The sequence below is a fragment of the Acinetobacter sp. V89_7 genome (genome assembly GCF_029967895.1).
GTDB lineage: Bacteria > Pseudomonadota > Gammaproteobacteria > Pseudomonadales > Moraxellaceae > Acinetobacter > Acinetobacter soli.
The window spans coordinates 1-115343 of record NZ_JASCAJ010000030.1 but is presented as its reverse complement, the minus strand read 5'-3'; the positions used below and the strand labels follow the sequence as shown (position 1 = coordinate 115343).

Here is a 115343-nt window from a genome sequence, read left to right as displayed (position 1 = left end):
TGTTAAGAGTTTATGGTCTTTTGCGGTCTATCCAAAACTTATTATATTTCTGTGGTCTATCTTTAAGGTCTTTTAGAGAACTGAGGTCTTTTCGCGGTCTATTGTACTTTGCATTGAAAAATATTGTCTTTATTAACTGACACATAGAAAATTTAATAAATTTATTCTTACGGTGTATTTTTAGGTGATTTTTTAATTTTACTTTAAAATATATAGACTTAGTATTTTATGCATGGTCTCGTTGATTTTATTAATAAAAAAATCATCAATCTATATTAAGATTTTGTTTTTATTATATTTTTTTTGAAATTTGTCTTTACTCATAATCCGTTGGTCCCGTGTTCGAGTCACGGTGGGCCTACCATATAAAACAACCACTTAGGTGCATTAATCCTAAGTGGTTTTTTAATGCTTGAAATTCATGCAAGCACTATGTAACCAGTTCATCTTTTCTGGCTGATCAAAGATTATGATGCTCTCTTCTTTTACCTGGCTACAGAGCAATAGGCAATGAGCAATGCCCTCTACTAAAATTAATCATAGACGCTTATTTTCGTAGCCACTTATTTATTAATGAGTACTAACTTTTTGAGTCAAGAATTAGTAGCTATTGAAGCTAGGTTCATGAAAGAAAACGTCGTACATGTAGTTGTATGTTGAGAGTATGACAAGTCAGCCAGATGACTAAAATATTATTTTTAGACTTTTGTTAAATCAAAATAAAATTAGCGAGATAGTTTTACTCAGTCATTGCATGAAATTTCTATACTCGCTAATTTTAAATTCTAATTAATTTAAATCCATTGGCTGGAAATAATATCAAATTTTATTAATAAAGTTGATTCACTGAGTCCTCTTGAACTCCGAATACACCATCTGTCTTTTCTATTTCATTAACAATTTCTTTTACCTTAGATTGAGGAACAGAGACTACAATGATACTTAAATTATCTAATACATATACTGTTTCTAATTTTTGATTCTGTATTTTACTCAAAACTTTTTGCTTCTTGGTAGCATCATAATGAACTATGAAGTTAGTATGATCTTGTTGATGAGCAGATCTAAATAACTCCCATGCATCTACTTCTGACCCATCTGAAAGCTTACAAAATGCAAACTCATCACCAGCTAAATTTTTTTTGGTGAAAGATTTTCCACCTATTTTTTCACAATGAACACTGGCAGGATTGGGCATACCAATTGATTTAATATTATTAGTATTACTAATAATACTAGATGTGCATGCAGTGAACAAAAGTGATGAGGCTAGTGTTCCAATTAGGGTTTTTTTCATAAGATCATAAACCAGTTTAGGAAAAAAGATATTATCAGACAAAATTATTCGATGAAGTATGATAAATGTATTTATTTCGATATAAAATTTTTAGAAAACCTTTATTAATCCATACTTCAGATAATAATTTACTTAAAAAATTAGAATGAGAAGATGAAAAAATGGATATTTCGTTTTATGATTTCTTTAAGAGTCGAAAAGCCATAAGCTTTTCTTATGCTTACAAGTTTTGGGTAGGAGAAGTATACGCGAATTCTGATAGTTACTTATGTCATGATGTATTTTGAATTGAAATCATGTGATCATCGCACCATATTTTATTCTTTAAGGTCTGACTTCATGCATGTTAAGAGTTTTGGCAATATCGCATAGGAAATTCTTACTATCCTTTTCTTGAATGAGCTAAAAATAAAAGAGTACTGGGAAGACGAATAATAAGTTGCTTATGCAACATCTGTATGAAAATAAGGTTGATCAGTTTACATTTTTTAAAAATTACTTCTCGTATTAATTTTTCATTTTAGATCAATTAGTATTCATAATAAGCATTAATTCTGCTGTTAGTTCTCTTGGTTATTCCTGCTTCTAGCATTCATATTTTGATATTCACTCTTGATCTTATTTGTATACCCTGCCTAAGCAGGGCGAATAATCAAAATTAATTTAGATCAATAAACTATATGAATTGATAAAATGTAGTAGCAAAAAAATAATTTTATTTCATATGCAATATTCATTTAAGGATGAACAATAATTTTTACAGCAGACTCATTATTATGAATCAATGTTTCAAAGCCTTTAGAAACAAGATCATCTAAAGCAATCCGTTGGGTAATAAAAGGTTCTAGATTAATCTTGCCTTGCTCAACTAAACGAATAGTTTCCTGATGGTCATTGACGTAAGCTATCGTGCCACGAATATCTAGTTCTTTCATTACTACGCTATGTACATTAATCGTGGCAGGATGGCTCCAAATAGAAACAATTACAATAACACCCATTGGTTTCATCGCTGCGACGAGTGTATCCATAACTTTATTCACACTACTACACTCAAAAGCAACATCTACACCGCGGTCTTGAGTAATTTTCATTACTTCATTTACCACATCAACCTGAGATGGATCCAGTACATAATCGGCAACACCAGCCTCTATCGCTTTTTCTTTACGCTTTGCACTTAGCTCAGTGATGATAACCGTAAGACCTTTGGCCTTTAAAATTGCGGATAAAAGTAAGCCTATTGGGCCAGCTCCACCAACCAATGCTACATCACCTGCTTTTGCACCACTTCTGACATAGGCGTGATGACCAACAGATAAAGGTTCTATCAACGCTGCTTGGTCTAAAGGAATATCATTTGAAATAGGATGTACCCAACGGCGCTGAACTGCAATTTTTTCAGAAAGACCGCCACCCCGCCCGCCTAAACCAATAAAATTCATATTTTTTGATAAATGATACTTATCATGTGGGCCAGTTGGTACATCGTCAGCAATAATATAGGGTTCAACTACGACATGTTGTCCAATTTCGATATCATTTACGCCTTCACCAACAGCATAAACCACACCTGAAAATTCATGTCCCATTGTTACAGGTGCCGACTCTCCTGAAATTGGATGCGGATGACCACATGGTGGAATAAAAATAGGGCCTTCCATGAATTCATGTAAATCTGTACCGCAAATACCACACCATGCAACCTGAATTCCAACGGTGCCTGGAAGTACTTTCGGCTCAGGGATATTTTCAATTCGAATATCCCCTCGGTCATAAAAACGAGCTGCTTTCATCATGTATTCCTTATGTTGATACTAACGCTAAACCATTCCGCCATTTGTCAAAATAAACTAACCTGTAACTTAATTAATGCAACTTTATTATTTAAACCTTTAAGCACATTCCAGACCCCTTAAATATGAATAGCACGTTGCATTGCAGATAAAACCGACTCATGCATCGCTTCAGACAAAGTAGGATGAGGGAAAATGACCTGCGCTAAGCTTTCATCCGTCGCTTCTAGATATTTTGCGATGGCAAAACCCTGAATATGTTCGGTAACTTCATGCCCAACCATGTGAGCACCTAACAATTCACCTGTTTCCTGACTAAAAATAGTTTTAATGAATCCTGCGCTATCACCCAAAGCCAGTGCCTTACCATTGGCTTGCAAAGGAAACTTACCCACATTGATATTCAAGCCGGCAGCTTTCGCTTTCTGTTCTGTCAAACCAATACTGGCCACTTGCGGGTGGGTAAAGATACAGCCCGGAATTTGTGTACGATCTAAAGCATGTACATGATCTAAACCTGCAATTTTCTCTACACAAAGAATAGCCTCGTGACTGGCCTTGTGTGCCAAACACGGTGCGCCTGCAACATCACCAATTGCATATACGCCCACAATATTAGTTTTGCACCATGAGTCGACTTTAATAAAACCATTCTCTAATTCGACACCTAAAGCTTCTAGGCCCAGATTTTCAGTATTTGGTTTCACACCAATTGCTGAAAGTACCTTTTCAACGCTAATGACTTGCCCACCTGTGGCAGTTTGAATATGACAATGTACTTGAGCCTGATCAGTTTCTATCTTTTTTACAGTCGCTTCGGTTAAAACCTGCATACCCTGCTGTTCAAATTGCTTTTGTACATACTTCGCAACTTCAATGTCTTCGCTAGGGAGAATCTGCTTGGCAATATCAACCAAGGTGACTTGGCAGCCTAAGTCTTGGTATAGGCTTGCAAACTCACTGCCTATAGCACCCGAACCAATGACCAGTAAAGACTTTGGTAATTGTTCTGGAACCAAAGCCTCTTTATAACTCCAGACCTGATGGCCATCTACAGCAATATGAGGCAAATTGGCTGCACGTGCACCTGTTGCGACAATAATATGCGGTGCAGAAATCTGCTGTTTTTGACCATTCGCATCTGTAAGCTCTAATCGTTCTTTGGCAACAAATTGAGCTGTTGCATTTAAAACAGTGATTTGATTTTTTTTCAATAATTGACCGATACCTTGCACCAGTTGCTCAGAAACCTGTCTGCTATGATGGACCAGTTTTTGAATGTCAAAATCAATCGCGTTAAGCGTAAAACCAAACTGTCCTGCATGTTTGAACTGCTGCGCAAGCGCAGCCCCGCTCAATAATGCCTTGGTTGGAATACATCCCCAATTCAGACAGACTCCGCCTAAGTGTTGTTTTTCAACGATTGCCGTTTTTAATCCCAGTTGTGCTGCACGAATCGCAGCGACATAGCCTCCAGGACCAGCACCAATAACTACAAGATCAAATTGTGTATCTGACATGGCTATTCCTCCTACACCAAAATTAATGCAGGATTTTCGACAAACTGCTTCAATGCCGATAAGAATTGAGCACCCAACGCACCATCAATGACACGATGATCACAAGATAAAGTCGCTGTCACCATTTCACGAACAACAATCTCATCGTTTTCGACGACAGCACGTTTTTCTGCTGTACCTAAGGCCAGAATCGCACCTTGAGGTGGGTTAATAATGGCATCAAACTGTTGAATACCCAGCATCCCCAAATTGGAAATACTGAAACTACCGCCTTGAAACTCGTCAGGTGCTAATTTTCCAGTTTTGGCACGTGTCGCCAGATCACGCATATCATTGGAAATTTGCGCCAAAGATTTACGATTCGCTGCTTTAATAATTGGTGTGATCAGTCCGTTTTCGATGGCCACAGCAACCGAAATATCAGCTTGTTCAAACTGTAAAATCTGCTGATTTTCTTCATCGAACTGAACGTTAACCTGCGGAACTTTGATCAGTGCGGCAGCAGCAGCTTTAATCAGCATATCGTTGATAGACAGCTTAACTTGCGGCACCGTATTGTTAATTTGCTGACGCAAAGCCTGAACTGATTCAACATTTAGGTCTATTGTTAAGCGAAAATGTGGTGCATTGCGTTTTGCCGCTTGTAACCTTGAAGCGATTGCTTTACGCATACCATTCATCGCTACAGTGGTAAATTGTGCGGACTCTGTCGGTTGCGCATGATCATGTTGAGTATTTATAGGGTTTTCACGTTGATAGACAGCTTCAACATCTTCCTTGCAGACTCGTCCACGTGAACCCGATGCACGGCAATCATGCAAATTGATGTCCCATTGTTTGGCCAAGCGGCGGGCAACAGGTGTTGCCAAAACATGACTATCATCTGCTTTAGATTTCGCGGCCTTAGTACTGGCTTGATGACGTACATCTGGCCATGAACCACCAGCAGCTTGAACTGCGGTCTGAATATCTTGAACACTAATACGACCTTCACGCCCAGAACCCGTAATCTGAGACAAGTCTACATTGTGCTTTTGAGCCAATTTCAAGGCATGCGGCGTTGCAAAAATATCATTGTTTTGCTGGTAGCCTTGTAACGCAGCAGGAATAGAATATCCGCCCTGAGTCACCGCTTTTGATCCATTACCAACACTGTTCTGTTTAGGAGCAGCTTGTACTTTGGTTTCAACTTGAGTTACAGCTACTTTTTCAGGAACTGCTGTTACCGCTTTATTTTCAGTTACCGCAGGTGTGCCGCCTAATGACTGTGCAAATGCTTCAACTTCTGCGTCGGAAACTTGAGCGTCTGCACAAATTGCAATGACTCCACCTACAATTAGTGTGTCACCATCTTTAGCAATAATTTTTCGTAGCAAGCCATCGAAAGGTGCTTCCAGAACATTGACGATTTTTGTGGTTTCAATTTCACAAATTTCCTGTCCTTTACTAAATTGCGTACCTTCCTGAATCAGCCATTGGGCAATTGTGCCCTCTTCCATGGACAAACCCCATTTTGGGATTTCTAAGGTTTTAATTTCGCTCATCCTAAGCCTCCAATGTCTTGCGTACAGCCTGCTCGATGCGTTCTACACTTGGTAGCCATTCTTTTTCTAATACAGGTGAAAATGGTACGGGTGAATGTGGTGGAGTGACTAACTCGATTGGTGCTTTAAGATAATGAAAGCCTTTCTGGGCAATAAGTGCAGCCACATCGTGTCCGAAACCGCAACGCGCGGCAGATTCATCTACAATCACCACCCGACCTGTTGAAGCTACGGACTCTAAAATGCCATCTTCGTCTAGTGGAGAAATGGTACGAGGATCAACCACTTCAACCGAAATGCCTTCTTTTGCTAGCTTGTCGGCAACGTCATTGGCACGATGTACCATCAGGCCTAAGGCAATAATTGTAATATCTGTGCCTTCACGGGTGTAATTTGCGACACCAAAAGGAATGGTGTAGGCTTCATCGGGTACCTCGCCTTTAATGTCGTATAACATTTTGTGTTCACAAAAGACCACTGGGTCATCATCTCGAATGGCTTGAATCAATAATCCTTTGACATCGTAAGCACTAGAAGGCACCACCACTTTTAAACCAGGTACCGACGCAAACACGTTATATGGTGATTGAGAATGCTGTGCTGCAGCGGAAAAACCCGCACCAATCATGCCGCGTACAACGAGTGGTGCTTTGGCTTTCCCTCCAAACATATAGCGGAATTTCGCCGCTTGGTTATAAAGCATGTCATAACACACGCCATAAAAATCCATAAACATTAAATCTGCTACCGGTCTTAAACCTGTAGCAGCAGCACCTGCCGCCATACCGATAATCGCAGATTCTGTAATTGGCGTATCAATGACTCGTTCAGAGCCAAATTCAGTCCATAGGCCTTTGGTTACGCCAAGTACTCCGCCAAAACCTTCCAGCTTATTGTCATCGGTATTTTTACCGCCATGTCCACCACGAACATCCTCACCAACCACAATAACACTTGGATCTCGGCGCATTTCTAATTCGATTGCTTCTTTAATTGCGTTTCGATAACTTTTATTTGGCATTTTTCTACTATTCCTTTAGTAAGAGACGTATACATCGGTAAGTAACTGAGAAACTTCTGGGTACTTAGCTGCACGTGCCTTTGCAACGGCATCGTCTACATTGGCTTTAGACTGAGCATCTATCGCATCGAGTTTGGCTTCGTCAATTTTGTCTTTGACTTTTTCACGGAATATTTTCAATGGATCTTTATGTTCTTTCACATAATCCAGCTCTTCTTTAGAACGGATAAGCCCCGGATCACCTTCAAAATGTCCATAAAACCGGTTGGTTACCGTTTCAATCACACTCGGGCCTTCACCACGGCGGGCACGTTCAATGGCTTTTTGTGCAACTTCATACACAGCAAAAAAGTCTGTTCCATCTACTTTTTCAGCAGGTAAGCCAAAGCCTCCTGCTCGGCCTGCAATATCTTTACTGCCTACAGCATAGTCATGTGCCGTGCCTTCACCAAAGCCGTTATTTTCAAAAACAAAAATGACAGGAAGCTTTAACACCACCGCCATATTAATAGCTTCGAAAGTTAAACCCTGATTTGAGCCACCATCGCCTGTAAACGACAAACCAATACCACCCGTTTTAAGTGTTTTGGCACTTAAAGCAGCCCCAATTGCTAAAGGTGGGCCACCGCCCACAATACCATTTGCACCAAGCATACCTTTATCTAAGTCTGCAATATGCATTGAGCCACCTTTACCACGGCACAGGCCTTCATCTTTGCCAAAGATCTCTAACATCATGGCGTGGATATCACACCCCTTCGCAATACAGTGTCCATGACCACGATGTGTTGATGTGATAAAGTCCTTGTCTGTTAGGTTTTCACAAATACCTACAGCAACTGCTTCCTCACCGCTATATAAATGAATGAATCCTGGGATATCACCTGTATTGTTTTCATCGTGAAGCCGATCCTCAAATTCACGAATATCACGCATTCTTTTGTATGCTGCTAGCAATTGCTCTTCCGTTAACTGCATATATTTATTCCTTATTGATTACGCTAAAAAAGAAATCCAAAATTGAATAATCAGATTTTTAAACCGTATATTTATATAAGAATATTTTTCTCTAATTTTATATTAGACTAAAAAAAATTAATTTTTAAATCAGTAAGATCAACATAAAAAACAAAAGGTTAAACAATCAAAAAATTTGTAATTTTTTTATATTATTCATATACATGCTAAAACAAACCTTTAACCAACCTTTATTTTATATGATATGTTTTTTGCCCAGTTTTATATTATTGGTGCAATAAAAATAGCGAATGAAGATCGGGATTTATATTAATTATTTTTAAATAATGGAGTATTTAAAATGGATTTAAATAACACAATATTAACTGGAAATAAGTTAAGAGGCGCTGAAAAAATAGCACGTATTCCAATTAAAATTGTTGCAACAGAAATTACGCCAAAGAAACCTGAGTGGATTCGAACTAAAATGAGTCAGCCTGAAGAAGTTCGAATGATCAAGAATTTACTAAGACAACAAAAGCTTCACACGGTGTGTGAAGAAGCAGCTTGTCCTAATTTGCCGCAATGTTTTGGCAGTGGCACAGCAACATTTATGATTATGGGAGATATATGTACTCGACGTTGTCCATTTTGCGATGTAGCTCATGGTCGTCCTCAAGTTTTAGATATTCATGAGCCAAAGAATTTGGCTGAAACGGTTAAGAATTTAGGATTAAAGTATGTGGTGATCACCTCGGTTGATCGAGATGATTTAAAAGATGGCGGTGCACAACACTTCTCTGATTGCATTCGAGAAATTCGTGAAACCAGCCCAGATACTTTGATTGAAATTTTAGTTCCTGATTTTCGTGGCCGTGCTGATATTGCGCTTAAAATCTTGAGTCAAAATCCACCTGACGTTTTTAACCACAATATTGAAACCGTTCCGCGTCTGTATAAAGCCATGCGACCAGGCGCTGACTATCAGCATTCATTGGATCTACTCAATAAATTCAAACACTATTGTCCAGACATTCCCACCAAATGCGGATTGATGGTGGGTTTAGGAGAAGTGGAGGCAGAGGTAATTGTATTGTTAAATGACTTAAAAGATTACCAAGTAGACTATGTCACTATTGGTCAATACTTACAGCCTTCGAAATCTCATGCCCCCATTCACCGCTTTGTTACCTTAGAAGAATTTAAACATTATCAGATCCATGGAGAGCGCCTAAAATTTAAAAATATTTGGAGCGGCCCATTGGTTAGATCGAGTTACTTTGCTGAAAAGCAGTACTACGGACAGCAACTATCTGACTAACTTAATCGAAATGACTGATGAAATTGGATTCAACCTGAGTAAAAACTATATGGTCAAAACTTACTAAAATTCGATAGAAAAAAGAATTCTTTCCTATTACAGTTTTTCATATGGAATTAAATGTCTGCAAATCAATTAACCCAATAGAGTGTTGATATAGGCGGTGTCGGAATACTAAATAGCTTTACTCAAGCGAATACGTTGCTCAACCATAAAGGAATATGGAATGAATCATTTGGAAAAAATAAATTCAGCTTTACAAACAACACATTTAGTTAATCAGATTGATGTAAATGCAGCCCCGATTCTTCTTTTGCGTGATGAAGAACATAATTCTATATTTGATCGATCTATACACCAAACCTGTGATGAACTGTCAAAAATCGCCTATGACTCCGAAATGGCAATAGGATTAACTGACCATCAAGGTACATTACTATGGACCTGGAGTAGTCGAACGATGTTATCGTCTGCAGAACAAGTCAATTTTATTGAAGGTGGTCACTGGTCTACTCAAGCTGTGGGTAAAAATGCCATCGGTATGGCGCTCAATAGCCATCGTTCGAGTTGTGTACATTCTCATGAAAATCAGATGAATAGTGTACGAGACTGGGTGTGCTATGCAGCCCCTATTATTGATCCAGTATCTAATCATTTTCATGGTGTTATTAATTTATCGACCAAGTATAAAAAACACACGCCTTTGGGGGTTTTAGCTGTTGAGCGTTGTGCCGACTTAGTACGTCAATCGCTGTTAACTCAACAAAAAAATATTTTATATATTCATGCATTAGGAACACCAAGAATTGTATTTAATCGAACACCCCTAGTGTTAACTCATCGCCAAATTGAAATTTTATGCATTCTGGTTCTACGTCCAAAAGGTATCAGTTTGGATGAGCTACATTATGCTTTGTATGGCGATCGAGACGTTAGTGTCAAAACGCTTAAATCAGAATTATCTCAATTACGTAATCTGTTGCCTAACTGCATTGATTCCCGAGTATATAAATTAACTTGTGAAGTTGAATGTGATTTTTTAAAAGCTGAACATTCTTTAAGTGCCGGATTTTTAGCGAGCACTTTTTCTTTATATAAAGGAAGTTTTCTGTCTAAAACTGAAAGTCCTTATCTTTGTGCATGGAGAGAAAGTTTTGATGCTCGTTTAAGCTATTTAATTTATCAACTACAGGATGTAGATCAACTACTAAAAATTATCGGTTATTTACCAGAGCGAGTCGATGCCGTGCAACGTTTGCTTGAATTGATCCCCAAAGATAGTATCTATCACGATCGTTTTTCAAAATTTGTTTAAGCAGATTGAGTTAATTGAGATCATTACGACCTACAATGTGATGAGAACCAAAAAGTCTAGAACTCAATATTGATTCTAGACTTTTTCCTAAATTTATACTGGAACGCTTGCTATTACATCTTCTCGAGACCAAAGTCTGTGATTCTGTATGGCTAATTTAAATTTATCCTGTTGATCTTTAAAAGACTCACTAATGAAAATAGCATCATCTTGATGGATACCAAAATAATCGAGAAGTGACTTTTTATCGTCAAGCAAATAGATGGGTTTCAGATGCTTATAAGTTTCTAAAACATAATATTTTGCTACGCCATCGGCTTTAAAAGTATCTAAATTATCTCCATCAATCACGACAATAGCATCATAAGTGACAGATGGTTCTCCATTTTGGCGACCATCAACTGCAATTTCTTTGCCATCTTTAGATTTAACGGGAGCTGCACTTGGAGCAAGAACTTCCGCAACAGCATTTTCACCTTCAGCCCATGCTTTGACTGCATCTACCGAACTAGCATTTGCGCCATTATGTACCAAGATTGCGATTTTTCGTTGTTTAATATCCGGTGCTTTAAAAGCATCGATACTCAGTTTTTCAGAAATTTTCACCTGGCTTTGCTGATCTGTTTCAGGTTGCATTAATGGCTTTAAGCCGAGTTCATTTGCAACATATGTGGCAAGACCTTTATCAATATTCACTAGAACTCGATCGATAACTCGCTGACGAATCGCTTCATCTTGTACTTTTGATAATTCAAATGCATAAGCATCTTTTATATGCTGTTGTTCATGTTTTTTTAAACTGCTGTAATGAAGCGTAGCTTGAGAGAAATGATCAGCAAAACTTTCAGGACGCACACGCAATTTACTTGCTTCTACAGGTTCAGGATAAGAGCTAAACGCACCTTTGTCTTGATCAGCTTCACGTGGCCAATTTTCATCTACTGAATTTGGCTCATAATTTGCCTTTCCTTTGTAAACTTCATGGTTGGCAAAACCTCCACGTCGGTTAGTATGAAAAGGACATACAGGTTTATTGATTGGAATCTGATTGAAATTGGCTGTGCCTAATCGGTGGAGATGCGTGTCTGTATAGCTAAATAAACGCCCTTGAAGTAAAGGATCATTACTGAAATCGATTCCTGAAACAATGTTTGCAGGACTAAATGCAACCTGCTCTGTTTCAGCAAAGAAATCATCTGTATTACGGTTAAGTACGAATTTACCTAATGGCGTTACCGGTACTAGCTCTTCAGGCACAAGTTTTGTCGGATCTAGTACATCAAAATCCCACTGAGCAGCCTCTTCCTCAGTGAAAATTTGGGCTCCTAGTTCCCATTCTGGATAATTTCCATTTTCAATTGCATCCCACAAATCACGGCGATGAAAATCCGGATCTTTACCATTTAGCTTCAATGCTTCATCCCAAACAACCTGAGCGACGCCTTGTTTTGGTGTCCAATGAAATTTAACCAAATGCGCTTTGCCTTGCGCATTAATTAATCTGAATGTATGTACACCAAAGCCTTGGATAGAACGTAAGTTACGAGGAATAGCTCGGTCAGACATGACCCAAGTCGTCATATGCGCGGTTTCAGTATTTAAAGAAACAAAATCCCAAAACGTATCGTGTGCAGATTGCCCTGTAGGAACTTCGTTTGGATCTTCAGGTTTAACAGCATGAACAAAATCAGGAAATTTAATCGCATCTTGAATGAAAAATACCGGAATATTATTCCCAACTAAATCATAATTGCCTTCTTGCGTGTAAAATTTAATTGAGAATCCACGTACATCTCGGACGACATCTGCTGATCCTCGCCCACCTTGTACCGTTGAAATACGGGTAAAAATAGGTGTTGGGTGAGTTGTATCTGTAAGAAACTGAGCCTTCGTCCATTTCTCATTTCCCTCATACGCTTCAAAATAACCATGTGCACCAAAGCCACGAGCATGAACAACTCGCTCTGGTATACGTTCACGATCAAAATGAATTAATTTATCTCGTAGTAGAAAATCTTCCAGTAACGTTGGTCCACGATCACCAATTTTTAAACTATTTTGATTATCAGATACAGGAACACCCAGTGAACTCGTGAGTGTCTTCCCTTTAGGATCGACATAACTTTCATTTTCGAATTGTGTGATCTTGGCATTGTATTTATTGGATTTTCTGCTCATTGTTTTTTTCCTAGTTCGTATTTTTAAAAAATACAAAAACTGTGAATGATATTTATAGACTTCAAGATAGTATCTGAGAATTAAGTACTTTTTTGCATATGATACGGTTTGATAACGTTAAAGCAACAATCTAAATGCTACATATACTCACCATCTTACTTATTGATTGCCGTATCAGTCTGCTCAAGAATAAATATGGAGCTTATAATTTTACTTGTTTAAACTATTAGCGGATCTTCCCTGAAATTAACGAAGTTTGAAGTCAAAATATATTTGCAATCAGTTCAGTCTTTTTTAAATTAGCTTTATTTAAGTTTTATTCACATTGATCATTCATATTCAAATTTATTCAATTTTTACTCCATAGAATGCTAAAAAATATTGCATTCATATATGAATATGCGTATATTCGAAATATCAAATATATAAGCGACAATGTATGAATCAATCTGATTTCTTCAAGTGTCTTTCCGATCCGACTCGACTCGATATTCTTAAGTTGATTTTGGCTCGGCACAATGTCTGCGTGTGTGAACTGACAGAACATTTACAACTCAGTCAACCCAAAATTTCCAGACATTTAGCCCTGCTTCGCAACCTTTCCATTTTACTGGATCAAAGACAAGGACAATGGGTGTATTACCGCTTAAATCCGAACCTTCCAGAATGGGCCAAAGATATTTTGAATATCCTGTCAAATCTGTCTGATCACTCTATCAATTTAGCCAATGCACAATCATCCATCCCAACTCATTGCGAGTAAGCACCAATGAAATTCTTGTTTTTATGCACCGGAAACAGTTGCCGCAGTATCCTTTCTGAAGTGCTGTTTAATCATCGGGCTCCGGCAGGCTGGACAGCCTATAGTGCAGGCAGCCAACCATCAGGACAGGTCCACCCTCTCACTATCGAAACCCTAGAAAATATGGGTCTTTCAACTGATGGATTATGGAGTAAAACCATTGATGACTGCGAGCAATACCAGCCAGATGTTGTGATCACAGTCTGTGATTCAGCAGCGCAAGAACCTTGTCCACTGTATTTAGGTACAGCGATTAAAGCACATTGGGGCTTGGCTGATCCTTCACATTTAGATTTGCCAAAAGAAGAAAAACTACAAGCATTCCAAGTGACGGTTAAACATATTCATCGTCGTTTGGATGCTTTGTTTGCACTAGATAGCGCAAATATGACGCGTACTGAATTGATCGCAGCGATTAATCAGATCTCAAATATTAAATGAGAACATCATGGCTCGACAAAGACTGTCTTTTCTAGATCGTAATCTTACGCTATGGATTTTTATTGCCATGGCATTAGGAATCGGTATTGGCGTTTTCTTTCCGCAGGTCTCTGTTTCTTTGAATAAAATGAGTATTGACTCAGTCAATATTCCAATTGCGTTGGGACTGATTTTGATGATGTATCCACCGCTTGCCAAAGTGGACTATGCTGCTTTACCGCAAGTATTTAAAGATAAAAAAACCTTAACTCTGTCGTTGGTGCAAAATTGGATTATTGCGCCTGTTTTGATGTTTGCTTTGGCGATTATTTTTTTGCAGAGCTACCCTGAATACATGACGGGTTTGATCCTGATTGGTTTAGCAAGATGTATTGCGATGGTTCTGGTTTGGAATGGTCTGGCCTGTGGCGATAATCAATATGTTGCCGCATTGGTGGCTTTCAACAGTATCTTTCAGATTCTATTTTTTAGTACGTATGCTTGGCTGTTTCTCACTTTTTTACCTCCGTATTTTGGTGTTGCAGGTCAAGTTATTGATGTTAATTTCTGGACGATTACTCATGCGGTATTGGTTTATTTAGGAATTCCGTTCTTACTCGGTTTTATCACTCGATTCTTATTTGTTCGAGCCAAAGGTTTAGTTTGGTATCAACAAGTCTTCTTGCCCAAGATCAGCCCGCTCAGTTTACTTGCTTTATTGTTTACGATTGTGGCGATGTTTAGCCTCAAAGGAAACGATGTGGTGAGCTTACCTCTGGATGTATTACGCATCGCAATTCCATTGACGATTTATTTTATTGTGATGTTCTTCATTAGCTTCTTTATGAGTAAATGGATGGGAAATGACTATCCTAAAACCACTGCAATTTCATTTACCGCTGCGGGAAATAATTTTGAATTAGCGCTAGCTGTGGCAATCGCAACTTTTGGTTTAGCTTCTCCTGTGGCATTCACGACAGTGATCGGACCTTTGGTTGAAGTTCCCGTATTGATCGCATTGGTCAGCGTATCTTTATGGCTTAAAAAGAAGTTTTTCAAAGCTGAGGTGTAATTTCGATGTCTCTCCCAAATATAGATATAAATCTTCTCGACCAACCAACTTTAGAAAAAGTACAAGCCAAAGCATTGGATCATCCACCACGTATACTTTTGCTTTATGGCTCAAATCGAGAACGTTCATACAGTCGATTGGCAGTGTTGGAAGCAGGACGTATTCTTGAGCACTTCGGTGCTGAGGTAAAAATTTTTCATCCCAAAGAACTTCCTTTACCCGAAGACAGCGATGCTGCACATCCCAAAGTTAAAGAATTGCATGAGCTTTTAGCTTGGTCTGAGGGAATGGTATGGTGCTCACCAGAGCGACATGGCGCTATGAGTTCGATTTTAAAAGCGCAGATCGATTGGATTCCGTTAGCAGCTGGCGCTATCCGTGCAACTCAAGGCAAAACTCTTGCAGTGATGCAAGTTTGTGGTGGCTCACAGTCATTTAATGCAGTCAATCAATTGCGAATTCTGGGTCGGTGGATGCGTATGATCACGATCCCAAATCAATCTTCTATTCCAAAAGCATTTTTAGAATTTGATGAGTCAGGACGTATGAAACCTTCATCTTATTACTCTCGAATTGTAGATGTTATGGAAGAGTTGTATAAATTTACCCTTTTAACTCGAGGACAGTCCGCATATTTAACAGATCGTTATTCTGAACGTGTTGAAACTGCGGAAGAGCTGTCGAAACGAGTCAATCAGAAAAATATTTAATTTTAGAAACAGAGCATTAAAAATTTGGAAGCTATACACCATTTTTAATGATGTTGATAGCTTCCCATTTAAGCATTCAAATAATTTCTATAATCTCTATTTAATTTTAGATATTCAAATAAAATCGATCCTCATTCACTTCTCTTGGTTTTCCATAATGAATACATGATACCGATAAATAAAATGGCAAAGGTAATGGAAAGTGATAGTGCTGGAGGAATTTTAGCAATACCCAGGCCATCTGCGATAAAGATCTTTGAACCAATAAAAACCAGTAATACAGCTAAAGCGTATTTCAAATAGTGGAAGCGATCTACAAAGTACAGCGCTCTTAAGCCTAATATGGCGAAGATATTAGACGTATACACAATAAAAGGATCAGTGGTGATCGCAAAAATTGCAGGTACACTATCAATTGCAAAAATCAAATCTACAAACTCGATCATGATTAAGGCCAAAAATAGTGGAGTCATGAACCATGCTAATTTATTTGTTTTTGGATCGGTTTGTTTAACCCAAAACTTTTCTGCATGAAGTTGATCTGTCACTCTAAAGCGCTTTTTGATAAAGTTTAAGATCGGTGAATTTCCAACCTCATACTGTTTATCGACACTCAGCCACATTTTTATTCCGGTCAAAATGAGAAAGCCAGCAAAGATATAAAGTACCCAAGAAAACTGGCTCACTAAGGTTGCGCCTAAGCCAATCATTATGGCTCTAAGAATGATAACGCCGATGATTCCCCAAAATAAAACCCGGTGTTGATAAATTCTAGGGATAGAGAAATAGGTAAAGATCATGGCAATGACAAAAATGTTATCCATCGCCAGCGATTTTTCAATAACAAAGCCAGTAACGTAGTTAAGTCCTGCCGTAGGGCCAATATACCACCAGACCCATGCACCAAATAACAAACCTAGAGTGATATAAAATGCTGAAAGACCTAGACTTTCTTTCACACCAATCTCTCTAACATTACGGTGTAACACCCCTAAGTCTAGAACAAGTAAGACAAGAACGATGACGATGAAAAATAACCACATCCACACCGGTTTATCTAAAAATTCTGAAAACAGAATATCCATTTATTTTCTCTACTTATGTTTGTATTTATTCAGAAAAATATGCTGAAATTGCTCATTATTCGTCAAGCCAAATATTGTATTTAGCCTCTTCGGGTAAACTCAATCCTAGCGATATGAGTAAATACTTGCAGATCTACTTTTTATTTGTAATGATTATTGGTGGGTGTCTAGCAATGCTAAGGCAGGTAATTGTTGCAGTCGGGCCGCTGCAATGCCTACATAGAGCACGCCCACATGTTTAATCTAAATTTATTCAATAAAATTTCTACGAATGTCCTGATCTTAAAAAGTGACCTTCAACTTGATACTGAATTAGAGCTAATAAGTAAATATAAGACGTCTATTTCTGATGACTATAGGCAAGCTATTGTTCTGATCCTTAAGGAACGTGGCTATTCCAGATTAGAAATTGGACTACTCCTAAAAGATAAAATTTAGGACATCACATTTATCTGAACTCCTCAAAGCATAAAGCTTTTTCTTTATGTCTGGTCTAGCTCAAACTTTGGATCTGATCTAAACTAATTATCTCATTGATTTTACTGTATTACATTTATTGTATTTTTGCATTTACCTAATCTTTAGACTATATAACCGAATATCATAATAATGAAATTAATAGAATCCAAATAATATGGACGGTAGAAATGGAAATAACATTTAATGCATTTTATACCCTTATATCGGCTGTAATCGTTCTCTTATTAGGGCGATTTCTAGTCAACAAAATCGAGTTCTTAAATCGTTATAACATTCCTGAACCTGTAGCAGGTGGTCTGGTTGCCGCTATTATATCTATGTTTTTGCATAATATTTGGGGCTAAGCATCACGATAAGTAATGAATTACAAACAAGTTTTATGCTCATTTTCTTCGCATCAATTGGTTTGAGCGCAAACTTTTCGAAATTGCGTGAAGGTGGAATGGGTTTAGTGGTTTTCTTAGTGTGTGTTGCTTCTTTTATCATTCTACAAGATTTTGTGGGAATAGGTTTGGCTACACTATTAGGAATTGATCCCCTTATAGGTTTGATTGCTGGTTCAATTACATTAACTGGTGGCCATGGTACTGCAGGTGCATGGGAAGAAATCTTAGAAGTTGAACATGGTATTCAAGGTGCATTAGCTTTAGGTATGGCCAGTGCAACCTTTGGTTTGATTATTGGTATCACTGCAATTATGGCAATTAACTGATTTAGCTGGCTCACTGGTTGTGATCTTGGGTGCGCAAACATTAACGATTGCACTGTATGCAGCCTTTGTAACATTCCGAGTTATAGGAAAAAATTACGATGCTGCGGTGCTGTCAGCAGGTCATTGTGGTTTTGCGATGGGTGCAACACCAACTGCTGTTGCTAATATGCAAGCAATTACCAATATGTATGGTCCGTCGCATAAAGCCTTTTTGATTGTTCCACTCTGCGGCGCATTTTTTGTGGATCTTATCAATGCAACAGTTATTCAGTTAATCTTGAAGTTTATTGGTTAAAGCGAGCTTGATCAGAGCATATCTGATCAAGTTTTTGATATAATTTATCTAATTCTATCTTATACATTAAACGTTTTTCATAGATCATTCTTTACTTATATCCAAGTTATAGGTCTTTGCGATTCAAGTAAATCTCAAATTCAGTGCTTTTATTTCTATTTCATTAACGTTCATCAAGAACGCTTAAAAGTTGTTAGATGGCCATTAAAACTAATAAAAATATCCGCTATCCGATTAGACATTTTTATAAAATCACTATACTTTAAAAACATTCATGACCTTAATTTTAGTACGCTTCGGTATTCTCTTGAACACATCCTATCATTCCTGTGATTTATCCAATAAAACCATTCTTGTAGTCGAAGATGACTTTGACATTGGTGATATTCTTGAAAGATATTTAAAAAAAGAAAATATGCATGTAATCCGTGCTATACAAGGTCAACAGGCACTAGAATTATTAAAAGTCCATGCTATTGATCTCGTGATCTTAGATATTAAACTGCCAAAAAAAAATGGTTGGGAAGTATTAACCGTTTTAAGACAGTACAGCAATATTCCTGTGATTATGCTCACCGCTATGGACGATTTTGACAATAAAATTATGGCATTAAAAATGGGTGCCGATGACTTTGTGGTGAAACCCTTTAATCCGAATGAAGTGATTGCTCGAGTAGAAGCCGTATTACGGCGCAGTACCTTACAGCAGCAACAAAAGAAATATCTGAACTATAAATCCATTGAAATTGATCTTGAACAACATTTGGCGTATGTGCTTCAACATGATCAAAAGCAAATGCTGAATCTCACGCTGACAGAATTTAATATTCTAAAGTTGATGTTGCAAAGTCCGAATAAGGTATTTACCCGGACTGAATTAATTGAGAAGTGCATGCCCGAAAAAACGACACTTGATCGTACCGTAGACAGCCATATCAGTAACTTACGGAAAAAGCTTGAACAAAAACGCGCTTTGGGATATTTCATCAATTTACGTGGTGTAGGCTACCGATTAGATCAAAATCATGAGAACTAAACTGAATAAAAATTCGATTGGTATTAGCGCTCAACTACTGATTATGATGAGCGTACTGAATCTGGGAATAACTATTTTCTCTTTTGGTTTAGGTTATTTGGTTTATGGCTGGGCAACAGAAAAAGGTTTACTCGATCTCAAGAACGCTTGCCCTGATAATTTTTCTTTTACTTCAGTAGACTATCTGTGGACTTTTTTGGTCGTGTTGACCGGCTTTTTGCTGTCCACTTTTTTAGCTTTCAGATACGCTAAACGTTACACTCAGCCTATCAATGCACTGGCCAATGTCGTAAAACAAATCCAGCAAGGAAATCTTTCATTAAGAATTGAACAGCAACAAGCACACATTCCACATGAACTTATGTCATTAATCCAGAATTTTAATGCCATGGCCAATCAGCTCGAGATCTCAGTCAAAAACTCTACTCTTTGGAATGCGGCAATTGCACATGAACTTCGTACCCCGATCACTATTTTACAGGGTCGATTACAAGGAATAGTCGATGGTGTTTTTGAAGCAGATCCGCAGTTACATCAAAGCTTGCTCAGTCAAGTAGAAGGATTATCTTACTTGGTTGAAGATTTACGTACGCTGACTTTGGTTGAAAACCAACAATTTCGTTTAGATATCCAAGAAACAAACCTTCAGAACAGTATTTTTAAGTGCTTTCAAATGTTTCAAGATCGCTTTGAACACAAAGGATTGCATGTAGTTTTTAATTTGACCCATGAAACAGCGCGATGTGATGTAACACGTATGGAACAGGTATTGATTGCCTTATTTTCTAATGCTTCACGTTATGCGGACGCTGGCAAACTTTCCATTACAACTAAAACAACCCAAGACCATTGGATTTTGATGCTTGAAGATCAAGGCCCAGGTATCGATGAGCAGCACCTCGAACACTTATTCAAACCCTTCTATCGTTTAGAAGAATCTCGATCACGCTCGGAAGGTGGCACTGGTCTGGGGCTTGCAGTGATCTATGCCATTATTGAGGCACATCAAGGACAAATCACCTATACGACATCAACAGATTTAGGTGGTAGCTGTTTTACCATTCTCTTAAAAAAGTCATAGCACCAAATAAAGTTCTCAAACCCTAGTTTTATCTAACCACTCTTTTTTCAATATGGCGTATTGGAGAGTATTTTCGTATTTTGGCGTTCCATCTTCATGCTGAACAAAAGAAATATATTCGACAAAACATCCTTCTTTACGCATACCTAACCGTTCACACAGTTTTTGTGAAGCATGATTATCTTCCTCGACATAAGCGTAGATTCTTCGTGCATTAAGCTGCTTGAAAAGATGATCTAAGAATGCATCAGCACTCTCATAGGCAAAGCCTTGGCCATGAAAAGCTGTATTGAAGTTCCATCCTACAGAGTAGGTATCTGGTTCTTCATGAATAAAAAATAGCTCCCCAATGACCTGATTGGTTTGTTTTAACTGAACTGCAAGATAATTTTTACTCTGCTGTCTTGTTTTTATTTTTTCAATCGCTTGTTCAATCTTTAAAATTTGTTCGTCAATAAAACAATTTACTTTCGGCTGAGAAAGATAAGCCAGCAAATCACTTGCGTCTTCAATTTCAAATGCTCGCAAAATCAATCGTGATGTTTCAATTCTTACTTGCATTAGATCAACCTCGTTTGAATACTCAACAACATTATCCTATGAGATAAAGCGGACACGCCTTATCTCATAACTATATTGGACATGAACTACTTGTGAGAATGTTTTCGTTGAGAGAATTTTTCTACAATGTTCATCACGAAAATAAAGAACACAGGAACAAAAAAGACTGCCAGAATGGTGGCGCTGATCATACCGCCAAACACGCCTGTACCAATGGCTTTTTGCGTTTCCGAACTAGCACCTGTTGCGATTACCAAGGGAATTACACCACAGGTAAATGCAAGAGATGTCATTAAAATAGGACGTAATCTTAGTTTTGCTGCGGCGACGGTTGCCTCAACCAAGCCCATACCCTCTTGTCTTAATGTTTTGGCAAACTCAACAATCAAAATCGCATTTTTTGCAGATAGACCAATAATGGTTATCAAACCCACTTTGAAGAAAATGTCATTGGGCATGCCTCGTACCATCACCGCGATAAACGCCCCGACCATGCCAAGAGGAACCACCAACATGACCGACAGAGGAATTGACCAGCTTTCGTACAGTGCAGCCAAGACCAAAAACACCACCAGCATCGATAAGATCAGTAAGAATGTGGTCTGTGCTTCAGACTGTCTTTCTTCGAGAGAAATTCCCGTCCACTCATAACCGACACCTTGAGGCAGTTGCGTAATGAGACGTTCCATTTCAAGCATCGCTTGCCCAGAAGAAAATCCTGTTGCGGGACTCCCCGTAATACTTAAAGACGGTCGACCATTGTAACGGTTGAACTGCTGAGGGGTATGCTGCCAGATTGGTGTGATCACTTCAGCCATCGATACCAGTTTACCACTCTGGCTATTCACTTTAATTTTACCAATATCTTCAATACTCATTCTAGATTTGGCATCTAGCTGTACAATCACTTGCTGCATACGATCCTGATTGGGGAAGTCATTGATATACATAGACCCCATAGAAGTCGAAATAATATCCGTGACATCGCTAAAGTTGACACCTAATGCCTGTAATTTTTCACGATCAATTTTTAGCTGTACCGTACTCCCCTCCGGTAGACCTTCAGCATATACGCCAGTAAGTTTTTTATTTTGCGTAGCAAGTGTAATGAGCTGATTTTGTGCTTTGATCAAAGCATCCATACCAATGTTGCCTTTATCTAGTAAACGCAAAGTAAAACCAGACGATGTTCCTAACTCATCGATCGCAGGGGGTAAAACAGACATTGTTTGCCCTTCTGAGCTATCGGTCATGGCCATATTGGCATTATTCACAACTTTCTGTGCAGTGATCGTTCGCTCTTTAAAATCGGTCAGATTGGTAAAAAACATGGCAGTATTTTGACCTGAACCGCTAAATCCAAATCCTAAAATCGCCATATTATCTTTAATGCCTTTTTCATGATTAAGAAATTGCTGAAATTCATTAACCACTTTAAGAGTGCGCTGCTGAGTGGCATCTGCCGGCAACTGAATGGATGTCATAAACCAGCCTTGATCTTCCTCTGGCATAAATGCCGTTGGCACCATTTTAAAACTGAAGATCAGTACAGCCACAATGCCAACAAAAATGAGCATCGCAGGCAAAACATGCCGGGTGACTCGAAACAGTACTTTTTCGTATTGATTATTCAGTTTTTCGAAATTTCGATCAAACCAGCCAAAAAATCCTTTTTTCTCTTGATGTGCATGAATAGGTTTTAATAGCGTTGCACATAAGGCAGGCGTTAATGTCAGCGCCAAGAATGCTGAAAACAGAATAGAAACCGACATAGTCATGGTAAATTGACGATAAATAATTCCCACAGAGCCTGCTGCAAATGCCATCGGTAAGAATACCGCAGCCAAGACTAAGGTAATCCCGATTATGGGATTGGTAATTTCAGTCATGGCTTTTGAGGTCGCTTCTACAGGAGACAAGTGTTCTGTTGCCATAATCCGTTCAACATTCTCAATCACCACTATCGCGTCATCCACAATAATTCCGATGGCGAGCACCATGCCAAACATGGTCAACACGTTAATTGAAAACCCTGCGATCAGCATGACTGAAAAGGTTCCCAGTAAGGCAATTGGTGCAACAATCGCAGGAATGAGGGTATAGCGAATATTGTGAAGGAATAAAAACATCACAATAAAGACAAGAACCATTGCTTCTATCAAAGTGGTAATTACTTTTTCAATCGATACTTTTACAAACGGAGCTGTATCGTATGGAATAGAAAATTTCATACCTTGTGGCAAAGAAGCACTGAGCTGATCGAGTTTTTCTTGAACCCCTTGAGCGGTTTTCACTGCATTGGCACCAGGGCTCATTTGAATAGCAATAGCTGTAGAAGGTTTACCATTTTCCAGAATGGCAAAATTATAAGATTGCGCACCAATTTCAATTCGAGCAACATCCGATAATTTTACATTCGCCCCATTTTTATTTGATTTGAGGCTAATATTTTCGAATTGTTCGATATTTTCCAGCTGACCTAAAGCGGTTAATGGAATGGTAATTTGCTGATCTTTTGATGCAGGCAAATCTCCGATTCGACCGGGAGAAATCGGAACGTTCTGATTTTGAATGGCTGTATTGACATCTTTAATACTAAGTCCATATGCAACCAAGCGATCAGGGTCGACCCAGATACGCATCGCCTTTTCTGCACCAAAATTTTGAACCTTACCTACGCCATTGACCCGTTTAAGCTCCTCAATCACAAAGCGAGCCATGTAATCACTCAGATCAACTTCAGAGTAACGATTATCTGAAGAATTAAGTCCCACAATCATCAAAAAACCAGATGATGCAGCATCAACCATCAAACCTTGCTGCCTTACCGACTGTGGCAGCCTTGATTCAATTGCTTTGATTTTGTTTTGTACATCGACTTGAGCAAGTTCAACATCTGTACCAGGCTTAAAGGTGGCTGTAATGGTTGCACTTCCTGAATTATCCGATGTTGAACTGTAATACAGTAAGTTTTTAACTCCTGACATCTCGCGCTCAATCAATGTGACTACACTGTCATTGAGTGTTTTAGGCGTCGCCCCAGGATAGGTTGCGGTGATACTGATTTGCGGCGGTGCTACACTTGGAAAACGGGCAATGGGTAATTTAGGAATACTCAATACCCCAAATAAAATAATAAATAGTGCAATCACCCAAGCAAAAATTGGTCTACGAATGAAAAACTGAGACATCTTAGTGTGCTCCTTTTTCAGAGGTAGCTACAGAGGGTTGCCAGATTTTAATTTTTAATTTCTGATCTGGCTGTATACGTTCCGCACCTTCAACCACGACCTTTTCACCAGCACTCAAGCCACTGGTTACTACATAATTACTTTGATAACGCTGCCCTAACCGAACAGGTTTAACAATAGTCTGTCCCTGTGAATTAATAACCGTAACATTGGTCTTTCCACTGATATCATGTTGAATTGCTCGTTCTGGTATCAAAATCGCGTTGTCAATTACAGCACGATTGATATTGACCCGCACATACATACCCGGTAGAAGTTCTTGCTGGCTGTTATTGACGAGAATACGGATTGTGACATCACCGGTATCAGGATCAACATTAGTATCTGAAAACAGTAATTTTCCCTTTGCCTGATAAGGCTTGCCCTGACTGTTTAAAATAACGACTTGAGGTTGCACATCGGATACTGTTCCTTGCTGTAACGCTTCTTGTAATTTCTCATATTCACTAATAGATTGTTTCACATCGACATAAACTTGATTGATCTGTTGAATGACAGCCATCGCTTTAGTATCTGCTTGACCAACCAATGCACCTTCCGTCACTAAAATCTGACCGATACGACCAGAAATAGGTGCTGTAACCGTAGAATATTTTAAGTTCAATTTCTGTCTGGTTAATGCTGCTTTTAGTTGAGCAACATCGGCTTTCGCTTGATGATAAGCTGTCTCAGTATTGTTATATTCTTGCTGACTAATTGCATGGCTTGACAATAATTGTTCATAACGGCCAAGAAGCGATTTTAAACGTATCACTTCAGCCTGAGCACGTTGTAATGTAGCTTGATTACTCTCTACATCTGCTTGCAAGATATCGGAATTAATTTTGAATAAAGACTGACCTATTTTGACATCAGAACCTTGTGTAAATAATACCTTTTCCACAATTCCTCCGACTTGTGGACGAATTTCGGCAATCCGATACGCTGCTACGCGTGCAGGTAGATTTTCAATAAGGTGAATTGGTTGCTGCTGTGCAGTAAAAACGCTGACAACCGCTGGTGGCTGTTCAGTTTGAATTTCTTCAGCATTTTTTTTGCAACCCATAAGCATGGCTGCACTCATCCCCAATACACAAAGCTTAAGATGAAAGTGTTTGTTCATTTTAACTACAACGAAATTAGTGACAGTTGGTATTGTTAAAACTTAGTTTCAAATTTCTGCCAATATTGTGTTGAGATTGTGTGGAGAGATACGTAAAGTTACAACTCGGGTATGTGGTCTACTTAAGTCTGTAAATTTATTTAATACTGCTGCTCGTGCATGAATCTTATTGACTTGGCTTTGAAAATTTCTCGCACTGAGTTTATCCCCTAGCAATTTCATGCAATATATGTTGGTTTCAACTAAATTCCACCAGTGATAGCCTGACCATTTCTTCCAAATAGTTCTTTCTAAACGCTTAACTGTTTGAAGCAACTTATTGCGTTTTAGCGAGCTCATCTTTTTATCTTTCGATAACTTCGCATTTTATCTTGGTGGAATCACTGCTTGTGCTTGCCGGTCCACAATGTATCAAATAGATGCTGAGATACTCCTAAATTAAGCTCATCACTACAGGGCGTTTTTAATTTTAGAAACTAAGCATTAAAAATTTAGACGCGATAACGCTATTTTTGATGCTGTCTAACGCTTCTCATTTAAGCATTTAAATAATTTTTTATAATCTCTATTTAATTTTGAATTTTCATATAATCTTGACTATTTTAGGCTCAAATGGCAGAGATATTTAAGATATAAACAATAAATGCATCAGCATTGTTGGTAAAAGCCAAACAAATACTGCCAGTCAAAAAACTCACAAAATTAATGCGCTACATTCCTGATAAATTTAACCGTATTTAATCCTGAATTGATGTAGGTGTAATGAGTAGAGCTTGGAAATACCAAACTTTCATTTGCTTTTAAAATATGCGCTGTATCGTTAATTTGAAGAGTAAGCTCGCCTTCCAACACCCATATCATTTCATGCCATCCATCGGCATCGGGTTCTGCTTCATACTTTTCCCCTGTACCCAAACACCATACCCACATTTCTGTCTGATGTTTTGATGGCATTGCACCCACTAAAGTTGCATAGCTCTCTGGTTGACTGCCTTTCCAAGCCAAGACATTCGTTAATTTTGGAAGATCATGAGCGTGATCACTTACAAGCGTTACAAAGTCTATTTTAAGAGCAGATGCAATTGCATCGAGTTTAGCCAAGCTAATATTCATCTGATTACTTTCCAGAGCTATCACTGTGCGCCTACTTAATCCGGCTAAATTTGCCAATTCAACCTGACTCAAGCTGGCTTTTTCTCTGAAATGCCTAATATTCTGCCCTACAAACTCTAATACCTTGTTGGTCATACGCTATCTATTGAATGTTTTGAGCAGTATATTGCACAAAAAAATAATTTAATGCAATAATGGGTAATATATTGCACATTTTGTTGGTCTTTCACTATGTCAATCACTTCGTCTTCAAAATTTCCTGAAATTGTATTGATCCTCATTACAATTCTCTGGGGCGGTACTTTTTTAGCCGTACATTATGCTCTGAACTTTACTTCACCAATTTTTTTTGTAGGTACACGCTTCGGTATCGCGGCAGCTGTTCTATTTCTAGTGTCTTATCAACAACTCAGAAATTTCAGCCTTCACGAAGTGATTGCGGGTTTTTTCATTGGTATCGTTATCGCCTTTTCTTATGTATTTCAAACGGTAGGCCTGCAAACGATCACAAGCAGTGAGTCGGCATTCCTCACGGCGCTTTATGTCCCTTTTGTGCCGATATTGCTTTTTCTTTTCTTTAAAAAAGTACCTGCGTTTAATATCTGGATCGGAGTTGTACTGGCATTTTTGGGTCTGCTTTTGCTTACCGGGAATAGTATGTCTCAAATAGATTTAAGTTACGGACAGATCATGACCATATGCAGTGCGATCGGAATTGCCATGGAGATTATTTTAATTGGATTCTTTGCGGGTAAAGTGAATTTAGGCAAGGTAACGTTTATTCAGCTTGTTGTGGCCTCAATTGCCTGTTTCGTAGCAATTCCTTTTAGCCAATCGGAATACATTCCTAATCTTTCGTGGCAGTTTATCCTGATTGTCGGTGCATTAGGAGGTGCGAGCGCATTAATTCAATTCGCAATGAATTGGGCACAACGTACGGTAGATCCATCAAAAGCTGCAATTATCTATTCTGGAGAACCTGTATGGGCTGCAATTTTTGGCCGTTTGGCTGGAGAACGACTATCAATATTATCGATTTTTGGAGGGATCTTAGTTTTATTGGGCGTGTTAGTCAGTGAGTTAAAGTTTAAAAAATTGTGGATTTATTTTTTTAAAAGATAGTGAAGTGACGATTTCTCTTTCAATAGGCATTTAAATGATTTGAGCTCGTCAAAACAAATCTGAATGCGCCACAAAAGACTTTTGAATTTCATATAAATATTTTTATATAAAACTATAATGGAAGTGTTTCACTTCCATTTTTCAATTCTAATAAATCAACTACTGTGAGAAAAAACCAAATACGATGAATCATTTGGTCGTTAGAGAAATTCTTTTTGAAATGTCAGAGTCTGTCTCATACGTAATCAAAATTCATAGATTCATATCAATTATGTTCTCTATTGTTAAAAAATAGACCAGTCGTCTTGATTTTAATCATAACTCACCTACAATCAATTTTAAAGTCATCAATCAATATTTCTAATTTCTATATAGAAGTGTTTCTTATACAGAATATGGAGTTAAATCAATGAATAATATTACCAATCAGCGTATTGTTTTAGCTGCCAGACCAGTCGGTGAACCAAAACATAGTGATTTCAAAATTGAGGAAGTTCCGGTTCCTGAGCTTAAACAAGGCGAAATCTTGTTAAAAACCGTTTATCTATCACTAGATCCGTATATGCGTGGTCGTATGAGTGATGCTCCCTCTTACGCGGCACCTGTCGAAATTGGTGGCGTAATGGTTGGTGGAACAGTGAGTCAAGTTGTTGCCACTAAAAACTCAAAGTTTAAAGAAGGTGAATGGATTCTTTCTGGAAATGGTTGGCAGGCTTACGCGATCTCAGATGGCACGGCGTGTCAAAGTTTGGGCATGCAGCCCGAACATCCCGCTTGGGCATTAGGTATTTTAGGAATGCCTGGCTTTACCGCATATATGGGGCTTTTGGACATTGGTCAGCCTAAAGCAGGTGAAACCTTAGTGGTTGCCGCTGCAACTGGCCCCGTAGGTGCAACAGTCGGACAGATTGGTAAACTTAAAGGTTGTCGTGTGGTCGGTGTCGCTGGCGGAGCGGAAAAAAGCCGTTATGCTGTCGAAGAACTCGGTTTTGATGCATGTATTGATCATCGTGATGAAAATTTCACAGAGAAATTAAAACAGGCTGTTCCTGATGGTATAGATATTTATTACGAAAATGTAGGCGGAAAAGTCTTTGAGGCTGTATGGCCATTACTTAACTCGGCTGCACGTGTACCTTTGTGTGGCGTAGTTGCTCAATATAACGCGACCAAACAAGCACAGGGGCCAGATCGCCTGCCTGGTTTTATCTCTACCCTATTAAAGAAACGAATTCGCATGCAAGGTTTCATTATTTTTGATGATTATGGTAGCCAGTACCCTGAATTTAATCAGCAAATGTCTGAGTGGCTAAAAGAAGGTAAAATCAAATACAAAGAACATATGGTGCAAGGTTTAGATAACGTGATTGACGCTTTCAATGGCATGCTAAAGGGTGAAAATTTTGGCAAAGTCGTGGTCAAACTCTAACAAGGAAGCCTTATGATTACACTGCATCATTTAGATCAATCACGTTCTTTTCGTATTTTATGGTTACTTGAAGAGATTCAACAGCCTTATCAGTTACAACGCTACTATCGTGATCTGAATACGCATTTGGCTCCAGATTCGTTGAAATCAATCCATGCTTTAGGTAAATCGCCTGTCATAGAATGGGACGGTAAAGTGATTACAGAATCTGGTGCGATTGTTGAGCTTTTAATTGCTAAACTTGCACCACATTTAGCACCCGATTCAAGTGAAGATCTCTATACAGATTACCTGCAATGGATTCATTTTTCTGAAAGCTCTGCCATGTTGCCATTTTTGTTAAAAACATTTAATGCAATGGAAACAAAGCAAGGTACAGAATTGGTATTTTTAGAACGCTATACGCAAGTTGAGTTTGAAAAAGTATTTGGTTTCTTAGATGACTATTTGGCAGATAAAAAGTACTTTGTTGATCAGCGTTTAACTGGTGCTGACTTTATGATGGGCTTTGGATTACATGCTTTAGTTCATCAAATGCAACAGGGTAAAAAGTATCCAAATATTCAACGCTATGTTGAGGGCTTGAGTTTACTGCCAAGCTGGCAAGCCGCGGTCAAAATCGAACAGGAAAAGTCATAATGAAAGAAAATCAGCGTGCTATTGTCGTGGGTGCTTCACGAGGAATTGGTTTAGGACTGGTTCGGGAATTACTTCTTCAGCAGTGGAGCGTTATTGCCACACTTCGAGATATAACTCGTGTACCCGATGACCTCAAACAATTGCTTGCAGAATATCCAGACCAACTGGAATTGGCTGAGCTAGATCTGAGTCATTTAGATACTGCCAATATGATCACCAGCAAATATTCAGAAGGTTCAATAGATCTGCTTTTAGTGTCTGCTGGTATAGCGGGGCCAGAACATCAGCGCGTCGAACAATCACAGCCAAATGAAATTGTAGACCTGTTTTGGGTTAACAGCATTGCACCTGTGACCATTGCCAGAAAATTCCTTCCACTCATGAAAGCAAACAGCCTTATTGCATTTATGAGTTCAAGAATGGGCAGTGTTGCGCTCAATGACGATGGCAGTATGGAGTTGTATCGTGCCAGTAAGGCCGCTTTAAACAGTATCAGCCGTGGTTTTGCACAAAATGAGGCGATTCCGCTGAATATCGGTGTGTTGAATTTACATCCGGGCTGGGTTCAAACAGAGATGGGCGGAAGCCAAGCGCCTGTTACGGTCAAACAAAGTACTGCAGGACTGGTAAAGGTAATACAGGCTTCTATTGGCAGCAACCAACACAAATTTATTGATTTTCAAGGTCATGAAATGGCATGGTGATTTGATCTTTTCAATCGTATGATTTGAATAGGCTTGGTTACCTATCATTCAAAAGAGTGGAAAATAGGTGCAGCCCTACTCTCAACAGGTCATGCAATAAACAAAAAAGCTAAACACCGTTTTGTGTTGTGATGTTCATCAACTCGTTGATATTCACTTTCACCAGATAGGGTTTAGCTTTTTTATTCTGAATGAGTGGCTCAATATCGAGCGTTTTTAAAAATGATTGAACATCGTCGGAGGGAATTAAATCGGCAGTATATTGAACCAATATAACGCGAGACTGTGAAGGTAAAATCAGGAAAACGAGTTCATCGATATGTTGAGCAAAGCTTTGAAGTATTTGTTTCTCTGTTTTACTCAAAATTTGCTGTTTCAACTGATTCTCTTGAAAAATCTGTTCTTGAGTATAGGGCTGATTCATTAATGCTTGAGTAAGTTGCTCAATTTCTATTTGATCGCTTATAAAGGGATATATTTCGATGATCTGGACAAGCTCACTATTTTGAGGCGCTTGAACATTCTTAACATGTGATGTATCGGGATGCTTGGGCTCTAAATTTAATTGTGATAGCAAAGCGGGATCGATTTTTTCAGGATTCAACTGATATTGATCTGAAGTGACTTTAGCACGACGAATGGCTTGTTTGGCTCTAAGCTGGGCTGCCAGTAAAGGATCAATTGCTTGATTTCCCTTTGTTGCCTCATGGCTAAACTCCAGCAGATTTAACTGGGCTGTTTGCTCCAAACTCTGCGCATCATACTGACCAAAAGGCGTTTCAATCAATGTTTCTGGCATGGGTGACATTTTCACGGCGGGTTTAAAACTCAACGAATCATTTTGTTCAACAGCGCTTGTTGGCATGAAGACAACACTCATACCTTTTTTGATTTCTGGCGTTTGCTCAACTGGACGAGAAATAACAAACACGACCAATCCAATATGCAATATTGCAGTGAAAAATAAAGCAACAGGTGAAATCTTGGATTGGTCATGAAGTCTCATAGCTGACTCCCCAGCGATTTAAAATAAATACCTTAAGGTGAATCTTAGGTTACGCCCTTCACTCGGATGGATATGTTTATCTGAAATTCCTTCTCTTTCAGCAGAACCAGGCGCACATGCCGCAGTATTGAAATCTTGTGCAGCACACGATGCATAGTAGTATTCGATATCATTCACCTTTTTATCCAATACATTGAGTAGTTCTATTTGTGTGAAGATATTTTTATTCAGTTGATAGCTGGCTAGTAAGTTAACGATTGTCGATGAGTCCGAGCGAACACTGTTGTCTTCAATCAATGCTCGAGGGCCGAAATACCGTAAACGACCGCCAAAACTCCATTGGTCATTCAATTTATAACTTATACCCGCACTAAGCGTTTTTTCGATGGCTCCGGGAATAAAATCGCCCTCTTCACTGCTATCTTTAAAGCGCGCTTTTGACCATGCCGCATCAATATCAATCATCACCCAATCATTGAGTTGATAAAAATTACTCAGCTCAATCCCTTGGCGTTTACTGGGCCGGCTGGGCTCAGTGGTGCCCGCATCACCAATAAACAGTAGTTCAGAGTCAGAATCCAGGCGCCATAATGCCAGTGTGGTGGTGAGGTTATCAATCAAATGTGCTCTTAAACCCAGCTCTTTATTCACTGTACGTACTAGTGGTGAAACCGAATCAAGTGGTTGTAAGTAATTTGCGTCACGCGGATCTACATTGAGCTTTGTCGTAACGCCCCTTGCATCGTTACTATGAAATCCGTAGGCATAATTGATGTAATATTCGACATTTTTCCATGGCCCTAAAATCAAACTGAATTTCGGACTCAGAATGTGATCTGTTTTTCGGCCACTATTTTCATTTCGATCCGAATTCACATTAAAATGATAAAGGTCACCACGTAAACCTATAATTGAGCGCAACCAAGGTTGCCATGCAATCTGATTTTGTCCCCAAACGCCGAGCGTGGTTTGTTTGACATCATCTTCACGTATTGTATTGAATCGTTGACGATTTTGAGTTTGATGTAAGCCTAGACCATCAATGTCATCATAACGAAGAGATGACCCGACAATATTGAGCATTTCTTTATCGTACCATCGATCACTCCATCCCTTTTGAAACTTCAAACCCAGTAAGGTGCGCTTTTCAGCTTGTTCAAACTGATCGCCACGCAGCGGATCATCTAAAAAGTAAGTAAAATTTGAAAAAAGATTCAGTTCACTACGGACCGCATAGGCAGAAAACTGTGAAAACTCACGATCTGCACGCTGATTGCGATTGAACCACAATGCTGTGCGTTTAGATTTTCCACCATCGGAAGGGTCTAGACTATCGAAACGATCAAGCTGCCCATTTTGAACCAGATGTTCAGGAATCTGATCTGTGGCGTCCCATTTTGCTTGATAATGCTGAAGACCAAACGATGTGTTTTGATCTTCATCGCCTTTAAAATATTTTAAAAAGAGATTTTGTTTAGACAGATTTTCAGGATTTGTCCAAGGCCCGTCACTGCTTTGATTTTCAAAGGCACCAATTAGCTCACCGTCATTTATTTTTACATGCCCAACACCTAAAAACCGTAGTAGATCATGATTACCCAATGTTACCTGTGCAAATGGACGCTCCAGCGTATGAAGGGTGTAAATTTTTGCTGTTCCAGCAGAGGCAAAATCACCATCATCGACAGAAGTTGCACCTTTGTGATAATCAATATTGTGAATCAGTTCTGGGATTAAAAAATTTAGATCGGTATAACCTTGCCCATGCGCATGTGTCACCATATTAAGCGGTTGACCGTCTATTGATGTGGCAAAGTCTGTACCATGATCCAGATTAAAACCGCGTAGAAAATACTGGTTCGCTTTTCCGGAACCACTGTGCTGCGTCACAATGACGCCAGGGATGGTTTCTAATACTTCAGCCGGACGAGACAAAGGACGCGTTTCGATCTGCTCTTGTGTAATTGTTCCTTGAGATGCAGTAAACGCACCGTTTAAAGGATCTATGTTATCGCCTGATGCCTGCATGGTAATGGTAGGTAAATTGGCAATGTACTCTCCCCCTGCCCAGACCGTTTGACTGGTATAAAACCCCGAACTACTCAGCAGTAATACGCTTAACATTGTTTTGTTCATGATGTTTATCTCATTTATAAAGTCAGTTATTTTTAAGTTTTTATAGGCTGGTTCAGTTTAAATTTTCACATCATGACTGATTCACGATCTGTTGTAATTGAGGAATATATTCTGGATGTTGATAACCAGTTTTTTCACTCCAAGTTAGTAATTTTTTAGAAATATCAGTATCTTTAGCTGCGATAGCAAGTGCTGCATACACTTCAAAATCATCATTTTCTCGTTGCATATCCCAGTTTTTAGCCGCGATTTTGAGTCCTTCATTGTATTTTTTAGAAATCCAGAGAAACTGTGCCTGCTCACGTAAATGAATATGGTCATGATGGTCAAGTAAATCTTGTACGCGCTGGGTTAGCTCATTGAGATCAGTCTGGGCACTTGGATCATTCAGTTTTTGTTTGCACAAAATAATGCGGTACATCGCACCGTCATGATAGCGGTAAGGTGTTAAAAGCTTCAGTGCGGTTTGATACTGATGTTGTGCGATGTACCAATTCGCTTTTGCTAATGTATTGGGTAAGTTATTGGTTTGCAGCAATAACATAGATTTATCTGCAAGTGCCGGATCGTTAAACCGTGTGGCAAGTTCAATAAAGATATTTCCCAACCATTGTTGATCTGCGCGGCTCATACGTGGTGTTTGCGAAAGAAGCTGATCAATTTGAGGTTTAAGCTGTGAATAAGACTTTGTCATTGCATCAACCTGCAACTCGCATCCTGCACGATAAAGCATGACTTCAGGCTGCGTCAGCTGTTGGCATAATTGGGTAGACGCACTGTATTTTCCTTGCAAACGGTAAATATTGGCCAGCTGTAAAATAGCATCGCTGTTGTTGGGTTGAGTTTTTAAAAGCTGTTTTAAACGCTGTTCTGCAGCCGAAAAATTATGATTCGCTTGTTCAATACGGGTATTTAACAACTGATTTTCAAGATCTGATGGATCATTGCTTTTTTGCATCAATTGTTCAGCTTTTTCGAGTGAATCACCGTCACCTTTGGCGTAGGCATTTTCAAGTAATACATTCACAATTTGATTACGCGTTGCGTCACTATAAGTGGCTTTGGAATTTTGGTTTTTTTCAGTATTACCGCTATAGCTATGATGGTGCTTTGGATGAGCATAAATCGAACTTACAGGAATCATTAAAATTATGGCGAACGACAGTTTACGCATCAACATTGGGTATCCCTCTTAAATACGCCCGAGGCTCAACACCTAGGGCGCAAATCCTTAAAATTTAACTGCAAGCGGCTCTGCTTTGTTGTCAATCGAAGCTTCTGAAATATCTTTCAGAGATTTGGGTTCAGACTGACTAAAGCTACTTTGTGATTGGTTGGTTAACGTCAAAGTTTCTCGTAACACAGGATCGCTTTGCGTTTGGGTGTTATTGGAAGCATGATCATCTCCACTGCCACCACAACCGCTCAATCCCCAAACAACCATGAACATCAAGGTTATTTTTTTCATGGTAATGACTCCTCATTACTTACTGGCAGTATTGAACGGTGAACCCGCAACTGGAGTGTTAAGATACGGGAAAGTGGTACCAAACTGCTGAGGTGACTGCAATGCACCGTCGGTAAATCCAATCGTACCTGCTTTCGCATCCGACGCTTTACAGCCCACTGCGGTGTTCACACCATCAATGGTACACAGTAAACCCATCGCAACACGTAGCTCGATATCGACTACATCATCTCCCGGACGGCGACCATTTGGGAATCCGCTGGTGTCTCCACCGATCACACCTAAACGATTTTGCTTGTCTTTGGCTTGCGCTGCAATTGCAGTATTTAAGCGCAACATTTCAGAGGCTTTCACGTTTTTAGGCTGATTCAGACCCGGTACTCCAAGTAAAAATGCATTGACCAGATCAGTACGTGGGAAATTGGTTGGCGCAACCACGGCACCGCCTGTAGCGTCTTTAAATAACACTTCAATCAATGTTGGTAATGTTGGATTGGTAACATAATCGGCAAACTGACCATCATTGACTGGTTTGCTGGCATTGAATTTGTCTTTGTCTTTTAAACCAATCACCACCTCATTGACCAAAGGCATACCCAAACGGGAAACTTGCGTCCATGCCCCACCCACTTTAGATACACTGGTCAAATTACTCTCTGGAGTCGGGTTAAGTAAAGTCGCTTGAGGTAAACTGGCTGTGGTCCAACCACCAATTACTGTTTCACCCGAAGACACCAAACATGATTGTGGCACTTCAAGTGCAATGGTCGTCACGTTTTTGTTGCCAATGGTATTAAGTCCTTGGTCTTCAGCATTCACACCCGATGGTGCAAGCTGCGTAGCAGGAATCTTGATATTCACAAGGTCAAAAACTTCGCCAAGATTGACCGCAAATGGATCTTGGCGCTGACCAACAAATACTTTGCCTGATCCGCAGCTGCCAAAGTTGATATTTTGCACAAAACTATTGGCATAAGACTGATAATTGGGAATTGATTTTGCGCCCACATTATCAAAAGGTTTTTTAAAGGAGCCCAACACGTTACGATCGCCTTTACGTCGATCACCTTTGACCATAGTTACGGTATATGTTTCAGCCGTGTTTTGAGCAGAACTGCCATCATTGGTAATTTTTCCAATATTTGACAATGGTACAGAGATATTTTTGCCACCTACAGGTACTTGTAGATCTTTTAACTCCTGATCAAATTTAAATTGAAAAGTAATATCTTCTTGCGCATCACCATTGTTATCGATATGAATCTCATAAAGCGCTTTGGGGTCTAAAGCAAAGTAGTTCGGGCCACCATAAGCATCTTGAAGTGGCTGGTAATTGGCTAAAATGGTGACATAGTCGCCCCGATTACTTTCATAGCTTTTAAACATATAAAAATCGGTGGCATCTACTTTAGGTGTTTTGGTGATGGATGGAGCTTCACGGTGACTGGATGCAAGTGCACAAGCACTTAACCCCATTAATGCCATCGCTAGTGCGATACGATTGTTCATTGGCTATCTCCTTGACCAATATTTAATTTCATCGTTATTACTTTATTTTTTATCCCTACATTGTTTTAAATCATTATGAGGGACCATATTAACATATAGGAGAGAATGTGAATATTATGTGATCATTTTGAAAAATAACGGATGAACTCAATATTTTTATGAAGTCAAGTATTTGCTTTGCAGTCTGATTTCACATGATTTTTATTTTAAAATCTGGATTATTCATATACAAAATACTTTATTAAATGAAAATCATTTGCATATTTTAGATACAAATAAAGATAAATTCTAAAAATTTAAATCATTAAATTTAATTATATTAAAAACAACAGCTTAAAAAAATAAGAATAAAACTATTACTTTTTATTTATATTTATCATTGTATTAATTTAATTCAATTTTTATATATTTCAAGCTTTAAACCAAAGCCACAAAACAAGAGCACCATAAAACATGAATGATCTTCACGATTTTTAAGCTTAATCATTATTTAATTCATCATCTTTTAATTGTTTAAATTTACTTGATAATATTGAAATTACTTTAATTTGTTTTGCATAGCGGCGACAGGATATACACATCAATAAATGTAATTGAAGATGTGTAAGTTCATTTAATGCAAGTGAACGATCTTGTTTTTCCGAGAGTAGTTGAGTCGCTTTTCGACAGGTCAGCATGAACATTCCTCCTTTAAAAGCCATTTATTTTCGAGACATTCTCTTAGGCGTGTTCGACTGCGGTACATCAATACATTAAAATTTGAAATAGTTAACCCTAGCTTATTGCAAATTTCCTGTGAGCTTAGCTCAATCATTTCACGCAACATAAACACTTGTGCCTGCTGTGCAGACAAATGATTGAGGCAGGCATCAAAAATTACCCAGAAGTCTTCTTGTTCAAGCATCTGGTCTGGACTTGGCCATGCCTGTGGTGCTTCATGTGCATGCCAGTGATTCTTGTCATTAAACAATGTATCGATGCTTTTTTCAGAATCATCATCGAATAAATCTGTCATGCTGATCAAGCGTGATTGCTTACGGATAAAGTCGATGATTTTATTTTTTAAAATTGCAAATACCCACGTTTTAAACGCACACCGACCTGAAAACGAAGCGGCATGTTCTAGTGCGCTGATGAGCGCTTCCTGCACGACATCTTCGGCGCTTTGGATAGAAGACATCTGTAACACGGCAAACTTAATCATTTGATGTCTAAGATCGGCAATAAAAATAGGATCATTCAACTGATCAGTAATGTGATCCGCTTGAGTCGACGCAGCTATGGTCATGAAGAATTCTCACTTAGACACAGAAATGGAGACCAAATCAAACTTAAGCAGTAACGATTTCAGTTCATTTAATTGGTTTTCAACCACGTCATTAGGCTGATCTTCCAATATCGATACGATTAAATCATGAAGCGTATCTTGCATAGCGCCACCATGTTCGACCAGATGTTCGATGAGCAACCCAAACAACGGCGATAATCGCTCTAAACGGATTTGATCAATTTCATCACGCCATACCATAATCACACCAGGTGCAAGCTGAATGTCATTCGGTTGTGTATTGAGTGTCCATTCATACACAGGATATTGATAAACCAAAACCCAAACAGCCTGCTTTAACTGCCATTGATAAGGTTCTACACATACCGGTTGATCGATAACCAAAGTGTCTAAATACAATTCAAGCCACTCAAATTGTAGAAGCTCAGCTAACCAAGGATATTGACTAAACATGGGATGAGCTTGATGAGAATAATACTCACGAAACTCTAGCGCTATCTCGTTTGAGTACGGAGATTGACATTTCGAATTTGCGACAAAATCCTGTAATAGTGCTTGCCACTGACATTCGAGCAATAATCTGCGCGTAATCGGATAAACCAGATTGATAAACGAGCTAATATTATTAAATACCAAATCACGATACACTTGCATGCGCTCATGATCGTAAACGCTAGCCAAATCAGAATGTGGATGGCGAATCCAATTACAGAATTGCTGCTGCGTGTGCTGAAATGATTTCTGAATTTGGTTCATATCCACTCTCCATGGCTTGAATGGTCTTAATTTTTTTTAATTCTTTATTGAGTTCTTCCCAACTCGGAATATTGAAATCCCGTTCTAATAATGTTGGCTTGATTCCACATTGTTGATAAGTAAACGCTAGAAGTTGCCATACAGAATCCGTAATCGCATCACCATGTGTATCAATGATCAGGTGATCTTCTACTTGCGCATGACCTGCAATATGCAAATAGCGTATTTTGTCTTGAGGCATCGCACAAATAAACGCTTGAGCATCAGTGCCGTGATTTATGCTGTTCACGTATACGTTGTTTACATCTAAAAGTAATTCGCAATCCGCCTGCTTGATTACTTCTACAATAAATTCTGCTTCGGTCATCTCAGCACCGGGCATTAAATAAGTCGATACATTTTCAATGACTAGCTTTTGCCCCAAAATATCCTGCACACGTAAAATACGCTCCGCAACATAACGAACAGCGTCTTGAGTCATTGGAATGGGTAACAAGTCATATAAGTATCCGCCATCATGAGAATAACTTAAATGCTCAGAGTAAATACTGACATTATAAGTATTTAAAAATGCTTTGATTTTATGAATAAACTCAAGGTTGAGCGGATGTGGCCCGCCAATTGAGAGAGAAAGACCATGACAAACAAGAGGAGACTTTTCAACACAGGTCGCAAGAAGTTTTGCGTGTCGACCGCCAAAGTTCATCCAGTTTTCAGGTGCAATTTCGATAAAATCAGGCGGATAAGCTGCACTTAAAAAATCATCGATAAACTCTCGTCTTAAACCAAGCCCAACGTGTGCAGTTTCAATCATGAGCAAGCTCCTTATCCAGATCAAGATCGGCCCATCCATTGAATGAGCCGATCTTGTACATATCTGATCGGTTTATTTAGAACCACATTTTGCATCTGCCATTTTTTTATCTGCACCACATTTTGCATCTGCCGACTTATGCCCTTTCTTGGCATGATCCGCACCACATTTAGCACTGCCGCACTTACCATCTGCTGCCTTACTGGCATGGGTTTCCGTAGAAGATGAGGTTGCAGCTGTTGCAATCTGAGTTGGGCCAAGGACAGACAAAGCCAATAGCGCAGTCACGGTGGTCATAGAGTTTAATTTGTTCATGATCGATTCCTTTTTACATTTTTTGATTGTGTGTACGGGGTGTACTTGGTGTTAGACGCAGTTCATCTGAATTTATTACACATTAAAAAAAATTTTTTGTGTAAGAAAATCGAGATCCTTTCGACTAATGTGAATTAAATCGCATCGGATGTGAAAAAATGATGAATATTTATACAAAAAAAATCAATCAGCTCTATTTAATTGTAAAAAAAGCGAGCACACCGTTTGATGGCTTACCCGCATTAGCACTGCGATTGTATTTAGTTCCGATCTTTTGGATGGCAGGGACAAATAAATTAATGCACTTTAGCAATATTGTAGAGTGGTTTGGCAATACTGACTGGGGATTGGGCTTGCCCTTCCCCTATGTCATGGCTGCACTTGCAACCTCAACTGAATTGGCTGGCGCAGTTTGTCTGAGCTTAGGTATATTTACTCGCTGGATCAGCATTCCCTTGATCATCACCATGCTGGTTGCAATCTTGACTGTTCATTTGCCAAACGGTTGGCAAGCAATTGCCGATCCTTCGGCGCCTTTTGCAAATGCTCAGGTACTTGCTTCTGCTGAAAAGTTAGAGCGAGCACGACAAATTCTGACCGAACATGGCAATTATGACTGGTTGACCTCAAGTGGAAATTTTGTGATTTTAAATAATGGAATCGAGTTTGCAGTCACTTATCTGATCATGCTACTTGCACTAATCAAATTGGGCGGTGGGCGTTATGTCAGTCTGGATTACTGGTTTCGTTTGAAATAAAACAAATCATCATGCATATTCATGATGCTTTCATACGCTTTCTGATACTTTAGATTCAAAATAATCAGTATCACAGATGCCTATGATGACCTCCACCCAGTCACTTTGGACAATTTTTCTTGTATTTTTGCGCTTAGGACTCACCTCCTTTGGTGGTCCGACTGCGCATCTTGGCTATTTTCGTGATGAGTTCGTCATCCGCCGTAAATGGTTAACCGATGCTCAGTATGCCGATACCGTTGCACTGTGCCAGTTTTTACCTGGGCCAGCCAGTAGTCAGGTGGGTATGGCAATTGGCTACTATTGCGGTGGCTATAAAGGTGCTTTAGTTGCCTGGCTAGGGTTTACCTTTCCTTCAGCCATGATATTAATTTCATTTGCACTGGGTTTTGATCATCTGCAAAGCATGCAACTTACTGGTATTTTGCATGGCTTGAAAATTATCGCTGTAGCGGTGGTGATACAAGCACTTTGGGGAATGACAAAAACTTTATGCCCAGATGCAACCCGAATTACCCTCATGAGTTTAAGCACATTCATGATGTTAATGCTTCCCTCGCTCTGGACTCAGCTCGTGGTGATTATTGTGGCGGGAATATTAGGTACATTGATTTTCAGATCATCGCAAAGCACAGAAAAACAACAAGTATTGACAGCAAATTCTCGTCATATTGGTTTCACTGGATTGATCCTATTTTTTGGATTACTGATTGCGCTACCTGTGCTGAGTTTTACGTTTTCAAACCCAGCCCTTGCGATTTTTGATGCCTTTTATCGTACTGGAGCATTGGTTTTTGGTGGTGGGCACGTTGTTTTACCTTTATTAAACACCCAAGTCGTCGCAACTGGATGGATTGAGCAAAATACCTTTTTAGCCGGTTATTCACTGGCTCAAGCGGTGCCCGGCCCATTATTTACTTTTGCTGGCTTCTTAGGCGCCTCGATGCCTCACATGATCACGCCTTGGCTAGGAGGTATTTTGTGTATTGTAGCAATTTTTAGTCCATCTTTTTTTCTTCTTATCGGCATTTTACCTTTTTGGCAAAGTATTCGTGATCTTGCATGGATGATTGCTGCGCTCAAAGGAATTAATGCAGCCGTGGTGGGCCTGCTGTTGGCAGCTTTGTATCAACCGATCTGGACCAATAGTATTTATACCTCAAAAGACTTTAGTCTGGCACTTCTTGCGCTCCTTGCACTGATGGTTTGGCGACTTCCGGTATGGTTGGTGGTTTTTTTAGGGGGTCTTTTAGGATGGTGGTTGATGTAAAGCAATCTATCTCATTCTAAGATTTTAATTTCAAATTAAAAATATAAGATCACTCTTAAATTCTGCTTGCTAATCAAATCGAAATAAAGATAATAAGAATCATTTTTAACAGCGACTGCCTGAGCATCATCATGCACAAATTGAATTGTTTATCGCATGCAATCTATATCGTTCTTTTTACGGGTTTATCTACAAGTGCTTGGGCAGAAGAAATAACGCAATCAGATGTTGCTACATCTTCAAATATTTTACCCACTATTTCATTACAGGCAGATTCGAACCAGAAAAAATATGCTGCAACCCAAGCAAGTTCAGCACTGAAATCTGATGCACCGTTATTTAAAACCCCGCAATCTGTTAGTGTCATTACGCGAGAACAACTCGATCAAAAGCAAGCAACTACACTTTCACAAGCCATCAATGGTGTTGCTGGGGTCAGTGCTGGCTATTTAGGGCGTAGAGGATGGGACGATTTTATTATTCGTGGTCAAAATTCGTCTGATCAAGTGTATATCGATGGACTTCGACAAAGCCAGTCACCCTTAGATGGTGTTGCAGTCGATTTATCTGGTATGGATCAAGTTCAGGTCATTAAAGGGCCAGCGTCTGTGAACTTTGGATTGGTGCAACCGGGTGGCATGGTCAATTTAGTGACTAAACGTCCCCAAGCCGGAAATTTTGCAACTGCCGATCTGAGCTACGGAAGCTACAACTTCAAACAAGCCACATTTGATTTGAACTATGCGCCAAAGCAAACTGAAAAAGGTGCATTCAGACTGACAGGTCGTGTTTCCGATCAAGACGATCCAACCGACTATGTGTACTTTAAAAACTTTTATATCTCGCCTTCTTATAATTTCGATTTGGGCGATAAAGCCGAACTATCGGTGATTGCCAGCTATCAACATCGAGAATATTTACGTCAACAAGGTTTACCAGTGATTGGCACCTTAAAATCCAATCCGAATGGCGCGATTGACCGAAGCTTATATTTAGGTGAGCCAACTTTTGGTGGGTATGAAGCAGATGTTTACCGCACTGGCTGGAATTATAAATACAAGTTTGATAACGGCTGGACATTTAATCAAAATGCAGCGGTTCAGCAACTGAAATCGACTGGTCGGGTTGTGTTTACACAAACCGGTACAAACTTCTGGGTCAATACCACACCTGCTTATACCACACTCAATCGAACCAATAACGGGCGTTATCAAAGTCATGATACGCTGACTTACTCATTAGATAACAGCTTCCAGCGCGCGTTTAATTTACTGGGTATGCAGCATGATCTCAGCATTGGTGTTGATGCAATGCAGTCAAAAGACGATTATATCAATGATCGATATACCACAGGAAATTTAAACGTTTACAACCCTGTGTATGGGCAAGCAGTTAAATATGTAGCAACAAATAGTACCGAAGATATTAACCGTTTACGCTATAGCGGTTTATATGTGCGTGATCGTATTAACCTAACAGATCAACTGGTACTCAGCCTTGCAGGACGTCAAGACTGGGCCGAGGTATCAACGCAAAATGTTTCAAAGTCGGGAATTGCAGCCAAAGGACTGACCGACCGAAACTCATATAACAAGTTTACCGGAAATGTGGGGCTGCTCTACAGCATTAATGATATCGTGGCTCCTTACGCCAGTTATGCCACGTCGTTTCTTCCGAATACGCGTACCGATGTCAATGGCAGCATTCTGGCACCCGAAACAGGTCAGCAGGCTGAGATCGGTGTAAAACTACAAAGCCCGAACCAGTTGATTCAAGGGAGTCTGGTCTTATACGATTTACGTCGTCAAAACGTTGCAGTCAGCGACCCGAATAATACCTCTGCTTACGTGCTTAATGGCGAGCAATTAACCCGTGGTATTGAAGCAGAGCTCAGTGCCACCGTCATTGAGCGCATGCGATTAACAGCCAGTTTTAGCCATATGTTTGACTCAAAAATTACCAAAGATTCGGTTGCGAGCAATGTAGGTGCAGCACTCGATAATGTCCCTCAAAATAGCTATAGTCTCTCATCACGTTATTATCTGACTGATTTAACATCGGGATGGTTCGTCGGTGCTGGCATTCGAGGTGAAAGCTCAAAATCGTATAAAGGACTCGATGTACACACACCATCTTACTTACTCTACGATGCCGAAGCAGGTTACGAAGCAACACGCTGGGGCGCGCAATTGTCGATTAAAAATTTGTTTGATAAAGACTATTATGCAGGATTACTCAATGCCAATATGGTGACCTTGGGTGATCCACGTCAAATTAACTTTACGGTCAAATTTAAATATTAATTATTCAGTCAGTAGATCACTCCAAAGTGATTTTGGATAAACAAACATTAAATACCGAGTCTATTCATGTCTTATTCATAATTGAGGTGTGTTTACACTCGGTGTTCAAACTTTAAGATAAAATCTCTTGTCTTTCACCTTAACGACATTAAACTATGCGCACTGATTTGGGCGTGAGTTTTATGAAAAAGCAAATTGCAAAAATGATTTTTAAATTGTCTGGCTGGAGCTATCACATTGAGCCAGAGATTCTTGAAAATAAGCAGGTCATTATTGGATTTGAACATACATCTAATCTTGATGCTGTACTCTCAGTTGCTTTGTTTGAAATTTTAGAAATTAAAATTCACACGCTGATTAAAAAAGAGCTCTTTCAGGGACCACTCAAACCACTTTTAGAAAAACTCGGCGGTATTGCGGTTGATCGCCATTCAAAATCAGATATCGTCTCGCAAATGGTCAAGCTATTTGAGCAAAATGATCGATTTAATCTGGTGATTGCACCTCAAGCAACGCGAGCAAAAGACGGCTCTACACGCAAACCGATTCGTACTGGTTTCTGGCACATCGCGCGTGCGGCAAATGTTCCAATTGTGTTGATGTATGCCAACCCTGTTACTAAAGAAGGCGGCATTTTAGGCAAAATTTATCCAGAAAATCTTGAAGCAGACCTTAAGCTTATTCAGGCACTTTATAAAGAAAAAGTTGGCTTAGATATCTGTATTCCAGAACAATCAAATTAACGATCAAAGCTGTATTTATTACGTTTTTATCTGACCAATCGATTATTTTCTCTATCATCAGGCACTTTCTTCAAAAAATATGCTTATGATAGAATTGCAAACATTTGATCTGGTAATGGTACCAATCTGTAAGGAGCATATTTCAACATGGCAGGTCATTCCAAGTGGGCAAACACCAAGCATCGTAAAGCAAAACAAGATGCAAGCCGTGCTAAAGTTTTCACAAAATATATTCGTGAAATTGTAACTGCGGCAAAACTAGGCGGTGGTGATGCAGCCAGCAACCCTCGTTTACGTGCGGTCGTTGAAAAAGCTTTATCTGTAAATATGACACGTGACGCGATCAACCGTGCGATTCAGCGTGGTGCTGGCGGTGAAGACAATGATGATCTGAACGAAGTAACCTACGAGGGGTACGGTGTCGGTGGTGTTGCTGTTCTGGTCGAAACCATGACAGACAATCTTAACCGTACAGTACCAGATGTTCGTCACTGCTTCAGTAAAACCAACGGTAATTTGGGGACTAACGGTTCGGTTTCGTATCTGTTTACCAAGCGTGGTGAAATCAGCTTTGAGGATGTCAGTTTAGAAGACAAAATCATGGAAATCGCACTCGAAGCGGGCGCTGAAGATATCGAAGTGGAAGAAGATGGCATTTTGGTCATCACAACACCAGAGAGCTTTGGTGATGTTCAGGATGCACTTGCAGCAGCAGGCCTGAAATCTGACAATGCAGAAGTAGTGATGAGTCCATCGACCAAAGCTGAAATTACCGATATCGACCAAGCGAAACAAATCTTAAAAATGATCGATATGCTTGAAGATCTGGACGATGTTCAAAACGTTTATACAAACGTTGAATTTTCAGACGAAGTTTTGGCTCAACTTGATGCCTAAATAATATGAAACGCACCGCACAGGTGCGTTTTTTTTAAACTTTATTGAGTAGCTTATAACAATTAAAGACGTTGTATTCTTTAATTACAAAACTTGAATGTAAGGCTACGACATTATCAATTTTACCAATCCGGCGTAGCAAAATATCACTGTAATTATCCATATCACGCGCAACAAGTTCTAAAATAAAATCTGCGCTCTGCCCTGTAACCAAAAACGCATTGGTGACTTCTGGGATATCCTCAAGTTCAGTTAAAAACTTATCAAAAGTTTCGGTATCGTGTTTGCTTAAAGAAACTTGAAGCAAAATATGTAAAGAAAATCCAAGCTTAACAAAATTAATATCACGCTTGAGATTACTCATGATTTTGGATTCAATTAAATGCTTGATCCGTCGATGCACTGAACTGACCGAGAGGTTAATCCGTTCTGACAACTCATTCAGATTGAGGTCTTCATGGGTCAATATCTCAAGAATCTGTTTGTCGTAACGATCAAGCTCCATAACTGCTCCCCACTTATCTTTCATGATTTTAATGACTTCTGGCCATTGTATTGTAGTTTTGAGCATTCTCAAAAAATACATTCACTTTACAGTGAAAAGTACATATAAAAAAATTGAACGAGCTTGTAAAAATTTCATCTAAGACGATGCTTGACCTGAAAGTGTAAAGTTAAGTATCTTTTTTGTGCTTTAAGTAAAATATTTCAAAATATTGCTTCTTTTTAGACCTTAGTAATATTGACTTGTAACAATAAAATACAGGATTATTAAGCGAAGCTACATTGAAGTAGTTTTTTTAGACAAAAGGGAACGTTTATTAACAATTTTTAAGAGATTGGCATTCTTTTTGTTATGTAAATCCCAAAAGTAAGTTTTACTTTTTTTTAATAATTAACGGAGTTATCGTGAATAAACTTAAAACTTTAGCCCTTAGCATGGGTACTATCGGGCTATCCTCTCTCGCCATTCCTGCTTACGCAGCGAGCAACACTGAAGTGGATGCTTTACGTAAAGAAGTCAATGAACTTAAACAGTTGGTTCAACAATTATCTACACAGCAAAAAGCTGCACCTGTCGTGATGGCTCCACCACCAGCTCCAGCGCCAATGGTTGCCGCAGCACCAGCACCGAAAGCACCAAGTAATGCAAAACCAGGCTGGTTCACGTTACCTGATGGTCAAACACAAGTTAAATTCTACGGCAGTATCCGTGCTGACTCAACTTATGACTTTGAAGGTACAAGTAGCGATACTACTAATATTAATAACCCTACAAACAAAGTACCATTAAACTCTGCTAATGCAACTCAGGATGCGCTTAACGTATCTGCTGCACCAACGCGAGTGGGTGTTGAGTTTTCGCGCCCAACAAGCTTAGGTGAATTAAACGGTAAAATTGAAGCCGACTTTGCCGGCGGTATTTCTGGTAATAGTTCACAAACAACCAACGGTAATGGTTCGCTGCGTGTTCGTCATGCTTACGTTTCTTTAGGTAAATGGTTGGCAGGTCAAACTACATCGCCATTTGTAAACGTTGATACAGCACCTGAGTCAGTTGACTTTAATGGTCCTATGGGTTACGGCTCTACACGTACGGTACAGGTACGTTACACTCAACCGATCGATGCCAATCAAAAAGTATTACTAGCATTAGAAGGTGGAGATGTAGATAACATTACTACAGGTAATACAACTGTTAACGCAGCCGGTGTAACATCTTCTGGCGGTAACCGCTTCCCAGCTCTAACTGCACGTTATGACTATAAAACTGCAGACAATAAATTCTTAGGTCAAGCTCACGCACTTTTACACGAAAACCGTATTTCAACTGATGACAGCAATGATGAAGAAAAGCTAGGTTGGGGTGTTGGTTTAGGTGCAAAATATAAAGTGACTGACGTAGACACTTTATTCGCTAACTACTACCACGTAAAAGGCGATAGCCGCTACTTAATCTATACAAATCCAGCATACGTTGCATCAAAGAATACTGACGGCAGCTTAAATATTGGTGAAAGTGAGTTTGATTCTGCACTTGTAGGCTATTCACGCACTTGGAATCCTAAGTGGAGATCAACAATTGCGGCCGGTGGGATCTGGTATAAAGATGACGGTGCATATGCTAACTTTGCTGCGACTACCGGCAGTAAAACTCTAAATAAAGATCTATACAACATTTTGATTAACTCATTCTACACACCTGTGAAGAATGTTGATTTAGGTGTTGAATATACTTATGGCCAACGTAAAACTTTCCTTGACCAAAAAGGCGACTACTCACGTCTTAACTTAATGGCGAAGTATAGCTTCTAATTTAAGTTAAACGAGTATCTAAAAAACCCTGCATATGCAGGGTTTTTTAATACGCTTTAAAACGAAACTATGAAGATAATTAAGTTACTTATAAAATAAGACGTATCATTGCAACTAAACTGTCTTTTGATCCATCTATCTCATGTTTACGTTATGAGCGCTTTAATACTCAAATCAAATCTCTTAACTACGCTTATATTTTTATTTATGTTTTGGCTAAGCGATCAAAAGCTGCAATCAAATTAAAGTTGCGAACAAAATTCTGTTTTAAGGTTGGCACAATTACTTTATAGATAAAAAACCCAGTCACTTGACTGGGCTTTTTTAATGCTTGTGCTTTAAGCAGATTAATGCATGGCTTGAATCTTGTCTAAGAATAATTTGGCACGTTCATGACGTGCATCAAGATTACCAAAGAACTCAGATGTTGGGCAATCTTCAAGAATCATGCCTTGATCCATGAAAATTAATCGGTTTGAAACTCTTTTCGCGAAGCCCATTTCGTGTGTCACACACATCATGGTCATCCCTTCGTTAGCGAGTTGAACCATTACATCTAACACCTCACCCACCATCTCTGGATCGAGTGCAGAAGTTGGCTCATCAAACAACATACAAATTGGGTCCATTGAAAGACCGCGTGCAATTGCAACACGTTGCTGCTGACCACCAGAAAGCTGACCTGGGAATTTATCCTTGTGTGCCAAAAGCCCCACTCGGTCTAAATATCCCAATCCCTTTTTGCGAGCTTCTTCTTTCGAGCGCTTTAAAACTTTGACTTGTGCGACAGTCAAATTTTCAAGCACAGTCATATGCGGAAATAACTCGAAATGCTGAAACACCATTCCCACACGCGAACGGAATTTTGCAAGATTGGTTTTCGGATCACGTAAAGAAGTACCATCAACAAAAATGTCGCCTTTTTGAATTGGCTCTAATGCATTCACGGTTTTGATTAATGTTGACTTACCCGAACCAGATGGTCCGCATACTACTACCACATCGCCTTTTTCAATACTGGTTGTACAGTCAGTGAGTACTTGGAAATCACCATACCATTTAGAGATATGTTGGATGTCTATCATTGGCATTTAAAATCTCCAATTAGCGAATAATGGCAATTTTTTGCTGTAATCGTTTTACAAGTCTTGAAAGCAAGAACGAACTACAGAAATAAACCACTGCTACAATTAAATAAAAGGTTGCTTTTGTTTCAGGACCATAAGTATTGGCAAGCGTGTCGGCACGACCTAAGAAGTCTGGTGCACTAATTACATAGACCAATGACACATCCTGAAAAAGAATAATGGTTTGGGTCAACAGTACAGGTAACATATTACGAAATGCTTGTGGTAACACCACATATTTCATCGATTGGCCGTACGTAAAACCGAGTGCATAACCTGCATTGACCTGTCCGCGCGAAACAGATTGAATACCTGAACGCACAATTTCCGAGAAAAACGCAGCTTCAAAAATTGCAAACGTAATGACACTCGAAAACAGTGGCCCCCAATACGTATCAGACTGGAATTCAAATACTTTTGGAAGTAAAAAGTAAAAGATAAAAATAACCTGAATCAGTGGAATACCACGAAATAGATCCACGTAGAATTTAGCAAAGTTACTTGCCACAACGTTATTCGACAGACGCATCATGGCCAAAGGTGTACCGATGATGATACCGCCTAGCATTGCAAGCACTGTAACGGTTAAGGTAAAAACAAAACCTTCTTTAAGTGCATTGATAACATCAGGAGATTGTAAAAGACTGAAATCCATGGTTATTTCCCTCCCGAACCTAGGCCAGGAACTGCCATACGTTTTTCAATCCACGCCATAATAAATTTGATGGTGTAAGTGATGATCAGGTATACAGGCGTTGAAAGAATCAAAATAATAATATCTTGAGACGTTTCTTCGCGCATGGTTTTGGTATAAGCGAAAAAATTGAGTACACTTAGCGCATATAGAACGGCTGAGTTTTTAAACACGTTCATTGCTTCAGACGTAATCGTCGGCCATACCGTACGATAAGCAACGGGTAAAATCACATAGCGATAACTTTGGCCTGTGGTAAAACCCATTGCAGATGCTGCAAATTTTTGGCCACGTGATACCGTGTTGATTCCGGCACGAATATGCTCTGATACACGCGCAGCAGTATATAAACCGAGTGCAAAAACACCAATAACCGCAGGATGATCATTCAGCAAGTTTTTCCACCATCCGCCGGCAACAACTTCTCCGCTCCCAGAGCTAAGTGTGGCTGGTAAAAGTTCAGGAAAAACGAAAGCCCAAAAGAAAAGTTGAACAATCAGTGGGATATTACGGAAAATCTCAACGTACGTATCACCAATCAAAGCCAATGGCTTATTAGGTAAGGTACGTATAATTCCAAGTAAAGAACCCAAAAAGAATGCGATAAAGAATGCAGCAATTGCAGTCCATATCATGGTTAAAACACCTGAACCTAACATTTGAAGCCATGTTGGTGCATCGGCGTATTGAGAATAACTTGAGCTGCCTATCGCTTTACAGACCGATTCCGCCCAAGCTGCTTTTTCGACACTAAATTCGTTCGATTCAGCACAGAATACAGTCCAGTTTAGTGAGCCGACTGACATAAATGCCCCTTTTTAAAATATTAAAAATACAGCATGCATACAGTACGCAAGTTACTGTATGCAAAATGGTTAGCTGCAAATCAAAAGAGTTTTAGGGCTTAAATGCCTTCATCAGTCGGATGTGCTTTCAATTTCTTGAAAGAAGCACTCTGTGCCATGTTCAGATTGGTATTTTTAGGTGGAATTGGAGACTGGAACCATTTTTTATAAAGTTTATCCATTTGACCTGATTTCCACATACCAGTTACGGTGCGATCCGCAACCGCTTTGAATTTCGGATCATCTTTTGCAATCATGATGCCATATGGCTCAGAAGATAATACAGGGCCAACAATTGCAAATTCTTTCGGGTTAGATGATTTTGCAATCAAACCAGCCAAAATATTGTCGTCCATCACAAATGCTGCTGCACGACCAGATGCCATCATTGAAAATGAGTCTGCGTGGTCTTTACCATAAATGTTTTGCACATTAATAGACTGACCTTTTTCATTCATTTTGATGTATTTGTCTGATGTTGTGCCTTGAGTGGTCACGACAGCTTTACCGTTCAGGTCAGCCAAGCTCTTAATACCTGAATTTGCTTTCACTGCCATACGCACTTCTGTTGCGTAGTAGTTTGTAGAGAATCCTACTTGCTGTTGGCGTTGTTTGGAGTTAGTGGTTGTACCACATTCCATGTCGATATTGCCTGCAAGAAGTTCTGGAATACGTGTAGACGATGTAACTGCTTTGTATTCGACTTTCAAATTCGGCATTTTAAGCTCTTTCTTGATGTCGTTTGCGAAAGCATTACAAATATCTACCGCATAACCCACTGGTTTACCTGCGACAACATAGGAAATAGGATCCGATGACTCACGGTGTCCAATAATAATTTTTCCACTGCTTTTAATTTTAGCCAAAGTATCCGCAGCTTGAACCTGAGTTGCCCCTCCAACTGTACAAATCATCAATGCCGATACAATTAGTGAGGTTGCAGAATGTTTCATAAAAACTCCTTGATTATATTTCGCTAAATTTTAAGAAAGCTGTATATTATTCAACCTACCTAAAAAATAGCTCTCCTTTCATTTAAAGCAATTATCAAGCCAACTTTTAATTGTTGCTTATCATCGACCGATTCCACTATTTTTACATGCTTTCTTATCCTAATTGAAAGCACTTCATACAGTTTTTCGCTAGACTTTAGTCTTAGCTTTGATTGCTTTAGATTATTTTAACGCCAAAATCTTTTTTTTAAAGTTTTATTTTCAAAAAAACGTGATTTAAATCACATTAAATTAAATTATTTGCATCTTTTTAGTGCCAGCAACATTCTGCATGCATCATTTTGAATCTATGCATTTTTTGCATATAAAGTGAACGAAATATCTAAAAAACAATCATCACCAAATAAAATAATGAAAATAAATTTCATTCATTGTTAATTAAAACTTATTAATTGCTAAAAAATTAGATTATGACTACGCAGGTATTTGAATACAAAAACATTATTGATTTTGTATTCAAACATTTAAATCTTTAATTTATTTGAAATTCGTTATTTTTGATGTGCCCTTTTGGATTGGCATTACATACCACGCCAATCCACTCTGGCATTTCGTTCGGTTTCGTAAATTCGCTGTACATATTGCCCCAAAGGCAAACTTAGCAGGTAGGTTTTGTAGGTATCGAGTTCGGGCGAATGAAATTCAGTATTTTCCACTTCCCAAGGTGTGCCATTTGGATGCAGTAAAGGGGCCAAAATGGCACATACCGCTATATCAGCTAATCCAAGACGATCACCTACCATATAGCGTCCGTAGTTTTCGACTAAACGATCATTAAGTAGTAGTACAAGCTCATCTAGACGCGCCTTAGACTGGGCAACTTTATCTTGTTCGAGTTCGTAACTTTTTTTGACCAGCGTCTTAAGAATTGGTTTTGAAAATTTTTCAAATTGTCGCAAGTAGCCCTGCTCGCCCATCATGATTTCAATCGGTTCATCACTGTAAGACAACGCATGTGCCAATGACCAACGGCGAACATGAATCCCAAGCTCGTCAGCAAGTTGATCAATTTCTAAGGCTGCGCGTCGTTGTGCAGGATCTTTTCTCAGCAAGGAATGTTCAGGGTAAGTATCGTCAAGATAAAGTGCAATCGGAGTCGATTGAGCAATCCATCTTGCATCATCTTTTAGAATGGGTAACTTATTTTGACCTGTTTTTAACTGTGCGAACGCACGATGAAAACCAGGAATCAAATTATGAGCAACATAATCAAGCTCTTTGTGATCCAGTAACCAGCGAGCTTTCTCACAGTAATGAGACAAAGGGAACTGGTATAAAACCCGCATAAAAACTCCAAATTATTTTTTTAGTCAACCAAATGTAAAAAACATTGTTTTGCCTTGTTACTTTAGAATTAAGCGCGCTTTAAAACAATGTACTTTTTGTGCCAAATCTCTGTCTAAATCACCTATTGCCGCGATATGAAAACTATGAATTTTTATTCAAAGCATATGAAGTAGATCGATAAAAATAGATATTTAAGATGTAATTTAATAGATGAATTAATATAAGCAATTGAATTTAAAAAATTTGTTAAATATGAAAAAGTGATTTTCTTAGCTGAAATAAAATTTAGCATTTTTATCGATTAGTTTTGACAAATACATCGTTTAGAAAAGCACAGAATTTTACCTAAAGTATTGATATCAAATAAGGGTATCAATATGTCTGAGTTAAGTTCGTCATCTAAACGCTCGGTTCACATTCTTAAAAACGACCAACAAGCATTAAACGCGGCCTATCAAGTTGCTGATGAAGCACTTGTAAACCGAAACATACGAGATCAACAACGTATTTTGCCGTATGAGGCAATTGAACACTTGAGTCAAAAAGGCCTTGGCGGTATTCGAATTCCTAAACGTTATGGTGGTGCTTTTGTATCAAATAAAACTTTAGCTCAGGTGTTTCGTATTTTAAGTAAAGCCGATTCTAATGTTGGCCAAATCCCACAAAATCAAATCAGCCTGTTAAATTTAATTGATTTAATGGGAAATGAAGAACAAAAAAAACGTGTATTTGGCGAAATACTGGCAGGTAAACGCCTCGCCAACGGCGGGCCTGAGCGCCAGAGTAAAGACAGTAAAACCGTTCATACGACGCTCATACAAAATGGAGAAGTTTGGGTCTTAAACGGCGAAAAATTTTATTCTACGGGTAGCATTTTTGCAGATTGGCTGGCAATTAAAGCCCTTCACCCAGAAGGTCATGTGGTTTTGGTATTGGTTGATCGCTTTACAAATGGGATCGAAATTGAAGATGACTGGAATGGATTTGGTCAGCGTACTACCGCAAGTGGCACGATAAAACTCAATCAAGTACACATCGATCCTGCACTTATTTTTGATGAGCGTTTATTGACACAAGCTCCAAATTATAGAGGTGCCTATTCGCAACTGATGCAAGTCGCAATCGATGTCGGAATTGCTGAAGCTGCATTTACTGATCTTATATCAGCGGTAAAAAAAGCGCGCCCAGTTATCGATGCCAATGTTGAAAAAGCCAGTTTAGAACATTTCACCATTCAGGAAACAGGCAAGCTTCAAGTCTTACTTGATGCCGCGATAGCATTACTTGATGATGCTGCCGAGTATCTGGATGAACTGGATTCACAATTCGAAGTGACGGATGCACAGGCTGCCCGCGCCTCTATTTTGGTGGCAGAAGCCAAAGTCTATGCCAATGATGCAGCACTAACTATCTCTGAAAAATTACTCGAACTTGGTGGTAGTCGTGCCAGTTTAAGTCAGCACAATTTAGATCAGCACTGGCGCAATGCCCGTGTACATACGCTGCATGATCCTGTGCGCTGGAAAATCCATGCGATTGGCAACTATTACCTCAATGGCGTCTTCCCTGCACGTCATGCATGGATTTAAGGAGAGCTTCATGACATCTTATCAAGCAATCGCATCTTTTAATTCATCAAACTCCACACAGGCACATATTATCCGAGACGATGCCGAGGCACTTTCAATTGCCACCACATTGAGTGAGCGTTTTAAAGAAAAAAGTGTGCAACGTGATGCCGAGCGGATTTTGCCTTTTGAGGAAATTGAGCAATTTAGTCAGTCTGGCCTTTGGGCAATTACCGTACCAAAACGCTTTGGCGGTGCAGATGTTTCTAGCCTGACAGTGGCAAAAATCATTGCACTGTTTAGTAGCGTTGACGGCTCGATTGGACAGATTCCTCAAAATCACTTCTATGCCCTTGAGGTACTTCGTAATACTGGTACCGAGCAACAAAAGCAGAAGCTCTATAAAGAAGTATTGCAAGGCGCACGTTTTGGCAATGCACTTGCAGAATTTAAACCCAGAACAGCGGCTCAGAAACATACAACGATTACAGCCACCGAGAATGGTTATTTGATTCAGGGTGAAAAGTTCTATTGCACAGGCAGTTTATTTGCACATCGCATTCCAACTTTGGTCATAGATGCGCATGGTCGCGAATATTTGGCTTTTGTAAAACGTGAAAGTCAGGGATTGAGCCTTGTTGATAACTGGAGTGGCTTTGGACAACGTGTGACAGGCAGTGGTGCGGTAAAATTTGATCGTGTTTTTGTTGCTCATGACGATGTTATTCCCTTTGATGTAGCCTTTGATCACCCGACACTGGTTGGCCCTTTTGCACAAATCATGCATGCCGCGATTGAAGTCGGAATTGCCCGTGCCGCGTTCGAAGAAACGCTAAAGCGCGTTCATCAAGCCCGTCCTTGGATTGATTCAAATGTTGATAACGCGGCTCAGGACCCACTCACCATTTACGATGTTGGACGTATTGCAATTGATGTAAGAGCAAGTGAAGTCTTACTCAAACGTGCAGCTCAATCAATCGATACGGCACGTTTAGACACCACAGCAGAGCATGTTGCATTAGCTTCATTGGCGGTTGCGAAGGTCAGAGCGCATAGTACTGAAACCGCACTTAAAGCCAGTTCGAAACTGATCGAACTTGCAGGGAGTCGTGGTAGTCAGCGTCAAGATGGACTCGACCGTTTTTGGCGTAATGCACGGGTACACACGCTACATGATGCTGCGCGCTGGAAATACTTTTTTATTGGCAATTATGCATTGAATCAAATTTTTCCTCCACGACGAGGGACATTGTAATGACAAATAAAACACACAAACACATTTTACTGAATGCTTTTGACATGAACAGTGTCGGCCATATCAATCATGGTTTATGGACTCATCCGCGTGATCAGTCGCATCGATTTAATGAGCTGAGTTACTGGACAGAACTGGCACAAACACTCGAACGCGGATTATTTGATGGCTTATTTATAGCCGACATCACAGGGGTGTATGATGTTTATCAAAACAATATCGATCTCACGTTAAGAGAATCAATTCAGCTCCCCAGCCACGACCCAACGACGTTGGTCTCGGCAATGGCAGCCGTCACACAACATTTAGGCTTTGGGGTTACGGTGAATTTGAGCTACGAAACGCCCTATCAGTTTGCACGGCGCTTTGCTTCACTCGACCATCTCACGCAAGGGCGTATTGGCTGGAATATTGTTACAGGCTATCTTGATAGTGCGCAACGCTTAATTGGGCAGTCTGCGCTTAAAGATCACGATCTGCGCTACGATCAGGCAGAAGAGTTTTTAGCACTCTGTTACAAATACTGGGAAGGCTCTTGGGAGTCCGATGCACTGCTCAAGGACAAACAACATCGGGTTTTTACAGATCCACACAAGGTACATTCGATTCATCACTCTGGGCGGTTTTATCAAAGTGAAGGTGTATTTCAAGTTGCACCTTCGGTGCAGCGCACGCCAGTGTTGTTTCAAGCAGGCGCCTCTTCAAGAGGAATGGCCTTTGCAACTGCTCATGCCGAATGCATTTTTATTGGTGGCGACCAACCCGACAAGATCAAACAAAATGTCGATAAAATTCGTGAGCGCGCCAAACAGCATGGGCGCCATCCAGACGATATCAAGATTTTTGTCGGCATTACCGTGGTCACTGCCGAAACAACGGCTGAAGCACAAGATAAACTGGCGGAGTATCGTCGCTATGCTTCTCCCGAAGCTGGGCTTGCCCATTATGCAAGTTCGGTCGGTATCGACCTATCGAAATATGCCGATCATGAGGTGGTTCCCTATCAAAAAAGTAACAGCATCGCTTCGGTAAATGAAAAATTTAAAACCCAACAAATCACCATTCAGGATTTAAAAGATCAACACGTTTTAGGTGGGCGTTACCCACTGATTGTTGGCAGTGGTGAAGACGTGGCAAAGCGACTGATTGAGCTGGTCGATCAAACCGGCGTAGATGGATTCAATTTAACGCGTACCGTCGCACCAGAGTCACATCATGACTTTATTCAATACGTGATTCCTGAGCTGCAACAACGAGGCCGTTTTAAAACTGCATATAACGAAGGCTCGTTACGTCAAAAAATTTCAGGACACGGCGATTTGCTTCCATCGACGCATCCCGTCGAGCAATATCGATGTTCACCTTCTACACATTCATTCAATTTAAATCAACACGAAAAAATTACAGCATAATTCTTGGAGTCTTCGATGGCACAGTCATCTTCATCAAAAAAACTCATTATTCTTGGGGCATTATTTGTTGTTTTAATTATTGGACTTGTAATCTGGAATCAGAATAGACAAAGTCAGCATCAAGAGTTAGTGATCGGTATTAGCCCTCCTTTTGCTCACCCGCTGCAAGCGGCAGCCAAAGAAGCTGAAAAACAAGGGATTCATGTCAAGCTGGTCGAGTTTTCCGACTGGAATACGCCAAACATCACTTTAAATAATGGCGACATTGATGCCAATTTCTTTCAACATCAGCCTTTTCTAAGCAATGCAATTAAAGAAGGTGGTTATAAACTCAAAGCTTTTGGTGTTGGCGCAGCATCTCACGTCGGATTATATTCAAAAAAATATAAGTCACTGGATGAACTACCGCAAAATGCACGTGTAGTGGTTCCGAATGATCCAGTCAATCAAGGGCGTGCTTTGCTCTTACTGCAACAAGCCAAACTGATTCAGCTTAAAGATCCAAACAATTACTTGTCTAAACTAAGTGATATCACAGTTAATCCAAAAAATCTGAAATTTATTGAAGTTGAAGGTCCTCAAACTGCACGTGCAATTGATGATGTCGACTTGGCATTTGGCTATCCACACTATCTGCGTTTGGCTAAAACAGCCGATCCAAATAGTGCCCTATTTTTAGACGACACAACCAATAAACGTTATGCCATCTTGTTTGTAGTCCGAGATGATTATGAAGATAAAGACGGTAAGCTGAAAAAATTTATTGAGATTTATCAAAATTCACCGGCGGTAAAAGCAGCCATTGATGAAGACATTGGACCAAAACTTTGGTTCCCAGGTTGGGTCTAGGAGGTTAATCATGGTTAGTTTTGGATCACAGGTCGATTTCTCACCGCCACATATTCAGATTCGTGCACTCAATAAAACCTATACATCGAATGGCCAGACTGTGCAGGCGCTTAAAGCCATTGATCTGGATATTCCACAAGGCAAAATTTTAGGCGTGATTGGAAAAAGTGGTGCTGGAAAATCATCTTTGTTACGCACGCTAAATGGACTAGAAACACCAAGTTCTGGCTCTATTAAAATTCATCAAGATGAATTAACCACACTTGACCACGCACAGCTCATTCATCTGCGTCAGAAAATTGGCATGATTTTTCAGCATTTTAATCTGATGTCGGCTAAAACGGTGTGGGACAACGTCGCGTTACCGCTTAAAATTGCAGGTCTAGATAAAGCAGAAATTCAACGCCGCGTCGATGAAGTTTTGGGCTTGGTCGATTTGGCACATAAAGCCGGGCAATATCCATCACAGCTTTCCGGTGGGCAAAAGCAGCGTGTCGGGATTGCCCGAGCGCTGGTGCATCATCCTGAAATTTTACTCTGTGATGAAGCCACATCGGCGTTAGATCCCGAAAGTACCGCCACTGTTCTCTCCTTGTTAAAAAAGATTAATCGGGATTTAGGCATTACGGTGGTGCTGATCACGCATGAAATGCAGGTCATTCGTGAAATTTGTGATCAAGTGGTGGTTATAGATCAAGGGGAAATTGTAGAGTCTGGTTTAGTCTGGTCAGTTTTTTCAAATCCAAAGCAAAAAATCACTCAAGAACTGCTGAATCTTGAACAACTCAATTTACCTTTTACGCTTTATGAAGCGCCACAAGATCACTTAACGCATCGAATCATTAAAGTTCGTTATCAAACCGATCTTAAGCATCCCCCAAACTTAACAGATTTACTGAGATTACTCGGGTCACATACTTCTTTATACCAGAGCCATGTCGATACTGTTCAGGATCACTTAATTGGTACATTAATTTTAGCCATACCAGAGCAAGCTTTTGATGCGCAGGTACTAAAACAACTGTCTCATTTTGTTTTTGATGTGGAGGTGATTGGCTATGCACAACCAACTTCTTGATTTATTGCTTACAGGTACACTGGATACCTTACTGATGGTAGGCGTATCCGCTTTACTGGCATTTTTGATTGGTTTACCACTCGCCGTTTTACTGGTGATGACCTCTGAACATGGGATCTATCCTTCTATTAAAATTAATCAGCCCATTGGCTGGGTCATTAATATTACCCGCTCTATTCCGTTTTTAATTTTAATGGTGGCGCTCATTCCAGTAACCCGCTGGATTGTCGGTACCAGTTATGGTGTGTGGGCGGCTGTTGTTCCACTTACACTAGCTGCAATCCCCTTCTTTGCGCGCATTTCCGAGGTCAGTTTGCGCGAGGTCGATCAGGGCCTGATTGAAGCTGCACAGGCCATCGGCTGTAATCGCAAACAGATCATCTGGCATGTACTCCTACCAGAAGCCATGCCTGGCATCGTGGCGGGTTTTACCGTTACTGTGGTTACCATGATTAATTCTTCGGCAATTGCAGGTGCAATTGGTGCAGGTGGTTTAGGCGATATCGCTTATCGTTATGGCTATCAGCGTTTTGATCTGACCATTATGTTTGCCGTTATTTTAGTTTTGATTGTATTGGTGATGCTAATACAAGCCACAGGTGATGCGCTTTCCAACCAGCTCGATAAACGCAAAATCTAAACTTCTTTATGATTCACACTTCGCCATGACCTGACTTTGTCATGGCTTTCATGTAAAATCAGCCTCAATTTTTACATTACACTTTTTGTGAGTCATTTCATGGGTTTTAATTGCGGTATTGTGGGTCTACCAAACGTCGGTAAATCAACGCTTTTTAATGCATTGACCAAAGCAGCGATTGCAGCAGAAAACTTCCCGTTCTGTACCATCGAACCAAACACCGGGATTGTTCCTGTTCCAGATGCACGCCTAGATAAACTTGCAGAAATTGTAAAACCACAACGTATTATTCCAACTACAATGGAGTTTGTGGATATTGCTGGTTTGGTTGCGGGCGCATCGAAAGGTGAAGGCTTGGGTAACCAGTTTTTGGCAAATATTCGTGAAACTGATGCAATTGCGCACGTGGTACGTTGTTTTGAAGATGAAAACGTCATTCACGTGAATGGTAAAATCGATCCGCTAGACGATATTGCCACCATCAACACCGAACTTGCACTTGCAGATTTAGACACTGTAGCAAAAGCTTTGCTACGTTTGACCAAAGTTGCAAAAAGTGGTGATAAAGAAGCACTTGCAACTAAAGCCGTGCTAGAAAAAATTCAGCCATTGTTAGATGAAGGCAAGCCAGCACGCGCAGCGGACTTAAGCGATGATGAGCGTAAATTGATTCGTGGCTTTGGTTTGATGACCTTAAAACCAACCATGTATATTGCGAACGTTGCTGAAGATGGCTTTGAAAATAACCCGCATCTTGATGCCGTTAAAAAATTAGCAGCAGAAGAAAATGCGATTGTCGTGCCGCTATGCAATCAGATTGAAGCCGAAATTTCATTGCTAGAAGATGAAGACCGTGCCGAATTTTTAGAAGCTATGGGAATGGAAGAACCAGGCCTGAATGTTGTAATTCGTGCAGGTTATGCCCTACTTGGTTTACAAACCTACTTCACTGCCGGTGTACAAGAAGTACGTGCATGGACCGTAAAAGTAGGTGCGACTGCACCTCAAGCAGCCGGTGTGATTCATACCGACTTCGAAAAAGGTTTTATTCGTGCAGAATGTGTTGCCTATAACGACTTTGTTCAGTACAACGGCGAAGCAGGTGCCAAAGAAGCGGGTAAATGGCGTCTTGAAGGTAAAACCTATGTTGTTCAAGACGGTGATGTGCTGCATTTCCGTTTTAACGTATAAAATATTCGTTCAAAAAAGGCCAGCTCATGCTGGCCTTTTTTAAATTTACAAACATTTATTAAATAATAATTACAATGATAATCATTATCAATATATTTACATATTCTAATCCATCGCCTAAACTCACATGGAAAGAACGACTTAAAATATCTCAAAGGACAACACTCCATGGCCTATAGCTTACCTGCACTGAATTATGCCTATGACGCACTTGAACCGCATATCGATGCCAAAACAATGCAGATTCATCACACCAAGCATCATCAAACTTATATCAATAATATCAACGCTGCGATTGAAGGCACTGAATGGGAAAAACTGTCAGTTGAAGATTTGGTTGCAAAGGTGCATGAGGTGCCAAGCGATTTAAAACATACCGTGATCAATAATGCTGGCGGTCATGCCAACCACAGTCTGTTTTGGACGATCATGAGCCCTCAAGGTGGTGGTGAACCCCATGGCCCTGTGTCCGATGCAATACGACAACAATTAGGTGGCTTTGATGCATTTAAAGAAGCTTTTACCAAAGCCGCGTTATCTCGCTTTGGTAGTGGTTGGGCATGGCTCAGTGTGACACCACAAAAAACGCTGGTGGTTGAAAGCAGCGCCAATCAGGACTCACCACTCATGCATGGCAACACGCCTATTTTGGGTCTTGATGTTTGGGAACACGCTTACTATTTACAGTATCAAAATCGTCGCCCTGAATATATCGCGGCATTTTATCAAGTGATTGATTGGGATGAAGTCAATCATCGCTATCAGGATACATTGAAATAAGGAGTTAACTCATTTGTACACAACAACAGGTCTGTATGAAATGCCCCTTTTTCATGTGTTTCGATTGCTGCTTGGTATTTTGATTTTAATCACAGGACTGATAATTTTAATTCTTCGTTTAGTATGAGTGATTGATCCTCTGTGCTGGATTGCGATTTGTTTTATGCTGCTTCAAAATGCAATAAAACATCATGCAGTCCAGCTTTTATAGCTTCAATTTAAAAGAAGGCGTAATAGAATAGCTTAGCTATGCAAATTTTCATGATGCATGATGCTGGAGTGCTGCAATTTCCTGCATTAAAAAATCTACAAATATACGGATTTTTGCAGACATGTGCCGATTTTGTGGATACAAAATAGAAAAGCGACGAGTCCTAGGCGTTAAAGTGGTAAGTACCTCAACCAATTCGCCGCGCTCAACTGCTGGTTGTGCGATAAAGTGATAAATCTGAAACAAACCACCTCCTGCTTTTGCCCATGTCAAACACCCCATAACATCATCATAAACCCGTCGATGACTTTTAAAGCCGTAATTGAAATCATTGCCGTGGCTATCTTTAAAAATCCATGGCATGGTGCGGCCTGTACTGGGCAGAATAAACTGAATGCACTGATGCTGATCAAGCGCTGCAACCGTTTTAGGTTCCGCATATTGATGTAAATATTCAGGAGCAGCAAAAACGCCCAAGGTTGCATCTTCAAGCGTACGCGCAATGAGTCGGGAGTCTTTGGGAATACCCAAACGAATGGCCAGATCAAAACCTTCTTCCACAAAATCGATGACTCGATTGGAGATATTTAGCTCAATTTCAATTTGTGGATATTTTACCTGAAATTTAGGCAGCAGAGGCAGAAGCCGATAATGAGCATACGGTGTTCCAACACTAATCCTTAATGTACCACTTGGACTGTGCTGATCGCCTGTAATCATGCGCTCTACTTCTGAAATTTGCTCCAGTGCCTGCTGACAGTGTTGATAATAAAGCTCCCCTTCACACGTTAGCTTAATACTACGTGTAGTTCGCGCAAAAAGGCGCACACCGAGCCTTGCTTCCAAGCGTCCGATAGAACGGCTGACTGAAGCCGGTGTAATGCCCAAACCTTCTGCCGCAGCGGTAAAACTTCCCAGCTCTGCCGCTTTACAGAACAATTCTATACTGGCCAATTGGACCGAATCAAAATGTCGCATTTATTCTCTGATGTAACAAATAAATTACCATTCGGTTAATTTATCTTTATTTATCACTCTAATAAAGTTGCAGTTACAAAAGATGCCTGATTTAAGGCTGAAATAACTGCAACGTATTTGGTTAGTGAGAAAACATGTTTCTGTCACGTTTATTTCGTATTTTTGCCTTGTTGCTGATGGGTGCGGCATCATTCACGCACGCCGCATCTAAAGGTGAAGTTCTGGTGTTACTCTCGAGTGAAACCGAGCTTCCACTACAAGGAAAGAAATCGTTTCCGTCGGGTTATTATGTCAATGAGTTTGGTGTGCCAGCCGATGCCCTCATCAAAGCAGGATACACCCTGACAATTGTCACCCCAAAAGGTAATGTACCCAAGCCAGACGTCCGCTCGATTGATCCGCTCTATTTTGGAAAAAATCGCAATGAAATGCTGCGAATCAAAAAATTGACTGAACAATTGACTCAAGCGCAGAACGTACGTTCATTACAAGATGTGATGCAACAAGGGCTTGATCGCTATTCAGCTATTTTTATTCCGGGTGGACATGCACCACTCATTGACCTAGCGAATAATCCGATGGTGGGTACCACCCTGCAACACTTTCATCGCAAAGGCAAACCAACCGCAGCGATTTGTCATGGCCCGATTACCCTATTAGCTGCGCAAAAAGATCCTAAGGCATTTGAACAGTCACTGATCCAAAATCAAAAAATGAATGCTGAGGGTTGGATCTATCATGGTTATCAAATGACCATTTTCTCGAATGAAGAAGAACACGTGTTTGAAAACTCACTTCACGGCGACAAATTACGTTATTACCCAGCCAACGCGATGAAAAAAGCAGGCGGCAATATGCAGTTTGCCAAGGCATGGCAACCACATGTTGTGATTGACCGTGAACTGATTACGGGTCAAAACCCATATTCAGACCATGCGCTCGCCCAAGCGTTACTTAAAGCACTTGCTACTCAAACCCAACACTTAACTAAAATCTAGAGGAATTTCCATGCAAAATTTCACATTTTACAACCCAACAAAAATTGTATTTGGTCAAAATTCTGTCGAACAGCTTGAGACGTTAATTGCTTCCGACGCGCGCATCATGATGATTTATGGCGGACAAAGTGCGGAAAAAACAGGAACACTCAAAGAAATTCGTGATGTGTTAGGGCACCGTATTGTAAAGGAATTTGGTGGTGTAGAACCAAATCCACGCTATGAAACACTTATGCGCGCAGTAGAGCTAATCAAAAGCAACGATATTGATTATTTGCTTGCTGTGGGTGGCGGTTCTGTCATTGATGGTACCAAATTTATCGCAGCGGCAGCCTTGTACACGGGCGAACCATGGAACATCCTTAAAAATCAGGGTGCCGACGTAGAACAAGCACTGGCATTTGGTTGTGTACTGACGCTACCGGCTACTGGTTCTGAAATGAATGCGGGCGCTGTAATCACCCGCGGTGAAACTCAAGACAAACTGTTTTTTAACAGTACCTATGTATTTCCACAGTTCTCAATTCTTGATCCGCTTAAAACCTATACTTTGCCAGAGCGTCAATTGGCCAATGGTGTAGTCGATGCCTTTACCCATGTCATGGAGCAATATCTGACTTATCCAGCAGGCGGTTATATTCAGGATCGAATGGCCGAAGGATTGTTACAAACCCTGATTGAAATTGGCCCACGTGTTTTAAGCGCTGAAAAAGACGATGAAGCACGCGCTAATTTAATGTGGGTAGCAACCCTTGCACTGAATGGTCTAATCGGTGCAGGTGTCCCACAAGACTGGTCGACACATATGATTGGTCATGAACTCACCGCACTGTACGAGATTGACCATGCACGTACACTTGCCGTGGTGTTGCCAGCAAACCTAAGTGTAAGACGCGAAAGTAAAGCGGCCAAGTTACTGCAATATGCAGAACGTGTATGGCAGATCCGTGAAGGATCAGAGCAAGCGCGTATTGATGCTGCCATTGAGCAAACCAAAGCATTTTTTAAAGCAATGGGAATTCCAACTCAACTTGGCGATTATGACTTAGGTCATGAAGCAATCGACAAGGTTGTGGCTCAACTTGAGCATCATGGTATGACCGCTTTGGGCGAACACAGTGATGTGACTTTGGCAATCAGTCGTCAAATTCTTGAAAAAGCACTCTAATGGAGTGCTATCTACTCCCATGAGAATTTTAATGAATGATAGTCACTACTTAAGACCGAGGAAAATCACATGAAAGCATTAGTTTTAACTCAAGTCGGAACGCCTTACACGCTGCATGTCGAAACCGATATCGAGATACCCGAACCCGCTGCTGGTGAAGTTCGTATCAAAGTGATGAGTTCGAGTATTAATCCGGTCGACTACAAGTTTGCCAAAAACGGTACAACTCTTCAGTTACCCCATATTTTGGGAATTGATGCTGCTGGTATTGTCGATGCTGTAGGGCATGACGTCACCACTTGGAAAAAAGGCGACCGAGTCATCAGTCTAACCAATTTATGGCGCTGGGGTGGTTTTGCAGAATATGTCGTGGTTGATGCAAATAGTATCAGTGCAATACCGAAACAGCTTGATTTTAATGCGGCCGCGACTATTCCATGTGCCGGTATTACCGCTTGGCAAGCGTTATATCGTAAGGCACCACTTCATGCAGGTCAGCGAATTTTGGTGAATGGTGCGGGTGGCGGTGTCGGTGGTTTCGTTGTGCAACTGGCTAAGCTCATGGGTCTGGAAGTGTATGCTACTGCCTCTAGCGAACCAGAACGCATCAAAGCACTTGGTGCCGACCACATCATCAATTACAAACAAGACAATATTGTTGAACGTATTCATGTGCTTACTCAAGGTCGTGGTGTGGATGCGGTGATTGATTTGATTTCATCTGAAACCTCTCAACAACTTGCAACTGTGCTGCGTCATAATGGACATTTGATTTCGGTATCAGGACGGATTGATCAGAATCCAATTCCTTCTTTTACCAAAGCGATTTCAATTCATGAAGTGGCTTTAGGTTTTGCCTATCAACACGGCGATGATGAAAATCTACGTGATATTGCTGCTGGTGGTGAATTCTTAGCTACCCTTATGGCAAATGGCAAACTCGACCCGATGATTCAAAACGTGATCACATTGGATGAGTTGGAAAATGGTTTGCATCAGGCCGAGCACGGCAAAACACAAGGCAAAGTAGTGATCGAAATTGCCAAAGCAAGCTGATGGTCATTGATAGTAAACTACGTTCATGTAGCGAACACGTTCGCTACATGAACGTATGTAATTTATGTATAAGCGAACTTTTTGACAAACAAATATAAAGTATTTGAAAGCCAACTTCACATCAAACGTGATGAAGCTTAACCTGATATTAAAAGCAAAATTAAGACAAATAAACAACAAGAAAACTTATCTTTTGATCAACAAATTTTTAATTTAATTATGAATAAAACAGATTAAGCTCAAAAACAGGCACTAACGCCCCATGAATAGAAGATATACAATGAAAAAGATTTCAACGGTACTGCTTGCGGCTTCTTTCGCGATGTTAAGTGCCACCGCTTTTGCTTGTCCTAAAGGCACTGAATTACAAGGCGGAACTGGCCCACACCATAAAGGTGGAAAATGTGTAGCAGTTAGCGGTAAAAAAATGGCCGCGAAAACCGACAAGAAAATGATGGCTGAAAAAAGCAAACCAATGACAACGGCAATGCCTGCTAAAACTGAACCAGCAAAAACCAAATCTTAATCAACACATTGAATATAAAAAAGCGAGATCAACTCGCTTTTTTATTTATATCGTTTATCGCTTCGGATCTGTATTACCCAATGCAGGATTAGCTATCGCATCTTTACATTGTGCTTTGTCTCGCTCGTAATCAGCTTGTCGCTGCGCAAGTGTGGAGCTACCCGTGATCACTTCACGTGACCATGTATCCAGTGAAGTCAGTGCTTTGCGACATAAAGCATACTTGCCCTCTGTAACTGAGTCAGTCATTTTGACATTAATACGCCAATCGGTACTAAGCTTACGCAATGGCTTTCTTACCTGCTCTTCAATCTCATCTTTTTTGCCATCATAAACAATAGGATCGATTTGATTGATCAGCTTCCACGCTTCATTTGCATAGGTTGTTGCATCATTGGTCAATTTTGGTGCAGCTTTAATTTCAACTTTTTCTTTTGAACCCGATGTATGGTCTTGGCTACAACCAGACACAACCAGTCCAAATAAAACACATGAAATCAAACCAGAAGTTTTAAGCGTTGAGATCATTATCCACGATTATCCATCTGAACATTCGGCTCTATGCTAGTGAATTCAGCGATAATACTCAATCATTGATTTTTTATTTGCAATTACATACGCTTGCAAGGCAAGCTAAGACCTTATAAGGTTTAAAAATCAATATGTGATCAATCATTTAGCTGAATTAAAACAAGGTCTTTTTATTTTTATGTCTCAAATTAAAATCTATGCTCTAGCAGATACAATCGATAAATATCGATCTCAATTATCAAAAGCTATACATGACGCACTTGTCGAAGCACTGCAATATCCTGTTGAAAAATGCTTCCAACGCTTTATTAAAATGCAAAAAGAAGATTTTATTTATCCCTCAGATCGAAGCGATCTATATGTCATCATTGAAATTTCGATGTTTAGCGGGCGCAGTGTTGAAAGTAAAAAACAACTGATCAATAAAATTTTTAAGAACATTGAATCTGAGAGTGGAATCTCCCCACAGGATATTGAAATCACTATTTTTGAGACACCACAAGAAAACTGGGGGATTCGAGGAAAAACTGCTGATGAACTGAAATTAAATTATCAAGTAAACGTCTGAACTATTTTTTAATTTAGTGTTGAATTTGCTCATTTTATTAGATTATTTATTAGACAACAAAAGTCACTAATTTATGTGAATCAAGGCGTCAATCCAGTAAAAGTTCTGTTATGCTTAAAAGCCCTACTTCTTGCATGGATGATTCGCATGAGCGTCACAATTGGTACTCCCCTTCAATCTTCTGCATTTAAAGTGTTACTGTTAGGTTCGGGAGAACTTGGTAAAGAGGTTGTGATTTCATTACAGCGTCTTGGTGTCGAAGTTCATGCGGCAGATCGTTATGATCATGCACCAGCAATGCAAGTAGCGCATTATTCTTATACGCTCAATATGGCCGATCCGGTCGAACTTAAAAAACTCATCGAAGACGTTAAACCGCATTTGATCGTGCCTGAAATTGAAGCAATTGCCACTAAAGTATTGCTTGAAATTGAGCGTAATCAAATTGCAACCGTTATTCCATCGGCTAAAGCAGTCAACCTGACCATGAACCGTGAAGGCATTCGACGCTTGGCTGCTGAAGAATTAGGTTTACCAACCTCAGCCTACCGCTTTGCCGAATCTTTAGAAAGCTTCAGGGCAGCCTGCGATGACATTGGTTATCCAAATTTTGTTAAACCTGTCATGTCGTCCTCTGGTAAAGGTCAATCACGAGTTAAGAGCTTTGAAGAAGTCGATGCTGCATGGGAATATGCACAAACCGGTGGTCGGGTAAATCAGGGCAAAGTGATTGTAGAATCTCAAATTGATTTTGATTTTGAAATTACCCTACTCACCGTACGTGCCAAAAACCCTCAAACAGACCAAATCGAAACACATTTCTGTGACCCGATTGGGCATCGCCAAGACGCAGGTGATTATGTTGAAAGCTGGCAACCACAACCAATGACAGATGCGGCGCTAGCAGAATCTAAACGCATTGCAAATAAAGTCACCACAGCACTTGGCGGTTGCGGTATTTTCGGTGTTGAGCTGTTTGTCAAAGGTGATCATGTCTGGTTTAGCGAAGTATCACCACGTCCACACGATACCGGGCTGGTTACGCTTGCTTCACAATTTCAAAGCGAATTTGAATTACATGCGCGTGCCATTTTAGGGCTGCCTGTAAACACAGCGCGCCACAGCGTAGCGGCCAGTGCCGTGATTTATGCAGGTACAGATGCAAATAATTTAAGTTTTGATCAACTCAATACAGCACTGTCGCATCCAGATACGGATTTGCGCCTCTTTGGTAAACCAGAAGGCTTTAAACGTCGTCGTATGGGTGTTGTCACTGCACGCGCTGAAACGACTGACGCAGCTCGCACATTGGCACAGCAAGCAGCCGATCAGGTTCATGTTGTACTTCCTGAATAATCATTCAATTTAATATGAGTCCTTTTTTATGATTATTACTTCACCGCTGCTGGATTATGTCACCAGTCATCACGATATCAAGGCAATTAATCAATGGCGTGCAGATGTCGAACAGCAGATTCAGGAGTATTATGAAAATGGACACTCCATTCGTGATGTCGTCATTGCACGATCTAATCTGATTGATGAAGCCCTGATATTTTTGTGGAAACATGCCGGGCTTGATCAATCACGTTTGGGGCTTTTTGCAGTGGGTGGCTATGGCCGAAAGGAAATGCTGCCCTACTCCGATGTCGACATCATGATTTTGGCAGAAGATGAAATTGATCCAGAGCTAGAAAAACAGATCTCGACATTTATTTCATCGCTTTGGGATGTAGGAAATTTTAAACCCGGCACCAGCGTTCGTACTATTCAAAACTGCGTTGAACAGGCCACCAATGATCTGACCGTTGCAACCACGCTGATTGAAGCGCGACTTATTACCGGCAATCCAGATTTAGCTAAATGGCCCCGCCGAATTGTTTCACAAACCTGGACCGACAAAACCTTCTTCGATGCCAAAATGGCAGAGCAAGCAAAACGGCACGCCCAGCACAATAACACCGAAAGCAACCTTGAGCCTGATATTAAAAATGCACCTGGTGGCATTCGCGATATGAATCAAATTGGATGGATCGCAAAACGCCATTTCCGTGTGAATCGGATCTATGATTTGGTGCATTTAGGCTTTATTACCGAGTACGAACTCAAGATTCTTGAGGAAGCAGAAAGCTTTTTATGGGAAATTCGTCATCACTTGCACCGACTCAGCAAACGTGATGAAAACCGGCTACTGTTTGATCATCAGCGTGAAATTGCAGCCAAATTTGGATATACCCGCCTTGACGGTCAGCCAGCCAACTATGCGGTTGAACAATTTATGAAGCGGTACTACCGCACTGCCCAGCAAATTTCTACACTCAATGAAATGCTATTGGCTTATTTTAATGAATCAGTCATTACGCCTCGACTTCCTAATTACGAGCGTAAAATCGAAGAAATTAATGAAAACTTTAAGCTCGTAGACAAAAAACTTGCCGTTCAGCATCATAAAGTTTTTTCTGAGAATCCGAGTGCTATTTTAGAGCTTTTCTATTTGCTAGCCAATCGTCCAGAAATTGAAGGAATTCGTGCGCGAACCTTGCGCTTATTAATTATGGCCGCAAAGCGTATTGATCAAGAATTTCGAGACAATCCAGCGCATCAAGCCCTATTTATGGCCATTATCCGCTCGCCATACCGCCTATACGACACACTGGTCGATATGAAACGTTATGGAATTTTGGGTAATTATATTCCTGCGTTTGGTCAAATCATGGGCCTCATGCAGTACGATCTATTTCATATCTATACGGTCGATGCGCATACTTTATTGTTGATTCGTAATCTTAATCGATTCAAAGAAACTGAATTTGCACAACACTTTCCAGTGGTAAGCTCCGTATTCCAGCGTTTGGCACGTCGTGATATTGTCTATCTGGCTGCTATTTTTCACGATATCGCCAAGGGCCGCGGCGGTGATCATAGTGAATTGGGTGCAGAAGATGCGATCGAATTTTGCCGAGCGCATGGTTTCACCGAACGTGAATGCAAACTGGTCGCATGGTTGATTCAAAACCACTTGTTAATGTCGCTCACTGCACAGAAAAAAGATATTTCAGATCCAGATGTCATCAAAGAGTTTGCTGAAAAACTCGGTGACATGGAACATCTTGACTACTTATATACACTTACCGTCGCTGATATTAATGCCACCAATCCAAAGCTTTGGAATACTTGGCGCGCCTCATTAATGCGTCAGTTATACACGTATTCACGTGATGTGATTCGTTCAGGTTTGGGCCGCCCAGTCGACTATCAAATGCTGATTGAAGACACCAAGTTTACTGCGAGTGAAATACTGGTCAATGAGTTTTCACTTGATGCAGTCGAACGGGTCTGGCAAGAGCTTGGTGATGAATACTTCCTCAAAGAGTCAGCAGATGAAATCGCGTGGCATACGCGTGCTATTTTGCTTCACGGCGATAACTCCGCACCACTGGTGTTGCTTCGTGCACACCGCCAATCTGCACAAGACGCGGTACAAATCTTTATTTATACACAAGATAAGCCTAACCTTTTTGCCACCACTGTGGCGGTGTTAGATCGTATGAATCTGGATGTACAAGATGCACGGATTATTACTGCCACCAAAGCATTTAGTTTAGATACTTACTTGGTCTTAGATCGTTTTGGCACCCTGCTCACCGATCCAGACCGGGAGCACACTGTAAAATCGGCTTTGGTGCAGGCACTGAGTCAATCTGATAAATATCCTGGACTAATGCAGCGCCGTATTCCGCGTCAATTGCGCCATTTTGACATTGAAAATACAGTAGATGTCACACTCAATGAAGCACTGCAACAAAATATGGTGGAAATCTCAACGCTTGACCAGCCGGGCTTATTGGCTCGTGTAGGTGGCTTGTTTATGATGCAAGGACTAGATATTCATTCAGCAAAGATTGCGACACTGGGTGAGCGCGCTGAGGATATTTTCTTTGTCACCAAAAAAGATGGCCAACCGATGACCACCGATGAAGCCACTCTGTTTGCAGCGCAACTAAAATCTGCACTAGATGAGGCTTCGAGCCAAATCGCGATTCAACATTAATATTTTTACTGGTAACTGTTTCATGAACGCTAGCTTGTCTTTACTGCACCCTTACCCATTTGAAAAGCTGAATGCCCTTTTTAAGGATATTACGCCCGCAGACCTCCCTTTAATTCCATTATCGATTGGGGAGCCAAAACATCCTGCACCAGCTTTTGTAAAACAAGCAATCGTGGAACATTTTAATCATCTTTCAACCTATCCAAACAGTAAAGGTTTGCCAGAGCTACGTGACAGTATTGCAAATTGGCTACAGCGTCGTTTTAAACTAAACCAGATCAGTGCAGACTCACAGATTTTACCGGTCACAGGTACACGCGAAGGAATTTTTTCTTTTGTACAGGCGCTGATCAATCGTGACGAAGCACCTTATGTGGTCATGCCTAATCCTTTTTATCAAATTTATGAGGGTGCAGCTTTACTTGCCGGCGCAAAACCGTATTTCATCAACTGTACAGCAGAAAATGACTATTTAGGTGACTTTGATGCCGTTCCTGCCGAAGTGTGGGAAAAAACAGCTTTGCTGTTTGTGTGTACACCTGGAAATCCAACAGGTGCAGTACTCTCAAAAGAGAAATTTAAAAAACTGATTGAACTGTCAGATCAGTATAATTTTGTGATTGCATCAGATGAATGCTACTCAGAACTCTGGTTTGACCAGCCACCTGTCGGCTTATTGGAAGTATGTGCCGAAATTGGGCGCGATGACTATAAAAACTGTATCGTTTTCCATTCGTTATCCAAGCGTTCAAATTTACCGGGTATGCGCTCTGGTTTTGTGGCGGGTGATGCAGCATTGCTCAAGCCTTATTTACAGTTCCGTACCTATCATGGTGCGGCAATGCCGGTTCAACATCAATTGGCTTCTATTTACGCATGGAACGATGAAGTACATGTTGAAGAAAACCGCCAGCAATATCGCGCGAAATTCGACATGTTTCAGTCAGAATTAGGCGGTTTGCTACCGCTTCAAAAGCCTGATGCGGGTTTTTATTACTGGTTGCAAGTCGATAACGATGAAGCCTTTGCCAAAATGCTGATGGAAAAAGCCCACATCAAGGTTTTGCCAGGTCGTTATCTTTCGCGTGATACTTCAACAGGTAATCCGGGTGAAAATCATGTACGTATGGCATTGGTCGCAGATCTGGCACAATGTGAACAAGTTGTGGCACGATTAAAGAAAATTTTATAATCAATCAAGCTTAAAAAAAGCCTCTCTATTGAGAGGCTTTTTTCTTAGAAATCAAAGCTTGCACTGAGCATAAATGTACGTGGCAATCCGGCAACCAAATAACCATTATTGGTATTGGAACTGCTATTGATATTGTCGTACAAACCTACCGATGCCCAATAGTTTTGATCAAAGACATTATTGATTTTGAAATTAAATGTGGTTGGCGTTTGCCCTAATTGAGTTTTGTAAATTGCCCCTAAATCGAGCGTAGTCCAGTCTTTCACCTTAAGTGTGTTGTCTAAGCTTGCATAACTTGATCCGGTATAAACCAGTTGGGCATTAAGCGAAATATCTGCTGCAATTGGTAGTTTCCAGTCCGCCCCAATGTTAGCCTGAAACTTAGGTACACCCACCTCATCCTTTGAATCATAAGCAATCGACCCTGTATTTTCTTGTTTGGCATGCATCCATGTTGCACCGCCTAATACTGTAATTGCATCGGTAAGTTTGCCATAAGTATTAAATTCAACACCTCGATGAACATATTCACCTGCATCACTAAATACCTGATTTTGAATAACAGCACGCTGTTTGTTGATATCAAATAGACTCAAACTTGCACCGAAAGTTCCATTTTCATACTTTGTTCCAATTTCTTTTTGTTTTGCAACAAATGGCTTTAATGTAGTTGTGGTGCCATTATTGGTATTACTTAAACCCTTGGCCAACGACTCAATGTAATTACCATACACCGAAATTTCTGGTGTTAACTTGTATGAAACACCTAATACTGGTGTAAATTTGCTTTCATCATAGGCGGTTTTTTCCCCATTACTATACGCATAATTATCTTGCATAATCGTTTGATATCGCCCACCAAACATTAGATTAAGTCGATCATCAAGTGCCTTTAGGTTGTCTCCAATTGCAATACTTCTTAACCGTGTACGTGTCGTCAGTTTGGGTGAATTCAACTCATTTCCAGAATATACAGGCGATGTTGCAAGTGGCTGATCGTATTGCACTGGCATATATAAGTTGTTGGTATATTGATTCGCAAAATCCATAATGTAGGCATTACGGGAATTCAATTGAAATGCCGATGCTGCAAGTACGAATTGATGCGATATGTCGCCAGTATTCAGTTTGGTACGTAGACCGATTTCTCCTGTATTGACCATATCTACCCGAGCATTGTCAAACCGATAAAATGTGCTATCACCCGTACTTGCATTACTCAGTGTAAGATTAGCTAAGCTATTACGTTCTTCACCATGACGAAAACCATAGGCTGCATAGGCAGTAACAGCATCAGTCAGATCATATTCTGCACGGTAACTTCCAAAATAATTTTCTTCATTTGAATAAGTCCATTTTTGCGCATAATTACTTGATGCTTTAACCGCAGAAGGCACACTCGTTACAGCAGCACCTAATGTTACATTGGGTCTAGTCGCCTCTAGTCTATTATTGCTATATCCCATATCGCCCGATAGACGCAAACGCTCACCTCGATAGTCTAGCCCTATCGCAGTCAAACCTAACGTATTTTTTTCATGATCAACCGCGGTATGACCACCATGATAAGCCGTATTGACTCGCACACCAAACTGTTGATCCTCTCCAAAACGTCGGGCTACATCGCTAGCAACATACCCTCCATTAAAATCGGTTCCTAACGTGACATGATTTAGAGGCTCATTTCCAGCACGTTTAGGCAACAGATTTATTGCACCCCCAATACCACCACTACTTGGCATCGCCCCATTTAAAAATGAAGAAGCGCCTTTTAGTAATTCCACACGTTCGAACAATTCAGTCGGAATATATTGGCGTGGTAAAATAGAATACAAGCCGTTATACGCCGTATCATCTGAGCCAAGATTAAAACCGCGAATATAATAGTTTTCTTGGAAGTTTCCAAAGCCACGCCCCACCCGCACACTTGGATCGGCTTTAAGTACATCACCAACACTCTTTGCTTGACGCTCTTGAATGTATTGATTGGTGTAGGCACTTAGACTAAACGGCGTATCCAAATTTTTTTGATTTCCAAAAATACCAATTCGCCCTCCCGATGCAACCTGACCTCCAGCATAAGCCTCCATAAGACCATCTGCCGATGCATCTGCACTTGCGACCACGCGGATGGTTTCAAGTGCAGTTACAGTTGTGGATTTTTGTTGAGATTCATCTAGTGAAGCTTGTACTTCAGCATGAATTATTTGCGTACCAGATACACAGGCCATAAGCATGACCAAAGGTTTGATTTTTCGCATGGCTGACTCAGGGAGAAAAATTTACACAAATACTAAATGAGAATAAAAATAATTAAAAGAATTATTATTAAATAAAACTCATTCTCATATTTTCTAATTATGCCCTTTATGATTGTGATTCTTAGAGTACACATCTCCAAACTCAAAAAAAGAGCTATACATAACCAATCAAAAGTATTGAAAAAATGCAAAATGCTCCAGCGGATAGATAATACAATTTACAAGAATTCCGTTGTAAAAAGTTTAATGACTGATCGAATGTCAACATTCGAACCAAAAAAAGGTTCCAAACCAAAACGACCACTACCATCCAGATTGAAATTGAAAGTTTTTCATACCAATCGAACTGCTCAGCTATTAAAATACTCAAGCTACTGTAAAACAGTATATTTTTTGGATTAACTAGGCTAGATTGAACACCTTTGATGAAATGTATTTTTTCCTTACGGATGTGTAAATTATTTTCACGTCTCAAATTCAACGGTGATTTGGCATAAAGGATACATAAATAAGAGAGATAGAATAAATATAAAATACCGATCCATTTGATGGCTACGAGAATACTTTTATCGATATTGATTAGTAATTGTAATCCAATAAATACCAAAGCGATAATGACCGCATTTCCCAACGCTACTCCGCAACAGACTAAAATGGCTGCATTTCGATTATGGCGCAATAGCGTTGTTAAAATGAGAAAAAAATCTGGTCCTGGAGAAAGTAAGGCAATAAAGTGAGTGAGCGCAATCGCAATAAACAGTTCCACAAGGTATCTCGCAATAAATCATCAACACGAGATTAAGTATTTAGATATGTATTATCTTGTATAAAATTGCGCGTCATAGATAGTTGATACTGTCTAGGCGTCGCACCAGCGAACTGCTTAAAAACCCGATGAAAATGGCTCTGGTCGCTAAAACCTAAATCATAAGCAATTGCTGTGATTGACTTTCCTGTTTTAAGTTGTTGTCGAGCTTGATGAATACGAAGATTCAACTGAAATGCGTGTGGAGTTAACCCTAAATTTTGTTTAAATAATCGTATGATTGTAAAGCGGCTCAATCCACTCGACTGAGCAAGTTCTTCAAGGGAAAGAAAGGTTTGGTGCTGGTTAAGAAGATTTATCAATTCATCTAAAGCCGCTCTTAAATACTGCTTATTGTGTAAAAACCGCCAAGACATTGAAGGGAAAATAAATTGAATGAGCGTATCTATTAATTGTTGCTCTTTTTCTAAAACAGTAAAATTTGGATTAAATAGTGTCTCATTCATTTTGCAGAACGATTGATACACTTCAGATTTTCGAATAATTTCAGGTTTTAAAACAGGTATTTTCTGTTCGATGCTATTCGATAAACCCTCTTCAATAAGAGCTGAAAGCCACAATGCATCTAAGTGCATCATTTGATAACTCCAGTCTTGATTGGGTAATGGATTACACGAGTGCTCTGTAAATGCTGGCACAATCACCAGACTACCTGGAGTTAAGCGCTCGAATTGGTGAAAGGCACTACTAAAGCAACTAAAACCGGCATCAACAGCACCAATCGAAAAAGTTTCATGACTATGCGATTTGTAGCAAGTTCGACTGGTACATGCCTTACGCGTTTCCACATAAGGCATGCGAGCATCTGACCAGAACAGATTACCTGAATGACTCAACATTAAAAAAGCCAAGCATTAAACTTATGCATTACCCAAAGCTTTCTCAATATCTTCTTCTAGGCTTTCTGGTTTTGTGGTTGGTGCATAACGATTCAACACCTTCCCGTCACGGCTAACAAGAAACTTAGTAAAGTTCCATTTGATATTTTCGCTACCCAAAATCCCTTTCGCTTCACGGGTAAGATAGCGAAAAATCGCATGTGCTTCTGGGCCTTTAACATCAACCTTGGCAAACATCGGGAAGCTTACGCCATAATTGCGTTGACAAAATGAGCCAATTTCCTGATTTGAACCTGGATCTTGCCCTCCAAACTGGTTGCATGGAAAACCTAAAACTTCAAAACCCTGTTCTTTGTATTTTTCATAAATTTTTTCTAAACCAGCAAATTGTGGCGTAAAACCACATTTGCTTGCAGTATTTACGATTAAAAGTACTTTGCCCTGATAATCGGCAAGTGACTTCGTCTCTCCCTCAAGTAAATCTGCTTCAAATTGATAAAGGTTGGTCATGGATAAGTTTCCTCATCATTCTTCTCGTCGGTTTTTAATTGTAATGACGCCGAATTTACGCAATATCGCAATCCTGTCGGCTGTGGTCCATCTTCAAAAACATGCCCTAAATGAGCGTCGCAGTGATGACAAACAATCTCTGTTCGAACCATTCCATGCGATAAATCGTCATGCTCCTCTATTGCGGTGGTGTTAATCGGTTTATAAAAACTTGGCCAGCCACAGCCACTATCATATTTAGTGATTGAAGAGAATAATTCTGCACCGCAGCAACGACATACATAGGTACCCGATTGCTTTGTATTCCAGTACTGACCTGTAAAAGCAGGCTCAGTGCCCTTTTGTCGCGTGATTCGGTACTCTTCTGGTGATAACTCTCTTTGCCATTCTCGTTCTGTTTTGTTGAGTTTTCCCATGATAGTTTCCCTAGCTATTTTGCTGTTTAAAATAGGATAATCTTATATTTACGTCATTCAATCTAAAATTTCTAGTGTTTCATGCACAATTTACAAAACACGTATAATTGAACCAAAAGCAAAAAGTAAGCAATATTATTTTTTAAGTAAGCAGTAGTTATGTAACCAATGCTTCATTGTAAGCAAAATACATGTTAATCTTTGTCTATTCTTGCTAAGGATAAAAAAATGTCTCAAAAAAAGAGCGTTATTTTTAAAAACCTACTGCCTGTGATTAAACAATATCAACAGCTCGGTTATACGCATGAAAAAATTGTGACTTTACTCAAAGACCAGCATGATCTTGATTTGGTTACAACTGAAACATTTAAAAGCTATTTATATCGTTATGCAAAAGTGAACCCTCCTCCTTCTGAGACCCTCAAAATGACGAACACGACCCAAACCCCACGAGAAATTAAAAAGTCTTCTAAGCTCGAGCATGTATGCTACGACATTCGTGGTCCTGTGTTACGAGCGGCCAATGAAATGGAAGAACAGGGACATAAAATTATTAAGCTCAATATTGGCAATCCTGCTCCGTTTGGATTTGAAGCACCACAAGAAATTATTAATGATGTCGCACTAAATTTACCTAATGCGATTGGTTACACCGACTCAAAAGGTATCTTCCCTGCACGCAAAGCCATTTGCCAGTATTATCAGCAAAAAGGCATCCGTGATATGCATGTCAACGATGTCTATGTCGGCAACGGCGTATCAGAACTGATTGTCATGGCTATGCAAGGCTTGCTCGACGACGGCGATGAAATGCTCGTGCCTATGCCAGACTATCCACTTTGGACCGCTGCGGTAAACCTTTCAGGAGGAACCGCCATTCACTATAAATGTGATGAAGAAAATAGCTGGTATCCTGATCTTGCCGATATGGAAAGTAAAATCACACCCAATACACGCGGTATTGTGATTATCAATCCAAACAACCCGACAGGTTCAGTTTATCCACGTCATGTTTTGGCACAAATTGTGGCATTAGCAAAAAAATATGACCTGATTTTATTTGCAGACGAAATCTACGATAAAATCGTTTACGATGGCATTGAACATGTGTCTGTTGCTGCACTTGCTGGCGACCAGTTGTGCATTTCATTTAACGGCTTATCAAAATCTTATCGTGTTGCGGGCTATCGTTCAGGCTGGATGGCTATTACAGGCGATAAATCACGCGCGAAAGATTATATTGAAGGGCTAGACATGCTGGCTTCAATGCGCTTGTGTGCCAACCATCAGGCACAATATGCCATTCAAACTGCGTTAGGGGGCTATCAATCGATTAACGACTTGATTCGCCCGAGTGGTCGTTTATACGAACAACGCAATATTGCGTGGGAAATGCTCAATGAAATTCCGGGTGTGAGCTGTGTAAAACCGGAAGGTGCCATGTATTGCTTCCCAAAACTCGATCCAAACATGTATCCCGTAGAAGACGATGAACAACTGATGCTAGACTTTCTTCGTGCAGAGAAAGTACTACTGGTTCAAGGTACTGGTTTTAACTGGCCGACTCCTGACCATTTCCGTCTGGTGTTCTTGCCTGCAGAAAATGAGTTAAGAGAAGCAATTACCCGTCTATCTCGTTTTTTAGCAAATCGTCGTTAATTAAGAAAATTTAAAGCAATGTCGAAGTTCGACATTGCTTTTTTATTTTTTATACGGTTTATAAAAAAGCCGTTTACGCACCAAGATAAAGCAACAACATTCCAATTTGGTGCAAAAATACTTTTTGTAGGCTAAATACTTTGTTTTTTCACTTTATTTTTATCAGTCCGTTCGAAATAGCATAGATAAGATTCATGTATTTCTCGTTAAAATTAATGCGTTCTTTTAATTTAATTTAAAAAATAAAATGCCAATGCTTTAATTGATCAAAATTCAAATAATAGCCGAAATGTCTGGCATAGACATTGCTATTCGATGGAAGATCAAAACACAGGATTGTCATAAATGATTAATAAGGCTATTAAATCATTCGGTTTAGGATTAACGCTTCTTGCAGCATCTGTATCACTATATGCAAAAAATAATGTAGTGGTCGTTGCAACAGGTGGAACGATAGCAGGCGCTGGCGCAAGCTCAACCAATAGCGCAACATATACAGCAGCAAAAGTCCCAGTCGATGCACTCATCAATGCAGTGCCGCAAATCAAAGATTTAGCAAATGTCACTGGTGTTCAGGCGCTACAAATTGCTTCTGAAAGCATTACCGATAAAGAACTACTCTCCCTTGCTCGCCAAGTGAATGATCTTGTCAAAAAGCCATCTGTAAACGGTATCGTCATTACGCATGGTACTGACACGCTAGAAGAAACTGCATTCTTTTTGAATTTAGTCATTCATACAGACAAGCCGATTGTACTGGTTGGCTCAATGCGTCCATCTACAGCACTTTCTGCTGATGGTCCGCTCAATCTTTATAGCGCAGTTGCTCTAGCTTCATCTGATGAAGCAAAAAACAAAGGCGTTTTGGTCATGATGAATGACTCGATCTTTGCTGCACGTGATGTAACCAAAGCAATCAACATTCATACCAATGCTTTTGGTAGCCAATGGGGTGCTTTAGGTACACTGGTTGAAGGTAAGCCTTACTGGTTTAGAAGTTCTGTTAAGCGCCATACTAATGCTTCAGAATTTAATATCGAAAATATTAAAGGCGACCAGTTACCTTTGGTTCAAATCGTATATGGTTCTGACTCAATGATTCCAGATGCTTACCTTGCCTATGCCAAGGCTGGTGTAAAAGGAATTGTAAATGCGGGTACAGGTAATGGCTCTGTAGGTAACTATATTGTGCCAACATTAAAGCAATTGCATGATGAGCAAGGCATTCAAGTGGTACGTTCATCACGTGTACCGCAAGGCTTTGTGCTACGTAATGCTGAACAACCAGACGATAAATACGGCTGGGTGGTTGCACATGACTTAAATCCACAAAAAGCACGTCTGCTAACTGCACTTGCACTGACCAAAACCAATGACGCAAAAGAAATTCAGCGTATGTTTTGGCAATACTAAGCGCAATTAGCCTCAAAAAAACCGATGTCTATACATCGGTTTTTTTATTTTATAATCTGATTTGTCTTTACGAAGATGTTTTAATGCCAAAATATTAGACAACTGTCTCAGACAGAGCGTGTTAGAATATTTGGCGGTCGAGTTAAGGATAGGTTTATGCAGTTTGTTCATCTTGGTATTCATTCAGAATTTTCGATTACTGAATCGATTGTTCGCATACCTGATCTCATCAAAGCTGCTGTCAAAGACAATATGCCTGCTTTGGCACTCACAGACTTATCTAACTTACATGCGGCCGTGAAGTTTTACACCTCATGTTTAAGTAAAGGCATCAAACCGATCTTAGGCAGTGTGGTTCGGCTCAATGAGCCCGACCAACGAGTTACCTTGCTCGCCATGACCAATGAAGGCTGGAAAGGCTTAACCGAAATTGTGTCACGTGGTCATATCGAAGGCCAGCAACTCAGCATTCCTTGTGTTCAAAAAGAATGGATCTTGGAACAACATCACGACATTATTGTATTGCTCGGACAAAACAGTGATGTTGGCAAAATGTTGTGTTCGTCCAATCCACAAAAAGCAGAGCCGCTGCTTGAAGCATGGCAAGAAAAATTTGGCAATCGTGTTTATTTGGCTTTAACTCGCACAGATCGTCCGGGTGAAGAAGATTATATTGGTGAAGCGGTTAAATTAGCGGCTAAGTATCATATTGGTGTCGTCGCGCATAATGATATTCATTTTATTGAGCGTGATGATTTTGATGCACACGAAGCACGCGTCTGTATTGCAGATGGTTACGTACTTGCTGATAACCGCAGACCCCGAATTTACAGCCCCGAGCAATATTTTAAAACCACCGCCGACATGGTGGAACTCTTTTCAGATATTCCAAGTGCACTTGAAAATACTTATTACATTGCGCAGCGCTGTAATGTTTCGCTACAGCTTGGAACTTACTTCCTTCCGGATTATCCAATTCCAGATGGTTTTACCATCGACACCTATTTTGAGCATTTGTCTAAAGTAGGTCTTGAAGAGCGCCTTAATCATTTGTATCCCGTAGAGATGCGCGATGAAGACTGGCCTGAAATTCGTAAACCTTACGATGAACGTATTGAGTATGAAGTGGGCATTATCCTTAAAATGGGATTTCCGGGTTACTTCCTTATCGTGATGGACTTTATTCAATGGGCCAAAAGTAATGGTGTTCCGGTTGGCCCAGGCCGTGGTTCTGGTGCAGGCTCATTGGTGGCATATAGTTTAAAAATTACCGATCTGGATCCACTTCGTTACGATTTGCTCTTCGAGCGTTTCTTGAACCCAGAACGAGTTTCAATGCCCGACTTTGACGTCGACTTTTGTATTGCTGGGCGAGACCGAGTAATTGATTACGTCTCTCGCACCTATGGACGAGAAGCAGTATCGCAAATTGCGACATTCGGTACGATGGCGGCCAAAGGCGCGATTCGAGATGTTGCGCGCGTACTGGGCAAATCGTATGGTTTGGCCGATCGTATTTCAAAAATGGTGCCTACCAAACCGCTCGGGGTGGATCTGGCGACGGCCATCGACATGGAGCCACAACTCAAAGACATCGTCACCAACCCGTCCAATCCGGATTATGACGATGCCAGTGAAATTTGGGAAATGGCACTCAAGCTTGAAGGTATCACGCGTAATACAGGTAAACACGCCGGTGGTGTGGTGATTGCACCTGGAAAAATTACCGATTACTCGGCAGTCCTATGCGATGCCGATGGTACAAACCGCGTTGCACAATACGATAAAGATGACGTTGAGGCAGCCGGTCTGGTCAAATTCGACTTTTTGGGCTTGCGAAACCTGACCGTAATTGAAGATGCGGTGCAAAATATCAATAAGCGCATCCAGTTTGAGACACCGCTTGAGATTGCCAATGTGCCTTTAGATGATAAAGATGCCTACTTGGTGTTCGCCAACGCCAATACGACTGCGGTGTTTCAGTTTGAATCCGTCGGCATGAAAAAAATGCTGAAGGAAGCGCGACCAAGTAAATTTGAAGAAATTATTGCCTTCGTATCGCTTTACCGTCCGGGCCCGATGGATCTGATTCCCGACTTTATTCACCGGATGCACGGCGGTGAATTTGAGTATTTGCATCCATTACTTGAAAGTGTGCTCGAACCGACCTATGGCATTATGGTGTATCAGGAACAGGTAATGCAGGCTGCACAGTTTTGTGCGGGATACACGCTCGGTGGCGCAGATTTGCTCCGCCGCGCCATGGGTAAAAAGAAACCTGAAGAAATGGTCAAGCAGCGTAAAATCTTCATTGAAGGTGCTGCACAAAAAGATATTGATGAAGCCACAGCCAACCATATTTTTGACTATATGGAAAAGTTTGCAGGCTATGGCTTTAACAAATCGCATGCTGCTGCCTATGCCTTGGTGGCCTATCATACAGCTTGGTTAAAAGCGCATTATCCTGCCGAATTTATGGCGGCGGTTTTGTCGTCGGAAATGCAAAATACCGACAGTATCGTATTTTTGATTGATGACTGTCGTAATAACGCACTTGAAGTCATGCCACCTTCTGTAAATATGTCGCTGTATCATTTTCATGCCAGTGATGAACGCACCATTGTGTATGGTTTAGGTGCCATTAAAGGTGTAGGCGAACAAGCAATGCAATCGGTGATTGACTCACGTATTAAGCAAGGTCCATATACCGACTTATTCGATTTTTGCCACCGCATCGATTTGAAAAAAATTAATAAGCGTACACTTGAAGCGCTGATTCGTGCCGGTGCTCTCGACTGCCTACAAATTGAACGATCAACGCTCATGGCACAGTTGCCTGAGGCTGTTCAGGCTGCGGAGCAAGCACGCCAAAACCGTGAAACTGGTATTATGGATTTGTTTGGTGAAGTTGAAGAAGTTCAGCGCAAACCTGCCAAACCTGTTAAGCCGTGGTCAGACGAAGTTCGCTTAAAAGGTGAAAAAGACACTTTGGGCTTGTATCTGACCGGCCACCCGATTGATGTTTATCGTACCGAATTGAAATCGTTTATTCCAGCTAAACTAAATGAACTGACACCTACGCGCCGTGGAGTCACTACGGTCTTTGCTGGACTGGTACTCGACGTTGCCAATTTCCCGAACCGCATTGTTGTTACACTCGATGACGGAACTGCGCGTGTTGAAGTCAGTTGTAACCATGAACGTTTTCAGCGCTTTAAAGATATTGTCGCAATTGAGCAAGTGGTGGTGATTGAAGGCGAAATTTACGAACGCGAAGGCTTCGACCGCCCGATGGCACGCTTGACCAAAGCATTTAGTCTGAATGAAATTCGTCAAAAACGTGCCAATCATATTCGCATCCAGCCAACAGACGACTTGATGACCCCTGCTTTAGCGCGCGATCTGCAACAGATTCTTTTACCTTATTGTAATATTGATATGTGCCAGCATATTCCTGTCATCATGTGTATCGATCAGCCTTACGCAAGTGCAGAAGTGCAGCTTGGGCAAAACTGGAAGGTTGCGCCACTAGACGAACTACTGGTGAAACTGCGCGATTATTTTGGTAAAGAAGCGATTTACATTGAATATCAGGTGAAGTCAAAAGCAGCCAAAGCGGCAGAGCCAGTAAAAGCGAATATTGCCCCACCGCAAGATATGTCGATGGATGAAGCAATGGATCTGTATCACGCAGAAGTCTCTCAATACTCTTAAATTTGAATCGGATACTTTATGAATAATGCTGACAATGCGTTGGTGAATCAATCATTGGCGCATGTACGAATTGTGATGGTCAATACCACGCTTCCAGCCAATATTGGAAGTGCGTTACGTGCAATGAAAACCATGGGACTGTCAAAACTGGTATTGGTTGCACCCAAAACCTATCCACATCCCGATATCGATGCCCTTGCCGCAGGTGCACAAGATCTGATCGAGCAAATTCAGATTGTGGATACGCTTGAAGATGCCATTCGAGATTGTCATATTGTATTTGGAACCAGTGCGCGTAGCAGAACCATTCCTTGGCCATTGCTCGATGTACGCCCGGCTGCTGAATTATCGATAGATGCCGTGGTGAATAAACAACAGCAAGTTGCGATTGTATTTGGTCGTGAAGATCGCGGTCTGACCAATGAAGAGCTGGCATTGGCCAATTATCACCTCACGATTCCGGTCAATACCGACTATGGCGTGTTAAACGTAGCGCAAGCCATTCAAGTGGTGTGCTATGAAATGCGAATGGCTGCACTCGAACGAGTCACCACATCATCTCCTGAAACGACAAATGCGCAAATGCAGGTTGCAGAAGGTGTCGCAATGGACTGGGATGAGCCACTGGTCACTCATCAGCAAATGGAAGAATTTTATCCTCATTTTGAAAAAATGCTGGTCGACATCGAATTTCTAGATCCACAAAATCCGCGTTTGCTTCCACTTCGTATGCGCCGTTTGTTTGGTCGTATTCAACTCGACCGAATGGAGTATCATTTGTTACGTGGTGTATTTAGCCGCGTGCAAGCACTCAGTCAGGGCAAATGGAAAAAAACACAACAGGATGAGGATCAGCCCCATGTTTAAACAGCTTAAAGAAGACATTCAAGCCGTATTTGCGCGTGATCCGGCAGCTCGAAATACCCTGGAAGTTTTGACGACTTATCCGGGTATTCATGCACTGATCATGCATCGGGTTGCACATGAGCTCTGGAAAAAAGACTTGAAAGGCTCTGCGCGTGCGCTGTCTTCTCTGAGCCGATTTGCGACAGGAATTGAGATTCATCCTGGTGCCAAAATTGGTCGTCGTTTTTTTATCGATCATGGCATGGGTGTCGTAATTGGTGAAACTGCCGAAATTGGCGATGATGTCACGCTCTATCATGGCGTAACGCTTGGCGGTACAACTTGGAATAAAGGCAAGCGTCACCCGACGCTTGAAGATGGTGTAGTGGTCGGTGCCGGCGCAAAAATTTTAGGGCCATTGATCATTGGTAAAGGCGCGAAAATTGGTTCAAATGCTGTTGTGACCAAGCCTGTTCCTGCGGGTGTGACTGCTGTAGGCAGTGCAGCGCGATTTATTCAAAAAGATCTGGATAAAAATGCCGAAGAAATGCGCCGTGAAAGCTATGCACAAAGTATTGGATTTGAACCTTATGCAGCCACTCGCGACCAGACCGATCCTTTACTCGAAGGTATGAAAGTACTGCTTGACCGTATTCAGCAAAATGAAGTGCGTATGAATACTTTATGCAAGCGATTGACTGCACTTGATCCGACGTTTAAAAAACAAAACTATGATCAGCATCCATTTAGCGATGAAGAGCTTAAAATTATTGAAGAAGTCCGACGTGAATGTGAAGCACAGCATAAGATGAGCGATGCTTGACCATTTAGTTTAATACTGTAACACGGCACTCATTGCATGTTTGCTCAGGTTTTCTTAGACTGGCTGCACAACGATCTTTTATTCATACAACAATTTTACGGATGACTCTATGATGTTTAAGCCTTTGGCATACACCATGTTAGCAGCTTCAGTTTTAACCGCATGTAGCCCTCTTCCTGTCAAAGAAAATAAGCAAAGCACACAACCTTACGTGTTCACCGAGCCGGATATTTCGCCGCCATTTTATTCATTAAATCCATTTAACTACGATGCACCTCCTGCATTTGAAGTTGCACTTAAAGAAGCAGCAGCTCAACCTGTAACAAAAATGGTGGTAAAACGTTCGGATGATCCGACACAAACGATCGTGCTCGATGTCAACAAACTGATTGTTCCAACAATTAAAAATAATACGCGTAGCATGAAATATGCAGCATTGGCTGGTGAAAATGAACTGGATGTCACCGAAATTGATGACTTTATCCAGCTTGTTGAAGGTAAAGCTCGCCATTATCCACCACGTTTTACCGATCGTCAGGAGCGTCGTGGTTATGAAAGCAAGTTAAAGCAGGTTTCAGCGCAACTTGATACTTTAGCAGCCAATCCAGATGCTTCATTTGATGTTCTGATTCGTGCATTTAAAGCCAGTGTGCTTGGCCGTAACCTCGATTTAGGTTCTGCTTATACCACCAAATCACTGACTTATGCTCAACGTTTACTCAAAATGAATCCAAATGATCCAGAAGCCAATTTCTGGTTTGGTTTTGGTTTATCTGAAGGTGGTGGTCAACGTGAAGCAATGCCATATTTGGAAAAAGCCATGAAAGGCGGCGTACAGGAAGCGTATTTGGTCAGTGCAAATAACTATATTGCAATGGAGCAAAAGAAAAATGCAGTCCAAACGCTCAAAAATTACAAAATCAAATATCCAGACGAAGCTGAGGTTGCAGATCGTTTAATTACAGAGATCGAAAAGCAAGGTCGCTGGAATGTGTGGCAAGTCATGACCAACCCGGCAGTTGCACCGAAGTAACACTTCACTCTTGTATATAAAAATAGGCTGACCAACAGCCTATTTTTATGGTTGTTTCTTAGAACTCTGTACTTCAATTTGATCCAGATTGATTGCACATATTATGATGTGCCGACTCACCATATCTAAAAAGAACTATTTGCTATGAGACCGAATCCATCATTGCTAAAAGGACTTAGCCTACTGAGTGTAAGCCTCACCCTCTTACTCAGTGGTTGCCAAGTGGTGAGCGTAAAGCAGCAAGCGTTAAATATTACTATTGCCAATGAGCGCAATAGTATTCTGATGCAAGATGCATTGAGTGAGGCGAGTCTGAATGTCTTGTCGATGTCGGGCCGAGAAGCAAATGTTTGTACAAACGACCCCGATGCATGTATTGCAGAACTCAAAACTATTTCACAAATTGGTGAAGAGCAATTTCTGTCTGCCGCAAGCGAAATTTATCTGGCTAAATCGATGCAACTTGAACGCTCGTCGGATTGTAAAACACCTTCTTCTACAACTAAATCAAATACAAAACTAAATTTGTCGAATCAGGAAAATGACTGTTTAGATCGTCAAATGAATATGCTCGATAAAAGCATTCGCTATAGTTATGCCTATTTATTTTTGACACAAAGAAAACCGCAAGATCGAATATTTGATAACCGCCAAGTTCAAATTCGAGATTTCTATAATCAAGCCATTGCGAAACAAGTGACGTTGTATGCGCTTCGCAATCCACAAAAACAAGTACAAACCCAGATTCAACTCGGTGACAATACTTACCGTATTAATTTTGATGATTTTCCACAACTTGCAAAGCAACCTCTTGAGAAGTTTATTTCCAGTTATAACCTGAACTTTTCGGGGCTTCGCACAATTAATCGCCGAGATGGTTTTGGATCAGAATTTGTTGCAGTTTTCCCGCCATCAAATCGTAAAGAATCTTCAAAATATATTGTCGACCCGCTACATTACAACTTTAAGAGTGGACAAAATCCAAATATTCACGACGCGCGCTATCTGGCAGTTACACTTGTCGTTGAGCCTCAGATCAAGCCCAAGAATGTCGACCAGATTTTAAATAATCCTCAATTTGTGATTAAAGTTTATGATCCGTACAATACTGAAAATATTAAGGTCGCGGGAAAAAGCTACCCCTTAGCAGCAAATTTTTCGGCACCATATGGTTTATGGCTGGCGGAAAATAATCTTGGAATTTTGGCTTATTTAAGCTTATTGGATCGCGATCAACGTTTAAGCATGCCGCATCTTTATAAGCTCGAACCGTATAATCCCAATAAAAAAATTATTGTATTGGTACATGGATTGGCCAGTAGCCCTGAGGCATGGATTGGGCTCACCAACGATATTATGGGTGATCGTGTACTACGCGAGCATTATCAAGTCTGGCAAATTTTTTACTCGACCAATATGCCAATTTTGGAAAGCCGCTATCAAATTTATGCGTTGTTACAGCAGGCATTTGATGGACTTGACCCTCAAGATGCAGCAGACCACAATGCGGTACTGATTGGTCATAGTATGGGAGGCATTATTAGCCGATTACTGGTGAGTAAGGCTGATTTATCAGATAAAGCCTTTAAGATGCTGAATACCAACCAACGTCAACGGTTTAAGCGAGATCAAAATGTTTTGAACCGCTTTAAAATTCAACCCATTGAAAATTTTGACCGCGCAATTTTTATGTCTGCACCTCACCGGGGTACAGATTATGCAGACCGATGGTTTACTTTAGCAGCACGTAAAATTATTCGCCTGCCCAGCTCTTTTTTAGGCGCACTGACCGACACCCTCACCAACGATGCGACCGATCAGGCCAAGGACCTAACCAATGGCATCAACGGTGGACTCATTCAAAATGGTCCAAGTGATTTAAGCCACAAATCTAAATTTATTGCACTAACTAAAGATGTTGTGCCACCAAAAGGCTACGTGTTTCATTCAATTATGGGCAACATCACTAAAAGTCAGGAATCTGATCAAATTACAGATGGTATCGTTCCGTATAGCAGCGCCCATCTTGACGGCGCTGTATCTGAAAAAATTATTAAAGGCGGGCATTCAATTCAGGAAACACCAGAAGCATTGCTTGAGTTACGTCGGATTCTGCGCTTGCACCTTCAGCAGCATCAAATCAAGTAATTACGCGGTTTTAGATTGCAGTTTGTAGCACTCATCAAGTGCCAATGCATAGTATTCAAGTCCTTCTTTTGCAGCAAGAAAAGCTTTTTGCTGCAATTCTGGTTGATCTGCACACAATCGTTTGATGAGCTCCATGGCTTCATAGGGATGTAAATCATCGTAATGCGCATGCGCACGTAGCCATGCCAGAGAACGTTTATTGATATTCACTTCTGGGTGATCAATATATGCATGTATACCTTTATAGACCTGAACTGACCAATCACCTGTCGCCCATTCAATCGCCAGATTGGTTGCTGCAAGGCATTCAGCTAAAGAACCCGTGGTATTGGTATGCCATAAAAAATGATTGACTGCATTCATGGCGACTGGGGGACGAACTTGATTGAGTTGATCAATGCTCAAGCCAAAGCCTCCTGCCCAGTCTTGATACCAATTTAGGTGTCGTTCTTCCACTTTAATGTTTTGAATCAGCCAATTGCGGGTTTCAGTCACACCTTGAGCAGAAAAATCAATCGCTTTAGACAGCCCGAGCGCCATGTAAGAAGGAAAATGCGCGACCAAAGGATAAAAATTAAGCAAGGCCGAACGAAAGCAGTCCAGACTCAATTGTCCGCTGGCCATGTTTTGAAATAATGGATGCTGGCTTACGCGATCTTTATACGGAATGAGTTCGTCCCAAAATTGCTGAGCCCATGGACTATGCGACGTTATTTCTAAAGCTGTTCCTTTTGTATAAGCACTCATTCTTAAAATCCTGTTACTGTTTCGTCCAGTGAACTCATTTATGCTGCATTGATAATACAATATACAATTTAGAAAAATACTGTATTTTTTATCACTTTTCTAGACGTCTTCAAATCATTTGTGTGAATTAAATCTCATTTTAATTGACTATTTTTTATAATTCTTAAGTGATATTTAAATAAAGATCAATTTTTATAATAATGTGATTTAATACACAATTTATCAAATTATAATGAATTAATATTATTTAAAAATGATGACCAATTATCACTTTTAAATCATTCACATTTATATTTCACATTTTTACAAATAAATAATTATTTTAATAACGTATTGTTTTATAAAGTTTTATATAAAAAATAGATATTACTTTTCATCCTTAAAATTTCAACGTATGATAATTATGACTTGAATACAATATTTAAATCCAAATCACTTTTAAAAAAATATTTTGAGATTGCGTTAAGACAGTGAGATCTGCCGATGAAGTTACAAGGCTCAAATATTTTAAGTCAGGAGCAGATAGACTTACTTTTATCGCGTGGCTTAAATTTTGTCTGGTTTCCTAAAACACTTGAACAAGTTTATCGCACTCAATATCGACAAGCGGCTGCCCATGAGTTTCGTTTTCGTGCACCGATTATTCTCATTTTATATAGTTTACTCAGCTTTGGTATTTTTCAGGTTCTTCCACAATCTGAAATTAAACTCTGGCTGATTAATTATGCTTGGGTTGGTGTAATTATTACCAGTGCCTGGCTGCTCTCTTTTTTTAAATCGTTTGATAAATGGTTCGATTACTATGTTTGCCTCGGCTCGACTGCCGCTGTTGCCATCACATTTACGCTCATTAATATTCTAGAAGGCGGTCAAAACAATGCCTTACTGCATGCATCAATGATGTATGCCGTGATTATTATTTACGGCTTTGTTGGTCTTCGTTTTTATACTGCCCTGTTTGCAGGTTGGGTCGGTGGGTTAATTGGTTTTACGATTAGTATTAATTCAAACATCTCGATTGATTGGACTTACCTAAATCGCACGTATACCTTTAGCAGCTTCTTAGGTATGGCGCTGGCCTACTTTACCGATCGTCAGCATCGTGAAAACTTTTTAAGTGACTGCGTTATTGAACTCAATCGGCTCAAACTGGTTAAACAGGCCGAATTACTGGAAACACTTTCACAGCAAGATTCACTCACTGGCTTAGCCAACAGACGCTATTTAGATGAAGTGCTTGAAAAAGAATGGCGCCGTGCGGTTCGACACAGTATGCCCATCACCATCATGATGATCGATCTGGATTTTTTTAAATCGTATAATGATTCGTTGGGGCATATCAAAGGCGACGAATGTTTACGTGAAATTGCCAAGGCCTTAACGTCACTCACTTCACGAAGTGGCGATTTAGCTGCACGTTATGGCGGTGAAGAATTTTTATTATTGTTTCCAATGACCAATGAATCTGAAGCACTCATTCAGGTTAAACGCCTCATGAATGTAATTCGTAAGATCGATATTCAACATCCCTCAAGCGATATTTCGTCTCAGGTGACTTTAAGTGTTGGGGTCGCGACCATGATTCCGCAAGTTGATGACAGTATTTCATCATTTGTCTCTCGCGCAGATCATGCACTGTACACGGCAAAAAGTAAGGGTCGTAACCAGTATCAGATTGCCAATATTCATGTGTCGGTAGAGATGAATTATTCTTCATCGAGAGCTTAATTGTTCGTTTAATATGATCTGTCATTTGCATAAAAACCATCTAATTTAAAACGCTATGACACTTAATTCATGCCATTAAAGGTGAAATCGAGTAAATTATATGGCTTTAATGCGATAACTTTTTACGACTTGATGACTAAACCTAGAATTAAACTTGAACTTCCTAACAATGCAGATAAATTGCTTCTGCATTCCTGCTGCGCACCGTGTTCAGGCGAAGTGATGGAAACGCTACTTGAATCGGGCATCGATTATTCGATCTTTTTTTATAATCCTAACATTCATCCTGTTAAGGAATATCTGATTCGCAAAGAGGAAAATATTCGATTTGCCGAGAAACACAATATTCCCTTTATCGACTGTGACTATGACACCGACAACTGGTTTGCCCGTGCCAAAGGCATGGAAAATGAACCAGAAAAAGGGATACGCTGCACCATGTGCTTCGATATGCGTTTTGAACGTACCGCCCTGTATGCGCATGAAAATGGATTTAAAGTGATTAGCAGCTCGCTCGGTATTTCCCGCTGGAAAGACATGAATCAGATTAATGACTGTGGTGTTCGCGCTGCCTCACATTATCCAGAAATCACTTATTGGGATTACAACTGGCGTAAAAATGGCGGTGCAACGCGCATGCTAGAGATTAGCAAACGCGAAGAATTTTACCAGCAGGAATACTGCGGTTGTGTGTATTCATTACGCGATACCAATCGCTGGAGAATGAGTCAGGGACGTGATCGGATTAAGCTCGGTGTTAAATTTTATTCTGCGACTGATCCTGAATAATACGTTAACAAATTGGGTAAAACAAAAAGACTCGATGCATTGAAGCTCGAGTCTTTTTGTTTACAGCAGTCATGACGTCACCAAACTCAGTGCGTTCGTGACTCACCTTGCTGATGTAAAAAATCCTGAATCATCTCAATTACAACATCGGGTTTTTCTGCATGCAGCCAGTGGCCTACACCATCAATACTTTGGATATCTGCTTGCGGGAACTGTGCTGTAATTGGATCGTGATATTCGGGCAGGACGTATTCTGATAATCCACCACGAATCAACAACATCGGTTTATTCCATGGCTGAATTGGATGCCAACCTGCAATATGAGAATACTGCTGTTCGATCGCATCGACATTAAAAAGCCAATGGCCTTGATTAAACGATTTGAGCAAAAACATAATCACGCCATCTTCATGAATATACTGCTTCATGATTTCGGTAGCTTGTTTACGGCTCAGCTCATGCGGTTCAGCACGAACAGCGTTCAGTGCATTTAAAATAGCCTGATGACGATGCCCTTCATAAGCCACAGGACTCACATCAAGTACAATCAGATGCGCAATACGTTCTGGATATAATCCAGCAATTTTCATGGCGACTTTTCCGCCCATTGAATGACCAATCACGGAAAACTCGGCAATACCCAGTTCATCCAGTGTATCGATCACGTCCTGCGCCATAATTTCATAGTTTATTTCGGCACTGTGTGGAGAAGCCCCATGGTTGCGTAAATCGAGCTGGATAATTTTATGATTGGTATTTAATGCCCGCGCAATCACCCCTAAATTTGACAAACTACCAAATAAACCGTGCAACAGCACAAGAGGTGCATTGGTTGTGGCATGATCTGATTCAACAATGTGGCTGTTTAATATCATAAAGATTTCCATATATTTATCGCTATACCAATTAGACTAGCTCGGCTGACCAACTGGATTCAAGCATCAACTACATATCCGCATCAAATAAAAAAGCCCTCCGTAGAGAGCTGTTGTTTTTTACAGCAATTATTAGGATGCAAGCGCCATTTGCTTTGCACGAACCTGTAATTTTTTGACGGCTTGACGTGCCTCAAAGGCTAACTCATGCAAATCTAGATCTGGAATCTGATTATTTTGCATTACGATTTTACCGCCAATCAGCATATACCGAATATTGGCTTGTCCGGCACTTGCTACCGGGCCAATGGCAAGATCGTGTAATCCCATGTATCGCGGATCATTGAGGTTATAAATCACCAGATCGGCCTGTTGACCAATCTCAAGTGTTCCAATGTTGGGAAGCCCGAGTACCTGTGCACCGCCTTGCGTACCCCAGCGGATCACATCTTCGATGGTTGCAGCGTCTGCACCGCCTTCAAAAGTACCTCCTGCATATTTAGGTTGTGCCAGCATTCCTTTTCGGGCACGCTGTAGCATCCATGCTGCATGTGTTTCAGACAACATATCGGCAGCCTCATTGGATGCTGCACCATCTACGCCGATTGAAATGGCCATCCCTGCGGCTTCAAGCGTGACCAGATCGGCGATACCACTACCCAGTCGGGCATTACTTTGTGGGCAATGTGCTATTCCGGTTTTACTTTGCCCCAAAATCTTGATTTCTTCGGGTAAGAGCTTGACTAAATGTGCAAACCAGACATCCTCACCTACCCAGTCATGCTCGGCACAAAACTGCACTGGTGTTGAATTAAATTTGGCTTTTGCCGCATCCAGATAATCAACGGTTTCAGAGAGATGTGAATGTAAACGAATACCCAAATGGCGGGCGAGTTTTGCACTTTCTCGAAGTTGCTGCGGTGTAGTTGAGTGGAGTGCCGTGGTGGGCGCCATCACAATTCGTCTATAGGCATCGGGCTGGGCTTGATGATAGCGCTGTACCAAGCGCTCAACATCGTACATCATGTGTTCAAATTTTTCAGGTCGAAGCGCCTGTGGCAACTCAGCTTCAAGCCCTCTGGTGAGTGTGCCACCGCCTCGACAAAGTACAAATCGCATGCCTAGCCGATCCGCTTCGTCAAATAAAATTTCGGCGCCATCAAAGGGCATGTCTGGCCAGTATAGATAATGATGATCGGCCACTGTACCACAGCCTGACTGGAGCAATTCAATTAAGCCAATTCGGCTTGCGAGTCGAAAGGTATCTTCATCAAATGCGCCACGAAAACGATAAGGTGTTGCCGCAAGCCAAGGCGTCAGATTTTGATTTAATCCTTGCGGTTCACCTTTAAGCAAAGACTGAAACAAATGGTGATGGGTATTCACCCACGCTGGATACACCACACCATCTTGCGCATCTAAAACAGTTTCATCTGAATGGGCCCTTAAATGTCCTATCTCGGTAATCACGCCATTTGAAATGCGGATTGAAGTTGCAGAAGATCGTGCTTGTTGATTGGCTTGTCCGGTCATGATGGCATGTATATTTTTAATCAGATAATTCATTAGACTTGCTCGCTTTCATGCCATTTGTTCAAGAAGATACGGCTGAGCAGTGACATCAGCATAAATAGAATCAGTCCCGTACAGGTAATTAAAAATAATGCGGCAAACATCAATGGCAAATCGAGCTGGAATCCGGCTTGTAAAATCTGATAGGCCAATCCGGCACTGCTGCCCCCTGTACCCGCAACAAATTCGGAAACTACCGCACCGATCAGCGCCAAGCCACTTGAGATACGGAGCCCGCCAAAAAAATAGGGCAATGCATTGGGTACACGCAGCTTGAGCAGTACCTGCCAACGTGAAGCTTTATTGATTTGAAACAGATGTAACAGCCCAGCATTGACACTACGTAGCCCCAACGTGGTATTGGTTAAAATCGGGAAAATCGCGACCAGCATGGCACAAACGACTAAAGCCAATGTAGTATTATGAATCCAAATAATTACCAAAGGTGCAATGGCTACAATTGGCGTAACTTGAAATAAAATGGCATACGGCATAAAGCACGCCTCAATCACCCGGCTTTGTACAAACAAAAATGCAATCAAAGTCCCAATTAGCACGGCGCAGACAAACGCCAGCAAGGTAATTTTTAAGGTGATCCATAAACTACCGAACAGTAAATCTGCTTGTGCAACCAAAGCATGAGCAATATCGGATGGTTTGGGAATAAGATAAATCGGAACGTTCATTTGCTGAAGCGCAATTTGCCACACCAGCAGCAGCAACAACCCCAGTGTTAACGGCGCCAAGAGCCGACGTACTTGTGGATGTTCGATTAATGGCTTAACCATGGTGATGCCCTCCACTTGCTTGTTCCAAAATATTGGATAGTTCTGCACACTGCGTCATAAATCGTTCTGAAGCTCTAAAGTGGTCATCACGCTGTGCCGGCCCTTCAATCGCAATATCCGCCACAATACGCCCCGGACGAGCTCCCATCACAATTACTCGGGAAGATAAAAATACAGCTTCATAAATGCTGTGTGTGACAAATACGACCGTCAGATCTCGCTCTGCCCATAATGTACGGATATCTTGATCTAGGCGGTGCCGAGTAAATTCATCTAAGGCACCAAAGGGTTCATCCATGAGTAATAAATCAGGTTCTGTCACCAAAGCTCTGGCCAAAGAAGCACGCATCTGCATGCCTCCAGAAAGCTCTTTTGGATAAGATGCAGCAAAATTTCCTAATCCAACCGAAGTTAAAGCTGCTTGTACTTTAGGCTGACTGATTTTTTTAGGTACATGACGTAGATCGAGCGGAAGCCGAACATTCTCTGCAATATTGGCCCACGGCATGAGAGTGGCCTCTTGGAACACCATGGCCATTTTGCACTGCGACTGTAGATCAGTTTTACCATGCCAGCGTACTTGCCCTGCGCTGGGTTGTTCAAGATCTGCAAACATCTTTAAAAGTGTACTTTTACCACAGCCCGAGGGTCCTAAAAGCGCCACGATTTCACCACGCTGAACATCGACATCAAGGCGTTGAAGCGCATGTGTGCCGTTTGGATAAACTTTTTCTACACCACGCGCCATCAGCATTGGTGCTACAGTATTTTGTGGCTCTGGATTTTGAGAGACAAAGACGGCTGAATTCATGTTAGGTTCCCCCTATTATTGTTTTGCTTATGTTTCTACCTCAATGAGATATTTAGTTTTTATTGGATTTCGGCTGTACAAACTGTAAGGTATATGCCGATTTCCACTGAGTCTGAGGCTTAAGTAACTTGGACTGCACCATGAAATCTCGTGTTTTACTCCAGCGGGCATCGGTCATGACGCCTATCCCCATGGTTTTGGCATCTCCACCCTCAATTAAACCCAAGCTTTTCATTTGCGCGACACCAAATGCCAGCAATGCATCATCCATATTCCGATTTTCTTTTTTAATGAGGGCATTGCCTGGTGCAGGATTTTTCAGATAGCTTTTCCAACCTTCCATTGAGGCTTTGACAAAGCGTTGTAAAACCTCTGGCTTGGTTTGAACCAGATCATTTCGGGTGACCAAAATACCGCCATAAGCTGGATAGCCGTCTTTGGCAAACAAGAAAAATTTACTCGATGGTTCTGCTTTTTTGGCTTGTAGCACCTCAGAGGTGGCATATGCTTGTTGTGCAACATTTTTATCGGCTAAAAATGGCTGCATATTAAAAGTGTATGGGCGGGCTTGAGCATTGTTGAGATTATATTTGCCACGTAACCATGGCCACCAGCTGGCTTGCCCACTGGTTGAGACTAAAATGGTTTTGTCTTTAAGATCGGACAGTGATTTTACATCGGCATGAGTAATCAGTCCTTGTGGATCGACTTGAAATGGCGCAGCAATCGCTTTAATGGGGAAACCACTTTCAATGCCTTTGAGCACCTGTAAATCATAGTTAATAATCACATCGGCACGCTTGGCCAAAAGCAGTGTCATGTTATTGATTTGCGGGCCACCTACCTTGATGGTGACATCTAAACCATACTTTTTATAAATGCCTTCAGCCAAAGCCTGATAATAACCACCCTGTTCGGCCTGTGCGTACCATGTGGTTTGTAAGACGAGTTTATCGTTGGCTTGAGCAGATGTAAGAAATAGAAGTGATGCGGCAACGACAGCCAAACGCGATTTGCCTAAACCATGATATTTGTTCATGATGAACTCCCTGATGAATAGGTGAAAGCCATAACAGCTATTCATACAAAGGGAGAATGGAGTATACCTGTGTAATCATTCATACTCTCAAGACAGCATAAAAATCTGTCTTGTCCCCCTAAGAGGAACAGCCTGCGCTGTAGAGCAATGTCCCATGCGAATGATCGCACTAACCGCTTATACTCAGGTTCTGATTAAGCAAGAGCTATGCCAACAAAAAGAGCACCATATCGGCTCTAAAACTGGCTCAAAATTTGTATGCGAAATAGGAGCACATGAAACATCTGCCCTAAACTTGCGCACAAAAGCAGCATATGAATGCATCTAACTGTCTTGATGAGTATTTGGGCTAGATGTTTTGAAGGAAAACGAGTAAAACTCAAAAAATGGCATAATACCAATGAATCTTTCGTTCAATTATTTTCTTGAATCTCAAAGCTCTATGAAATCGACTGCACTCGTTAAACGTTCTAGTTCTCAAGTGACCGATCAAGCGGTTGAAATTATTCATGAGCGGATTCAAAACGGAATCTATCCAGTGGGGTCGGCTTTGCCCTCGCAACGCGAATTGTCGTCGGAACTTGGCATTAGCCGTGCGTCGCTCAGAGAAGCACTCACGCGTTTGGCTGCCTTAGGTTTGCTCAACATTATGGCGGGTAAAGGTGCATATGTGACTGCGCTTGAAAGCCAGCCAGTCGAGCAATGGAATATCCAGTTTAAAATTTCACTTAAAGATTTTTATCAGCTTCGTTATATTTTAGAAGGCTTTAGCGCACTTCTGGCCTGCGAATATATCTCTGATCATGATATCGAAACCCTCAACCAGCATTTTCAGCAACTTAAAGCTGCAATTGAAGCACATCACTGGACTGAAGCTGCCGAGCATGACTTTTTATTTCATCAGCTCATCATTGGATTGAGCAATAATCAATCCATTATTCAAAGCTTAAAAAATCAAACTGACTGGATGAAACAAAGCCAGATCCTGCCGTTTGTACAACCCAATCTGGCCTATAAAACTGTTCAAGAACACGAACAGATTTTACAGGCACTCAGTCAACGCAATGCCGCTGGCGCTGAAAAAGCCATGCGCTTACATATTGTGGGTGCTGCGCAACGTGCCGGTGTGTATTTTTCGAGTCATTCTATTTAACATAACGCTGTTCAACGGTTTCAAACATGGTGCAGTCATTCATTCATACACGCACCATTGCAACGCATCTGATCACATATCTTGAGCTTTTACAGATTTGGGTGTGCTCGAAGCCCATTTTTTTGTATTAATTCTTGATATTTGAATTCTCAAATAATGAATATATGAATCAAATATAAGCTGAATTCAACATATTATGAGTCTGCTCGGCGCACCTAAATGAGCAAAAAATGCGTATCATGCTTTTAAAATGAGCATGTCTATTTCAGGCGGGTGCATATCTATATCTGATCACGATAGCGAATAGTTGATTTCATTATGATTATTTTACAGCGCTGCATGCCTGAGCATACAACGCTGACCGATCTTTCTTAGAAATTCCAGCTCAATGACAATGTTGCTTTGAGTGGTTCACCAGGTTGTACCCAGTAATTGGTATAACTTGAAACGTAATAGTCTTTATCAAACAGGTTGTCGATATTGAGCTGGGCACGTAAATCTGGACGGAGCTTGATATATGCCCCGACATTTACGGTCGTAAATTCAGGTAAACTGGTGCCATTGTCGATGTAATTGGCGCTTCGTTTGCCATAATAATTAATATTGCCCGTAACACCGGCATCTTTCCCCCACGCACTAAATTGATAATCCGCACTTAAATTTGCCGTATGCTTAGGAATATTTTTTAGGCGTGCACCTTTGGCTTCGACTTCACTTTCGACCACCGAGGCATCGGTATAGGTGTAGTTTGCATTAAGGCGTAAATGCTCAGAGACCTGATGCTGTAGCTCAAACTCAAGACCATGGCTTTGCACGCGGCCACTGTCCACATAAGTGTCTGTAATCCCTTCGGTAAGTAAATGTCGTTTATCGAGATCAAAATACGTGAATCCCAGCCAGCTTTGTGGCAAGTATTCATATTTGGTACCAACTTCCCAACTGGTGGTTTTTTCAGGGTCATACAGTTCATTATTTTTATTTAACCCCGTATTTAGCTCAAATGATTTCCCCCAGTTACTATAAAAAGATAAGTGCTCGGTGGGCTTGAAGTTAATACCAGCACGCGGCGTAAACGGCGAGAAGGCCTGCTTGCTTTGTGTATTGCTACGATAATCTGCAATTTGCTGCTCTAGTCGGTTAAAGCGTCCGCCCAGCAATATATTCCACTGATCATTCAGGAAAATCTGATCTTGCAGATTGAATCCAAGCATATCCTGAGTTTCTTTACTGTTTTTGGTTACTCGCGTGAGTGGCAATACATTTACACCATATACAGGCTGGTAAATATTGATCGTACTTGAAGCACCCACTGCACTTCTGCGCTGAAGCTGGTCGATGGTGTAATGCCCTGCTTCAACATTAGCCACCAGTTCATGCTTGATCGTTCCTGTATTCAATTTCCCACGTAAAATTGCCTGAAATTGCGTGGTTTCGGTATCAAACCATCGATAGCGACGAAAGCGATTTGCAGTTTGTCCATCAGCTGCAATCGATGAAATTTCAGTTGAAGTTCCTTCGCGTTCACCCTGCTCATGACTTAACGCGGTAGTCAGGTTCCAGTCGTCATTGAATTGATGATTCAGACGCAGTTGATACATCTGGTCGTTGATTTTGATATCGCCATCACTTGGTTCACCTAAAAAGGTTTTTTTATTGACCACAAATTGACCGTTAACCATCGGTACGCCACGGTCAAACACGCCTTGATTTTTAGCAAATTCTGTATCCAGATTTAACTGAGTACGATCTGAAATTTTCCAAGCCAACTGTGGTGCAATATAATAATGCTGGCTATCGACCTGATCTCTAAAACTTTGATTGTTTTCATAAGCGAGCCCCAGTCTGTACGCAAGCTGATCATTGATTGCACCAGTGGTATCGAGTGCTGTCCGGTATTCTTCAAGTGTACTGCCACTTAAGGTCAATTCACTCTTACGTTGCCATTCGGGCTGTTTGGTGGTGATGTTCATAATCCCCCCAATTGCGCCTTGGCCATACATGGCAGCCATTGGCCCCTTCAGAAAATCAATCGACTGGATGTTGACCATATCGCGTGGCGCATGGATGCCGCTTAAAGAGCTTAAGCCGTTACGCATGTAAATCGTGCCCATGTTTGGGTCGGTACTAAAACCGCGAAACGAGTAATTGTCCCAAAAGCCACCGCCATAACTGTCTTGATAAACCACGCCATTAACCAAGGCCAATGCATCGCTCACGCGCTGAATATTATGATTTTTGATATCTTGTTCGGACACATGCGATTTGGTGAACGGCACATCAATCAGATCGTGATTAAACTGGGTAATTGCCTGAGAAGATGCATGACGCTCATCTTGCTTTTCTGCGGTTAGCGTCAAGGTTGAAAGCTGCGCAGTTTGAACTTGAGTGTCTGTTTCAGCCGCCAAAGCCACCGATACCATTGAACACTGGGCAAGTAAAATACTCCACGCAAGTGGATGAACATAAAATTTAGACATAGTAAAACTCTGTAAGACAAAAATTGGACAAAAATGTCGGAATTTAGATCAAAACAGGATTTATAGGCGGGGCTCGACCTTGCGGACAAAGAAAGAGACGGCGAAGGCAAAAGAGAATATATGCCATCGCCGATAAGAAAATCAGTTTAAAAACCTGACCGATCTCGATCAGCGTGATGTCCGGTGTCAGCGTAGGTGCAATATGATGAAACAGATGACAAAAATGACAATCCAGAGTTGGATGCATCGAATGCTGATGATCCGCTTTGAAATCGCTATGTAATGACATTGCAGACGATTTGACAGCAGACATTGTGGTATGCGATGCATCATGATGCATTACACTGTGCTCAGTCATCTGCATAATTTCCACGCAGACCGGATTTTGCTGCATCGATACAGGCAATAGCGCTTGCCAGAATACAAGATTCTGCAACAAGATCACCAAAAGGCCAAAGGCCACACCCAATTTATGCATCGCAAAAAAATTAATACCTAAGCGCGGCGAAAATAGCATAATTTTTAAAAAAACACACCTTCTAGTACAGGCGACAGATATAAAAAAAACATGGAATCAGTAGATACCATGCCTTTGGGTTTCACTTAAATGTGGTTAGTCTTCGTTCACGCGCGCAAACTCTTCTTCGGGCGTTCCTTTCACCAGATGGAAGCGGCTATACAAAATAAAGTACAGAATAAAAGCCACATAAATCATTGCGGTGAGCAACCATACTTTCGGATTGACCATTAACCCAGCCACTACTGCAATTGCAGCCAGAACCAATGCAATACTTGAAGTAACCACACCACCCGGCGTTTTATACGGACGTGCAAGGTTTGGGTGTGAAATCCGCAATTTAATATGTGACAGCATCATGAGCACATAAGAGATGGTTGCACCAAAGACAGCCATTAAAATCAGCAAATCACCTTCATGAGTCAACGACATCAAAAAGCCAATGATCCCTGGAATAATAATCGCAAGAAAAGGTGCTTTATTTTTGTTGGTCAATGACAAGCTTTTTGGTAAATATCCGGCACGTGAAAGTGCAAAAATCTGACGCGAATACGCATAAATAATCGAAAAGAAGCTCGCTACAAGCCCAGCCAATCCAACAAAATTAACAAAACTGGCCAACCATGTATGCTGCCCATACACCGCAATCAAGGCATCAACCAAAGGCGCACCTGAGGCTTTTAACGCATCTGACCCCGCAGCACCAGCACTTAAAAACAAAATCAATAGCGCAAATGCCGCCAAAATCAGCATCGAACCAATGAGGCCACGCGGCAAAGAACGAACTGGATCTTTGGCTTCTTCTGCCGCCAGTGGAACGCCCTCCACAGCTAAAAAGAACCAAATGGCATAGGGTACCGCTGCCCAAATTCCTAAATAACCGAGTGGTAAAAATGCACTGGCCCCTATGTTATTGCTGACTGCAATATCAAACAATTTACCGCTTTCAAAATGCGGAATCATGGCCACAATAAATACCAGTAAAGCCACACAGGCAATTGCGGTAATTCCAAACATGATTTTAAGGGCTTCTCCTGCACCTTTAAGATGAATACCCATAAAGACCAGATAGCATAGTAAGTAAACGCTCCAGCCACCAATCCCAAACAGTGACTCACAATATGAGCCAATAAAGACCGCAATCGCCGCAGGTGCAATGGCATATTCAATTAAAATAGCGGTTCCGGTGAGGTAGCCTCCTAATGGGCCAAACGCGACACGAGCAAAACTGTAGCCACCACCTGCGGTAGGCAACATGGTCGACATTTCAGACATAGACAAACTCATGCACAGGTACATTAAGGCGACAATAACCGTTGCAATAAATAAACCGCCCCAGCCGCCCTGAGCCAGACCGAAGTTCCACCCCGCAAAGTCTCCAGATATCACATAAGAGACTCCTAAACCCACCAATAATAACCAGCCCACTGCACCCTTTTTGAGCTGGCGTTTTGCAAAATAATCAACATCACGAGTTGCGCCATTGTCTAGGCTTAATTCTGAATCTTTCATTGTATTCAATCACTCTATTGATCCAACCGACTTCATTCATGTTGCGTAAAAGCCCATTTCAAAACTTGACCGCAAATTGTGAGCAAGGTCATTTGAAGTCAAGTTGATTCATTTTTTCTTTTATAAGATCAGGCCAATCGGTACTTACGATGTATCTAAAATTAGAGTGAAGGAGTCGAATCATGACGGTCGAACAAAACGAATTTTTAAGCTCAGTTCAGCTTCAAATTCTTGCAGAACAAGCCATCAAGCAATATCCAAACGAATATCAAGGTTCAGTTAAACTCCTGTGTCAGTCAGAAAATGCCACTTTTTTAGTGACCACAGCGCAGGCAAAATACGCACTTAGAATCCATCGACCGAATTATCATCACTTGCAAGATATCGAAAGTGAGCTGGCGTGGTTAGATGCGCTTAATCAAAGTGGAATCGAAGTTCCACTGGCGATTGCCGATCAGAATGGTCAACGTGTGATCACCCTGAAACTGGCCGAAGGCATTTCGCGCTACGCAGTGCTTTTCAATTGGGTCAATGGCAGCATGCCCACCACCGATGTCGATCCGACCGCTTTTCAACAACTGGGACAAATTACCGCCGCACTACATCAACACAGTAAAAGCTGGAAACGCCCAGAACAGTTTAATCGAATTGTGTGGAATCATGACACCATGGTCGGTGCTCAAGGCCATTGGGGCAACTGGAAACATGCACCGCATTTAGATCAAGCCGACCACGCTGTGGTGGAAGAAGCGATTGCACGTATTTCAACTGAACTATGCCAGTACGGTGCCGGTGAAGATCGCTATGGTCTGATTCATGCCGATTTAAGACTCACCAACTTACTACTGCAAGATCAACAAATTGGTGTGATTGACTTTGACGACTGCGGTATGAGCTGGTTTATGCATGATCTGGCTGCCGCGATTAGTTTTAATGAACATTTAGATGCTGCACCGCAATGGGTAGAGCACTGGCTAACAGGTTATGAAAAAACAGGTCATGTTCAAAATCATGATTACGTCATGATTCCTACATTTATTATGCAACGTCGCATTCAAATGATGGCGTGGAATGGTTCACATGCACATACCGAAATGGCGCTTAGCTTAGGCGATCAGTGGTCGAATGAAACCGTGCGCTTATGTAAGAAGTACTTAAATGATGAAATGCCAGTCGGACGTAGCAACGCTTAAGTAAAACAAAGCACTTGTTCACTTTATCTGTTTTTTAATTGAGTTGTATTTCGTAATTTGGGGCTAAATTAGATATGAAAAGAAACATGCATTTACTCGGAATTGGAGCTTTAATCGCAGGTGTTTTAGCGTTGGAAGGCTGTGCCCAAATGCCAAAGCACGATACACAGGTGTTGGCATCCGCGATCAAGCAGGAGTATCTGGCACAAGGTCGCTGGGATGCGTTTAATCGCGATCAGCTCAATCAATTAATTGCACAATACGGCAAAGACAGTCCTAATTATAATCCGTTAAAACGGCCCTATATTGTGACTGATTTTGACAATACCTCGGTTTTTTTAGATATTGAGGAAGCGACATTAATCTATCAACTTCAACAGCTTGCATTTGCCGTAACGCCAGAACAGCTCAATACGATTATTCGTAAGGGAATCAGTACGCAAAATTTTGTTGCAGATTACAATAACAGCCAAGGTCAAGCAGTTAATATCGACAAGATTGCACCCGATATTGTGCAAAGCTATGCATGGCTATATACGCACTATTCAGGCTTAAAAGGCAATCAATCCTTAGCGCAAATCCAAACGAGCCCGCACTATCAAAACTTTATCAGCAAAATGCGTTATTTGTATGCGGCTATTGGAGATACTTTCGATCATGATGTGTCTTATCCATGGGTAACCTATTTATTTGCCGGAATGACCGAAGTAGAAGTACGTGATTTGGTTCAAAAAACAGTTGCTTGGCAAAAATCTCAGCCCATTGGCCCGGTGACATGGACATCCCCATCTGATTTAAAAGGTCAGGCCGGTGTGATCAGTGTAACGTGGGAAAATGGTTTACGCCCTTATGCCGAAATGCAGGACTTATTTCAGACATTTCAAAATAACGGCATCGATGTTTATGTGTGTTCGGCTTCATATATCGATGTGATTAAAGAAATTATTTCTAATCCCAACGTGGGCTTTAACATTCCAGACAGCCATGCTTATGCCATGGAACTTGAGCGAGATTCACAAGGACGCATTTTGCCTGAATTTCGTAAAGGATATGATCAGACCCAAGGCAAAGGCAAAACGCGCACAATTGAAAAATTTTTGGTATCTAAATATGGTTATGGGCCGCTCTTCATTGCTGGCGACAGCGAAGGCGATCAAAACATGATGCAGGATTTTACAGATACGAAAAAGGTGCTGATTGTAAATCGTCTGCGCAAACCCACCACAGATATTGGGAAGTTTTCAGCTTTGGCTGTTCAAAGCTATGGACAGAGTAATCCGAAATTTTTACTACAGGGCCGTGATGCAAACACAGGACAATTTACAGGATCAATCAACAGTATCAGTTATGGATCGAGCATACCAAAAGCATTGAAATCTCAATAAATCCAATCCACTGAGTTATGTTTTAACCTGTGCTTGATCCATTCCGGCGCAGGTTTTTTAATTTTAGCCGTACATATAAAAACTACGCTATAGCTGGTATGCATCTTGCTTCATCTCTCTTATATATCGGTATTAAGTGAGATCTTCACATGTTTCAGATGAATACGGCACAACTATTGGGCACCAGGATGTGCAATCAGGGCGTGTTGTCAGCAGCTGCATCAGGCTTGAGTGATTTCATTAGCAGCAAAGGTGCAGACGTTGATCGTGTCTTTGGTATCAGTGGTATCAATCCCGAGTTACTGGCCAGTCCGACATTAAGTTTACAACTTCCCAATTACTGTCATGTATTAGAACAGGCCGCTGAACTTTCAGGATGTGACAATTTCGGTTTGCATTATGGTCAGCAATTTCAGCCCAAATCTTTAGGTCTAATTGGCTACATCGGACTATGCTCTGCAACGCTTGAAAGCGCATTAGTCAATATGACCAATCACTTTTATTTGCACCAGAAAGACACGCTGAACCGCATGGTCGATTTAGGAGATTGCTGGCGCTTAGACTATCAGGTGCATCACGGTGCGATCTTAACCCGACGTCAAGATGCCGAATTGACCTTAGGCATGTTCATGAATGTGATTCGTGGCGTGCTGGGCGGGCATTATTCACCACGTGAAATTCATTTTGAGCATACGCGGCCTGAGTTTTGGCAAGAACATAGCAAATTGTTTAACGCACCTGTTTATTTTGATCAGCCATTCAACTCAATTTTACTGTCAAAAAAAGATTTGCAGCACCCGATGCCCAATCATGATCCGCTGCTATTAACCGTAATTCTAGATACTCTTCGCTTGCTCAATACCCATGTACACAGACAAAGCCTAACCGATCAAGTGCGCTCACATATTCAAATTGAACTGAACACAGGTGAACCTAATCTGGAAAAAATTGCACACGATTTGGATTTGAGCAGCTGTGCACTCACCCGTCGGCTTAAACTTGAAGGATTAACCTTTAGTTCACTGGTCGATAAAGTGCGTTGTGAGCTTGCAGAGCATTACATGAAACAAAAAAATATCCCGATTTCCGAAATGGCATTTTTATTAGGCTACTCAGAGGTGAGTGCATTTTCTCGTGCATTTAAGCGCTGGTTTGGTGTTAATCCAAGACAATGGCGTAACTAATACAACCGGAACACGCAATTAAGCGGTTCCGGCTATTTGTTGATTGATTCGATTTAAAACCCTTCAAGCACAATTTTGCCTTTGGCTTTACCACCTTCAATCAGGCTATGCACCTCTTTGAGATTTTCGGCATTGATCTTGCCATAGACCTCAGTCAATGTGGATTGAATGACGCCATCATCGACCAGTTTGGCCACTGCATTTAACAGTTCACGCTGCTGTGCAATATCTTCCGTTTGATACATTGAGCGGGTATACATAAACTCCCAATGTAAAGAGATCGATTTGGTTTTGAGTGGGCTGATACTCAGTTCGGCTGGATCATCAATCAGGCCCAAACGCCCCTGAGGTGCGGTTAATGCAGCAATCTGCTCCATGTATTGATCGGTATAATTGGTAGAAAAAACATAACTAGGTGCCTTTAAACCCAGTTCATCCATTTGCGCCTTAAGTGGTTTTGAATGATCAATCACGTAATCCGCTCCGAGCTGTTTCACCCACGCTTGTGTCTCAGCACGTGATGCTGTCGCAATAACTTTCAAATCTGATTTTGCTTTAAGTAATTGAATCGTGATTGAGCCAACACCGCCTGCCCCACCAATAATTAGGATACTTCGGTCTCCACCTGGTACTGGATCTTCAATTTTTAAACGGTCAAACAACATTTCCCATGCAGTGATGGTGGTCAGAGGCATAGCAGCCGCTTCTGCAAAAGAAAGGCGTTTCGGTTTATGCCCCACAATGCGCGCATCGACCAATTGAAACTGTGCATTACTGCCCGGACGGGTTAAATCACCTGCATACCAGACTTCATCGCCTGCTTTAAATTCGGTGACTTCGTCGCCTACACTGACCACAACGCCAGCTGCATCCCAACCTAAAATTTTCCACTGTCCTGCTTCTGCTGCTGCACGTTTGCGAACTTTGGTATCAACCGGATTCACTGAAATCGCTTTTACCTCGACCAGAATATCTTTACCGCGCGCCACGGGCTGCTCGATCTCGATATCCACCAATGCATCTGGGCGTGTAATCTCACCTTGTTCTTTATAGCCTACCGCTTTCATCTTGACGTTCCTCACTTGTATTGCGTGGTAGCATACCTTAAGCTTAATCACTGTATATACAGACAAATTTCGCACATAGTGTCAAAAAGGATACTGTTATGAGTAAGGTAAAACATTCACGCTTTAATTGTAATCCGGGCTGCTCGGTCGAGGCTGCGATTGGCCTACTCGACGGTAAATGGAAAAGTTTAATTTTATGGAATTTACTTACCGAAAAAATATTACGTTTTAATGAGCTAAAGCGCCGTATTCCAAATGTAACTCAGCGTATGCTCACTAATCAGCTTCGCGAGCTTGAACAAGACGGACTCATTATTCGAACGGTTTACCCACAAGTGCCGCCTAAGGTTGAGTATCAGCTTTCTGCGCTGGGCCAAACCTTAAAGCCTATTTTAGTTGCTTTAAAAGAATGGGGCGATCAGCATATCGATTTGTATGGAAAACCACATCAGAGTGAAACTGAGCAGCATAATGAGCGTGAGCAGCACACAGAAATTACTGCTCAGGCAGGATAAAAAAAGCCTTATCGAGTGATAAGGCTTAAAAATTAGCTGAGTTTTAATCTTTGAGTTTACGAATAGATTGATCGAGGGCGCTGACCAACCAGTCAATATCGTGTTCCTGAAATGCCAGCGGTGGACGTAATTTCAGTACATTGCCATATGGGCCAGCAACCGAAGTCAATACGCGGTGAGTATTACGTAATTCTTCAATCAGATTCAGTGCCAAGGCTTTATCTGGCGATTTACTGTCACGGTCTTTCACCAGTTCAAATCCGATAAACAAGCCCGCACCGCGTACATCGCCCACACATTCATGTATATCCATGAGTTTGCTAAGTTCGGCATGAAGTTTAGCACCCACATATTTGCTGTGTGCTTGTAAGTCTTCCTCCTGAATGACCTTGAGAACAGCTTGAGCTGCCGCCATCGATACTGGGTTTCCACCGAAAGTATTGAAATATGGAATATTATCGCTAAATGCTGCCAATACATCGCTTTTGGCAAGTAGACCAGATACCGGAATTCCATTGCCCATCGGTTTACCTGTGGTAATAATATCTGGCACTACACCATGGCGACCGAATCCCCAAAATGAGTCTCCAGTACGTGCAAACCCAGGTTGTACTTCATCGGCAATAAATATTCCGCCATTGGCATGAACCACATCTACTGCTTTTTTCAAAAATCCAACCGGATTTGGCATTACACCATCTGAAGAGAAAATTGAATCTGCCAGAAAGCCTGCAAACTTAATACCGTTGGCGTTCATGTCATCGATTTGCTGTTGAATTTGCGCTGCAAACCAATCACCTAAATCATCTGCTGCAATTCGGTATGCATCCGGTGCAGGAACCAAACGAGTTGTAGCTGCCAAAGCCTGACCAGAACCTAATGCAGGAGAACAGCCTGAAGTTAACTCACTGGTGCCGTGATAAGCTTCTTGCGAAACAATGATACCTGTTCCGCCACTATATTCACGGGCAATTCGAATGGCCAAATCATTGGCTTCAGAACCTGTACACATATACATGGCACGGTCAATTTCGCTTGGTGTTGTTTTTAAAAGCTCTTCGGTGTAATTCAGAATATTTTCATGCAAATAGCGTGTATGTGTGTTGAGCATTTTCATCTGCTCATTCACTGCCTCAATGACAGCAGGATGACAATGCCCAATACTGGCTACATTATTGTATACATCGAGATATTTATGGCCCGCAGCATCCCAAAGATACTGTCCTTGCCCTTTTACCAAATGCACAGGATTACGATAAAATAATCGATAAGACTCACCGAGCACTTGGCTACGTTTATCTGTTAATTTTCGGGTTTCAGCATCCAGTGCGGCTGCATGTTCTGCGCGGAAACTATTGGTATCCATGATGGTTGAACGTGTAACCATGAATGACTCCTGTATTTAAATAATTCAAAATGGCACACTTGAAATCGAATCAAATCGGGCCATGTTCTTTCGAATGTATATATCGCTGTTTGACTTATATTGTTCAAGTTTGAGAAAAGAAACTTGACACTAAAGCGCGAAAGTTGTCATTTGATGTCAAATTAGCGAATTCAATGTATGGTCGGATTGCTGTATGCTTCAGCAAACTACTACGTATCGCATCTAACACTAGAATGTCATACTAATCAAAATAACTATCTTACAAATAATGGTATGAATTAAATCGTGAGGATATTCGTATGCAATTGTTTTATCTTAATTCTAAAGATAAAAATGTGTTTTATAATAAAGCAAAAACAAGTTCACTTTTGTTCATCTTATAATTCATGCGGTAGATGTATAGCCTATACTTGGCAAAAGGGTAGCTTTCGTTGTGACAGATTTACAAAATGGCTTTATACAGAGACAGGAAATGGGAACTTAGGTGGAAATACTCCTAACGGTACTTTTAATAGCTCTCTTCTAACGATAACTCGTGCATAATTTTTAATATATTCCTCATTAAATCATAATGAGGAATTCTTTTAACATTGATAGATTACTTATGAAAAAAAATATTCTGTATGTCTTATTATCCTTTACTATTTTAACCATATTCATATTTTTTATAAAAGAAGATTCAACTGATCAAGGTTCTGAAAGTCTACCAGCACTTAAAGCAAAAAGTTCTGAAAGTATGTATCAAGATAAAATTATGAATGACATACAGGTAAGACAAAATACTCAAAAACTTAATGTTCCATTTTGGTCACAAAAAATTATTGATGTTAATGAAAATTCACAATACAGCCGTATTGAAAAACTTAAAGAGCTAAACGACTTATTAAATAAAAATAAAAATGATCCGGCAGCAGTTAGAGAAATTTTATCTCAGTTAGCGAATCTGAATCCAATTGAAGCAGTGGATGATATTCTTCCTTTCTTAAAAAGTAATAACCCTATCGTTCAAAGTGCTGCTCTTGGTGCACTTAGTAATGCGTCTTTACTAACAGAAGAAGAACATGAACTTAAAAAAACACTCCCAGAAAATAATCAAATAAGATCTAAAATATCTAAAGAAGTTAATAAGTTAAAGAAAAACCCAAATATATCCACCGAAGTGAAACAGACTATTGTATCCTCTTATATGTCTACTAACCCTTCTATTGAGGATATAAAAGCAATGATTAAGAGTATTCTCAATGAGCAAAATATAACGGCAAATGAATCATCTTATATAGCTACCACCATTCTCAACGGAATGGATTCAACAAATACTATTTCTACAATTATGAGTAAAAATGAAATAATAAAAGACGCGATTATAATGAGTATTTGTAGCAGTATTATCAATAATCCAGACATATTAAATGTATTGAATCCAACCCAAAAAGAAGAACTTTATACATTTATTCAAAAAAATCCTCCAACTTCGCATAATGATGATTTTAGTTCTAAAAATGATATTTGGAAAAATACTTTAAATAGATTTTAAATAATTAACATCCAAAACTCATACCGCGATATTGCTTAGGTTTTAGGTTCTCTATTTCTTTTTATCGTTCCTTCATCTGGACGATATTCGTTTTAATATTTCCAATGTCTCGAGCAAATTCAGCTGAGCTTTGACTACTTCCGACGAGACTGAATGCATTATGGTTGAGATTCTTTCTAGCAATTCTTTGTTAAAGCCAACAAAGACTAAACCAAAATATAAAATCGAACTTGTTAACTTTATCTTTTGTACAGATGTAGTGAACGAATAAAGAAGTGCTGTAAATTTTTGAGTAATAGTAATTTTTTAAATTTTTAAATTTGTGTCATAGGACAAATCTCTTAGGATAAGATTTGACTGCCATATAAGGCTTTGTGTGAATATCTTTACGAGTTGCTAGCTCTACAGAGCTTTTATTAAACAACTCTTCTAACCATCATTTAAGTGTAAATCCAAAAAATGTAAGTTGAATGCCCTTATAGAAACAAGGACTTTGCATTTAAATTAGATAAAAAACTTATTTTTCTATTTTACTAGTAATCTACAAATTATTTTTAAGCTTATAGAATCTGTATTCTGGATAAATTAAACCAATTACAAATAAGATAGAAAAACCAACCCATAAAAACAAGGTCATCATTTTTACTTGTTCTTCATTCCATGAGCTAGATTCTGTATCTAAAAAAAAGATACTTTTCCAACCCTTAATATAACTAGCCCCACCCCATGAAAGAATCCACTTACAAACCAAGCTAAAACATAAATAAATTAATATCCATAGAGAAGTAGACATTCGTTAGATTCCTAGTGATGCCATCTCTAATGCAGATCTATTATTTGCTGCTGCTACATTTATACAAGCTTTATAAACTGGTTGAGCACCGCTTAATCCAGCTAAATAAGGAATGATTTCATAAAAATAATCTTTCAAATAATCTAATCCTGGTTTTACAAAATATGATGTACCAGGAATTATGTCTCCAACACCAGGTGGTTTTGGAACCAAATTAAAATTTGCAGAACAGGCAAGAATTGATTTTACTGTATTAGAAATGACAACCCCCACGTCATTATTCATATCTAATGAGTTAGCTATACTTTGTGTCCATATCTTAGAGGCAACCTCACGTGCAGCAGCTTGAGCTGGATTATCGGACGCAATGGCATATGTTTGAACTGTACGGGATGTTGGGCTAGAACACCCTAACCCATTACCACCATTATATTTCAGAACACTATTATTCGAGCTTATAAACTCAACTTTTACATTCGGATAATGCTTTGTAAAGACTTGGATTGTGGGATGAAGTACCGTTGAACACGACTTATCATTTGTAAAATATCTGACAGTATGTTTTTGTGAATTATAGTGAGCTGCGTAAATACGACCATCTGCATACAAAGTCATTGCAGAAGCATCACTACCTGCTTTTGTTCTACCTTCAGAATAAATAGCTTTTGCCATTTTTAACTTATATGGTGTTGATAAAACTTCAAAATTTTTCGAAAATTTAATGTAATCTTCGCCTAATACAGCCGCTAATTCATTCTGAATATGTGAGTTACTATCAATCTTAGATAACGTAGATGGATTTTCTAGATATTGATTTAAACTTAAATTTCCAGCAAAACTAAATGTTGGTACAGATAATAATAATACTAAATATAAACTCTTATATTTCATAATTTTTCCCTATTTTAATTTTGGGCTTAGGAAGTTAAAGAAAATTATTACGAATTAATTTAAGCAAATCGAAGTATAAATTTCAATACCAATGATTGAAGCAATACTGCTTTTCTTTAAGATGCAAATAAAATATCTTTTTGTCAATTCTATTAAATTTACTGAGTCGCTTTTTAACATAGTTCCAGAATGATTCTATGCCGCTAATATTATGCTCAGCATTAGCAAATTCATTGTCTCCATGATTAACTCCTAGATATTTACCAAAATCAATTTCAACTAGACCATCATAGCCTCTCCAGCCTATTGCATAAATCACTGAACAAGCTCAATATGTCCACGAATAATACCTTTTAGCGTAGCTTTGGAGCAGTGAGGGACAATTCCTTTATATAAATTCCTACCCCGTTTGAGTAGTCCAAAAACAACGGTTTTACCTAATGCACCTCGACCGTGCTTACCTCGTACACGATTGACTCAGAAATAAAATTCATCCAGTTCAACAACATCATTGAAAAGAGATATTCGTTCATACTAAATAGTAATTTTTTTACGCAATTTGATGTAAGTTGTATTGATAGAACGCACTGAAGTACTGGTGGGTTTAGCAGTGTCTGAAGCAGTAAAATCCACGGCAAAAAAGCGAATGATCTACCTGAATTTTGCTTGTGTGATTCTTGAACGGGAATAGTATCTGTTTTTGCTTTCATATAAAATCGCTTTCTGAGCCGATACAAAAAAACGCCACGTGCATGAACGCGCGGCGTTTTGAAAATTCATAGATAAAGGTTTAAAACCTCTATCAGTCAAAAAGATCAAATCAATTGAAGCGCTTCATTACTGCTTCGACTGCACGATTAAATGCCTGTGGCTGTTCCACATTCGAAATATGCGATGCCTCCAGCACTTCAAGTGTTGAATGTACAATGTGCTCACATAAAAACTGACCATCGGCCACTGTAGTCACTGGATCTTGTGCACCAGCAATCACCAGTACCGGTATGCTTATACGTTGCAGTTGAGGGCGCACATCGGCCTCTGCCAACGCTTCACAGCAACTGGCATAGCCTTCGGCACTACCTTGAGCTAAATCATGACTCAGCTTTTCTACAATTTTTGGTGAGTCTTCAATAAAGCCTGGCGTAAACCAGCGTGTTGCCGCAGTTTGAGCAACCGGCGTTAACCCTTGCTCACGCACCAATTGCGCACGTGCTTGCCAAGCCTGAACTTCTCCAATTTTTGCTGCGGTGTTGGCTACAATCACCTGATTAAAACGCTCAGGAAAATGTATTGCCAGCCATTGTCCAGTTAACCCACCCATCGAAATTCCACAAAACGTAGCTTGAGGAATTTGCAAATGATCAAGCAATGCAATTACATCGGTACCTAGCTGATCAATCCGATAAGGGCCAACAGGTGTAGATGATGCACCATGACCACGCGTGTCGTAGCAAATGACAAAATACTTGTCCTGAAAATACGCTATCTGCTGTTGCCACATACTCAGGTTGGTACCCAACGAATTTGAAAAGATCAGTGCAGGACGATCCGCCTGACCGAATGTTGCATAATTGAGAGCAACATCCTGCGCCGTTAGTGTGTCTTTAAAGTGAAATACTGGCATATTTATTCCTTAAACCCGCTCAATAATGAGCGCAATTCCCTGACCCACGCCGATACACATCGAACACAGCGCATACTTACCGCCCGACTGTTCAAGCTGGTTTAAAGCCGTCGT

General features: G+C 40.5%; 99 protein-coding genes and 4 pseudogenes. 51 read left to right on the top strand and 52 right to left on the bottom strand.

Annotation, left to right across the window (positions count from 1 at the left end):
• Positions 1 to 829: 829 nt before the first annotated feature.
• The 6 genes from QLG00_RS10420 to QLG00_RS10395 form a co-directional block, all read right to left on the bottom strand.
• A complete protein-coding gene (locus QLG00_RS10420; RefSeq protein ID WP_282470936.1) occupies positions 830 to 1297 on the bottom strand; it encodes a DUF333 domain-containing protein in 468 nt (155 codons plus the stop codon).
• A 737-nt stretch (positions 1298 to 2034) separates the two neighbouring features.
• Positions 2035 to 3093: a 2,3-butanediol dehydrogenase gene (locus tag QLG00_RS10415; RefSeq protein ID WP_282470935.1), complete on the bottom strand. Its 1059-nt coding sequence runs from the start codon at positions 3091 to 3093 to the stop codon at positions 2035 to 2037.
• Between the two features lie 119 nt (positions 3094 to 3212).
• Entirely contained in the window at positions 3213 to 4613 is a 1401-nt protein-coding gene (lpdA, locus tag QLG00_RS10410; RefSeq protein ID WP_282470934.1) for a dihydrolipoyl dehydrogenase, read from the bottom strand.
• Between the two features lie 11 nt (positions 4614 to 4624).
• Positions 4625 to 6157 (bottom strand): 2-oxo acid dehydrogenase subunit E2, encoded by a 1533-nt coding sequence (locus tag QLG00_RS10405; RefSeq protein WP_282470933.1) that lies wholly within the window; start codon positions 6155 to 6157, stop codon positions 4625 to 4627.
• A 1-nt stretch (position 6158) separates the two neighbouring features.
• Positions 6159 to 7178: an alpha-ketoacid dehydrogenase subunit beta gene (locus QLG00_RS10400; RefSeq protein ID WP_004946928.1), complete on the bottom strand. Its 1020-nt coding sequence runs from the start codon at positions 7176 to 7178 to the stop codon at positions 6159 to 6161.
• A 15-nt stretch (positions 7179 to 7193) separates the two neighbouring features.
• Entirely contained in the window at positions 7194 to 8156 is a 963-nt protein-coding gene (locus tag QLG00_RS10395) for a thiamine pyrophosphate-dependent dehydrogenase E1 component subunit alpha (RefSeq protein ID WP_048763454.1), read from the bottom strand.
• 340 nt (positions 8157 to 8496) lie between these two features.
• Here QLG00_RS10395 and lipA point away from each other — a divergent pair, with 340 nt between their 5' ends.
• Together lipA and QLG00_RS10385 are read left to right on the top strand one after the other, a co-directional pair.
• Positions 8497 to 9456: a lipoyl synthase gene (gene lipA, locus QLG00_RS10390; protein WP_282470932.1), complete on the top strand. Its 960-nt coding sequence runs from the start codon at positions 8497 to 8499 to the stop codon at positions 9454 to 9456.
• Positions 9457 to 9682: 226 nt separating this feature from the next.
• Positions 9683 to 10771 (top strand): transcriptional regulator, encoded by a 1089-nt coding sequence (locus QLG00_RS10385; RefSeq protein ID WP_282470931.1) that lies wholly within the window; start codon positions 9683 to 9685, stop codon positions 10769 to 10771.
• Positions 10772 to 10864: 93 nt separating this feature from the next.
• On the opposite strand, the gene QLG00_RS10380 is transcribed toward QLG00_RS10385, so the two are convergent.
• Positions 10865 to 12949, bottom strand: coding sequence for a catalase (locus QLG00_RS10380; RefSeq protein ID WP_282470930.1), 2085 nt, complete (start codon positions 12947 to 12949; stop codon positions 10865 to 10867).
• Between the two features lie 439 nt (positions 12950 to 13388).
• On the opposite strand from QLG00_RS10380, the gene QLG00_RS10375 reads away from it, so the two are divergent.
• The 4 genes from QLG00_RS10375 to arsH are packed head-to-tail and all read left to right on the top strand — an operon-like array spanning position 13389 to position 15953.
• A complete protein-coding gene (locus QLG00_RS10375) occupies positions 13389 to 13712 on the top strand; it encodes a metalloregulator ArsR/SmtB family transcription factor (protein ID WP_004937180.1) in 324 nt (107 codons plus the stop codon).
• Between the two features lie 6 nt (positions 13713 to 13718).
• Positions 13719 to 14192 carry an arsenate reductase ArsC gene (locus QLG00_RS10370; protein ID WP_111812919.1) on the top strand — a complete coding sequence of 158 codons (474 nt, stop codon included), beginning with the start codon at positions 13719 to 13721 and terminating at the stop codon, positions 14190 to 14192.
• Positions 14193 to 14199: 7 nt separating this feature from the next.
• Complete coding sequence (gene arsB, locus QLG00_RS10365) at positions 14200 to 15243, top strand: ACR3 family arsenite efflux transporter (protein ID WP_282470929.1); 1044 nt, start codon at positions 14200 to 14202, stop codon at positions 15241 to 15243.
• A 5-nt stretch (positions 15244 to 15248) separates the two neighbouring features.
• Complete coding sequence (gene arsH, locus QLG00_RS10360; protein WP_004937174.1) at positions 15249 to 15953, top strand: arsenical resistance protein ArsH; 705 nt, start codon at positions 15249 to 15251, stop codon at positions 15951 to 15953.
• Between the two features lie 131 nt (positions 15954 to 16084).
• Here arsH and QLG00_RS10355 read toward each other — a convergent pair whose 3' ends face one another.
• Complete coding sequence (locus QLG00_RS10355) at positions 16085 to 17038, bottom strand: TerC family protein (protein WP_282470928.1); 954 nt, start codon at positions 17036 to 17038, stop codon at positions 16085 to 16087.
• A gap of 234 nt (positions 17039 to 17272) precedes the next feature.
• On the opposite strand from QLG00_RS10355, the gene QLG00_RS10350 reads away from it, so the two are divergent.
• From QLG00_RS10350 to adeS, 4 genes and pseudogenes are all read left to right on the top strand, one after another.
• The gene (locus QLG00_RS10350) at positions 17273 to 17476 is read left to right on the top strand and encodes a hypothetical protein (RefSeq protein WP_004937168.1); all 204 of its coding nucleotides are present in this window, start codon (positions 17273 to 17275) and stop codon (positions 17474 to 17476) included.
• Between the two features lie 209 nt (positions 17477 to 17685).
• Positions 17686 to 18525 (top strand): annotated as a pseudogene (locus QLG00_RS10345) (sodium/glutamate symporter).
• Positions 18526 to 18799: 274 nt separating this feature from the next.
• On the top strand, positions 18800 to 19561 hold the full coding sequence (gene adeR, locus QLG00_RS10340) for an efflux system response regulator transcription factor AdeR (RefSeq protein WP_282470927.1): 762 nt from the start codon (positions 18800 to 18802) through the stop codon (positions 19559 to 19561).
• Positions 19551 to 20642: a two-component sensor histidine kinase AdeS gene (adeS, locus tag QLG00_RS10335; protein ID WP_111812914.1), complete on the top strand. Its 1092-nt coding sequence runs from the start codon at positions 19551 to 19553 to the stop codon at positions 20640 to 20642. Before adeR ends, adeS begins: the two co-directional genes overlap by 11 nt.
• Before the next feature lie 15 nt (positions 20643 to 20657).
• On the opposite strand, the gene QLG00_RS10330 is transcribed toward adeS, so the two are convergent.
• From QLG00_RS10330 to QLG00_RS10310, 5 genes and pseudogenes are all read right to left on the bottom strand, one after another.
• Positions 20658 to 21203, bottom strand: coding sequence for a GNAT family N-acetyltransferase (locus QLG00_RS10330; protein ID WP_282470926.1), 546 nt, complete (start codon positions 21201 to 21203; stop codon positions 20658 to 20660).
• Between the two features lie 86 nt (positions 21204 to 21289).
• The gene (locus QLG00_RS10325) at positions 21290 to 24394 is read right to left on the bottom strand and encodes an efflux RND transporter permease subunit (RefSeq protein WP_282470925.1); all 3105 of its coding nucleotides are present in this window, start codon (positions 24392 to 24394) and stop codon (positions 21290 to 21292) included.
• A 1-nt stretch (position 24395) separates the two neighbouring features.
• A complete protein-coding gene (locus QLG00_RS10320; RefSeq protein ID WP_282470924.1) occupies positions 24396 to 25556 on the bottom strand; it encodes an efflux RND transporter periplasmic adaptor subunit in 1161 nt (386 codons plus the stop codon).
• Positions 25557 to 25604: 48 nt separating this feature from the next.
• A pseudogene (locus tag QLG00_RS10315) lies at positions 25605 to 25964 on the bottom strand (hypothetical protein); the annotation flags it as partial.
• A gap of 294 nt (positions 25965 to 26258) precedes the next feature.
• The gene (locus QLG00_RS10310) at positions 26259 to 26804 is read right to left on the bottom strand and encodes an XRE family transcriptional regulator (protein WP_025095973.1); all 546 of its coding nucleotides are present in this window, start codon (positions 26802 to 26804) and stop codon (positions 26259 to 26261) included.
• A 96-nt stretch (positions 26805 to 26900) separates the two neighbouring features.
• Between QLG00_RS10310 and QLG00_RS10305 the strand changes: the two genes are divergently transcribed.
• From QLG00_RS10305 to QLG00_RS10290, 4 genes are all read left to right on the top strand, one after another.
• A complete protein-coding gene (locus tag QLG00_RS10305; RefSeq protein ID WP_282470923.1) occupies positions 26901 to 27791 on the top strand; it encodes a DMT family transporter in 891 nt (296 codons plus the stop codon).
• Positions 27792 to 28200: 409 nt separating this feature from the next.
• Positions 28201 to 29220 (top strand): NADP-dependent oxidoreductase, encoded by a 1020-nt coding sequence (locus QLG00_RS10300; protein WP_282470922.1) that lies wholly within the window; start codon positions 28201 to 28203, stop codon positions 29218 to 29220.
• 12 nt (positions 29221 to 29232) lie between these two features.
• Entirely contained in the window at positions 29233 to 29859 is a 627-nt protein-coding gene (locus QLG00_RS10295; RefSeq protein ID WP_282470921.1) for a glutathione S-transferase, read from the top strand.
• Positions 29859 to 30563: an SDR family NAD(P)-dependent oxidoreductase gene (locus QLG00_RS10290; protein WP_004946870.1), complete on the top strand. Its 705-nt coding sequence runs from the start codon at positions 29859 to 29861 to the stop codon at positions 30561 to 30563. The genes QLG00_RS10295 and QLG00_RS10290 overlap by 1 nt, the downstream gene beginning before the upstream one ends.
• Positions 30564 to 30672: 109 nt before the next feature.
• On the opposite strand, the gene QLG00_RS10285 is transcribed toward QLG00_RS10290, so the two are convergent.
• From QLG00_RS10285 to QLG00_RS10240, 10 genes are all read right to left on the bottom strand, one after another.
• Positions 30673 to 31569, bottom strand: a complete 897-nt coding sequence (locus tag QLG00_RS10285; protein WP_151815978.1) for a hypothetical protein — start codon at positions 31567 to 31569, stop codon at positions 30673 to 30675.
• Positions 31570 to 31587: 18 nt separating this feature from the next.
• Complete coding sequence (locus QLG00_RS10280; protein ID WP_250365064.1) at positions 31588 to 33705, bottom strand: TonB-dependent receptor; 2118 nt, start codon at positions 33703 to 33705, stop codon at positions 31588 to 31590.
• Between the two features lie 70 nt (positions 33706 to 33775).
• Complete coding sequence (locus tag QLG00_RS10275; protein ID WP_282470920.1) at positions 33776 to 34885, bottom strand: tetratricopeptide repeat protein; 1110 nt, start codon at positions 34883 to 34885, stop codon at positions 33776 to 33778.
• Positions 34886 to 34936: 51 nt separating this feature from the next.
• Positions 34937 to 35173: a hypothetical protein gene (locus tag QLG00_RS10270; RefSeq protein WP_004937138.1), complete on the bottom strand. Its 237-nt coding sequence runs from the start codon at positions 35171 to 35173 to the stop codon at positions 34937 to 34939.
• A 15-nt stretch (positions 35174 to 35188) separates the two neighbouring features.
• The gene (locus QLG00_RS10265; protein ID WP_282470919.1) at positions 35189 to 36682 is read right to left on the bottom strand and encodes a DUF4331 domain-containing protein; all 1494 of its coding nucleotides are present in this window, start codon (positions 36680 to 36682) and stop codon (positions 35189 to 35191) included.
• A 479-nt stretch (positions 36683 to 37161) separates the two neighbouring features.
• Positions 37162 to 37359 carry a hypothetical protein gene (locus tag QLG00_RS10260; protein WP_004937134.1) on the bottom strand — a complete coding sequence of 66 codons (198 nt, stop codon included), beginning with the start codon at positions 37357 to 37359 and terminating at the stop codon, positions 37162 to 37164.
• Positions 37353 to 37970, bottom strand: a complete 618-nt coding sequence (locus tag QLG00_RS10255) for an RNA polymerase factor sigma-70 (RefSeq protein ID WP_282470918.1) — start codon at positions 37968 to 37970, stop codon at positions 37353 to 37355. The genes QLG00_RS10260 and QLG00_RS10255 overlap by 7 nt, the downstream gene beginning before the upstream one ends.
• Before the next feature lie 9 nt (positions 37971 to 37979).
• Positions 37980 to 38726: a putative DNA-binding domain-containing protein gene (locus QLG00_RS10250; protein WP_282470917.1), complete on the bottom strand. Its 747-nt coding sequence runs from the start codon at positions 38724 to 38726 to the stop codon at positions 37980 to 37982.
• A complete protein-coding gene (locus QLG00_RS10245; protein ID WP_048762995.1) occupies positions 38677 to 39540 on the bottom strand; it encodes a DUF692 domain-containing protein in 864 nt (287 codons plus the stop codon). Before QLG00_RS10245 ends, QLG00_RS10250 begins: the two co-directional genes overlap by 50 nt.
• 72 nt (positions 39541 to 39612) lie before the next feature.
• Positions 39613 to 39855 carry a hypothetical protein gene (locus QLG00_RS10240; RefSeq protein WP_004937127.1) on the bottom strand — a complete coding sequence of 81 codons (243 nt, stop codon included), beginning with the start codon at positions 39853 to 39855 and terminating at the stop codon, positions 39613 to 39615.
• Between the two features lie 158 nt (positions 39856 to 40013).
• Here QLG00_RS10240 and QLG00_RS10235 point away from each other — a divergent pair, with 158 nt between their 5' ends.
• The 5 genes from QLG00_RS10235 (at position 40014) to QLG00_RS10215 (ending at position 45826) form a co-directional block, all read left to right on the top strand.
• On the top strand, positions 40014 to 40613 hold the full coding sequence (locus QLG00_RS10235) for a DoxX family protein (protein ID WP_004937126.1): 600 nt from the start codon (positions 40014 to 40016) through the stop codon (positions 40611 to 40613).
• A gap of 82 nt (positions 40614 to 40695) precedes the next feature.
• Positions 40696 to 41883, top strand: coding sequence for a chromate efflux transporter (gene chrA, locus QLG00_RS10230; protein ID WP_227265633.1), 1188 nt, complete (start codon positions 40696 to 40698; stop codon positions 41881 to 41883).
• A 131-nt stretch (positions 41884 to 42014) separates the two neighbouring features.
• Complete coding sequence (locus QLG00_RS10225) at positions 42015 to 44186, top strand: TonB-dependent siderophore receptor (protein WP_282470916.1); 2172 nt, start codon at positions 42015 to 42017, stop codon at positions 44184 to 44186.
• A 182-nt stretch (positions 44187 to 44368) separates the two neighbouring features.
• The gene (locus tag QLG00_RS10220; RefSeq protein ID WP_040053976.1) at positions 44369 to 44929 is read left to right on the top strand and encodes a 1-acyl-sn-glycerol-3-phosphate acyltransferase; all 561 of its coding nucleotides are present in this window, start codon (positions 44369 to 44371) and stop codon (positions 44927 to 44929) included.
• Between the two features lie 147 nt (positions 44930 to 45076).
• Positions 45077 to 45826, top strand: a complete 750-nt coding sequence (locus tag QLG00_RS10215; RefSeq protein WP_004937118.1) for a YebC/PmpR family DNA-binding transcriptional regulator — start codon at positions 45077 to 45079, stop codon at positions 45824 to 45826.
• Between the two features lie 34 nt (positions 45827 to 45860).
• On the opposite strand, the gene QLG00_RS10210 is transcribed toward QLG00_RS10215, so the two are convergent.
• The gene (locus QLG00_RS10210) at positions 45861 to 46331 is read right to left on the bottom strand and encodes an Lrp/AsnC family transcriptional regulator (protein ID WP_004937117.1); all 471 of its coding nucleotides are present in this window, start codon (positions 46329 to 46331) and stop codon (positions 45861 to 45863) included.
• Positions 46332 to 46735: 404 nt separating this feature from the next.
• Here QLG00_RS10210 and QLG00_RS10205 point away from each other — a divergent pair, with 404 nt between their 5' ends.
• Complete coding sequence (locus QLG00_RS10205) at positions 46736 to 48142, top strand: DcaP family trimeric outer membrane transporter (RefSeq protein WP_282470915.1); 1407 nt, start codon at positions 46736 to 46738, stop codon at positions 48140 to 48142.
• A 347-nt stretch (positions 48143 to 48489) separates the two neighbouring features.
• On the opposite strand, the gene QLG00_RS10200 is transcribed toward QLG00_RS10205, so the two are convergent.
• The 5 genes from QLG00_RS10200 to QLG00_RS10180 form a co-directional block, all read right to left on the bottom strand.
• A complete protein-coding gene (locus QLG00_RS10200) occupies positions 48490 to 49233 on the bottom strand; it encodes an amino acid ABC transporter ATP-binding protein (protein ID WP_004937114.1) in 744 nt (247 codons plus the stop codon).
• 13 nt (positions 49234 to 49246) lie between these two features.
• Positions 49247 to 49924, bottom strand: a complete 678-nt coding sequence (locus QLG00_RS10195; RefSeq protein WP_004937112.1) for an amino acid ABC transporter permease — start codon at positions 49922 to 49924, stop codon at positions 49247 to 49249.
• A 2-nt stretch (positions 49925 to 49926) separates the two neighbouring features.
• A complete protein-coding gene (locus tag QLG00_RS10190; protein WP_004937110.1) occupies positions 49927 to 50769 on the bottom strand; it encodes an amino acid ABC transporter permease in 843 nt (280 codons plus the stop codon).
• Between the two features lie 98 nt (positions 50770 to 50867).
• Positions 50868 to 51761: a transporter substrate-binding domain-containing protein gene (locus QLG00_RS10185; protein WP_004937109.1), complete on the bottom strand. Its 894-nt coding sequence runs from the start codon at positions 51759 to 51761 to the stop codon at positions 50868 to 50870.
• 581 nt (positions 51762 to 52342) lie between these two features.
• Positions 52343 to 53107: a glutathione S-transferase family protein gene (locus QLG00_RS10180; RefSeq protein WP_048766597.1), complete on the bottom strand. Its 765-nt coding sequence runs from the start codon at positions 53105 to 53107 to the stop codon at positions 52343 to 52345.
• A 378-nt stretch (positions 53108 to 53485) separates the two neighbouring features.
• Between QLG00_RS10180 and QLG00_RS10175 the strand changes: the two genes are divergently transcribed.
• The 8 genes from QLG00_RS10175 (at position 53486) to QLG00_RS10140 (ending at position 61881) form a co-directional block, all read left to right on the top strand.
• On the top strand, positions 53486 to 54697 hold the full coding sequence (locus QLG00_RS10175) for an SfnB family sulfur acquisition oxidoreductase (protein WP_025095957.1): 1212 nt from the start codon (positions 53486 to 53488) through the stop codon (positions 54695 to 54697).
• Between the two features lie 10 nt (positions 54698 to 54707).
• Complete coding sequence (locus QLG00_RS10170; protein ID WP_282470914.1) at positions 54708 to 55931, top strand: SfnB family sulfur acquisition oxidoreductase; 1224 nt, start codon at positions 54708 to 54710, stop codon at positions 55929 to 55931.
• Entirely contained in the window at positions 55931 to 57343 is a 1413-nt protein-coding gene (locus QLG00_RS10165) for an LLM class flavin-dependent oxidoreductase (protein ID WP_208477657.1), read from the top strand. The genes QLG00_RS10170 and QLG00_RS10165 overlap by 1 nt, the downstream gene beginning before the upstream one ends.
• A gap of 15 nt (positions 57344 to 57358) precedes the next feature.
• Positions 57359 to 58192: a MetQ/NlpA family ABC transporter substrate-binding protein gene (locus QLG00_RS10160; protein ID WP_282470913.1), complete on the top strand. Its 834-nt coding sequence runs from the start codon at positions 57359 to 57361 to the stop codon at positions 58190 to 58192.
• 10 nt (positions 58193 to 58202) lie between these two features.
• Positions 58203 to 59270 (top strand): ATP-binding cassette domain-containing protein, encoded by a 1068-nt coding sequence (locus QLG00_RS10155; protein WP_282470912.1) that lies wholly within the window; start codon positions 58203 to 58205, stop codon positions 59268 to 59270.
• Positions 59251 to 59910 carry a methionine ABC transporter permease gene (locus QLG00_RS10150; RefSeq protein ID WP_004937092.1) on the top strand — a complete coding sequence of 220 codons (660 nt, stop codon included), beginning with the start codon at positions 59251 to 59253 and terminating at the stop codon, positions 59908 to 59910. The genes QLG00_RS10155 and QLG00_RS10150 overlap by 20 nt, the downstream gene beginning before the upstream one ends.
• A 99-nt stretch (positions 59911 to 60009) precedes the next feature.
• Positions 60010 to 61101, top strand: coding sequence for a redox-regulated ATPase YchF (ychF, locus tag QLG00_RS10145; protein WP_004937090.1), 1092 nt, complete (start codon positions 60010 to 60012; stop codon positions 61099 to 61101).
• 168 nt (positions 61102 to 61269) lie between these two features.
• Positions 61270 to 61881 carry a superoxide dismutase gene (locus QLG00_RS10140; RefSeq protein WP_025095952.1) on the top strand — a complete coding sequence of 204 codons (612 nt, stop codon included), beginning with the start codon at positions 61270 to 61272 and terminating at the stop codon, positions 61879 to 61881.
• A gap of 259 nt (positions 61882 to 62140) precedes the next feature.
• Here QLG00_RS10140 and QLG00_RS10135 read toward each other — a convergent pair whose 3' ends face one another.
• Positions 62141 to 63070 carry a LysR family transcriptional regulator gene (locus QLG00_RS10135; protein ID WP_282470911.1) on the bottom strand — a complete coding sequence of 310 codons (930 nt, stop codon included), beginning with the start codon at positions 63068 to 63070 and terminating at the stop codon, positions 62141 to 62143.
• A gap of 134 nt (positions 63071 to 63204) precedes the next feature.
• Between QLG00_RS10135 and QLG00_RS10130 the strand changes: the two genes are divergently transcribed.
• From QLG00_RS10130 to QLG00_RS10115, 4 genes are all read left to right on the top strand, one after another.
• Positions 63205 to 64068, top strand: coding sequence for a type 1 glutamine amidotransferase domain-containing protein (locus QLG00_RS10130; RefSeq protein ID WP_282470910.1), 864 nt, complete (start codon positions 63205 to 63207; stop codon positions 64066 to 64068).
• Between the two features lie 10 nt (positions 64069 to 64078).
• Positions 64079 to 65236: an iron-containing alcohol dehydrogenase gene (locus QLG00_RS10125; protein ID WP_104124369.1), complete on the top strand. Its 1158-nt coding sequence runs from the start codon at positions 64079 to 64081 to the stop codon at positions 65234 to 65236.
• Positions 65237 to 65305: 69 nt separating this feature from the next.
• Positions 65306 to 66292 (top strand): zinc-binding dehydrogenase, encoded by a 987-nt coding sequence (locus QLG00_RS10120; protein ID WP_282470909.1) that lies wholly within the window; start codon positions 65306 to 65308, stop codon positions 66290 to 66292.
• A 280-nt stretch (positions 66293 to 66572) separates the two neighbouring features.
• Positions 66573 to 66818, top strand: a complete 246-nt coding sequence (locus tag QLG00_RS10115) for a hypothetical protein (protein WP_171063730.1) — start codon at positions 66573 to 66575, stop codon at positions 66816 to 66818.
• A gap of 54 nt (positions 66819 to 66872) precedes the next feature.
• On the opposite strand, the gene QLG00_RS10110 is transcribed toward QLG00_RS10115, so the two are convergent.
• Positions 66873 to 67346, bottom strand: a complete 474-nt coding sequence (locus tag QLG00_RS10110; protein ID WP_004937076.1) for a hypothetical protein — start codon at positions 67344 to 67346, stop codon at positions 66873 to 66875.
• Positions 67347 to 67527: 181 nt separating this feature from the next.
• Here QLG00_RS10110 and QLG00_RS10105 point away from each other — a divergent pair, with 181 nt between their 5' ends.
• From QLG00_RS10105 to dapC, 4 genes are all read left to right on the top strand, one after another.
• A complete protein-coding gene (locus QLG00_RS10105; protein WP_004937075.1) occupies positions 67528 to 67917 on the top strand; it encodes a tautomerase family protein in 390 nt (129 codons plus the stop codon).
• A gap of 138 nt (positions 67918 to 68055) precedes the next feature.
• Entirely contained in the window at positions 68056 to 69273 is a 1218-nt protein-coding gene (gene purT / locus QLG00_RS10100) for a formate-dependent phosphoribosylglycinamide formyltransferase (protein ID WP_282471026.1), read from the top strand.
• 28 nt (positions 69274 to 69301) lie between these two features.
• Positions 69302 to 71968: a [protein-PII] uridylyltransferase gene (gene glnD / locus QLG00_RS10095; protein WP_025095944.1), complete on the top strand. Its 2667-nt coding sequence runs from the start codon at positions 69302 to 69304 to the stop codon at positions 71966 to 71968.
• A gap of 22 nt (positions 71969 to 71990) precedes the next feature.
• Complete coding sequence (gene dapC, locus QLG00_RS10090; RefSeq protein ID WP_004937069.1) at positions 71991 to 73160, top strand: succinyldiaminopimelate transaminase; 1170 nt, start codon at positions 71991 to 71993, stop codon at positions 73158 to 73160.
• Positions 73161 to 73204: 44 nt separating this feature from the next.
• On the opposite strand, the gene QLG00_RS10085 is transcribed toward dapC, so the two are convergent.
• The 5 genes from QLG00_RS10085 to msrB all read right to left on the bottom strand — a co-directional run bounded on the left by QLG00_RS10085 (position 73205) and on the right by msrB (position 78012).
• Positions 73205 to 75421, bottom strand: a complete 2217-nt coding sequence (locus tag QLG00_RS10085; RefSeq protein WP_282470908.1) for a TonB-dependent receptor — start codon at positions 75419 to 75421, stop codon at positions 73205 to 73207.
• A 154-nt stretch (positions 75422 to 75575) separates the two neighbouring features.
• On the bottom strand, positions 75576 to 76187 hold the full coding sequence (locus QLG00_RS10080) for a LysE family translocator (protein ID WP_282470907.1): 612 nt from the start codon (positions 76185 to 76187) through the stop codon (positions 75576 to 75578).
• Between the two features lie 32 nt (positions 76188 to 76219).
• Positions 76220 to 77086: an AraC family transcriptional regulator gene (locus tag QLG00_RS10075; protein WP_282470906.1), complete on the bottom strand. Its 867-nt coding sequence runs from the start codon at positions 77084 to 77086 to the stop codon at positions 76220 to 76222.
• A gap of 21 nt (positions 77087 to 77107) precedes the next feature.
• Positions 77108 to 77596, bottom strand: coding sequence for a glutathione peroxidase (locus QLG00_RS10070; RefSeq protein WP_004946797.1), 489 nt, complete (start codon positions 77594 to 77596; stop codon positions 77108 to 77110).
• Entirely contained in the window at positions 77593 to 78012 is a 420-nt protein-coding gene (msrB, locus tag QLG00_RS10065; protein WP_004937058.1) for a peptide-methionine (R)-S-oxide reductase MsrB, read from the bottom strand. Before msrB ends, QLG00_RS10070 begins: the two co-directional genes overlap by 4 nt.
• A 228-nt stretch (positions 78013 to 78240) precedes the next feature.
• Here msrB and QLG00_RS10060 point away from each other — a divergent pair, with 228 nt between their 5' ends.
• The 7 genes from QLG00_RS10060 (at position 78241) to QLG00_RS10030 (ending at position 89648) form a co-directional block, all read left to right on the top strand.
• Positions 78241 to 79671: a pyridoxal phosphate-dependent aminotransferase gene (locus QLG00_RS10060; RefSeq protein ID WP_004937057.1), complete on the top strand. Its 1431-nt coding sequence runs from the start codon at positions 78241 to 78243 to the stop codon at positions 79669 to 79671.
• A 345-nt stretch (positions 79672 to 80016) separates the two neighbouring features.
• Positions 80017 to 81084: an asparaginase gene (locus QLG00_RS10055; protein ID WP_004937056.1), complete on the top strand. Its 1068-nt coding sequence runs from the start codon at positions 80017 to 80019 to the stop codon at positions 81082 to 81084.
• Positions 81085 to 81240: 156 nt separating this feature from the next.
• Positions 81241 to 84798: a DNA polymerase III subunit alpha gene (gene dnaE, locus QLG00_RS10050; RefSeq protein ID WP_025095940.1), complete on the top strand. Its 3558-nt coding sequence runs from the start codon at positions 81241 to 81243 to the stop codon at positions 84796 to 84798.
• Between the two features lie 18 nt (positions 84799 to 84816).
• Positions 84817 to 85665: an RNA methyltransferase gene (locus tag QLG00_RS10045; RefSeq protein WP_025095939.1), complete on the top strand. Its 849-nt coding sequence runs from the start codon at positions 84817 to 84819 to the stop codon at positions 85663 to 85665.
• Complete coding sequence (gene cysE, locus QLG00_RS10040; protein ID WP_004937050.1) at positions 85658 to 86467, top strand: serine O-acetyltransferase; 810 nt, start codon at positions 85658 to 85660, stop codon at positions 86465 to 86467. Before QLG00_RS10045 ends, cysE begins: the two co-directional genes overlap by 8 nt.
• A 109-nt stretch (positions 86468 to 86576) precedes the next feature.
• The gene (locus QLG00_RS10035; RefSeq protein ID WP_004937048.1) at positions 86577 to 87500 is read left to right on the top strand and encodes a hypothetical protein; all 924 of its coding nucleotides are present in this window, start codon (positions 86577 to 86579) and stop codon (positions 87498 to 87500) included.
• Between the two features lie 144 nt (positions 87501 to 87644).
• Positions 87645 to 89648 (top strand): alpha/beta fold hydrolase, encoded by a 2004-nt coding sequence (locus QLG00_RS10030; RefSeq protein ID WP_282470905.1) that lies wholly within the window; start codon positions 87645 to 87647, stop codon positions 89646 to 89648.
• Here the strand turns inward: QLG00_RS10030 and QLG00_RS10025 are convergent, their stop codons facing one another.
• Positions 89649 to 90395, bottom strand: a complete 747-nt coding sequence (locus QLG00_RS10025) for an iron-containing redox enzyme family protein (protein WP_004937044.1) — start codon at positions 90393 to 90395, stop codon at positions 89649 to 89651.
• Positions 90396 to 90878: 483 nt separating this feature from the next.
• Between QLG00_RS10025 and QLG00_RS10020 the strand changes: the two genes are divergently transcribed.
• Together QLG00_RS10020 and QLG00_RS10015 are read left to right on the top strand one after the other, a co-directional pair.
• The gene (locus QLG00_RS10020) at positions 90879 to 92123 is read left to right on the top strand and encodes a GGDEF domain-containing protein (RefSeq protein WP_004946783.1); all 1245 of its coding nucleotides are present in this window, start codon (positions 90879 to 90881) and stop codon (positions 92121 to 92123) included.
• A gap of 132 nt (positions 92124 to 92255) precedes the next feature.
• Positions 92256 to 92912, top strand: a complete 657-nt coding sequence (locus QLG00_RS10015) for an epoxyqueuosine reductase QueH (RefSeq protein WP_025095936.1) — start codon at positions 92256 to 92258, stop codon at positions 92910 to 92912.
• Between the two features lie 86 nt (positions 92913 to 92998).
• Here the strand turns inward: QLG00_RS10015 and QLG00_RS10010 are convergent, their stop codons facing one another.
• The 5 genes from QLG00_RS10010 to QLG00_RS09990 all read right to left on the bottom strand — a co-directional run bounded on the left by QLG00_RS10010 (position 92999) and on the right by QLG00_RS09990 (position 97997).
• Positions 92999 to 93787 carry an alpha/beta fold hydrolase gene (locus tag QLG00_RS10010; protein ID WP_004946780.1) on the bottom strand — a complete coding sequence of 263 codons (789 nt, stop codon included), beginning with the start codon at positions 93785 to 93787 and terminating at the stop codon, positions 92999 to 93001.
• A 132-nt stretch (positions 93788 to 93919) separates the two neighbouring features.
• Entirely contained in the window at positions 93920 to 95353 is a 1434-nt protein-coding gene (locus QLG00_RS10005) for an amidohydrolase family protein (protein WP_282470904.1), read from the bottom strand.
• Positions 95353 to 96147, bottom strand: coding sequence for an ABC transporter permease (locus QLG00_RS10000; protein WP_151868502.1), 795 nt, complete (start codon positions 96145 to 96147; stop codon positions 95353 to 95355). Before QLG00_RS10000 ends, QLG00_RS10005 begins: the two co-directional genes overlap by 1 nt.
• A complete protein-coding gene (locus QLG00_RS09995; protein ID WP_282470903.1) occupies positions 96140 to 96958 on the bottom strand; it encodes an ABC transporter ATP-binding protein in 819 nt (272 codons plus the stop codon). Before QLG00_RS09995 ends, QLG00_RS10000 begins: the two co-directional genes overlap by 8 nt.
• Positions 96959 to 97010: 52 nt before the next feature.
• The gene (locus tag QLG00_RS09990; RefSeq protein WP_119026465.1) at positions 97011 to 97997 is read right to left on the bottom strand and encodes an ABC transporter substrate-binding protein; all 987 of its coding nucleotides are present in this window, start codon (positions 97995 to 97997) and stop codon (positions 97011 to 97013) included.
• A gap of 442 nt (positions 97998 to 98439) precedes the next feature.
• On the opposite strand from QLG00_RS09990, the gene QLG00_RS09985 reads away from it, so the two are divergent.
• Positions 98440 to 99150, top strand: a complete 711-nt coding sequence (locus QLG00_RS09985) for an FCD domain-containing protein (RefSeq protein ID WP_025095931.1) — start codon at positions 98440 to 98442, stop codon at positions 99148 to 99150.
• Between the two features lie 371 nt (positions 99151 to 99521).
• Here QLG00_RS09985 and QLG00_RS09980 read toward each other — a convergent pair whose 3' ends face one another.
• The 3 genes from QLG00_RS09980 to eat all read right to left on the bottom strand — a co-directional run bounded on the left by QLG00_RS09980 (position 99522) and on the right by eat (position 103656).
• On the bottom strand, positions 99522 to 101627 hold the full coding sequence (locus QLG00_RS09980; protein ID WP_282470902.1) for a TonB-dependent siderophore receptor: 2106 nt from the start codon (positions 101625 to 101627) through the stop codon (positions 99522 to 99524).
• A 43-nt stretch (positions 101628 to 101670) separates the two neighbouring features.
• Entirely contained in the window at positions 101671 to 102105 is a 435-nt protein-coding gene (locus QLG00_RS09975; RefSeq protein WP_348881321.1) for a hypothetical protein, read from the bottom strand.
• 135 nt (positions 102106 to 102240) lie between these two features.
• Positions 102241 to 103656, bottom strand: coding sequence for an ethanolamine permease (gene eat, locus QLG00_RS09970; protein ID WP_282470901.1), 1416 nt, complete (start codon positions 103654 to 103656; stop codon positions 102241 to 102243).
• Positions 103657 to 103838: 182 nt separating this feature from the next.
• On the opposite strand from eat, the gene QLG00_RS09965 reads away from it, so the two are divergent.
• The 3 genes from QLG00_RS09965 to QLG00_RS09955 all read left to right on the top strand — a co-directional run bounded on the left by QLG00_RS09965 (position 103839) and on the right by QLG00_RS09955 (position 107418).
• A complete protein-coding gene (locus QLG00_RS09965; RefSeq protein WP_282470900.1) occupies positions 103839 to 104849 on the top strand; it encodes a phosphotransferase in 1011 nt (336 codons plus the stop codon).
• Between the two features lie 149 nt (positions 104850 to 104998).
• Positions 104999 to 106234, top strand: a complete 1236-nt coding sequence (locus QLG00_RS09960) for a haloacid dehalogenase-like hydrolase (protein WP_282471024.1) — start codon at positions 104999 to 105001, stop codon at positions 106232 to 106234.
• A 149-nt stretch (positions 106235 to 106383) separates the two neighbouring features.
• Positions 106384 to 107418 (top strand): AraC family transcriptional regulator, encoded by a 1035-nt coding sequence (locus QLG00_RS09955; protein WP_282470899.1) that lies wholly within the window; start codon positions 106384 to 106386, stop codon positions 107416 to 107418.
• A 53-nt stretch (positions 107419 to 107471) separates the two neighbouring features.
• Here the strand turns inward: QLG00_RS09955 and QLG00_RS09950 are convergent, their stop codons facing one another.
• Positions 107472 to 108485: a zinc-binding alcohol dehydrogenase family protein gene (locus QLG00_RS09950; RefSeq protein ID WP_151746406.1), complete on the bottom strand. Its 1014-nt coding sequence runs from the start codon at positions 108483 to 108485 to the stop codon at positions 107472 to 107474.
• 98 nt (positions 108486 to 108583) lie between these two features.
• Between QLG00_RS09950 and QLG00_RS09945 the strand changes: the two genes are divergently transcribed.
• Positions 108584 to 109000 (top strand): helix-turn-helix domain-containing protein, encoded by a 417-nt coding sequence (locus QLG00_RS09945; RefSeq protein WP_004925426.1) that lies wholly within the window; start codon positions 108584 to 108586, stop codon positions 108998 to 109000.
• A 43-nt stretch (positions 109001 to 109043) separates the two neighbouring features.
• Here the strand turns inward: QLG00_RS09945 and QLG00_RS09940 are convergent, their stop codons facing one another.
• On the bottom strand, positions 109044 to 110387 hold the full coding sequence (locus QLG00_RS09940) for an aspartate aminotransferase family protein (protein WP_282470898.1): 1344 nt from the start codon (positions 110385 to 110387) through the stop codon (positions 109044 to 109046).
• 604 nt (positions 110388 to 110991) lie between these two features.
• On the opposite strand from QLG00_RS09940, the gene QLG00_RS09935 reads away from it, so the two are divergent.
• Positions 110992 to 111921: a hypothetical protein gene (locus QLG00_RS09935; protein WP_282470897.1), complete on the top strand. Its 930-nt coding sequence runs from the start codon at positions 110992 to 110994 to the stop codon at positions 111919 to 111921.
• 541 nt (positions 111922 to 112462) lie between these two features.
• Here QLG00_RS09935 and QLG00_RS09930 read toward each other — a convergent pair.
• The 5 genes and pseudogenes from QLG00_RS09930 to QLG00_RS09910 all read right to left on the bottom strand — a co-directional run.
• Positions 112463 to 112714: a hypothetical protein gene (locus tag QLG00_RS09930; protein WP_004936978.1), complete on the bottom strand. Its 252-nt coding sequence runs from the start codon at positions 112712 to 112714 to the stop codon at positions 112463 to 112465.
• Between the two features lie 3 nt (positions 112715 to 112717).
• A complete protein-coding gene (locus QLG00_RS09925) occupies positions 112718 to 113605 on the bottom strand; it encodes a hypothetical protein (RefSeq protein WP_282470896.1) in 888 nt (295 codons plus the stop codon).
• Between the two features lie 82 nt (positions 113606 to 113687).
• Positions 113688 to 114256 (bottom strand): annotated as a pseudogene (locus QLG00_RS09920) (IS1595 family transposase).
• Between the two features lie 169 nt (positions 114257 to 114425).
• A complete protein-coding gene (pcaD, locus tag QLG00_RS09915; protein ID WP_282470895.1) occupies positions 114426 to 115229 on the bottom strand; it encodes a 3-oxoadipate enol-lactonase in 804 nt (267 codons plus the stop codon).
• 9 nt (positions 115230 to 115238) lie between these two features.
• Positions 115239 to 115343 (bottom strand): annotated as a pseudogene (locus tag QLG00_RS09910) (hypothetical protein); the annotation flags it as partial.

Coding starts and splice junctions, on each gene's coding strand:
- QLG00_RS10370 (WP_111812919.1), top strand. CDS start 13,719: ATGAAATTCTTGTTTTTATGCACCGGAAACAGTTGCCGCAGTATCCTT.
- QLG00_RS10055 (WP_004937056.1), top strand. CDS start 80,017: ATGATTAATAAGGCTATTAAATCATTCGGTTTAGGATTAACGCTTCTT.
- QLG00_RS09975 (WP_348881321.1), bottom strand. CDS start 102,105: ATGCATAAATTGGGTGTGGCCTTTGGCCTTTTGGTGATCTTGTTGCAG.
- QLG00_RS10135 (WP_282470911.1), bottom strand. CDS start 63,070: ATGCGACATTTTGATTCGGTCCAATTGGCCAGTATAGAATTGTTCTGT.
- QLG00_RS10275 (WP_282470920.1), bottom strand. CDS start 34,885: ATGTTGATGCGTAAACTGTCGTTCGCCATAATTTTAATGATTCCTGTA.
- QLG00_RS10265 (WP_282470919.1), bottom strand. CDS start 36,682: ATGAACAATCGTATCGCACTAGCGATGGCATTAATGGGGTTAAGTGCT.
- QLG00_RS10290 (WP_004946870.1), top strand. CDS start 29,859: ATGAAAGAAAATCAGCGTGCTATTGTCGTGGGTGCTTCACGAGGAATT.
- QLG00_RS10285 (WP_151815978.1), bottom strand. CDS start 31,569: ATGAGACTTCATGACCAATCCAAGATTTCACCTGTTGCTTTATTTTTC.
- QLG00_RS10245 (WP_048762995.1), bottom strand. CDS start 39,540: ATGATTGAAACTGCACACGTTGGGCTTGGTTTAAGACGAGAGTTTATC.
- QLG00_RS10005 (WP_282470904.1), bottom strand. CDS start 95,353: ATGAATTATCTGATTAAAAATATACATGCCATCATGACCGGACAAGCC.
- QLG00_RS09955 (WP_282470899.1), top strand. CDS start 106,384: ATGTTTCAGATGAATACGGCACAACTATTGGGCACCAGGATGTGCAAT.
- QLG00_RS10225 (WP_282470916.1), top strand. CDS start 42,015: ATGCACAAATTGAATTGTTTATCGCATGCAATCTATATCGTTCTTTTT.
- QLG00_RS10400 (WP_004946928.1), bottom strand. CDS start 7,178: ATGCCAAATAAAAGTTATCGAAACGCAATTAAAGAAGCAATCGAATTA.
- QLG00_RS10020 (WP_004946783.1), top strand. CDS start 90,879: ATGAAGTTACAAGGCTCAAATATTTTAAGTCAGGAGCAGATAGACTTA.
- QLG00_RS10105 (WP_004937075.1), top strand. CDS start 67,528: ATGTCTCAAATTAAAATCTATGCTCTAGCAGATACAATCGATAAATAT.
- QLG00_RS10305 (WP_282470923.1), top strand. CDS start 26,901: ATGTCAATCACTTCGTCTTCAAAATTTCCTGAAATTGTATTGATCCTC.
- QLG00_RS09990 (WP_119026465.1), bottom strand. CDS start 97,997: ATGAACAAATATCATGGTTTAGGCAAATCGCGTTTGGCTGTCGTTGCC.
- QLG00_RS10175 (WP_025095957.1), top strand. CDS start 53,486: ATGTCTGAGTTAAGTTCGTCATCTAAACGCTCGGTTCACATTCTTAAA.
- purT (WP_282471026.1), top strand. CDS start 68,056: ATGATTCGCATGAGCGTCACAATTGGTACTCCCCTTCAATCTTCTGCA.
- QLG00_RS10260 (WP_004937134.1), bottom strand. CDS start 37,359: ATGCTGACCTGTCGAAAAGCGACTCAACTACTCTCGGAAAAACAAGAT.
- QLG00_RS10235 (WP_004937126.1), top strand. CDS start 40,014: ATGATGAATATTTATACAAAAAAAATCAATCAGCTCTATTTAATTGTA.
- adeR (WP_282470927.1), top strand. CDS start 18,800: ATGACCTTAATTTTAGTACGCTTCGGTATTCTCTTGAACACATCCTAT.
- QLG00_RS10220 (WP_040053976.1), top strand. CDS start 44,369: ATGAAAAAGCAAATTGCAAAAATGATTTTTAAATTGTCTGGCTGGAGC.
- QLG00_RS10200 (WP_004937114.1), bottom strand. CDS start 49,233: ATGCCAATGATAGACATCCAACATATCTCTAAATGGTATGGTGATTTC.
- QLG00_RS10045 (WP_025095939.1), top strand. CDS start 84,817: ATGAATAATGCTGACAATGCGTTGGTGAATCAATCATTGGCGCATGTA.
- QLG00_RS10085 (WP_282470908.1), bottom strand. CDS start 75,421: ATGCGAAAAATCAAACCTTTGGTCATGCTTATGGCCTGTGTATCTGGT.
- QLG00_RS10160 (WP_282470913.1), top strand. CDS start 57,359: ATGGCACAGTCATCTTCATCAAAAAAACTCATTATTCTTGGGGCATTA.
- QLG00_RS10250 (WP_282470917.1), bottom strand. CDS start 38,726: ATGAACCAAATTCAGAAATCATTTCAGCACACGCAGCAGCAATTCTGT.
- QLG00_RS10280 (WP_250365064.1), bottom strand. CDS start 33,705: ATGAACAAAACAATGTTAAGCGTATTACTGCTGAGTAGTTCGGGGTTT.
- dapC (WP_004937069.1), top strand. CDS start 71,991: ATGAACGCTAGCTTGTCTTTACTGCACCCTTACCCATTTGAAAAGCTG.
- arsB (WP_282470929.1), top strand. CDS start 14,200: ATGGCTCGACAAAGACTGTCTTTTCTAGATCGTAATCTTACGCTATGG.
- QLG00_RS10165 (WP_208477657.1), top strand. CDS start 55,931: ATGACAAATAAAACACACAAACACATTTTACTGAATGCTTTTGACATG.
- QLG00_RS09940 (WP_282470898.1), bottom strand. CDS start 110,387: ATGGTTACACGTTCAACCATCATGGATACCAATAGTTTCCGCGCAGAA.
- QLG00_RS10120 (WP_282470909.1), top strand. CDS start 65,306: ATGAAAGCATTAGTTTTAACTCAAGTCGGAACGCCTTACACGCTGCAT.
- ychF (WP_004937090.1), top strand. CDS start 60,010: ATGGGTTTTAATTGCGGTATTGTGGGTCTACCAAACGTCGGTAAATCA.
- QLG00_RS09985 (WP_025095931.1), top strand. CDS start 98,440: ATGAAATCGACTGCACTCGTTAAACGTTCTAGTTCTCAAGTGACCGAT.
- QLG00_RS10025 (WP_004937044.1), bottom strand. CDS start 90,395: ATGAGTGCTTATACAAAAGGAACAGCTTTAGAAATAACGTCGCATAGT.
- QLG00_RS09995 (WP_282470903.1), bottom strand. CDS start 96,958: ATGAATTCAGCCGTCTTTGTCTCTCAAAATCCAGAGCCACAAAATACT.
- QLG00_RS10420 (WP_282470936.1), bottom strand. CDS start 1,297: ATGAAAAAAACCCTAATTGGAACACTAGCCTCATCACTTTTGTTCACT.
- QLG00_RS10150 (WP_004937092.1), top strand. CDS start 59,251: ATGCACAACCAACTTCTTGATTTATTGCTTACAGGTACACTGGATACC.
- QLG00_RS10030 (WP_282470905.1), top strand. CDS start 87,645: ATGAGACCGAATCCATCATTGCTAAAAGGACTTAGCCTACTGAGTGTA.
- QLG00_RS10300 (WP_282470922.1), top strand. CDS start 28,201: ATGAATAATATTACCAATCAGCGTATTGTTTTAGCTGCCAGACCAGTC.
- QLG00_RS10355 (WP_282470928.1), bottom strand. CDS start 17,038: ATGGATATTCTGTTTTCAGAATTTTTAGATAAACCGGTGTGGATGTGG.
- QLG00_RS10210 (WP_004937117.1), bottom strand. CDS start 46,331: ATGGAGCTTGATCGTTACGACAAACAGATTCTTGAGATATTGACCCAT.
- QLG00_RS10330 (WP_282470926.1), bottom strand. CDS start 21,203: ATGCAAGTAAGAATTGAAACATCACGATTGATTTTGCGAGCATTTGAA.
- QLG00_RS10255 (WP_282470918.1), bottom strand. CDS start 37,970: ATGACCATAGCTGCGTCGACTCAAGCGGATCACATTACTGATCAGTTG.
- QLG00_RS10310 (WP_025095973.1), bottom strand. CDS start 26,804: ATGACCAACAAGGTATTAGAGTTTGTAGGGCAGAATATTAGGCATTTC.
- eat (WP_282470901.1), bottom strand. CDS start 103,656: ATGAAAGATTCAGAATTAAGCCTAGACAATGGCGCAACTCGTGATGTT.
- QLG00_RS10060 (WP_004937057.1), top strand. CDS start 78,241: ATGTCTCAAAAAAAGAGCGTTATTTTTAAAAACCTACTGCCTGTGATT.
- QLG00_RS10035 (WP_004937048.1), top strand. CDS start 86,577: ATGATGTTTAAGCCTTTGGCATACACCATGTTAGCAGCTTCAGTTTTA.
- QLG00_RS09930 (WP_004936978.1), bottom strand. CDS start 112,714: ATGTCTACTTCTCTATGGATATTAATTTATTTATGTTTTAGCTTGGTT.
- QLG00_RS10010 (WP_004946780.1), bottom strand. CDS start 93,787: ATGATATTAAACAGCCACATTGTTGAATCAGATCATGCCACAACCAAT.
- QLG00_RS10180 (WP_048766597.1), bottom strand. CDS start 53,107: ATGCGGGTTTTATACCAGTTCCCTTTGTCTCATTACTGTGAGAAAGCT.
- QLG00_RS10155 (WP_282470912.1), top strand. CDS start 58,203: ATGGTTAGTTTTGGATCACAGGTCGATTTCTCACCGCCACATATTCAG.
- QLG00_RS09980 (WP_282470902.1), bottom strand. CDS start 101,627: ATGTCTAAATTTTATGTTCATCCACTTGCGTGGAGTATTTTACTTGCC.
- QLG00_RS10190 (WP_004937110.1), bottom strand. CDS start 50,769: ATGTCAGTCGGCTCACTAAACTGGACTGTATTCTGTGCTGAATCGAAC.
- QLG00_RS10240 (WP_004937127.1), bottom strand. CDS start 39,855: ATGAACAAATTAAACTCTATGACCACCGTGACTGCGCTATTGGCTTTG.
- QLG00_RS09935 (WP_282470897.1), top strand. CDS start 110,992: ATGAAAAAAAATATTCTGTATGTCTTATTATCCTTTACTATTTTAACC.
- QLG00_RS10140 (WP_025095952.1), top strand. CDS start 61,270: ATGGCCTATAGCTTACCTGCACTGAATTATGCCTATGACGCACTTGAA.
- QLG00_RS09965 (WP_282470900.1), top strand. CDS start 103,839: ATGACGGTCGAACAAAACGAATTTTTAAGCTCAGTTCAGCTTCAAATT.
- QLG00_RS09945 (WP_004925426.1), top strand. CDS start 108,584: ATGAGTAAGGTAAAACATTCACGCTTTAATTGTAATCCGGGCTGCTCG.
- msrB (WP_004937058.1), bottom strand. CDS start 78,012: ATGGGAAAACTCAACAAAACAGAACGAGAATGGCAAAGAGAGTTATCA.
- cysE (WP_004937050.1), top strand. CDS start 85,658: ATGTTTAAACAGCTTAAAGAAGACATTCAAGCCGTATTTGCGCGTGAT.
- QLG00_RS10405 (WP_282470933.1), bottom strand. CDS start 6,157: ATGAGCGAAATTAAAACCTTAGAAATCCCAAAATGGGGTTTGTCCATG.
- glnD (WP_025095944.1), top strand. CDS start 69,302: ATGATTATTACTTCACCGCTGCTGGATTATGTCACCAGTCATCACGAT.
- QLG00_RS10110 (WP_004937076.1), bottom strand. CDS start 67,346: ATGATCTCAACGCTTAAAACTTCTGGTTTGATTTCATGTGTTTTATTT.
- QLG00_RS10070 (WP_004946797.1), bottom strand. CDS start 77,596: ATGACCAACCTTTATCAATTTGAAGCAGATTTACTTGAGGGAGAGACG.
- QLG00_RS10395 (WP_048763454.1), bottom strand. CDS start 8,156: ATGCAGTTAACGGAAGAGCAATTGCTAGCAGCATACAAAAGAATGCGT.
- arsH (WP_004937174.1), top strand. CDS start 15,249: ATGTCTCTCCCAAATATAGATATAAATCTTCTCGACCAACCAACTTTA.
- QLG00_RS10115 (WP_171063730.1), top strand. CDS start 66,573: ATGAAAAAGATTTCAACGGTACTGCTTGCGGCTTCTTTCGCGATGTTA.
- QLG00_RS10415 (WP_282470935.1), bottom strand. CDS start 3,093: ATGAAAGCAGCTCGTTTTTATGACCGAGGGGATATTCGAATTGAAAAT.
- dnaE (WP_025095940.1), top strand. CDS start 81,241: ATGCAGTTTGTTCATCTTGGTATTCATTCAGAATTTTCGATTACTGAA.
- QLG00_RS10375 (WP_004937180.1), top strand. CDS start 13,389: ATGAATCAATCTGATTTCTTCAAGTGTCTTTCCGATCCGACTCGACTC.
- pcaD (WP_282470895.1), bottom strand. CDS start 115,229: ATGCCAGTATTTCACTTTAAAGACACACTAACGGCGCAGGATGTTGCT.
- QLG00_RS10320 (WP_282470924.1), bottom strand. CDS start 25,556: ATGAACAAACACTTTCATCTTAAGCTTTGTGTATTGGGGATGAGTGCA.
- QLG00_RS10000 (WP_151868502.1), bottom strand. CDS start 96,147: ATGGTTAAGCCATTAATCGAACATCCACAAGTACGTCGGCTCTTGGCG.
- QLG00_RS10170 (WP_282470914.1), top strand. CDS start 54,708: ATGACATCTTATCAAGCAATCGCATCTTTTAATTCATCAAACTCCACA.
- chrA (WP_227265633.1), top strand. CDS start 40,696: ATGATGACCTCCACCCAGTCACTTTGGACAATTTTTCTTGTATTTTTG.
- lipA (WP_282470932.1), top strand. CDS start 8,497: ATGGATTTAAATAACACAATATTAACTGGAAATAAGTTAAGAGGCGCT.
- QLG00_RS10130 (WP_282470910.1), top strand. CDS start 63,205: ATGTTTCTGTCACGTTTATTTCGTATTTTTGCCTTGTTGCTGATGGGT.
- QLG00_RS10125 (WP_104124369.1), top strand. CDS start 64,079: ATGCAAAATTTCACATTTTACAACCCAACAAAAATTGTATTTGGTCAA.
- QLG00_RS10325 (WP_282470925.1), bottom strand. CDS start 24,394: ATGTCTCAGTTTTTCATTCGTAGACCAATTTTTGCTTGGGTGATTGCA.
- QLG00_RS09925 (WP_282470896.1), bottom strand. CDS start 113,605: ATGAAATATAAGAGTTTATATTTAGTATTATTATTATCTGTACCAACA.
- QLG00_RS10385 (WP_282470931.1), top strand. CDS start 9,683: ATGAATCATTTGGAAAAAATAAATTCAGCTTTACAAACAACACATTTA.
- lpdA (WP_282470934.1), bottom strand. CDS start 4,613: ATGTCAGATACACAATTTGATCTTGTAGTTATTGGTGCTGGTCCTGGA.
- QLG00_RS09950 (WP_151746406.1), bottom strand. CDS start 108,485: ATGAAAGCGGTAGGCTATAAAGAACAAGGTGAGATTACACGCCCAGAT.
- QLG00_RS10015 (WP_025095936.1), top strand. CDS start 92,256: ATGACTAAACCTAGAATTAAACTTGAACTTCCTAACAATGCAGATAAA.
- QLG00_RS10215 (WP_004937118.1), top strand. CDS start 45,077: ATGGCAGGTCATTCCAAGTGGGCAAACACCAAGCATCGTAAAGCAAAA.
- QLG00_RS10295 (WP_282470921.1), top strand. CDS start 29,233: ATGATTACACTGCATCATTTAGATCAATCACGTTCTTTTCGTATTTTA.
- QLG00_RS09960 (WP_282471024.1), top strand. CDS start 104,999: ATGCCAAAGCACGATACACAGGTGTTGGCATCCGCGATCAAGCAGGAG.
- QLG00_RS10350 (WP_004937168.1), top strand. CDS start 17,273: ATGTTTAATCTAAATTTATTCAATAAAATTTCTACGAATGTCCTGATC.
- QLG00_RS10185 (WP_004937109.1), bottom strand. CDS start 51,761: ATGAAACATTCTGCAACCTCACTAATTGTATCGGCATTGATGATTTGT.
- adeS (WP_111812914.1), top strand. CDS start 19,551: ATGAGAACTAAACTGAATAAAAATTCGATTGGTATTAGCGCTCAACTA.
- QLG00_RS10270 (WP_004937138.1), bottom strand. CDS start 35,173: ATGAAAAAAATAACCTTGATGTTCATGGTTGTTTGGGGATTGAGCGGT.
- QLG00_RS10195 (WP_004937112.1), bottom strand. CDS start 49,924: ATGGATTTCAGTCTTTTACAATCTCCTGATGTTATCAATGCACTTAAA.
- QLG00_RS10075 (WP_282470906.1), bottom strand. CDS start 77,086: ATGTTGAGTCATTCAGGTAATCTGTTCTGGTCAGATGCTCGCATGCCT.
- QLG00_RS10380 (WP_282470930.1), bottom strand. CDS start 12,949: ATGAGCAGAAAATCCAATAAATACAATGCCAAGATCACACAATTCGAA.